This window comes from Streptomyces sp. NPDC001770 (assembly GCF_053596135.1).
Genome location: NZ_JBSFFN010000017.1, coordinates 1 through 115343, shown reverse-complemented (window position 1 = coordinate 115343; position 115343 = coordinate 1). Strand labels below are relative to the sequence as shown.

Sequence of the window (115343 nt, the reverse complement as noted above, 5' to 3'; positions counted from 1 at the left end):
GGGGGAAACGCGCGCGGACCATGGGACCGCTGACGGCGAGGGCCGCGGGGCCGTTGCGGCGGGCGTCCAGTTCCCGTGCTCCGGCCAGCCCCGGCCGCCCCTCCACCAGCGCCTCGATCCCGGGCAGCAGGACGTGGGCGTGTACGTCGACCGTGGGGGCGGCCTGCTGAACCTGCGGCGCTGTCACGGCAGTTCCCGGAGCATGGTCATGGTGCGGGCCATCAGACCGGGCACGTCGGCGTCGCGTACACCGTCGAGCTGCCACTGCCCGATGCGGACGGATGCCTCGACGACCGGGCGGACGCGGACGATCCGCCGCTCGTAGTACGCCTGGAACAACGCGTCGTCCCAGTCGTCGGCCCCGGTCAGCATCTGGGCGAGCACCCACGCGTCCTCCAGCGAGAGGGCGGCGCCCTGGGCGAGGGTGGGCGGGCAGCAGTGCGCGGCGTCGCCGGCCAGGACGACCCGGCCGCGGTGCCAGGAGCCCTCGACCAGCATGCGGTCGAACCAGGTGTAGTTGACCTTCGCCGGATCGGTGACGTGCTCGGTGATCTCCGGCCAGAACCCGCCGTAGTGCCGGGTCAGGCGGCGCATCTCGTCCGCGTACGACTCGGGCGGAATCCCGGCGCGGTCGCGGTTGGCCTCCACCACGTACGCGTACAGCGTCGTGTCGCTGGTGGGGCAGTAGCCGGCGATGTAGGCCGGCCCGCCGTAGGCGAGGTCGGTACGGGTGACGCCGGCCGGGCGCGGGGCGGCGACGCGCCAGATGGCCATACCGGTGGGCTCCGGCCGGGCGGGGATGCCGATGGCGGCGCGGGTGGCGGAACCGAGGCCGTCGGCGGCGATCACCAGGTCGTAGCGGTGCTCGGAGCCGTCGGAGAGCCGTACGGAGACGCTCTGCGCGTCCTGGCTCAGGATTTCGGCGGTGGTGCCGAGACGGACGGTCGCACCACTGGCGCGCACCGCGTCGATGAGGATCCGCTGGAGCCGGGGGCGCTGCATGCCGACGGTCGCGGGCAGGTCGTCGCCGCCGGTGCGCAGGTCGTCCTGGGTGTGCAGGACCGTGCCGTCGGGTGCGGTGATGCCGACCGAGCCGAAGCCGAAACCGGACGCTTCCACCTGCTTCCAGACGCCCAGTTCGCGCAGGACGCGCAGGGCGTTGCCCTGGAGGGTGATGCCGGAGCCGGCGGTCGCGTTCCAGTCGGCCTTGGCCTCGACCAGGTCCACGGCGTACCCGGCGCGGCGCAGCAGGATCGTCACGGCGTTGCCGGCCGCGCCGCCGCCGATCACGAGGACCGTGCGGGATGGGGGCATGGGGAACTCCTTCGTTCCTCGGTGCTACTTGACGGCTATCGGGTTGACCGGCGAGCCGACCGCGCCGGTGATGGGCAGGGGTGCGGCGGTGAGCCAGAAGGCGTAGAGGCCGTCGGCGGCGCAGTCCTCGGCGAGAGCGTCGAGGTCCCACATCTCGCCGATGAGCAGGCCGATGTTCGGGATGGCGACCTGGTGCAGTGGCTGGAAGGCCTGCTCGAACTCGTTCGGACGGACCTCGAAGCCCCAGGTGTCGGTGGCGATCGCGGCGATCTCGGTGCGGTGCAGCCAGCCGGCCGTGCTGAACGACAGGCCGGGTGCGGGCCCTCCGGCGTACTCGCCCCAGCCGTCGCGGCGTACCCGGCTCAGCTGCCCGGTGCGTACCAGCACGATGTCTCCGCGTTCCACGGTCACGCCGTGCGCCCGGGCCGTCGCCGCCAGGTGCTCCTCGGTGATCGCGAATCCGTCGGGCAGCTCACCGTCCTCACCGACGACCCGGCCGACGTCGAGGAGCACCCCGCGCCCGGCGACGTGCGGGGCCATGTGCTCGATGCCGGTGACCAGGTCGCCGTCGGAGGTGACGACCTCTTCTGCCGGGCGTCCGTTCCACGCCTTGCCGTGGTCGAAGATGTGCCCCAGGCCGTCCCACTGCGTGGAGCACTGCAGAGGCATCGCGATCACGTCGTCGGCGCCGCCGATGCCGTGCGGCAGGCCCTGATTGCCGAGGGCCGCGTCGGTGCCGGTGTCCAGCATGGTGTGGACCGGGTTGGTGCGCCGACGCCAGCCCTTCTGCGGGCCGTCGATGTCGAAGCGCTGGGAGAGGGAGAAGCTGACGCCCCGCCGGACCAGCGCGGCGCCCTCGCGGCGCTTCGCTTCGTCGAGGAAGTTGAGGGTGCCCAGTACGTCGTCCTCGCCCCAGCGGTTCCAGTTGGAGCACGCTTTCGCGGCCCGTGCGACCGAGCCCTCGGGGTCGGTGCGGTCGGGGGTCACCGGGCTTCCTCCGCCACACAACGGGTGCGCTGGGCGCCGAGTCCGGTGATGGAGCCGTCCATGACGTCGCCGTCGCGCAGCAGCCGGCCCCAGTGCATGCCGTTGCCGGCGGGGGAGCCGGTGAGGACCAGGTCGCCCGGCAGGAGGCGGGCCGACTGGGATGCGTAGGACACCATGCGCGCGACGTCGAAGATCATGTCCTTGGTCGACTCGTCCTGCATGTTCTCGCCGTTGAGCTTCAGGACGAGGCGCAGGTCGTCGGTGTCGGCGACCGAGGTGGCGGGGACGATCCAGGGGCCGAGCGGGGTGAAGCCGGGGGCGTTCTTGCCGCGCAGCCAGTCCGTGCCGATCTGCGGCATGTCCCGGCGGAAGACGGTCGCCCGGTCGGTCAGGTCGTTGGCGATGGTGTACCCGGCAACGTGGTCCAGGGCCTCCTCGACGGACACCCGGTAGGCGGGGCGGCCGATCACCGCGGTCAGCTCCAGCTCCCAGTCGGGTTTCTCGGCCCAGGCCGGCAGTACGACGTCGTCGTACGGTCCGGTGATCGCGCTCGGCAGACCGATGAAGACGTACGGCAGATCCTCGGCTGCCCGCCGGTCCATGATCTCCGCAGCCTCGGCGCGCCGTTCCTCCTCCGGCCGCTCGTCGCCCGGCGCCCGGTGGGCGACGTGCAGATCGATGACGTGTTGGCGGTAGTTGGCCCCGGACTGGAAGACCTGGCGCGGCTCGACCGGTGCGTGTACCCGGAATTCCGCCAGGGCCCGGCGGTGCGGACCGTCGTCGGAGGCCAGCGCGGTGAGCCGCGGCTCCACCGCGTCCCAGTCCTCCAGGACGGCCCGAACGGTCAACTCGGCGTTGCCCAGGGCGGACCGCAGGTCGGTCACCTGCGCGTCGGGTGTGACGAGAGCGGGGAAGGGCGCCCCCTCGGGGGCGGAGAGTGTGGCCAGGGCGAAGGGCCCGGCGAAGGGGGCGGACGAGGCTTCAGGTTTCACGAACATGTCCTCCTGATTGCGGTGGCACTAATCTGGACCCGCCACCAGTGATCACGGAAATAGATTCTGTGGATGGTCGGCATCCGTCTGACAAATTGCCGCAGGTCGTCGCCGGACAGCTAGGAAAACCGCCATGAATTTGAGTCGCCTCGACCTCAATCTCGTCGTCGCCCTGCGCGCCCTGCTGGAGGAGCGCAACGTCACCCGGGCCGGGGAGCGCGTCGGCCTCAGTCAGCCCGCCATGAGCGCCGCGCTCTCACGCCTGCGCCGGCACTTCGACGACGACCTGCTCGCCCGCGTAGGCGGCCACTACGAACTCACCGCCCTCGGCCAGGTCCTTCTCGACCGGGCATCCACCGCCTACGACCTGCTGGAACGCCTCTTCGCGAGTCAGGCGCACTTCGATCCGGCCAAGGAGAACCGCGAGTTCAAGCTGGTGGCGTCCGACTACGCGGTGGCCGTCTTCGGCGCAGAGCTCGCCCGGGTCGTGCACCAGGAGGCCCCCGGCATCCGGCTGCGCTTCGCCCAGACGCCGACCACCGTGGTGGACGCCACCGAGACCCTGCTCAGCACCACTGACGGCCTGCTCATGCCACACGGTGTGATCAGCGACTTCCCGGCCACCGACCTCTACCAGGACCGCTGGGTGTTCCTCGTCGCCGAGGACCACCCGAGCGTCGACGACCGGCTGACCCGGGAGGATCTGGCCCGGCTGCCCTGGGTCACCTACCAGCGCACCTACGACGCCCCGGCCGTCCGCCAGCTGGGCATGCTGGGTATCGAACCCCGCGTCGAGGTGTCCGTCGACAGCTTCCAGACCATCCCGCTGCTGGTCGGCGGAACCCGGCGCATCGCCCTGATCCAGGCCCGCCTCGCCCGGCTCCTCGCGCCGCTGGCCGCCGTACGCGTGGTCGAGCCGCCCTACGAGGCCGTCCCCCTCAGGGAGGCGATGTGGTGGCACCCCGTGCACACCCACGACGCGGCCCACATCTGGCTGCGGGAGACGGCCGCCCGGGTCGGCAGCCGGATGGCCGGGGGGGCGGGGGAGTGAGCCGGGTGCGGACCAAGTCCGGCCCACAGAGCCCGGGACCATCCGCCGGCTGGATGGAAAGCATCCGGTACATGAATCGTGCCACCGGTGGGCAGCGGGGCGTCCCCGAGGCATCATCGGTCCAGGTCGTGCGCAACCGCGCACCCGCGCCCCCGTAGCCGGATGTGGTCCGGCTGCGTTTCCGGTTGCGACCCGGGGGGTCAGCGAGCCGGTGCCGCCATGGTCGACCGGCGCACGACGAGTTCCGGCTGAAGGACGATGTGCGCGTGTTCATGAGCAGGACCGTCGGCCGTGTCCTCGATGAGGAGGCGGCCGGCCCGCCGGCCCATCGCGACGGCCGGCCGGCGTACCGAAGTGAGGGGTACGACGGCGGAGGCGGCGAACTCGATGTCGTCGTAGCCCACCACGGCGATGTCCTCGGGGACCTTCAGCCCGGCCTCGTAGAGCGCTTGCAGAACGCCGAGAGCCAGCAGGTCGTTGGCGCAGAAAACGGCCGTCGGTCGCTGGGGAAGGCCGAGGATGCGGTGTCCGGCGTCCTTTCCGGCGTCCACGGTGAGTGCGGGGCAGGGGAGTTCGACCAGGGCGGTGGCGGGCAGGCCGGCCGGGCCGAGGGCGTGCAGCGCGCCTCGACGCCGGTCCCGTACCTGCGGAAGGGTCTCGGGACCGCCGACGTAGACGAGGGACCGGTGGCCCCGGGCGATCAGATGGCGGGCCGCGGCGTGGCCTCCGGCGACGTCATCGATGCCGACCGAGCAGGCCTCGGTCCAGGGTGCGCTCCGGTCGGCGACGACGAAGGGGACCGCGTTGCGGCGGAAGGCCGCGACCGTGCGTTCGGTGCCCTCGCCCGCGGTGATCACCGCACCGCGGACCTGGTGCGAGGTGATCAGCGACAAGTAGCGTGCCGCTTCCGCAGGATCGTGGGCGCCGGTGCAGACCATGACGCCCAGGTCCGCTTCCCGGGCGGCCTGCTCCACGCCGGCGGCGAGCGCGGTGAAGAAGGGGTTGACGATGTCGAGGACCATCAGGGCGATCACCCGGGAAGCCCATCCCCGCAGTTGCCGCGCGCCCTCGGCACGGACGTAGCCCAGTGTGCCGATCACCTCCAGGACGCGTGTACGGGTGGCCTCGGCCACCATCTCGGGCCGGTTGAGGACGTTGGAGACGGTGCCGAGCGAGACACCGGCCTCCCTGGCCACGTCCTTGATGCCGACCCGCGGGCGTGCTCTGCTGTCCCGCACCGCGCCCCGTACCTCGGGGCCCGGTGGGCCAAGAGCCGAGGGTGTGGCGGGTGTGGCGGCGGTCGGCCGGCGCACGGTCTACCGGCTCCGTGGCGGAGCGGTGGTGGTGCGCACCACGAGCCGGGGGGTCATGGTGGTCCGCATGGCCCGGTCCCTCCGGCCTTCCACCCGTTCGACGAGCATGCGGGCGGCGGTGGAGCCCATGGTGTGACCGGCCTGGTCGACGCTGGTGAGCCGGACGGGGGCGAGTGCGGCGAGTGCGGTGTTGTTGTAACCGACGAGCGAGAGGTCTTCGGGGATGCGCAGGCCCAGTTCGTGGGCTGCGCGGAAGATGCCCAGGGCGGCGACGTCGGCACCCGCCATGACGGCGGTCGGCCGGTGGGCCGCGGTCAGCAGGGTCATTCCCGCCTTGTATCCGCCCTCGTCGGAGTAGGCGGTGTGGTGGACGCGGGCGTGTCCGGTCAGGCCGTGCCGTTCCATGGCCTTCAGGTAGCCGTCCCGCAGCACGACTTCGGGTGTGCGCTTCCACTGGTTGGCCTTCGTGCCAGGGGCGGACACCAGGGCGATGTCGCGATGGCCGAGGGCGGCGAGATGGTCGACGACCAGGCCGGCGCCGGTGTCGTCGGCGTCCACGACGGAGTCGTAGGTGTCGTCCGTGTCGTGGTGGCCGATGACCGCGGTCGGCGTCGTCGCAGCCGTGGCCAGGACCTCGGCCCGTGCGGTCCCGGGGGCGATGAGGACCAGCCCGTCCATCTGACGGTCGACCATGGAGCGGATGGTCTTCGCCTGGTCCTCCGGGTCGAATCCGGCCGCGCCGATCAGCACGGTGTATTCGGTCTGACGCAGTTCGTCCCGGATGCCGTCGAGGATGTCCGCGAAGAAGGCGTTGCGCACGTTGTCGAGCAGCACGCCGATCGTGTAGGTCCGTCCGCGCATGCCGCGGGCCGCCGCGTGCGGCCGGTAGCCGAGCTCGGTGATGGCCGCCGTGACCTTCTCCCGCATGCTCTCGCTCACGCCGTAGGCGTTGCGCAGCACTTTGGAGACGGCAGCGGTGGAGACGCCGGCGTGCCGGGCCACATCGGTGATCGTCACGCGTCTGTTCTGCCTGGCTGCGCCGGCCCGATCCATCGATCCACCTCTGCTCTGTGATGCGTGTCGTGCAACGGTCTACACGGTAGCCCTGGGGAGCTGTCAAGTCGCTCTGTATCTCCACGCTGTTACCGGGATGTGTCTTGACGGTTCCTGATGTGGAGTGCAAGGTTTTGCCCACTCGACGTAGAGAACGTTTTACAAACTTCTCCGTGCTGCCGGGCCCTGCCCCGCCCTGGCGCTCTCGCACCACCGCGTCCTGCTCCGTCCTCCTCCATGACCCTGGGAGTTCCCCGTGTCCCTGCGCATGCCCCGTGGCCGTCGTACGCGACTGAGTCTGTTCACCGCCGGCACCGCTTCGCTGGTACTGCTCGCCACCGCCTGCGGCGGCAGCGGCGGTGGCTCCTCCGCCGCACCCGCCGACTTCGACTACCTCAGCGTCACGGAGAACACCACCGTGAAGACCGCTCTCACCACGCTGTCGAAGGGCGCGTGCAAGCCGGCGAACGACGCACTGCCGCTCAAGGTGGAAACCGTCCCGCAGGCGAGCCTCGACCAGAAGCTCCAGCTCCTGGCCGGCCAGAACGCACTGCCCGTGCAGTTCGCCGCCGGTAACGCCCCCGCCCTCACCCAGCAGCTCGCGAAGTCCGGCAAGGTCGCCGACCTGGAACCGAAACTCAAGGAGCTGGGCGTCCTGGACCAGCTGGAGCCCGCCGCCGTCTCGACGATCAAGGCCCTGTACGGCGGGAAGCTGGAGGTACTGCCGTACGAGTACAACATCGAGGGGATCTTCTACAACAAGAAGATCTTCGCCGACAACGGCCTGGCCGTGCCCGGCACGTGGGACGAACTGGTGTCCGCGGCTGCGAAGCTGAAGTCGAAGGACGTCCAGCCCTTCTCCGCCTCCGGCCAGCAGGGATGGCCGCTGACCCGCCTGATCAGCGACTACCTCTTCCGCAGCCTCGGCCCCGACGCCCTGCGGAAGGTCGCGGACGGTCAGGCCAAGCTGACCGACCCGGAGTACGTGAAGGCCGCCGACGAAGTCGCCGCGCTCGGCAAGAAGGGATACTTCGGCAAGGGTGTCGGCTCCATCGACTACGACACCGCGATGAACCAGTTCCTCAGCGGCAAGGCGGCCATGTTCTACATGGGCAGCTGGGCGCTGGCGAACATCTCCGACGCCGCGCAGAACAAGGTCGGCGCCGAGAACGTCGGCTTCATGCCCTTTCCGGCCGTCGCCGGAGGCAAGGGCTCGGTCGACCAGTACCCGTCCAACGTCGGCCTCGGCATCGCTCTGGGAGCGAAGTCCTTCGACAAGAAGACCGGCGCCTGGGTCTCCTGCATCACCGAGAACTACGGCGCCACGGCGCTGAAGGACCACGGGACCATCACCGGCTTCAAGGTGAACACCGAGGTGCAGGACGCCAACGCGGTCACCACCCAGGTCCGCGACACCGTCAGCTCCTCGCGGCAGAACGTGCTGTGGTTCGAGGCCCTGTTCAGCACCAAGGCCACCACCATCAGCCAGACCAACGCCGCGAGCCTGGTCTCGGGGAGCATGAGCCCCCAGCAGTTCATGCAGACCGTCCAGGACGCACTCGCCGCCCGGTGATCCTCCCCGGGGCGGCCCGCCCGCCCTCTCGCACGGTGGTGTGCGAGCCGCCCCGGGCCCCGACGGCCCAGCCGCCCCGCACCGCCGCAGGTCCCGCCAACGGAAACGAGACGGACACCATCCATGCACCGCGTACTCGGTGACCGCAGGGCGATCGCGCTCCTGCTCGGTCCCGCCCTCCTCGTCTACTCGCTGATCATGCTCGTCCCCATGGTGTGGTCGCTCGGCTACTCCTTCACCAAGGGCAACACCATCGACGGCTTCACCGGCAACGGTGTCGCCAACTTCCCGCGCCTCTTCGACGATCCGGCGGTCCGGGAGGCGCTCTGGTTCACGCTGAAATACGCCGTGACCGTCACGGCCGGTCAGGTCGTCGCCGGCTACCTCCTGGCCCTGCTCTACGTGTTCTTCCTCAGGAGGGCCTCGGCGCTCGTCCGCACCCTGGTCTTCTTCCCCGTCGTCCTGCCCACCGTCGCCGTCGGCCTGCTGTTCCAGAAGTTCTTCCAGGTCGCCCCCCAGACCGGCCCGGTCAACTCGCTGCTCAACGCGGTCGGCATCGACTCGATCGACTTCTTCGGCAGCTCGGGCAGCGCCTTCTGGGTCCTGGTCGCCATGGACATCTGGCGGTCCATGGGCTTCTACGCCGTGCTGCTCTTCGCCGGCCTGGTCGACATCCCCGACGAGGTCCTGGAATCGGCCCGCCTCGACGGGGCGACCGGACTCAGACTCGTACGCCACATCGTGCTGCCGCTGTCCCTGCCCGTCCTGATGTCCTCGCTGATCTTCAGCATCAACGGAACGCTCAAAGCCTTCGACTCGATCGTCGCCCTGACCAACGGTGGTCCGGGCAACGGCACCACCCCGCTGACCCTGTACATGTTCCAGACGTCGTTCACCTACAGCGACTACGGCTACGGCAGCACCATCGCCCTGCTGCTGACCGTCGTGAGCCTGCTGGTGAGCCTGGTCGTCCACCGCGTCTCGCGGCGTGACCTCACGGAGGGCTGAGACCCATGGCCACCATCGACACGCCCCCGAAGACGACCCCCGCGAGAACGTCCGCCCGCACCCCCGACCGGGCTCGACGGCCCCGGGCCGGCCGTCGGGGGAGCCGCCTGTGGGTCAAGACCGTCGTCGCACTTCTGCTGGTCGTCGAGGTCTACCCGCTGATATGGATGTTCCTCACCTCGCTGAAGTCCAACGACGACTACCTGAACAACTCCACCTGGAGCCTGCCCACTTCCTGGGAGTGGGGCAACTACGGCGAGGCGTGGAACACCGGCCACATCGGCCTGTACGTCCAGAACAGCCTGCTCGCCGTCGTCCCTGCCCTCGCCCTGATGCTGCTGCTGGGCACCGCCGCCGGCTTCGCCCTCCAGATCATGGTCTGGAAGGGCCGCAGCCTCACCCTGCTCGTCTTCCTCGCGGGCATGATGATCCCGCCGCAGATGATCCTGCTGCCCCTGTTCACCGTGTACTTCCAGACCGGCCTGTCCGGCACGCTGTGGCCGCTGATCCTCACCTACACCGGCACCGGCCTTCCGCTGACCGTCTTCATGATGGCCACCTACTACCGTACGGTCCCGCGCGAGCTGTTCGAGGCGGCCACCGTCGACGGTGCCGGCATCCTGCGCGCCTTCTGGACCATCAGCGTCCCCCTGGTCCGCAACGCCCTGCTCACCGTCGGCCTGGTGCAGTTCTTCTTCATCTGGAACGACCTGCTCATCGCCCTCACCTTCACCAACGACCAGGACCTGCGCACCATCCAGGTCGGGCTGCTCAACTTCACCGGCGACTTCGGCGCCACCCAGTACGGTCCCCTCTTCGCCGCCATCTGCATCAACGTCTTCGGCACCCTCCTGATCTACCTCTTCCTCAACCAGAAGGTCATGAAGGGCCTCACCGGCGGAGCCGTCAAGGGCTGACCCCCGCCCGCCACCACGCTCGCTCCCGCACGTGCAAGAAAGGTCCTCCCTTTGCTCCCCCCTCAGCCCTCCCCGGTGTCCTTCGAGCATCTGCCGGACGGACTCGGCATCGGAGTCGCCGCCCCCCGGCTCACCTGGACGCTGCCGCCGGGATCCGGCCGACAGCAGGCATACGAACTGGAAGTCGACCGCTCCGGCGCCGTCCGTCGCACCGGGCGTGTCGACGTCGACACCCACGTACTCGCGCCCTGGCCGGGTGAGCCGCTGGCCTCCCGGGAACGCGCGCTCGTCCGGGTCCGCGTCTGGACTCCGGACGCCCCGGAGCCATCGGGATGGAGCGATCCGCAGACCGTCGAAGCAGGCCTGCTGGCGCCCACCGACTGGCAGGCGGTGCCCGTGGGCGCGGGATGGGACGAGGAGCCGGAGGCCGAGCGCCGCCCGGCGCGGGTCCGCAAGGACTTCCGGCTCGACCGCCCCGTGGCCCACGCCCGCCTGTACGTCACCGCCCACGGCCTGTACGAGGCGGAGATCAACGGTCGCCGCGTCGGGGACGAGACACTGGCCCCGGGATGGACGGTCTACCCCCACCGGCTGCGCTACCGCACCCACGACGTCACCGACCACCTCACCGAGGGCGCCAACACCATCGGGGCCTGGCTCGGCGACGGCTGGTACCGCGGCAAGTACGGCTTCGACGGCGGCACCCGCAACATCTACGGCACCGACCAAGCGCTCATCGCCCAACTCGAAGTGGTGCACGACGACGGCTCCGTCACCGTCATCGCCACGGACGGAACCTGGCACGCCGCTCCCGGCCCGATCCTGACCAGCGGCCTCTACGAGGGCGAGATCTTCGACGCCCGGCTCCACGACGCGCACTGGTGCACACCTTCGCCCCTGCGTACTGCCTCCGACACGTGGAGCCCCGTTCGGACGGGCCGCCGTGACCCCGCGACGCTGGTCGCCCCGATGGGACCACCGGTCCGCTGCACCCAGGAGATCACCCCGGTCGCCCTCACCCCCACCGAGGGCGGGCACCTCCTCGACTTCGGCCAGAACCTCGTGGGCCGCCTCCGCGTCACCGTCGACGGGCCGGCCGGCACCACCATCGTCCTGCGGCACGCCGAAGTACTGGAGAACGGCGCACTGGCAACCCGGCCGCTGCGCGAGGCGTACGCCACCGACACCCTGATCCTCTCCGGCGACGGACCGCTCACCTGGGAGCCGCGCTTCACCCTCCACGGCTTTCGCTATGCCGAAGTGAACGGCTGGCCGGGCGAGTTGAACGCGGACATGGTCAACGCGCGTGTCCACCACACGGACATGCGCCGCACCGGCTGGTTCGAGTGCAGCGACCCCCTGGTCAACCGACTGCACGAGAACGTTCTGTGGAGCATGCGCGGCAACTTCGTCGACATCCCCACCGACTGCCCTCAGCGCGACGAACGCCTCGGCTGGACCGGCGACATACAGGTCTTCGCGCCCACCGCGAGCTTCCTCTACGACTGCGCCGGCATGCTCGACTCCTGGCTCACCGACGTCGGCCTGGAACAACTCCCCGACGGCACCGTCCCCTGGTACGTGCCCGTCATACCCGGCGCTCCCATGTGGACGCCGATCCACCCCGGGGCGGCCTGGGGAGACGCCGCCGTACTCACCCCCTGGACCCTCCACCAGCGCTTCGGCGACACCGGTCTCCTCCGGCGCCACTATCCCATGGCCAAGAAATGGGTCGACCTGGTGGAGCGACTGGCCGGCCCGACGCGCCTGTGGGACACCGGCTTCCAGCTGGGCGACTGGCTGGACCCCGCCGCACCGCCGGACGACCCGGCGGCCGGCGTCACCGACCGCTACCTCGTCGCGACGGCCTACTACGCCCACTCCACCCGTCATCTCGGACGTGCCGCGGCCGAGCTGGGGAAGACCGCGGATTCGGACCAATACACCGCCCTTGCCGCCGAGGTGACGGAAGCCTTCCGTCACCGGTACGTCCTGCCGACCGGCCGCATGACGAGCGACAGCCCCACCGCCTACGCCCTGGGAATCGTCTTCGACCTGCTCACCCCCGAACAGCGCCGGGATGCGGGGGACCGGCTCGCCGAACTCGTCCTCGCGGACGGCGCCCGTATAGCCACCGGCTTCGTCGGTACCCCACTGATCTGTGACGCACTCACGGACACCGGCCACCTGGACGTCGCCTACCAGCTGCTGCTCCAGACCGAGTGCCCCTCATGGCTGTACACCGTGACCCAGGGCGCGACCACGATCTGGGAACGCTGGGACAGCCTGCGCACCGACGGCAGCCTCAACCCGGGCGGCATGACCTCCTTCAACCACTACGCTCTCGGCGCCGTCGCGGACTGGCTGCACCGGGTCGTCGGCGGCATCACCGCCACGGGCCCCGGCTACCGGGAAATCGCCTTCCGGCCGCGGCCCGGAGGAGGCATCACCTGGGCCCGCACCCGCCACGAGACCCCGTACGGAACCGCGGCCCTCTCCTGGGAACTGACCGGCACCGGCCTGACAGCCCGCTGCACCGTTCCCGAAGGAACGCGCGCCGTTGCCGAGTTGCCCGGAAAGCCGCCCGTTACCCTCGCCCCGGGTGAGCACATCCTGGAAGCCGCCGTAATCGCCGGAGCGGCCGCCTGAACGAAACGTATTTCACAACCCTGGACTGCCCGGCGCGACCACCTCCTGCGCCGGGCAGTCCAGGCGTTTTCGGGCCCTGTTCATGAGTCCTGCATCAATATCGTGGATGCCTGTGATCCAGCAGGACAATGAAGGGAGATCCCAAGGTGGATTCCATTGAAATTTTCAAGCCGTTTCAATCCGGAGAGACTTCGTATCCGCTGGTCAGCGACTTATCCGAAGAAGTCTCGTCGGAAGGTTGACCCGAAAGTGAACAGGCAATAGCTTTCCGTCTGTTGGGCAAGACGCTTCACGAGTAGGCCCGAGATGTGCGAAGTCGACTGCGGTGGGACGCGGCAGGGATGTCTCGAAAGAAGCGGAAAAGAAGACGCGTGTGCATGCGTGCGACGCGTGAATCCCATGCTGTTCCCGCCAGCCGGGCGCCACGCAAGATCCTGACATCTTGCGTGGCCCCCATTTTCCCCGTGACGGAATTTAGAGCAGCCGTCCATAGGTATCCGGAGAGCCGCTGTGAACAGAAGACAATTTCTCTCTGCCGCCACCCTCACCGCGTTGGCCGCTGCCATGGTCCCGGTCATGGGCGGCCAGGCCGCAGGCGTGACGGACTCCACCGCGCAAGAAAGGGCCGACGCCCTGCTGGCCAGGATGACGGCGGCGGACAAGGAGGCCCTCGTACGCTGCGACTTCGCGGCCCTCGCCCACCTGGGCATCCCCGCCCTGACCATGGTCGACGCGTCCGCCGGCCTCCGAGGGGAAAAGGGGGTGACGGCCTTTCCCGTTCCGGTCGCTCAGGCGGCGACCTTCGACGAGGACCTCGTCGGTCGCATCGGAGAAGCGATCGGTACCGAGGGCAGGGGCAAGGGCTACAACAACGTACTGGGCCCGACCGTCGATGTGACGCGCACCTGGCATTCCGGACGCCAGTCCGAGGGCATGGGAGAAGATCCCCTCCTCGCCGGCCGGCTGGGCGCGGCTGCCACGGTCGGCTTGCAGAGCCGGCGGGTGGTCGCCACCGTGAAGCACTTCGCCGCCTACACGCAGGAGACCAACCGGTTCTTCACCGACACCAGGGTGTCCGACCGCGCCCTGCACGAGATCTACGAGGCGCCCTTCCGCCACGTGGTCGCCGCCGCGCCGACCACGTCGGTGATGATGGCCTACCCGAAGGTCAACGGCGTCTTCGCGACGCAGAACCCGGCCCTGTTCAACGATCTCAAGGCGGGTCTCGGCCTCCAGGGATACACGGTGCCGGACTTCTGGGCCGGTGACGACCAGGTCGCCGCCGCCCGGGCGGGCATGGACCTCGCCGGACTCGGCGCCGGCGCGGTGACGGTTTCCGAGGGCGGCCTTGCGGGAGGGGCGATCCCGGCCGCGCGACTCGACGACGCCGCCCGCCGCATCCTCGTCACGATGTTCGCCAACGGCCTCTTCGACAACCCCGTGCCCGCCCCTGCCGCGGACGTCAGTACACAGGCCCACTGGGATCTTGCCCACGAGGCCGCGGTCTCCTCCGCGGTCCTGCTCGCCAACCGCTCCTCGGCCCTTCCGCTGACCGCCTCGGTGAGGTCGCTGGCCGTCATCGGCCCCGCCGGCACCGACGCCCTGACCGGAGTCGGCGGATCCAGCTACGTCGATCCCGGAACCTGGACGACCCCCCTCCAGGCCATCCGCAGCCGCGCCGGAAGCACCGTCACGGTCACCCACGCACAGGGCACCAGCGGCGACCTTCCCCTGGCCGCGGTCCCCACGACCGTGTTGCGCGACAACGCGGGCAAGGCCGGCCTGACCGCGGCCTACTTCGCGGGCGCCGACCCCAGCGGGACTCCGGTGCTGACGAGGACCGACGCGGGGGTCGACTTCACCACCACCCCCGCTCCGAATCTGCCCGCCGTCTGGTCGGTGAAGTGGACAGGCACCCTGCTGCCGGCCACCACCGGCCTCCACCGCTTCTCCCTGCTGCCCGCCGGTACGGCCACCCTGAAGATCAATGGGACCACGGTGGTGTCCGGCACCCGCCAGATGCGACGCTTCTTCCTCGGACCGTTCGACTACCCGCTCCAGGGGACCGCCCAGCTCACCGCGGGCCGCGCGGTGAGCATCGAACTGACCTATTCCAACGCCACCGCCGAAACCGGCACCTGCGGCCTGACCCTGGGCTGGCAGCCCGACTCGTTCATCCCCGCAGCCGTCACGACAGCACGAGCGGCCGACGCCGCCGTCGTCTTCGTCAACCGGATCGCCGGCGAGGCCATGGACCACGCACAACTCGACCTGCCGGGCGACCAGAACCAGCTCATCAGCGCCGTGGCAGCCGCGAACCCGCGCACGATCGTCGTCCTCAACACCGACGGCCCCGTGGCCACCCCCTGGCTGAACGAGGTGGAAGCCGTCCTGCAGCTCTGGTACGGGGGCCGAGGCATGGGCACCGCCCTCGCCGCCGTCCTCTTCGGCGACAGCGACCCCTCCGGCCGCCTTCCCGTCACCTTCCCCGCGGACGCGACCCAGGGGCCCGGCACCACCGGCGCGACCTACCCGGGCACGAACGGCACGGTCACCTACGACGAGGGCATCTCCGTCGGGTACCGCTACTACGACGCCGCAGGCCAGCAACCGCGCTTCGCCTTCGGCCACGGCCTCTCCTACACATCCTTCGCCCACGGATCCCTGGAAGTCGCCCACGACCACGCGAACAGACACGTCACCCTCTCCGTGACGGTCACCAACACAGGGCCGCGCAAAGGCACGGAAGTCGTCCAGATCTACGCCACGCTGCCGGGGGCGGCGGCAGCGGAGCCCCGCCGCCTGGTCGCCTTCCGCAAGGTCACGCTCGACGCGGCGGGTTCCCGACGGCTGACCTTCACCATCCCGCAGGAGGACCTGTCCATCTGGCAGTCGAGCGGCTGGACCCTTGGCCCGGGCCTGTACACCTTTGCCACGGCAAGCTCGTCCCGCCACCTGACAGCACAGCGAAGCGTCACCCTCAGCTGATCCTGCTCGACTGCGACGCGGACCGGCCCCCGCGCGGAAGGCGCCCCGGCTTTCCCTCGTGGCCTGTCACCGAAAAGGACTCCGCACCACCTTCACGAGAGAGTGGGGCGCGGGACGTGCATCGCCCCGCGCCCCGTCCGCCGTGTCCTTACCGGGCCGACGCCCCCGGCACCTCTCCCCCTTCTCCCTTGCCTGCTTCTTCTCCGGTCCGACCACGGCACGGAGCGTTCCCATGTCCTGTGGGCGCGGTGGTCGCGGCCTTCGGCCGACTCGATCCGGATACCACGGTGTCCGTGAGCTACGCCGGAACGGATCGGATACCAAGGTGTCCGTGAGCTACGCCGGAAGGGACCAGATCCAAGGAGACCTCCCCGCTCAACTCCCCTCGGACCGCGGTGATCAGCCGCAGCGAGGGCGTCGGGTGACGTGCCCCGGGCGATGTACTCCTTGAACGGGTCAGCCGGTGACGTGGATGGACCGTGACGGGCACAGGTCGGCAGCCCGGTGGACATCGTCCAGCAGCTCCGCGGCCGGCTCACCCTGGAGGACGACGACGAGACCGTCGTCGTCCTGGTCGAAGACCTCGGGGCTGAGCATCGCGCACTGGCCGGAGCCCACACACCGGTCGTGGTCCGTGGTGACACGCATGACAGGGATTCCGATCGGGTCGGCCGTCACCAGGTGACGGGCAGTTCGTAGACGCCGTAGACCATGGCGTCGTCCTTGAAGCGCAGTTCCTCCGAGGGCACGGCCAGTCGGAGGCCCGGAAGGCGGCGTAGCAGGGTGCCGTACACGATCTCCAGCTCCGCGCGGGCGAGGTTCGCGCCCATGCACTGGTGGATCCCGTACCCGAAGGCGAGGTGGCTCCGCGCCTCCTTGCGGTGGAAGTCGAGGGTGCCGGGGTCTGCGAAGACCGCTTCGTCGTGGTCGGCCGCGTTGTTCAGCGCGAGGACGCCCTCACCGGCGCGGATGGTGACACCGCCCACCTCGATGTCCTCGACCGCAACGCGGGCGGTGCCCGAGTCCGAGATGGAGAAGACCCGGAGCAGCTCCTCGATGGCGTTCGGCAGTAGCGTGTGGTCCGACCGGAGCTCGGCCATCTGGTCCGGGTGCTCCAGCAGGGCGAGCACACCCAGCGCGATCATGTTCGCCGTCGTCTCATGGCCGCCCACCAGCATCATCCGGGCCATTGTCACCACGTCGAGGTGGTCGGCGGCCTGCTCGGTGCGGTTCTTCTCCAGGAACCGGCTGATCAGGTCGTCACCCGGCTCGGCCTCCTTGAGGGTGACCAGCTTGTCGAGGTACATGTCCAGGGCCTGCACCGCGGCCCCGTACTCCTCCGGGCTGAGGTCGTGGTTCATGAGGGCCCCCGACCACTCCTCGAACTGGGCGTGGTCCTCGTAGGGGACCCCGAGCAGCTCGCAGATGGTCAGGGACGGCACCGGCAGGGCCAGGGCCTGGACCAGGTCGACCGGGCCGCCCGCGGCGAGCATGGCGTCGATGCGCTCGTCGACGATCTCCTGGATCCGCGGGCGCATCTCCTTCGTCCGACGGGCCGTGAACTCCGGTATCAGCATGCGGCGCTGCGCGGTGTGGTCCGGCGGGTCCATGGACAGCATCATCAGCCGGACGTGGGCCAGCATCTCCTCGGAGATGTGGAACTGGTGCGGGTAGCCGGGACGCTTGAGGTTGGAACTCACCCGCGGGTCACCGAGCACCTGCTTGACGTGCTCGTGCCGGGTCACCAGCCAGGTCGGCTTGCCGTTCACCTTGAGCGAGGCGCGCGACACGGGCTCGTCCGCGCGCAGCCCGGCGTATTCGCGCGGCTCGCTGAACGGGCAGGTGCGCCGCATGGGGAACTGGGGATACGGCGACGCCGTCCCGCCGTCCGGGTCTGCGGAATGGGTCATGGCTGCCTCTCGAACGGAACGGTGGGGGAGGGAATGCTCAGCGGGGTGTCCGGCGTCACCACGTGACGGGCAGCTCGTACAGGCCCCAGACGATGGCGTCGTCCTTGAAGCGCAGTTCGTCGGCCGGTGTGGCCAGGCGCAGTGTCGGCACCCGGCGCAGCAGAGTGGAGTAGACGACGTCGAGTTCCATCCGGGCCAGGTTCTGGCCGACGCACTGATGGACGCCGTACCCGAAGGCCACGTGGCTGCGGGCCTCGCGGCGCACGTCCAGCCGGTCCGCGTCGGGGAACACCTGCTCGTCGTGGTTGGCGGCGTTGTTCAGCGGCAGGATGCCGTCACCGGCGCGGATGGTGACACCCCCGAGCTCGATGTCCTCCATGGCCACGCGCGCCGTGCCGGCGTCCGAGATGGAGAACAGACGCAGCAGTTCCTCCACCGCGCGCGGCATCAGTTCGGGCTCCTCGCGCACGGCGGCGAGCTGGTCCGGGTGCTCCAGCAGCGCCAGCACACCCAGCGCGATCATGTTCGCCGTGGTCTCGTGGCCGGTGACCAGCATCAGCTTGGACATGCTGACGATGTCCGAGTGTTCCACCGCCGGAGTCTCCCGGTTGAACTCGATCAGCCGGCTGATCATGTCGTCGCCGGGCTCGCTCTCCTTCGCGAGGACCAGCCCGTCCACGTAGCGGTCCAGCTCGTAGTGGGCCATGCCCCGGTCCTCGTCGCTGACCTCGTGGTTCATGATGGCCCACGCCCACTGTTCGAACCGGGTGTGGTCCTTGTAGGGGACGCCGAGCAGTTCGCAGATCACCAGGGACGGCACCGGCAGCGCCAGGGCCGTGACGAGGTCCACCGGGCTGTCGCAGCCCTTGGCGAGCATCTCGTCGATCTGATCGTCCACGAGCTGCTGCACCCGGGCGCGCAGCTCGCGCATCCGGCGAACGCTGAACTCCGGTGCCAGCATCCGGCGTTGCACGGTGTGGTCCGGCGGGTCCATGGACAGGAAGGTGAGGGGGACCGACTGCAGCGTCTCCTCCGGCACCGGCACCTGGAGCGGATAGCCCGGCAGCTTCAGATTGGCGCTCACCCGCGCGTCGCCGAGCAGCTTCTTGTACAGGTCGTGGCGGGTGACCAGCCAGGTTGGCTTGCCGTTGACCTTCAACTGCGCCCGCGAGACCGGTTCGTTCTCACGCAGCCCGGTGTAGGCGGCAGGCGGACTGAAGGGACAGGCCCTACGCATCGGGAACTCCGGGAGGGCGCCCTCGGCGGCCGCTTCGGCAGGTGCAGTCATGGTGTCCTCTTCGCACGGGAGGGAGCGGGCCGCGCCGTTCACCCCCGGGGAGGGGCTCCGGACCCGGCGCCGGCACGGTTTCCGCCGGCCGTTTCCCGCACGCTAAGGAGCGGCGCCCGGGGCGGCCCACCCCTAGGTGCCCCTAGTGGCGCGGCCCTGTGAAGCGTGCGGTCGTGGCCCCCGTCACTCCCCGTACCACTAGGGGCGGTTAGGGGTCCGTCGAACGTCTGGCCGACGGTTAGCGTCGGCTGCGGACCACGGCGGAAGCACGGTTCGCCCAGCACCACACGCTCCGCGGTCCCGGGCCGGTCTCCTGACCGGACGTCCGCCGCACTCCGCAGCCCATCAGAGGTGATCAGCGTGTCCCCGAATCCCAGCGCGCAGGGTCTCGCACCCGGTGTCAAGGGCACCGTCCCCTTCGGGGAGTACCGGACCTGGTACCGCGTGACCGGGGAGCTCGGGGCGGGACGCCCCGCGGTCGTCGTCGTCCACGGCGGCCCGGGCAGCACGCACGACTACCTGCTGCCGCTGGCACGCCTCGCCGAGGGAGGCTGGCCGGTCGTCCACTACGACCAGCTGGGCAACGGCGGCTCCACCCACCTACCGGACAGCGCACCGGACTTCTGGACGGTCGGCCTCTTCCTCGACGAACTCGACAATCTCGTGCGGGAACTGGGCATCGCCGACGACTACGTCCTGTTCGGCCAGTCCTGGGGCGGCCCGCTGAGCGCCCGGCACGCGATGGGCCGTCCCCCCGGCCTCCGCGGTCTGGTCGTCGCCAACGCGCCCGCCTCGTACCCCATCTGGCTCCAGGAGATGGCCCGGCTGCGGGCCGCGCTGCCGCCGGACGTGCAGGAGGCCCTGGTGCGGCACGAGAGGGCCGGCACCTACGAGTCCGAGGAATACCTGGCCGCGATGCGGGTCTTCTACGACCGCCACGTGTGCCGCCTCACCCCGTGGCCCCGCGACTTCCTCTCCTCCTTCATGGAGATCTACAACGACCCGACGGTCTACTACGCGATGAACGGCCCCACCGAGTTCCACGTGATCGGCTCCCTGAAGGACTGGTCGATCGTCGACGAACTCCACACCATCAGGACGCCCACGCTCCTCCTGAGCGGACGCCACGACGAGGCCACCCCGGCCGTCGTCCAGCCCTACATGGACCTAGTCCCCGGGGCCCGCTGGGAGATCTTCGAGGAGTCCAGCCACCTGCCGCACCTGGAGGAACCGGACCGGTTCTTCGAGGTGCTGACCGACTTCCTCGCCGGCCTGTGACACGCCGCGCAACGACGCCGGTCCGGGCGTCGCAGACCACTGTGAGAGGGGGCGGGGACACCGCCATGGCGTACGACACCGCTCTCGTCTTCCCCGGCATGGGGCCCGTCCCCTTCGCCGAGGTGGGCCGCTTCATGGTGGCCAACCCGGTGGCCCGGGACCTGGTCGCCGTTGCCGACGACGTCCTCGGCTACTCGCTGGTGGACGCCTTCCGCCGCTCCGAGGGCGACTACTCGGAGGCCGCCCAGGTCGCCTTCTTCGTGAACTGCCTGGCCAGCGCGTACTGGGCGACCGAGCACCTGGACGTCGTCCCCGACATCGTGGCCGGTCCCAGTTTCGGGGAGAAGGCCGCCCTCGCCTACACAGGCGCCCTGGAACTGCCCGACGCGGTCCGGCTCACCGCCGGGATCGCGCGGTGCCTCGAGTCGTACTTCGCCGAACACCACAAGGACATCGTCACCCTGTCCTTCGTCCGCGCCCCGAGCGAGGAACTGGAACCGATCCTCGCCGAACTCGACGAGGCCGGCGAGTGGCACGAGATCTCCTGCCACGTCGACGACGGCTTCTGGATGGTCTCCCTTGCCGAGCACCGCGTGGAGTGGATGCGGAAGCGGCTGCGCGGCATCGGCAGCCTTCCCCTGTACACCATGCGTCCCCCCATGCACGCCTCCGCGTTCGCGCCGCTGCGTGCCAAGGCGGAACGCGAGGTCATCTCGCGCTACACCTTCGCCGATCCCTCCCTTCCAGTCGTCGCCGACCAGGACGGCAGGCTGCTGCACACCGGTGCGGAAGTCCGCACCATGCTGCTCGACAGCTTCGACCACCCCATGAACTGGCCGAGCGTCACCACGGCCCTGCGGGACGCCGGTGTCCGGCGGATGTGCGTCGCCGGGCCCGACAGTCTCTTCGGCCGGCTCCCCCGCACCACCCGCACCTTCGAGGTCGTCGCCGCGCACCCCCGCCTGGCCATGACCCCCCGGCGCCGTGCACGCGCCGCCTGAACCGTCCGATCCGCCCTATCCGCAGGAGGCACCCCCATGTGGGACGACCAGTTCGAAGACATACTCCGCACCTTCCTGCCGTTCCTGCCCCCGCAGGAGCCGCTGACCACCGACGACGAGCTGAAGGACCTCGGCCTGGACTCGCTGGGCATGGTCCAGCTGCTCGGCACGCTGGAGGACGCCTACCAGGTGCGCTTCCGTGACAGCGCGCTGACCATGGGCACCTTCCGCAGCGCGGGCACGCTGTGGGAGACCGTCGAGGGCATGCTCCAGCGCACCACGAGCTGACGGGACGGACCCCTTGGACGCCACCATGGACGGAGCCCTGTCCGGACGGTTCCTGCGCGGGCTGGCCCTGGCGCCCGACCGGCCCGCGCTGCGGGCCGACGGCACCATCCTCACCTACCGCGAGCTGCACGAGCGGGCCCTCCTGCTCGCCGGCTCCCTGCTGGCAGGTCTTCCCGGCCGGCCACCCGCTGTGGGCGTGCTCGCCGGCAAGGGAGCGTCTGCGTACCCCAGCCTGCTGGCCGGCCTCTACAGCGGCATCACCGTCGTCCCTCTGCAGCCGGCGTTCCCCGCCGCCCGCACCCGGCAGATGATCGAGGCCGCCGGAGTGGGCGCCCTGATCGCCGACGACGACGCGCTGCCCGCGCTCACCGCGCTGTACGAGGACGGCCTCGGCCTGCCCACCCTGTTCGCCCCGGGCGGGCAGCCGATGCCGGCGCTCGCCGTCGACCCCGGCAGCGGGCTGGAGGCACCGGTGCCCGCCCGGCCCGACGACATCGCCTACGTGCTGTTCACCTCCGGCTCCACCGGACGGCCCAAGGGAGTGCCGGTCACCCACGCCAACACCGCGCACTACTTCTCGCTGCTCGACGAGCGGTACGACTTCGGCCCCGAGGACGTCTTCTCGCAGACCTTCGACCTCAACTTCGACTGCGCGATGTTCGACCTGTTCTGCGCCTGGGGGGCCGGAGCCACCGTCGTACCGGTCCCGGCGCGGGAGTACGCGCGCCTGCCCGGGTTCGTGGCCGAGCAGAGGGTGAGCGTGTGGTTCTCAACGCCCAGCGCGATTTCCCTGGTTCGGCGCACCGGCGGCCTCACCCCCGGTGCGCTGTCCTCGCTGCGCCGGAGCTTCTTCGCGGGGGAGGCGCTCAGCTGCCGGGACGCCGAGGACTGGGCGGCCGCGGCGTCCGGAACCGTGCTGGAGAACATCTACGGACCGACCGAGCTGACCATCACGGTCACCGCCCACCGGTGGCGGCCGGGCCGGCGCCACCTGCACGCGATGGTGCCGATCGGGGACGTGCACCCGGGGCACGCGGTGCTGCTGCTGGACGCCGACGGCTCGCCGAGCACCACCGGCGAGGGCGAACTGTGCATAGCGGGGCCCCAGCTGACCCCCGGCTACCTCGACCCGGCCGACGACACAGGGCGCTTCCTGGAACGGGACGGCCTGCGCTACTACCGCACCGGCGACCGGGTCCGCAGCACCGACAGCGACGGTCTGCTCTTCCTGGGCCGCCTGGACGCCCAGGTCCAGGTGCACGGCATCCGGACCGAACTGGCCGAGGTCGACGCCGCGGTACGCACCTGCCCGGGCGTCGAGGAGGCGGTGACCGTCGCCGTCCCCGTGGACGGCACCGTCGAACTCGCCGTCTTCCACACCGGCGAACCGGTGAAGCCCGCCCGGCTCGCCCGTCACCTGCGGGAACTGCTGCCGGCCGCGGTCGTCCCCCGGGCCTACCACCATCTGGATGCGCTTCCGCTCAGCCCCAACCGCAAGACCGACCGCAGGAAGCTCACCTCCCGCGCCGCGGCCCTGCGACAGCAGCCCGCCGGGGCCGGGACCCGGACCCAAGGACGGCAGGAGTCGCAGTGAACGGTCGACCGACAGCGCAGGCCCGCACCGATGCCCGGATACACGACCTGCTCGACGAGGCCACCGCCGGGCACCCCGACGCGGCGGCCGTCTCCGATGCCACCGGGCGATGGACCTACCGGGAGCTCACCGCCTGGAGTCACGCCGTCGACGCGTGGCTCCAGGCCCGGGGCATCGGCCACGGCGACCGCGTCCTGGTGCAACTGGCCAGCACCCGCGAGCTCGTCGCCCTGCTGTACGGCACCGCCCGCCGCGGCGCCGTCCTCGTGCCCGTCAACACGGGGATGAAGGACTACCACCTCCGGGCCGTCGTCGAGAACTCCGAGCCGTCCCTGGTGGTCGTCGGCGGCGCCGCCGTGTCGCGTGTCACCGCGCTCGCCGCGCGGGTCCCCGTCCTCGGCCTGGACGAGGTCTGGCAGGCGGTCACCGACCTGCGCGACAAGGAGGCCCGCGGCGACGGTGCCCCCGTCCACGCCGACGACCTCGCCGTCCTCGTCTACACGTCCGGCTCCACGGCGGCCCCCAAGGCCGTCGTCTGCCCGCACGGCCGGATGGTCTTCGCCACCGAGGCCATCAACCTCGAACTCGGCTACCGCCCTGACGACGTGGTCTTCTGTCGCTTCCCCATCTCCTGGGACTACGGCCTCTACAAGGTGCTGCTCACCGCGGCCGGCCGCAGCGAGATCGTCCTCGCCGACGGCGAGTCCGACCTGGTACTGCTGCGCCGCATCCGGGAGACCGGAGCCACGGTGGTCCCCATCGTGCCGTCCCTGGCCACCATGATCTGCGCGCTGGCCGAACGTGAACCGCGGCAGGACTCCACCGTCCGCATGTTCACCAACACCGGTGCCGCGCTGCCGAAGCCCACCGCCGACGGGCTCCGCACGGCCTTCCCCGGATCCGAGGTGGTCATCCAGTTCGGCCAGACCGAGTGCAAGCGCGTCTCCGTCCTCCCGCCCGACCAGCAGCACCTCCGGCCCGAGTCCGTCGGCCGGCCGCTGCCCGGCACCCGGGCCTTCGCCGTCGACGAGGACGGCCACGCGCTGCCGCCCTGGCAGACCGGGGAGATCGTCGTCGAAGGCCCCCATGTCATGCCCGGTTACTGGCGCGCGCCCGAGCAGACCGCACACGCCTTCCGGCCCGCGCCCGACGGCGGACTACGTCTGCACACCGGCGACTTCGGACACGTCGACGAGGACGGGTACCTGTACTACGAGGGCCGCCGGGACGACATGTTCAAGCACAAGGGCGTCCGCATGAGCACCACCGAGATCGAGGCCGCGGCCACGGACGTACCCGGTGTCCGGGCCGCCGCGGTCCTGCCGCCCGCGCCCGGCCGCGATCTCGCGGTCTTCGCCGAGGGCAGCATCGACCCCCACGTGCTGCTGCGGGAACTGTCCCTCCGGCTGGAGCCCGCCAAGGTGCCCGGCGTCAGCCGTGTCGTCGACGAACTGCCGCTGACCGCACACGGCAAGCACGACCGCAAGCAGCTCCTCAGCCTTCTGAAAGGAACCACGCCGTGACCGGCACCACCGACCTCGCCCGGCGCTTCGGCACCCCCTCCTACGTCTACGATCTGGACCGGGTCGCGGCGGCGCGGGACGAGCTGTTCGCCGCTCTGCCCGACGAGGTGGCCGTGTACTACGCGGCCAAGGCCAACCCGCACCCCGAGATCCTGCGCGAGATGCGGGCCGGCGGGCCCCGGGCCTGCCGTGCGGAGATCAGCTCCGTCGGGGAACTCGACGCCGTCCTGCGGGCCGGCTACGAGGGGACCGAGATTCTGTACACCGGCCCCGGCAAGACCACCGAGGAGCTGGCCGAGGCGATGACCCGGGGCGTGCGGACGTTCTCCGTGGAGTCACCCGGCGACCTGAGGCACGTCGGCGACACGGCCGTGCGGCTCGGCATCACAGCCGACTGCCTGATCCGGGTCAACAACCCGACCGGCGCCGCCGCGACCAGCATTCGCATGACGGGGGTGCCCTCACAGTTCGGGTTCGACGGTGAGACCCTGGCCGGCCTCGCCGCGGAACTGCGCGACGTACCCGGCACCGCCCTGGTCGGCCTGCACTTCTTCCCGTTGAGCAACGCCAAGGACGAGGCGAGCCTCATCGCCGAGTTCCGGCACACCATCGCCACCGCCGCCGCACTCCAGCGGGAGCTCGGCGTCGACTTCCGCATCGTCGACCTCGGCGGAGGTTTCGCCGCACCGTACGCGGTCCAGGGGCGGCGGCCGGTCTACGGCGAACTGCGCGAAACCCTGGCCACGTCGCTCGACGAGCACTTCCCCGGCTGGCGCGACGGCGCCCCGCGCATCGCCTGCGAGTCGGGGCGGTATCTGGTCGCCGACAGCGGCACCCTGCTCACGAGCGTCGTCAACGTCAAGGACAGCCGGGGCACCCGCTACGTCGTCCTCGACGCAGGCATCAACACCTTCGGCGGCATGTCCGGCCTCGGCCGCATCCTGCCGGTCTCCATCGAGCCGCACGAGTCCGTCGGCACGGACGGAATACCGGTCCAGCTCGCCGGACCGCTGTGCACGCCCGGCGATCTGCTCGGACGCCAGGTCCCGCTGTCCGATCCGGCCCCCGGCGACCTGCTGACCGTCCCCAACGCCGGTTCCTACGGGCCGACCGCCAGCCTCCTGATGTTCCTCGGCAGGCCCGCCCCCACGGAGATCGTCGTCCGCGGCGACGACCTCGTCTCGGTCTCCCGCATCCAGCACACCCGAACCTACGAACACGGACAGGCCCTGTGATGAGCGATCCCCTCACCCCCGCCCCCGGCGACCAGCCCGTCCTCGTGGCGGGCGGCATGTCCGACTCGCACACCTGGAATCTGGTCTACCTCCAGCTCCTCGTGGAGGAGCACGGCCACCGCGTGGTCAACCTCGGCCCCTGCGTCCCCGAAGACCTGCTGATCGGCGAGGCCCTCGCGCACGACCCCGCACTGATCGTGATCAGCAGCGTCAACGGACACGGCTACCAGGACGGCATGCGCACCGTCACCCGACTGCGTGAGCACCCCGGCCTCAGCGGCGTGTCCGTCGTCATCGGCGGCAAGCTCGGCATCGCCGGGCCCTGCGGCGACGAGGAGACGGCCGCCCTGCGCGCGGCGGGCTTCGACGAGGTGTTCGAGGAGTCGGCCGACGGCATCGCGGCCTTCCGCCGGATGCTCGACGCCCTGCCCCAGCGGGCCCTGGTGTGACCGGTGCCGGATTCGGCGCGTTCGTGCGCCGGGCTCACGACGCCGGCCGGCTGGTCGTGCAGCCCCGGATGGGAATGAGCAGCCCGCAGCGCATGCGCGCCGGGCTGCTCGCCACCCGGGACGCCGACGCGACGACGGTCGGCACTCTCACGCTGGACAGCTACACGCGGGTCGGCGACCTGGAGTCGGCGCAACTCGCGGTTCTCGAAGGGGCCGACCTCAACGGCTATCCGCTGGTGAGCCATGCGACGACCACCACGCGCGGGGTTCTGGACGGCATCCACGGGCCGGATTTCCCGGTGCAGGTGCGGCACGGCTCGGCGGCGCCCCAGTACATTTTCCGGGCACTGACGGCGGTGGGGCTCGACGCCTCGGAGGGCGGGCCCGTCTCCTACTGCCTCCCGTACGGCAGAGTCCCGTTGCGCGAGTCCGTCGCCCACTGGACGGAATCCTGCGAACACTTCGCCACGCTCCGCCGGACCGGCGCCGAACCGCACCTGGAGACGTTCGGGGGATGCGTGCTCGGCCAGCTCTGCCCGCCCGGCCTGCTTGTCGCGGTGAGCGTGCTCGAGGCGTTGTTCTTCCGTCGGCACGGAATCCGGAGCATTTCAGTGAGTTACGCCCAGCAGACGAATCGACGTCAGGACTCCGAAGCGGTCGCGGCGTTACGCAGCCTGTGCAGTCGGTTCCTTTCGGACACCGAATGGCACGTAGTCGTCTACGCCTATATGGGATTGTTCCCGGAAACCGTGCACGGTGCCCGCCGACTGCTCGCCCAGGCCGCCGAACTGGCCGTTGCGAGTGGCTCCGAGCGTCTCATCGTGAAAACCGTCGCGGAATCCCGGCGTATTCCGTCGGTGGCGGAGAACGTGGCCGCGCTGGAATACGCGGCCGCGGTCGCCACGCGCACCGTCCGGGACCCTCTGGAGGGCACCGGGACGGAGACGTACGCCGAGGCGTACGCACTGGTCGACGCGGTGCTGAACCTGGACGACGACCTCGGCACCGCGCTGCTGAAGGCATTCTCGGAGGGCCGGCTGGACGTGCCTTACTGCTTGCATCCCGACAATGCCGGACTGAGCCGGAGCTACATAGCCGAGGACGGCCGGCTGCGCTGGTCCGACGTGGGAAAGATGCCGCTGTCCGGTGCCGTCGACGCGCGCCCGGCCCACACCGTCACCTCCGCGGAACTGCTCGCCTCCCTCGCCTACGTCCGGCGTTCGTTCGACGATCACAACGCCCTTCAGTAGACCGGAGATCAGCCAGGACCGGCCCGGCCCCCGAGGGCTGTCCCGCAATTCCTGGCGGGCGCCCGACGACGGATACGGCACCTCGCCGCGTCGTCGAAACACCCGAATACATCCAGTATTCGGGCGTCTCTCCGCCCTGCGATGCACCGCATCCGACGCCGTTCGCTGATCCACCAGGAATTGCGGGACAGCCCTTAGGGGTGGCTAAGGGTGTGGGGCCTTCAAGAGCGGTCATTACCGTGTGGAAAAAGGTGGGAACGATGTCGGTCGAAGGTGGAGATGCGTGGATGAACGGGCCCGGATCCGAATCAGCCCTGGCACGACTGCTCGCCGAGGCCGCACCGACGCAGCACCGCAGACTCGTGACGGATCTGGTGCGCGCCGCCGTGACCGAGGCGGTCGAGGCGGCCAGGCCGGGCACGTCCCAGACCCTGGACCCCTCCGTACCGCTGGCGGAACAGGGGCTCGACTCGCTCGCGGCGGTGGACCTGCACCGGAGGCTGACCGAGCGGACCGGCCTCGACCTGCCGGTCGGCCTCGCCTACGACTGCCCCACCGTGCGCGATCTCGCCGACCGGCTGCTGCCCGGTGACGGTGCCGCCGACGAGGCCGCGCCGGTGCCGGCCGGTGACGGCCCCACCGACGAACCCGTGGCGATCGTCGGCATCGGCTGCCGCTTTCCCGGGGGCATCGAGACCCCGGCCGACCTCTGGCGCCTGCTGACCGACGGCGGCGAAGTGCTTTCGGACTTCCCCCGGGACCGGGGCTGGGACCTGGAGCGGCTGTTCGACGAGGACCCGGACGCCCCCGGCAGTTCCTACGCCCGTGCCGGCGGATTCCTCGCCACGGCAACCGAGTTCGACGCCGAGTTCTTCGGCATCAGCCCGCGCGAGTCGATGGCCATGGACCCGCAGCAGCGGCTGGTCCTGGAGACCTCCTGGCTGGCACTGGAGGACGCCGGCATCGACCCCACCACATTGCGCCGAACGGCGGCCGGCATGTTCTTCGGGGCCGAGGTGCAGGAGTACGGTCCGCGCCTGCACGACGCGCCGGACGGACTGGACGCCCATCTGCTGGCCGGCAACGCCTCCAGCGTCATCTCCGGGCGCGTCGCCTACGTGCTGGGCACCGAGGGACCGGCCGTCACCGTCGACACCGCCTGCTCCGCCTCCCTGGTCGCCGTCCACCTGGCCTGCCGCTCGCTGCTGCAGGGCGAGTCGTCACTGGCGCTGGCCGGCGGGGTCGCGGTGATGGGCGGGCCAGGTGTCTTCACCGCGTTCAGCAGGCAGCGGGGCCTGTCCGCGGACGGCCGCTGCAAGGCCTTCGCCGCCGCCGCGGACGGCACGGGCTTTGCCGAGGGCGTCGGCGTCCTCGTCCTGGAACGGCTCTCCGACGCCCGCCGCAACGGCCACCGGGTGCTCGCCGTCGTACGGTCCTCCGCCGTCAACCAGGACGGCGCCTCCAACGGGCTCACCGCCCCCAGCGGCACCGCCCAGCAGCGGCTGATCCGCCGGGCCCTGGCCGTCGCCGGACTCGAACCCGCCGACGTCGACGTGGTGGAGGCACACGGTACGGGCACCCGCCTCGGCGACCCCATCGAGGCGACCGCGCTCCTGGGCACCTACGGGCAGGGCCGCCCGGCCGGAGCCCCGCTGCTGCTCGGCTCGGTCAAGTCGAACCTGGGCCACACCCAGGCCGCCGCGGGCGTGGCCGGCGTGATCAAGACCGTCCTCGCCATGCGGCACGGTCAGGTACCTGCGACCCTGCACGTCGACGCCCCCACTCCGCACGCCGCCTGGGCGTCCGGCAGCGTGGAACTGGTCACCGAGTCGAGGCCCTGGCCCCGTACCGGCCGCCCCCGCAGGGCGGGTGTCTCCTCCTTCGGGGTCAGCGGCACCAACGCCCACGTCATCCTGGAACAGCCGGACTCCGAGGACCACGCCGAGGACCCGGCCGGTGTCCGGGCTGCGGACCCGCAGGCGGCACACCCCACCCCCGGGAGCGATGCCGGTAAAGCCCCCGGCGGTGTCCCGGTCCCGCTCGTCTTCCCGCTGTCCGCCCGCGGCGGGGCCGCCCTGCGGGCCCGCGCCGCCGACCTGCTGCCACTGGCCGTCGCCGCGGAACCGGCCGACCTCGCCCATGCCCTGGCCACCACCCGCGCCGCCTTGCCCGACCGGGCCGTCCTCGTCGCGGCCGACCGCGCCGAACTGAGGGCGGCACTCACCGCCGTGGCCTTGGGCAGCACCCCGGCGACCGGACCGACGGGCGGCGAACTCGGCTTCCTGTTCACCGGGCAGGGCAGTCAGCGCCCCGGCATGGGCCGCGAACTCGCCGCCGCGTACCCCGCGTTCGCCGACGCTCTCGACGACGTCTGCGCCCACTTCGACCTCCAGCTGCCCAAGCCGCTCAAGAGCGTCCTGTTCGCCGGGCCGGACACACCCGACGCGGAGCTGCTGCACCGTACCGAGTACGCGCAGCCGGCCCTGTTCGCCGTCGAAGTCGCCCTCCACCGGTTGCTGGAAAGCTGGGGGATGCGTCCCGACCACCTGGCCGGGCACTCCGTCGGCGAGATCGCCGCCGCGCACGTGGCCGGGGTCCTCACTCTGCAGGACGCCACCATCCTGGTGGCGGCCAGAGGCCGGCTCATGCAGGCGCTGCCCGAAGGCGGTGCCATGGTCGCCGTCCGCGCCGGCGAGAGCGACGTCGCGCCGCTGCTCACCGAGCATACGGCCATCGCGGCCGTGAACGGCCCCGCCGCCGTCGTGATCTCCGGCGACCTGGACGACGTCGAGCGCATCGCCGGTGAACTCGCCACCCGCGGGCACGAAACCAAGCGACTGCGCGTCAGCCACGCCTTCCACTCGCCGCTGATGGAGCCGGTGCTGGACGAGTTCCGCCGGGTGGCGCGGGTACTGGACTACGCCGAACCCACCGTGCCGGTCGTGTCGACCGTGACCGGGGCCCCCGTCGGCCACGAACTGCGCGATCCCGAGTACTGGGTGGAACACGTCCGCGCCCCGGTCCGCTTCCACGACGCCGTGCGGTGGCTCTCCGACGCCGGAGTCCGGACCTTCCTGGAGATCGGCCCGGACGCGGTGCTGACCGCCATGGGGCCGGACTGCACGGACGCCCCCGGCACAGCCTTCCTGCCGGTGCTCCGGCGCGATCGGCCCGAGGCCCGCGAGGCCGTCACCGCGCTCGCCGAGGCCCACGCCCGCGGCGTTCCCGTCGACTGGGCCCGGCACCACGCCGGCCGGGGCGCCCGCCGCGTCGAGCTGCCCGGCTACCCCTTCCAGCGGCGCCGCTTCTGGCTGGAGCCGGGCACCCGCGCCGACGCGGCCCGCCTGGGGCAGGTCGCGGCCGGACACCCTCTGCTGGCGGCCGTGGTCGCGGTCGGCGCGGAGGGCGTCGTCCTGACCGGACGCCTCTCGACCCGCACCCACACCTGGCTCGCGGACCACGTGATCGCCGGTCGCGTACTGATGCCCGGTACCGCGTTCGTCGAACTCGCCCTGCGGGCAGGCGACCACGTAGGCGCCACCGAGCTGGAGGAACTCACCCTCGGCGCCCCCCTGGTGCTCGCGGCGGACGAGCCCGTCGCCGTCCAGGTGGCCGTCGGGGAACCCGACGACTCCGGACGACGCACCGTCACCGTCCACGCGCGCGCCGGCGAGGACGCGCCCTGGACCCGGCACGCGGCCGGCGTGCTCGCCGGCGCCGGAACCGCGGAGCCGGCCGCCGTCACCGAGCAGGGTGCCTGGCCGCCGCCGGACGCCGTACCCCTGGACACCACGGACGTCTACGCGGGCCTCGCCGACCAGGGCTACGCCTACGGCCCGGTCTTCCAGGGCCTGCGTGCCGCCTGGCGGCACGGCCAGGACATCATCGCCGAGGTCGCCCTGCCCGGGGACGCCACTACCGACGCCGAGCGCTTCGGACTCCACCCCGCGCTGATGGACGCCGCGCTGCACGCCGCCGACCTCGACGCCCCGCCGCGCGGCGAGGTGCTGCTGCCGTTCGCCTGGACCGGTGTACGCCTGCACGCCACCGGCGCCTCGGCCCTGCGCGTACGGATCACCCGTGGCGACGGCGACACCATAGGCCTGCACCTGTTCGACGCCACCGGTGCCCCCGTGGCCGACGTAGAGGCCATGACCTCCCTGCCGGTAGCCGACGAGGACGTCCTGTACGCCGTGCAGTGGTCGCCGCACGCCCGGCCGGCTGCCACCGCGGACCTGCGCACCGCCGTCCTCGACGGCGCCCGCCCCGACGACGGTCCGGCCGGCGACGCGCTCGCCCGTACCGTGGACGCGCTGCTCGATGCCCCCGCTCCGGACGCTGTGGTGTACCGCCCGGCCGGTCCCGCTGGAGCCGACGCCGCCGAGGCCCGCGCCCACGTGCTTCGCACCCTGCGCCTGCTGCGGACCTGGCAGTCGGACGAACGGGCGGCGGGAACCCGCCTCGTCCTCGTCACCCCGCCCGGCAGCCCCGCCCACGCCGCGGTACGCGGTCTGGTCCGCTCCGCACAGGCCGAGAACCCGGGCCGCTACGTCCTCGTCGAGCACGACGCCCTGCCCTCCGAGACCGAGCTGCGCCAGGCGCTCACCACCGGAGAGCCCGAACTCTCGCTCGCCGGAGGCTGGTTCGCCGTGCCCCGGCTGGCCGCCGCCCCGGCGGACCCGCCCCGGCAGGCCGCAGGCTGGGGCACCGTCCTGATCACCGGCGGCACCGGCGGCCTCGGCGCTCTGCTCGCCCGTCACCTGGTGCGTGCCCACGGCGTCACCCGACTGGTTCTGGCGGGCCGGCGGGGACACGCCCCCGAGCTGCACGCCGAACTGACCGCGCTGGGCGCAGAGGTGACCGTGCTCGCCTGCGACGTCGGCGACCGGGAGGCGCTGCGCGACCTGCTGGCCCGGCACCCGGTCGACTCCGTCGTCCACGCCGCGGGCACCGTGCGGGACGGCATCGTCGAGAACCTCACCGACGACATGGTCGACGAGGTCTTCCGCGCCAAGGCCGCCGGAGCCTGGCACCTCCACGAACTCACCCTCGACCGGGACCTGTCGCACTTCGTGCTGTTCTCCTCGCTCGCCGCCGTCCTCGACGGACCGGGCCAGGGCAACTACGCCGCCGCCAACGCGTACCTGGACGCCCTCGCCACCTACCGGGCGGCGCACGGACTGCCCGCCACCGCCCTCGCCTGGAGCCTGTGGGCCACCGGCACCGGCATGGGCGCCGCGCTGGACGCCGCGGACCTGGAGCGCGTGGCCGCGTACGGGGTCCCCGGGCTGTCCGCGGGACACGCCCTGCGGCTCTTCGACACCGCGATCCGTTCCGGCAGACCCCACCTCGTCCCTGTGGAGATCGACGCCGCCGCCGTACGCCGCCGGCCAGACGGCCCGCCACCTCTGCTGAGCGGCCTCGTCCGCCCCGTCACCCGGCGGGCCGCCGCCCGTACGGCACCCCACCAGGATCGGGGGGTGGCGGACCTGCCCGCCGCCGACCGGGAGCGCGCGGTGCTGGACCTGGTCCGCACCGAGGTGGCCGCGGTCCTGCGGCACGACTCCGCGTCGGCCATCGACCCCGGGCGGGCCTTCACCGAGCTGGGATTCGACTCCTTGGCCGCCGTCGAACTCCGCAACAGGCTCAACACCGTCACCGGACTGCGGCTGCCGGCCACCCTCGTCTTCGACCACCCCACCTCGCGTGCCCTCGCCGACCACGTCCGGGACACCCTCTTCGGCACCTCGCGGCCTGCCGGCGAAGCCGCCCCCGGACCGCGCCCCGCCGACAGCGACGACCCCGTCGTCATCGTCGGCATGGGCTGCCGCTACCCCGGCGGCGTCCGCTCCCCGGAGGATCTGTGGCGCGTCGTCGCCGACGGCGTCGACACGGTCGGTGACTTCCCCGCCGACCGCGGCTGGGACACGGACACCCTGTACGACCCCGAGCCCGGCACTCCCGGCCGCACGTACACCCAGGAGGGCGCCTTCCTCTACGACGCGGCCGACTTCGACCCGGGCTTCTTCGGTATCGGCCCGCGCGAGGCCACCGCCATGGACCCGCAGCAGCGCCTGCTCCTGGAGGTCTCCTGGGAGGCACTGGAGCGCTCCGCGATCGACCCGGCGGCCCTGCGCGGCTCACGCACCGGTGTGTTCGCGGGGGTCATGTACCACGACTACGGCACCTGGCTGAGCGACGTCCCCGACGACCTCGCCGCCTACCTCGGCAACGGAAGCCTCGGCAGCGTCGTCTCCGGCCGGGTCGCCTACGCCCTCGGACTGGAAGGCCCTGCCGTCACCGTCGACACCGCCTGCTCCTCCTCACTGGTCACCCTGCACCTGGCCGCGCAGGCACTGCGGCAGGGCGAGTGCGACCTCGCCCTGGTCGGCGGCGTCACCGTCATGTCGACCCCGGACACCTTCGTCGACTTCGCCCGCCAGCGTGGCCTGGCCTCCGACGGCCGCTGCAAGTCGTTCGCCGCGGCTGCGGACGGCACCGGATGGGGCGAGGGCGTCGGCATGCTCGTCGTCGAACGCCTCTCCGACGCCCGCCGCAACGGCCACCGGGTGCTGGCCACGGTGCGCGGATCCGCCGTCAACTCCGACGGCGCCTCCAACGGCCTGACCGCCCCTAACGGCCCCTCCCAGCAGCGTGTCATCCGCGCCGCGCTGAGCGCCGCCGGGCTCACCACCACCGACGTCGACGCCGTCGAGGCGCACGGAACCGGCACCACGCTCGGCGACCCGATCGAGGCGCAGGCGCTGCTGGCCACCTACGGGCAGGGGCGGCCGGACGACGAGCCGCTGTGGCTGGGGTCCGTCAAGTCCAACATGGGGCACACCCAGGCCGCCGCCGGAGTCGCCGGCATCATCAAGATGGTCATGGCGATGCGCCACGGCACCCTGCCGCGCACCCTCCACGTCGACGCGCCCTCGCACCAGGTGGACTGGACGGCGGGCGCGGTGCGGCTGCTCACCGACGAGCGGCCGTGGCCCGCCCTGGACCGGCCGCGCCGCGCCGGAGTCTCCTCCTTCGGGATCAGCGGCACCAACGCCCACGTGATCCTCGAGGAGTTCACCGCCGACGGGCCGGAGAACACCGAGCCCGACCCGGCCACCGTGCCGCCCGTGCTCGCCCTCGCCGTCTCCGCGCGCTCGCCCGAGGCACTGCGCGGCCAGGCCGCCCGGCTGCGGGGCCTCACCGGCACCGCACCCGCGGACATCGGCCTGGCCCTCGCCACCACCCGCACCACCCATCCGCACCGCGCCGTCGTCCTCGCCACCGACGAGCCGCGCACCGCGGCAGCACTGGACGCCCTTGCCCGGGGCCACGAGGCGCCCGGGCTGCTCGTCACCGGTGCCGCCACCGACGGAACCCTCGCCCACCTGTTCTCCGGGCAGGGCGCCCAGCGGCCCGGCATGGGCCGCGACTGGTACGACAGCTACCCGGTCTACGCCGAACACTTCGACCGCATTGCCGAACTCTTCGCCAAGCACCTGGAACGGCCGCTCGCCGAGGTCGTGTTCGGCGACCACCCCGGAGTCCTGGAGCAGACCGCCTACACCCAGGCCGCCCTGTTCACCACCCAGGTCGCCCTCCACCGCCTGCTGGAGTCGTTCGGGGTGCGGCCCGCGTGGCTGGCCGGACACTCCGTCGGCGAGTTCGCCGCCGCGCACGTCGCGGGGGTCTGGTCACTGCAGGACGCCGTGACCGCCGTCGCGGCCCGCGGCCGGCTGATGCAGGCGCTGCCCGGGGGCGGCGCGATGATCGCCGTACAGGCCACGGAGAAGGAGGTGGCGCCGCTGCTGGACGAACGGTGCGGCATCGCCGCGGTCAACGGCCCGCGCGCCGTGGTCGTCTCGGGGGAGGAGGACGCCGTCACCGCCGTCGCCGCGCACTTCGCCACCACCCGGCGGCTGCGCGTCTCGCACGCCTTCCACTCCCCTCGCATGGAGCCCATGCTGGAGGAGTTCCGCCAGGTCATGGCGGCCCTGCCGGCCTCGGAACCGGTCCTGCCGATCGTGTCCACGCTCACCGGTGTCCAGGCCACGGCCGCCGACCTGGGCTCCGCCGACTACTGGGTGCGGCACGTACGGCAGACCGTCCGCTTCGCCGACGCCGTCAGGACGCTGGCCGCGCAGGGCGTCGACACCTTCCTCGAACTGGGCGCCGCACCCGTCCTGACGGCCATGGGCCCGGACTGCCTCCCCGACGCCGCGGGGGCCGCGTTCGTACCCGTGGCCCGCAAGGACACAGCCCAGGTCCCCGGCCTTCTCACCGCGCTGGCCACCGTGCACACCCGGGGCACGGACGTCGACTGGTCGGTCCTGTACGACGGCTACACGGGCCGCCGCACCGAACTGCCCACCTACGCCTTCGAGCACCGTCCCTACTGGCTGCCGACAACCACGGCCAGGGGCGACGCCACCGGGCACGGGCTCGCCACCTCCGACCACCCGTTCGTCAGCGCCCGCCTGGACCTGCCCGGCGACGGCGGAACCCTGCTCACCGGACGGATCTCCACCGCCACCCACCCTGTCCTCAACCAGCACGCCGTGCTCGGATCGGTGCTGGTGCCGGGCGCCGCCCTGGTCGACCTCGCCCTGCACGCCGGCCGGCTGACCGGCCGCCCCGTCCTGGAGGAACTCACCCTCCAGGCTCCGCTGGCGCTCCCGGGGGACGGCGCCGTACACCTCCAGGTCGCCGCGCGGCCCGACGGCGCCGTGGAGATCCACTCCCGGCCCGGGAACGCACCCGGGGACGAGGACTGGACGCGCCACGCGACCGGCACCCTCACCACCACCGGCGCCCTCACCGGCACGGAAACGGCAGCGGACGGTGTCTGGCCGCCACCGGGCGCCGTCCCGCTCGACATCACCGGCCTCTACGCCCGCCTGCATGGCGAGGGCTACGACTACGGGCCCGTCTTCCGCGGCGTACGGACCGCCTGGCGGCTCGGCGACACCGTCCTGGCCGAGCTGGAACTCCCCGCCGACGCGCGGCAGGACGCAGCCCGGCACACCCTGCACCCCGCGCTGCTGGACTCCGCCCTGCACACCACGTCCCTCGCCTCGGAGGACCCCGGCGAGGGCACCCCCGCCGGCACGATCGCCCTCCCCTTCGCCTGGACGGGCGTCACCGCGCACGGCCGGGGGGCACTCACCGCACGCGTCCGGGTCACCCCGCGCGAGGAAGGCACCCGGATCGAACTGACGGACACCGAGGGCAGGCCGCTGGCCACCGTCGAGTCCTACGTCTCCCGCCCCGTCACGGCCGACCGGCTCACCGGGCGTGCGCGTTCCCTCTACGTCACCGAGGGCGAACCGCTGCCGGCCGCCGCCGGGCGCCCCGAGCGCCGCACCTGGGCCGTGCTCGGCCCCGACGACGCCGGTCTCGGCGCCCCCGCCCACCCCCGACTGGCCTCGATCGGCGGTCCGGCACCCGACGTCGTCGTCCTGCCGGTGCGCGCCCCGCACCACGACGCGGAGCAGCTGCCGGGGGCGGTGCGTGCCACGCTGGACGCGACCCTCGTGACCGTCCAGGAGTGGCTGGGCGACGAGCGGTGGGCCGGTTCGGTGCTGCTGGTCCTCACCGCCGGCACCCTCTGCGACGCCGCCGTGCACGGACTCGTGCGGGCTGCCCAGGCCGAGGACCCGGGCAGGATCGTCCTCGTCGGCCGGTCCGGGCCCGACAGCCCCGTACCCGACCGCGCCGCGCTGGCCGCGGTCCTCGACTTTGGTGAGCCGGAGGTGTCGTGGCGGGACGGCCGGGCCCACGCACCGCGTCTGACACGCGCCGCCGAACCGGACGCGCCGCGCGCCGGCCGCCCCTGGGGCACCGTCCTCGTCACCGGCGGCACCGGAGGGCTCGGCGCCCTGGTGGCCCGCCACCTCGTCACCCGGCACGGCGTCACCCGCCTCGTCCTTGCCGGCCGCCGGGGGCCCGACGCCCAGGGCGCCGCCGAACTGGCCCAGGACCTGTCCGCCCTGGGCGCCCGCACCGATCTCGTCGCCTGCGACGTCGCCGACCGGGCCGCACTCGCCGCCCTGCTCGCCGCCCACCCCGTCGACAGCATCGTGCACACCGCCGGCGTTCTCGACGACGGGCTGGTCCCCTCCCTCACCCCCGAGCGTCTTGACACCGTGCTCCGGCCCAAGGCGGACGCCGCCTGGCACCTGCACCAGCTCACCCTCGACCGGGACCTGTCCCACTTCGTGCTGTTCTCCTCGGCCGCCGGCACCATCGATGCCACGGGCCAGGGCAACTACGCCGCCGCCAACGTCTTCCTCGACGCCCTGGCGGCCCACCGCGCGGACCGGAACCTCCCGGCGACCTCGCTCGCCTGGGGCCTCTGGGCCGGCAGCGGCATGGGAGCCGGCCTCGACCGGGACGACGTACAGCGCATCGAACGGTCCGGTATCGGCGCGCTCGACCCGGCCGAAGGGCTGGAACTGTTCGACGTGGCCCTGGAGTCCGGGCTTCCCGCCCTGGTGCCGGTCCGGCTGGACACCACCGCGCTGCGCCGCCGCGGTGACGACGTACCCGCCGTGCTGCGCACCTTGGCCGGTGTCACCGCCCGCGCGGAGCGGGACGACCGGACCCGCACACTCGGCGAGCGCCTGACCGGGCTGCCGGAGGCCGACCACGGGCACACGGTGCTCGAAGCGGTCCGCACCGAGGTCGCCGCGGTACTCGGCCACGACGGACCCGCGGCCGTCGACCCCCGACGCGCCTTCACCGAGCTGGGCTTCGACTCACTCGCCGCCGTCGAACTGCGCAACCGGCTCAACGCCGTCAGCGGACTGCGTCTGCCCTCCACCCTCATATTCGACTACGCCACCCCGACGGCTCTGGCGGACCACCTGCTCGACCGGTTCGCCCCGGACGCCGCCCCGGAGTCCGACCTGCGGGCGGACGACGAGGTGCGGAGCCTCATCGCCCGCATCCCGGTCGCGAGGATCCGTGAGGCGGGACTGCTCGACGGACTGCTGAGACTGTCCGGACCCGCACCGGCCGAGGCCGCCGCCGAGCGGCCCATGGACATCAAGTCCATGGGCGTGGCGGACCTGGTGCGTGCCGCCCTGAGCCGCAGTACCCCCGGATGACCCGCCCCGGTGCCGGACGCCGCGCCGCGTCCGGCACCGGCGATCCGCTTCCGGCGCACCACCACCGCACGCCCACCTTCATCGCATCATCAGCGCCGCCGAGTCAGCAGGGAGCGACACCGACCGTGGACACATCTGTCGAGCAGATCGTCGAGGCGCTGCGCGAGGCCATGCTCGAGAACGAGCGGCTGCGCAGGGACAACGACCGGATCTCCGAAGCCGCGCACGAGCCCGTCGCCATCGTCGCCATGAGCTGTCGCTACCCCGGCGGCGTCAGCACGCCCGAACAGTTGTGGCACCTGGTCGACGCCGGAGTGGACGCCGTGGGCGGCTTCCCCGCGGACCGGGGCTGGGACCTCGACGCCATCTACGACCCCGACCCCGACGCGCCGGGCCGCACCCATGTGCGCGAGGGCGGATTCCTCCACGACGCGCCGCGCTTCGACCCGGGGTTCTTCGGCATCAGCCCACGCGAGGCCGTCGCCATGGACCCACAGCAGCGGCTGCTGCTGGAGGCCGCCTGGGAGGCGTTCGAACGCGCAGGCATCGACCCGCACACCCTGCGCGGCAGCCGCACCGGCATCTACGCGGGTGTGATGTACCACGACTACGGCAGCTGGCTCACGGAAGTCCCCGAAGGCGTCGAGGGTTACCTCGGCAACGGCAACCTCGGCAGTGTCGCCTCCGGGCGGGTGTCCTACACCCTCGGACTGGAGGGGCCGGCCGTCACGATCGACACCGCCTGCTCCTCCTCCCTGGTCGCCCTCCACCTGGCGGTGCAGGCGCTGCGCACCGGCGAATGCGGCCTCGCCCTGGCCGGCGGGGTGACCGTCATGTCGACCCCCGACACCTTCATCGACTTCTCCCGCCAGCGCGGGCTGGCCCTGGACGGCCGCTGCAAGTCGTTCGCGGAGGGCGCGGACGGCACCGGCTGGGGCGAGGGCGTCGGGCTGCTGCTCCTGGAGCGGCTGAGCGACGCCCGTCGCAACGGCCACAAGGTTCTCGCCGTCGTGCGGGGGACCGCCGTCAACCAGGACGGCGCGTCCAACGGCCTGACCGCCCCCAACGGCCCCTCCCAGCAACGCGTCATCCGCGCCGCCCTCGCCGATGCCCGGCTCGAACCCCGCCAGGTGCACGCCGTGGAGGCACACGGCACCGGCACCCCGCTCGGTGACCCGATCGAGGCCCAGGCGCTCCTGGCCACCTACGGCCAGAACCGCGAGGAGCCGCTGTGGCTGGGTTCGGTGAAGTCCAACATCGGGCACACCCAAGCCGCCGCCGGAGTCGCCGGAGTCATCAAGATGGTCATGGCCATGCGCCACGGCCGGCTGCCCCGGACCCTGCACGCCGGACGGCCCACCGGCCAGGTCGACTGGGAGGCCGGCGCCGTCGAACTGCTCGCCGAACCACGCGAGTGGCCCGCCACCGGTGAACTCCGCCGCGCCGCCGTGTCCTCCTTCGGGATCAGCGGCACCAACGCCCACGTCATCGTCGAGGCGGCCCCCGACCCCGAGCCGCGCGAGAAGGAGCCGGTCTGGGACCGCCCGCTGCCCCTGGTGCTGTCCGCACGTGACGAGCAGGGACTCGCCGCGCAGGCCCGCCGTCTTCTGGACCACCTGGCGACCGGCACCGACCCGGTGCCCGACATCGCCCACACCCTGGCCACCACCCGCGCCGCCCTGGACCGGCGGGCCGTCGTCGTCGGCGCGGACCTGGCCGCCGTGACCGTCGGCCTCACCGCCCTGGCCGAGAGCGATCCGGCGTCCGGCGTGGTGCGCGGCGCACCCGCGGGGGAGTCCCGCATCGCGTTCGTCTTCCCCGGGCAGGGCTCCCAGTGGGCGGGCATGGCCGCCGAACTGCTGGACGCGTCCCCGGTGTTCGCCGCCACCATGGCCGACTGCGCCGAGGCCCTCGCGCCCTTCACCGACTGGGATCTCCTCGGGACCGTGCGGGAAGGCCGCCCGCTGGAACGGGTGGACGTCGTGCAGCCCGCCCTGTGGGCGATCATGGTGTCGCTGGCCGAGGTATGGCGTGCGCACGGCGTACGCCCCGCCGCCGTCATCGGCCACTCCCAGGGGGAGATAGCGGCTGCCTGCGTGGCCGGCGCGCTCAGTCTCTCCGACGGAGCCCGCGTCGTCGCCCTGCGCAGCCAGGCGATCGCCGAGGCGCTCTCCGGCCAGGGCGGCATGATGTCGGTGGCCCTGCCCGAGTCCCGGGCACGCGAACTCGTCGCCGCCCACGACGGGCGGGTGGCCGTGGCCGCGGTCAACGGCGCCTCCTCCGTGGTGCTCTCGGGGGACGTCGACGCCCTCGACTCCCTGCGCGAGACGATCGTCGCCGACGGCGGACGCGCCAAACGGCTGCCGGTGGATTACGCCTCGCACTGCGCCCACGTCGAGTCGATCCGTGAACGGCTCCTCACCGACCTCGCGGACGTGCGGCCGCGTCCCGCCGCCGTGCCCTTCTACTCCACCGTCACCAACGGCGTGCTGGACACCACCACGCTGGACGCAGGGTACTGGTACACCAACCTGCGCCAGGGCGTCCTGTTCGAGCCGACCACCCGGACCCTGCTGGCCGCGGGCTACGGCGTGTTCGTCGAGTGCAGCCCGCATCCGGTCCTGCTCAACAGCATCGAGGAGACCTCCGAAGCCGCCGGCACGGACGTCACCGGCCTCGGCTCACTGCGCCGCGACGACGGAGGCGCGGAGCGCCTGCTCACCTCGCTGGGTGAGGCGTTCGCGGCCGGCGTCCAGGTCGACTGGGCCCCGGTATTCGCCGGGATGCCCGTGCGGACCGCTGATCTGCCCACTTACCCCTTCCAGCGTGAGCGCTACTGGCTGGGCCGGTCCGCGGCCGCCGGCGACGTCACCGCCGCGGGCCTCCGGAGCGCCGGCCACCCGCTGCTGGGCGCGGCCGTCCCGGTCGCCGGCGGCGGCACGCTGTTCACCGGCCGGATCTCGCTGTCCACCACGCCCTGGCTGGCCGATCACGCGGTCTCCGGCACCATCCTGATGCCCGGCACCGCTCTGGTCGAGCTGGCACTGAGCGCCGGCCACGACCTCGGCTGCGGACACATCACCGAACTCACCCTGCAGGCCCCCCTGCTGCTGCCCGAGCGGGGCGCCGTCCAGCTCCAGCTCCACGTGGCCGCCGCCGACGGCCAGGGGCACCGCGCGGTCACCGTCCACTCCCGCCCCGAGAGCGCGGACGAGGCCGCCTGGACCCAGAACGCCTCGGGCATCCTCGCCCCGCAGTCCGCGCTGCCCTCCTTCGACCTCGCGGCCTGGCCGCCCCCCGGCGCCGCACGGGTCCCGGTGGGCGACGCCTACACCGAACTGGCGGCCCTCGGTTACGACTACGGGCCGGCCTTCCAGGGCCTGCGTGCTGCCTGGCGGCGCGGCGACGAGACGTACGCCGAGGTCGAACTGCCCACCGAGGCGGGCGGCTTCGGTCTGCACCCGGCCCTCTTCGACGCCGCCCTGCACGCCGTCGGTCTCGGCGCGTACGGCCAGGAGACGACCCGGCTCCCCTTCGCCTGGACCGGCGTGTCGCTGTATGCGGCCGGGGCCACCGCCCTGCGGGTCCGCCTCCGCGGCGGCGACACGCTCTCCCTGGAACTGGCCGACCCCACCGGTGCCCCGGTCGCCGCCGTCGAGGCCCTTGTCTCCCGCCCGGTCGACGGCGGAGCGCTGGCCTCCCCGGTCCGCACCGACGACCTGTACCGGCTGGACTGGCCCGTGGTGCCCGTACCGGATGCCGCGACCCCCGCCCACGCCGTCCTGGCGGAGGGCGGCACGGCCGCGCTCGCACCGCTGCCCGGCTGGGTGGTACTGCCGGTGGCCGGCGCCGGCGACCCGGTGGCATCGGTGCGCGAGGCGACCGGACGGGTCCTGACCGCCCTGAAGGACTGGCTGGCGGACGAACGGACCGCCCAGGCCCGCCTGCTGGTACTCACCGGAGGCGCGCTCACCACCGGCGAGGGGGGCGCCGTCGACCTGGCGGGTGCTGCCGTCTGGGGCCTCGTCCGGGCCGCCCAGGGCGAACACCCCGACCGCATCGTCCTCGTGGACACCGCCCCCGGGACGGCGGACGACGACCGGATCGCCGCAGCCGTGCACGCCGCCGCCGCGAGCGGCGAGCCGCAACTGGCCCTGCGGGGTGACACCGTCCGGGTGCCCCGGCTGGCCCGCGCCGTCGTACGCGGGAGCGCCGCCACGCTCGATCCCGACGGCACCGTACTCGTCACCGGCGGAACCGGCGTGCTCGGCGCCGTGGTCGCCCGGCACCTCGCCACCGCCCACGGCGTGCGCCATCTGGTCCTGGCCGGGCGCAGCGGCACCTCGGCCGACGACTTCGCCGACCTCACGGAGTCCGGCGTCGAGGTCGTCGTCGCCCGCTGCGACGCCGCCGAGCGTGACGACCTGGCCGCACTCCTCGCCGACGTGCCCGTAGCGCATCCCCTGACCGCCGTGGTGCACCTCGCCGGCGTTCTTGACGACGGGCTGGTCACCGACCAGACCCCCGAACGCCTGGACGCCGTGCTGCGGCCCAAGGCGGACGCGGCCTGGCACCTGCACGAGCTCACCCGGGACATGGACCTCGCCGCGTTCGTGCTGTTCTCCTCGGCGGCAGGAACCGTCGACGGAGCCGGACAGTCCGGATACGCCGCCGCCAACGCGTTCCTCGACGCCCTCGCCGCACACCGCGGCTCCCTGGGGCTGCCGGCGCTCTCGCTGGCCTGGGGCTTCTGGGAACAGCGCACCGGCATGACCGCCCACCTCACCGACGCCGACGTCGCACGCATGACGCGTGCGGGAGTCCGGCCCCTGCCCACCGAGGAGGGACTGCGGCTGCTCGACGCCGGGCTCGCCGCCGCCGATCGGCTGCTGCTGCCCATCGGCCTGGACCTGCGTGCCCTGCGCGGCGGCGCCGACGGCGTACCGGCCCTGCTGCGCGGCCTCGTGTCCGCTCCCGCCCGCCGGGTCGCCGCCGCCAGGACCGCCGGGCTCTCGCTCGCCGACCGTCTCGCCTCCCTGGGGCGCGCCGAACAGGACGCGGAGCTGGCGGAGCTGATCCGTACACAGGTGGCCGCGGTCCTCGGCCACGGTTCCGACATGGTGCTCGACCCACGCCGTTCCTTCCGTGAGGCCGGATTCGACTCGCTGACCGCCGTCGAACTGCGCAACCGTCTGGGCGGCGCCGTCGGCCTGCGGCTGCCCGCCACCCTTGTCTTCGACCATCCCGACGCCGATGCTCTGGTGAGGTACCTGAGGACGGAACTCCTCGGCGCCGACGCCGGGGACCCCCCGGGGGCCTCTGTGCCGGAGACGGCACACGCGGCGGACGAGCCCGTGGCGATCGTCGGCATGGCCTGCCGCTACCCCGGCGGTGTCACCACGCCCGAGGAGTTCTGGAGGCTGCTGGCCGACGGCGCGGAGGGCATCGGCGACTTCCCGGACGACCGGGGGTGGGACCTGGACACCCTGTACGACCCGGAGCCCGGCAAGCCCGGCCACTGCAGCACCCGCTCGGGCGGATTCCTCTACGACGCGGCCGACTTCGACCACGACTTCTTCGGCATCGGCCCCCGTGAGGCCCTCGCCATGGACCCGCAGCAGCGGCTGCTGCTGGAGACGTCCTGGGAGGCCCTGGAACGCGCCGGCATCGATCCGCACAGCGTGCGCGGCACCCGCACCGGGGTCTTCGCGGGCGTCATGTACCACGACTACGGCAGCCGGCTGCGCGACGTCCCCGAAGCCGTCCGCGACTATCTCGGCAACGGAAGCCTCGCCAGTGTCGTCTCGGGCCGGGTCGCCTATGCCCTCGGTCTGGAGGGCCCGGCCCTCACCGTCGACACCGCGTGCTCCTCGTCCCTGGTCGCGCTGCACCTGGCCGCGCAGGCCCTGCGGCGGGGCGAGTGCACCCTGGCGATGGCCGGCGGCGTCTCCGTGATGTCGACCGTCGACACGTTCGTCGACTTCAGCAGGCAGCGCAATCTCGCCGCGGACGGCCGGGTCAAGTCCTTCGCCGACGCGGCGGACGGCACGGCCCTGTCCGAGGGCGCTGGTGTGCTGGTGTTGGAGCGGTTGTCGGATGCGCGGCGGTTGGGGCATCGGGTGCTGGCGGTGGTGCGGGGGAGTGCGGTGAATCAGGATGGTGCGTCGAATGGTCTGACGGCGCCGAATGGTCCGTCGCAGCAGCGGGTGTTGCGTGAGGCGTTGGTGTCGGCGGGTGTGTCGGCGGGTGATGTGGATGTGGTGGAGGCGCATGGTACGGGGACGGTTCTGGGTGATCCGATCGAGGCGCAGGCTTTGTTGGCGGTGTATGGGGTTGAGCGTGAGGTGCCGTTGTGGTTGGGGTCGGTGAAGTCGAACATCGGGCATGCGCAGGCGGCTGCGGGTGTGGCGGGTGTGATGAAGATGGTGTTGGCGTTGGGGGAGGGTGTGTTGCCGCGGACGCTGCATGTGGGTGAGCCGTCGCGGAAGGTGGAGTGGGGTGCGGGGCGGGTGCGGTTGCTGGGGGAGGAGCGTCCGTGGGCGCGGGGTGGGCGGGTGCGTCGTGCGGGGGTGTCGTCGTTCGGGATCAGTGGGACGAACGCGCACGTGATCCTGGAGGAGGCACCCGACGACCACACCTCCCCCCGCCCGGACACGGAGATCCAGGCGCCCCTCTTGCCCGTCGTCCTCTCGGGGGCCACCCCCGGTGCGCTGGCCGCCCAGGCCGGCCGGCTGCGCGCCGTCGCTGACGAGCGGCTCACCGACCTCGTCCACTCGCTGGCCACGGGCCGCGCCGGCCTCACCCACCGGGGCGCGGTCGTCGCCCGTGACCGGGACGAACTTCTTGCCGGTCTGACCGCACTGGCCGACGGCGCCACCACCGACCACGTCGTGCGCGGACGGCCCGTCGCCGGTCGCACCGCCTTCCTCTTCACCGGGCAGGGTGCCCAGCGCCCCGGTATGGGGCGCGGCCTGTACGACACCCACCCGGTCTTCCGGACGGCCCTCGACGAGGTGTGCGAGGCGCTGGACGCCCACCTGGACCGGCCGCTGCGCGAGGTCATGTGGGCCGAACCCGGTACCGACGCGGCCGAGTCGCTCGATCACACGCTCTATACCCAGTGCGCCCTGTTCGCGGTGGAGACGGCCCTGTACCGCACGCTGGAGTCCTACGGCATCCGCCCCGACCGCCTGGCCGGCCACTCCATCGGCGAACTGACCGCCGCTCACGTCGCCGGCGTATGGGACCTCGCGGACGCCGCCCGGCTGGTCGCCGCCCGTGGCCGCCTCATGCAGGCCCTGCCCGCCGGCGGCGCCATGCTCGCCGTGGACGCGACCGAGGCCGAGGTGGTGCCCCACCTCGGGCCCGAGGTCTCCCTGGCCGCCGTCAACGGCCCGCGCGCGGTCGTGGTCTCCGGCACGCGTGCGGCGGTGGACGAGGTCGCCGCCGCCTTCGCCCACCGCCGTACCAAGCGGCTGCGGGTCAGTCACGCCTTCCACTCGCCCCTCATGGACCCGATGCTGGCCGAGTTCGAGAAGGCCGCCCGTGAACTGCGCTACGCCGCGCCCGCGATTCCCGTCGTCACCGGTACGCACGCCACCGAGGACGACCTGCGCTCACCCGAGTACTGGGTGCGCCACGTCCGGGAGGCAGTCCGCTTCGGGGACGCGGTCCGCGCCCTGGAGGACGACGGCGTCCGCACCTTCCTCGAACTCGGCCCCGACGCCGTCCTGTCGGCCATGGGCCCGCACGCCCTCGCCGACCCGGGGCGATCGGCGTTCGTACCGGCCCTGCGCCGCGGGCGCACCGAGGAGGTGACGCTCGCCATGCTCGTCGCCCACGCCCACGTCCGCGGCCTGACCGTCGACTGGCAGCAGATGCAGGCGGGAACCGACGCCCGGCGTGTCGACCTGCCGACGTACGCCTTCCAGCGGCAGCGCCTGTGGCTGGACGACGGGCCCGGGGCGGCCACCGACGCCGGCGCGCTCGGCCAGTCGCCCGCCGGGCACCCGATGCTCGGCGCCGCCCTCACCCTGGCCGCCGCCGACACCGTGGCGCTGACCGGCCGCCTTTCTCTGGTCACCCACCCCTGGCTGGCCGACCACGAGGTCGCGGGGGTCGTCCTGGTGCCTGGCAGTGCGTTCGTGGAACTTGCCCTCCAGGCCGGTGACCGCGCCGGCTGCCCGCACCTGGAGGAGCTCACTCTGGAAAGGCCGCTGGTGCTTCCACCGCGGGGTTCGGTGCACCTCCAGGTGACCGCCGCGGCTCCCGACGCCGACGGGCGCAGGCAGCTGGCCGTGCACGCCCGGCCCGAGGGCACCGGCGACGGCTGGACCCGCCACGCCACCGGCGTCCTCATCCCGCGGACCGCGCCCGAACCGGCCCCCGTCGACGTATGGCCGCCGGAGGGCGCCGTCCCCGCCGAGGTGGGCGGAGTGTACGACCACCTCGCCGAGCAGGGGTACGGCTACGGCCCGCTGTTCCGCTGCCTGCGTGCCGCATGGCGGCTCGGCGACGAGGTCTGCGCCGAACTCGTCCTCCCCGACGCCGACGCGGCCGCCGGGTTCGGGCTGCACCCGGCGCTCCTCGACTCGGCGCTGCACGCCATCGACCTGCTCGACGGCCAGGACCCGACCGTCATGACCCTGCCCTTCGCCTGGGAGGGGGTCACCCTGCACGCCACCGGTGCCACGGCTCTGAGGCTGAGGCTCACCCCGCACGGCACGGACCACATGACCCTGGCGCTCTACGACACCTCGGGCGCACCGGTCGCCGAGGCGGCCTCGCTGCGCATCCGCCAGGTGACGGCCGAGCAGCTGAACCCCGCTCCACCGGCCTCCGGCGACCTGTTCGCGTTGCGCTGGACCCCGGCGGACGTGACCGCCGACGAGGCGGCGGCCGAGCCCCGCATTCTGACCGTGACCCTGGACGACGCCGCGGACGGCGACCTGCCCGCGCGTGCCCGCGGGACCGCGGTGCGCACCCTCGCCGCACTCCAGGAACACCTGGCCGAACCGGCGGGCGTCACCCCCCTGGTCGTCGTCACCCGGTCCGCGGTCGCCGTAGGCGCCGACGGAGCCCCGGACCCCGCCCAGGCCGTCATCTGGGGCATGGTCAGGTCCGCCGCCGTCGAGCACCCCGGCCGGTTCGTACTGGCCGACACCGACGGCGACGCTGCCTCGTCGGCGGTCCTGCCTGCCGCCGTCGCGAGCGGCGCGCCCGAACTCGCCCTGCGCGGGGGCACGGTGTACACACCGGAGCTGACCCGGGCCGACGAGACCCGGACCGCGCCGGCCATCCCGCTGAACCCCGAGGGCACCGTCCTCATCACCGGCGGCACCGGCAGTCTCGGCCGCCTGGTGGCGCGGCACCTGGCCGAGCACCACGGCGTCCGGCATCTGCTGCTGGTCGGCCGCGGCGGCCGGACGGCGGACGCGCGAGGGTACGAGGAGCCCATCGCCGCCGGTGCGCGGATCACCGTCGCCGCCTGCGACACCACCGACCGCGCCGCACTGGCCGAGTTGCTGGCCTCCGTTCCCGAAACCCATCCGCTGACCGCCGTCGTGCACGCCGCCGGCATCCTGGACGACGGTCTGCTCACCGATCTCACCGCGACGCGTACGGAGACGGTGATGCGGCCCAAGACCGATGCCGCCTGGCACCTGCACGAACTCACCCGCGACCTGGACCTGGCCGCCTTTGTCCTCTTCTCCTCCGCCACCGGCACGCTGGGAGCGGCGGGGCAGGCCAACTACGCGGCGGGCAACGCCTTCCTCGACGCCCTCGCCGCCATGCGGCGGGCGGAGGGGCTGCCCGCCCTGTCACTGGGCTGGGGCCTGTGGGACACCGGGGACGGCATGGCGGCCGGCCTCGGCGAGGCCGAGATGCGCAGGCTGGCCCGCGACGGCATCCTGCCGTTGCCCGCCGACCGGGCGCTGTCGCTGTTCGACCGGGCCCTGACCACCGACGCAGCGTCGCTGATGCCGATCCGCGTCCAGGTCACCGAGGACGCCCCGGCCCTGGTCCGCTCCCTGGAACCGGCGACGGTGCCGGCCCGCCGCGCCGTCCGGGCTTCACAGGCCGCCGCGGAGGAGGCGGAGCCGTTGGCGCGGCGGCTGGCCGGGCTCGGCGCCGCGGACGGCAGGCGGCTGCTGGTGGACACGGTGTGCGGGCACGTGGCCGATGTCCTCGGACACGGCTCCGGAGGGGCCGTCGACGCCGAACGCCCGCTGGGCGACCTCGGCGTGGACTCGCTCGCCGCGCTGGAGCTGCGCAATCGCCTGAGCGCCGAGACGGGCCTGCGGCTTTCCACCACCCTCACCTTCGACTACCCGACCTCCGAGGCACTCGCCCAGCACCTGTTCGAGGAACTGGGCGGGGCGGGGGCCGACGAGGAACTCGTCGACGCGGAGGGAGAGGTGATGCGCCTGGAGATGCTGCTGGACGCCCTGCTCGACTCCGACGGGCTCGACGACGAGCGCCGTGCCCGGGTGGCCGCGCGGCTCAGGTCCCTCACCGCCCGGTGGGACGGCTCGGCACAGTGGCCGGAACCCGGGAAGGCCGGCGACACCGGGAAGAAGGGGCTGGAAGAGGCCACGGCCGACGAGCTCTTCGGCATCCTCGACGGCGAACTCGGCAGTTTCGGCTGAGCCGACGGACGCACGGCCGGGTGAGTCCCGGGGCAGGGTGCCGCGCCCCGGGCCTCACCCGTGGCCCTTCCCGCACGACGCATCCGGCCGGATGCCGGTGCGGGGTGCCGAGTCCCGGCACCCGCTCCTGTCCTTGTGCCCGGCGGGCCCGGTCGGCAGAACGGCCCCCTCCGGACCCGGTGGGGACTCGCGGAGGGGGCCGTGTGCGGTGTGGAGCGGTGCCGGCGGTCAGCCCGCCGACGAGTGGCTGGTCACCCAGCGGTCGGACAGTTTCGGGATACGGTGCTCCAGTATCTTCGGCGGCAGTTCGGATCGGCTGGCCACGTGCAACTTGCGGTACACCCTGGTGAGATGCTGTTCCACCGTGCTGATCGTGACGTGCAGCCGGCCACTGATCTCGCGGTTGGTGTACCCCAGCGCGGCGAGGCCCGCCACCCGGCACTCCGCGTCGCTCAGGATGGCCGAGCCCTCGGCCTCGGACCCCTCGGACTGGCCGGGATCCTCCAGCAGATGCGCGTCGACCGGTGAGTCGACGCTGCACGCCTCCGCCTCGAGGGCCGCCTGGCGGGCGACCAGCCGAGCCCGGGCGTACTCGCCCAGTTCGTAGTGCGCCGCGGACAGATCGGCGTAGGCCTGGCAGAGGGTGTGCTGGTCGCCGCACCGCTTGAGCAGGTCGATCGCCTCCCGCAGCAGCAGGGCCCGGCGGTGCGGCTTGCTCGTGGCGGCCAGCATCCGTAACGCCATCGCCCGTGCGCGGGAACTGTGACCGCCGGGCAGTCGCAGCTGCTCCTCGGCGCACTCCCTGGCGGTACGGGTCTTGCCGATGCGGAGATTGGCCAGGGCCAGGTCGGACCGCCAAGGAATGCCCTTCTGCAGACTGGGGTTTCCCTGCCGCATCAGGGTGCTGCATGTCTCGAAGTCGTTGAGCGCGGAGAACGGCCGGTCGGTGGCGAGGTAGTGGTGTCCCCGGGCCCGCAGGTACTGGATGCCGAAGACGGTGCGGAACATCGGCTCGGGGACGTCCCGTTTGAGCACCTGTTCGGCCTCGTCGTAGGCACCCATGGCGGTGTGGGCGAAGATCGATGTCGACAGCGGGAGCCCGGCGAGGACTCCCCAGCTTCCGTCGTGCAGGCTGCTCAGCGCCCTGTCGGCGCCCTCGGCCGCGGTCATCATGTCGCCGCGCAGCAGCGCGATCTCCGCCCTTACGCTGCCGAGCAGTGCCTGCCACGTGGTCGCACGGCGCTCGACCGCGGACTCCAGCAGCGCCTCGCAGGCTTCTGCGGCGACCGCGGGCCGGTCGGCGTGGGCGATCGCGAGGAGCGCCATCGCCACCAGTTCCAGGTTGAGGTGGTCGAGTTTGCGGCCCTGCAGCGCCTGGGCCACGGCCGCGGCGGAGTCGTCCGTCGCGACACCGCCGACCAGGACCGCCACCTGCTCGGCAAGCCCGCCGTACAGGTCGACGGGAGCCTGCCGGCGCGGGTCGCCGCCGGCGCCCCGCGGGCCCCTCGCGGGCAGCGCGACGCCGTAGAACCACTGCCGTACGAACTCGAGCTCGAGGAGGATCTGCGCGTCACCGGGCGAGTGCGCGGACACCGGTGTGGCGACGGTCTCGGCGGCCAGTTCGGTGTCGCCCTGCCACAGCATGTGCCGCAGGACTGTGGCGGTGTCGCGCATGCTCAGCTCGCCGTCCAGCGCGGGCCGGCGCAGCGGCTCCAGGTGGGCACCGGCGGCTGCGGGGTTCACCCGCCACTCCGCCCGGGCCAGGGCGGCCGACAGGGCGTTGCGCTCCTGCGGGGCGGTGCAGTCGCGCAGGGTCAGATTCAGGTAACCGCAGCACAGTTCCACATCGTCCGCCGCCAGAGCCTGTTCCGCGGCTGCGCGCAGCACGCCGGGCCCCCACGGCTGCGGGACCCGGTCGGCGGCGCGCAGATGCCGGGCCACGTCGCCCACCGGCGCGCCGCTGCGGTACAGCAGGTCGGCGATGTGTTCGTGCAGTGCGGCACGCGCGGTGGCGTCCATGTCCTCCAGCACCGCGGTCGCAGCGGCCGGAAGCCGGAAGACGTGACCGTCGAGCAGCCCCACCGAGTCGAGGGCCTCGACGGCCTCCTCGACACCGGCGGGCGTGGTGTCGGTCAGCTCCCCCAGGACGTGGGCGGAAACCGGTGCGCCGAGGGCGGCGAGCGCTTGGATCACCCGTAGGTGGCGCGGTTCGCCGCGGTGCACGAGCGACAGCACCGCCTGGCGGTAGGCGGTGCTGGCGGTGGGCCGGTCCATGTCGCGGCCGAGGCGGGTGCTGTCGTCCAGCAGGGCGTGCACCAGCAGCGGGTTGCCGGCCGTGGCCCGGTGGAAGGTGCGGCCCACCCCGGCGGACCGGGCGACTGCCGACTGGGCGGTGATCAGTTCGCCGACGCCCCGCTCCGACAGGGGGCCGAGCCGGGCCCGGCGGTGCGGCCGGCGCATCAGTCCGGCGTGTGAGAGGGAGTCACCGGTGCCCGGGTGGCCGGATGTCGTGCACACCACGAGGACAGGGCGGAAGCGGCTTCTGTCGAGCAGGTGGACGATGGCGCCCAGCGAGGCCTCGTCCATGAGATGGGAGTCGTCGACGGCCACCACCAGAGGGCGTTCACCGTTCGCGAGCCGCAGCAGCGCTTCCGTCGTCGTGTTGTCCGATTGGCCGAATGCCAGGCCGGCCCCGCGCTGGGAATTCTGGGGGAGAGGCTGGGTATGTCTGCCCGCCGGGCGAGCGGGGTCCGATGCGACCGGCAGTACCTCACCGTTGCGCAGTAATTGCCGCAACAGGCTCATCGGCCGGTCACGCTCGGCCGGGTGTGCCGTGCCCTGGAGTATGTGTGCGCCCGAGCGGCCCGCAGCCGCCAGGAATTCATGCAGAATCTGGGTCTTCCCGGAGCCGGGACCACCCGTGATTATCACGAAGCGCCCGGATCTTCGAGTGGTTTCGGTAAACGCTTCGTTAAGTATGCGTAATTCTTTGGAGCGGTCGTGGAGGCGCAAGGTGTTCCCCCTGTGTCCAGTTAACGCCGGTGGATTCGCGCCCGTTCGGGGTGGGGTGCTGTTGTGCGGGATCGGTCCAAGTCCCCCGTTTGACGTGCATTTTTCTGTTCGAGGGCTGTGGGCGCAGCGCTGAGGAGTCAACCCTCGATGTCTCGGTCCAACCCCCTGTGGCTGCTGTGGGTGCGAGCGCAGCAAGAATGAAAGTCGGTCATTTGTGGCGCGATTTGATCGGCTCGGCACGTTTCTCCGGAAGGAGGAAAAATGGCTAAATCGATCAAACAAGCAGCGAGATTATAGGCCCTTGTCAACGTTGTCAACCAGGTCTTTCCGGAAGTGACTTCCCACTCGCGATGCCGGTCCGGGACGACTTTTCACGGTCGGCCGATTTACCGCGAAGCAATGAAAAGAAGCGGGCCGCCGCACGGACGGCTCGGGCACGTACCCGCACTGCGGCTGCCCGTTCGGGCGCATCGTATGGCCGCCCGTGGCCCCCCTGGGGGCCGTAGGGGTATCAGGCGCACCCGGCCCCTACCTAGCCTCCGTGAACGGAGGGGGAAGCGGACCGGGAGCCCGTCCGCAGGACCGAGGCCCACTTTCGATCCCGATCGGATGGCGCGCTGGTGAACAACGAAGAGCAGTTGCTTGACTACCTCAGGCGGACGACTGCGGATTTGCGGGAGGCACGGCGCCGGCTGCGCGAGAACGAACAACGCGCGCACGGCCCGGTGGCCATTGTCGGCATCGGCTGCCGCTACCCGGGCGGTGTCACCTCACCCGAGGACCTGTGGAACCTGGTGGCGACGGGGTCCGACGCCGTCTCGGAGTTCCCCGTCGACCGCGGCTGGGACGTGGACGCCCTGTGGGACCCCGACCCGGACCGGGCCGGCACGACCTACGCGCGCACCGGTGGCTTCCTGCACGACGCCGCCGACTTCGACTACGACTTCTTCGGCATCAGCCCCCGCGAGGCCCTTGCCATGGATCCACAGCAACGCCTGCTGCTGGAGACCTCATTCGAGGCGTTCGAGCGGGCCGGCATCGTCCCGGCCTCCCTGCGCGGGAGCCGCACCGGAGTGTTCGCCGGTGTGATGTACAACGACTACGCCACGCGGCTCGACGCCGTCCCCGACGACCTCGTCGGCTACCTCGCCAACGGCAGTGCCGCGAGCATCGCCTCCGGGCGCATCGCCTACACGTTCGGCCTGGAGGGCCCGGTCGTCACGGTCGACACCGCGTGCTCCTCCTCCCTGGTCGCCCTGCACTGGGCGGTGCGCGCCCTGCAGGCCGGCGAGTGCTCCCTCGCGCTGGCGGGCGGGGTCACCGTGATGTCCACCCCGGAGACGTTCGTCGACTTCAGCAGGCAGCGGGGGCTCGCCCCCGACGGCCGCTGCAAGGCCTTCTCGACGGCCGCCGACGGTACCGGCTGGGGCGAGGGCGCCGGCATGCTGCTCGTGGAACGCCTGGCCGACGCGCGGCGCAACGGCCACCCCGTGCTCGCCGTGGTGCGCGGCAGCGCCGTCAACTCCGACGGCGCCAGCAGCCGGCTGACCGCACCCAACGGCCCCTCCCAGCAGCGGGTCATCCGTCAGGCGCTGGCCGGCGCGGGTCTCACCGCCGCCGACGTCGACGTGGTGGAGGCGCACGGCACAGGAACCTCGCTCGGCGACCCGATCGAAGCACAGGCGCTGCTGGCGACGTACGGCCGCGGACGCCCCGCCGGCCGGCCGCTGCTGCTGGGCTCCGTCAAATCCAACCTCGGCCACACCCAGGCCGCCGCGGGCGTCGCCGGGGTCGTCAAGATGGTCATGGCCATGCGCCACGGCGAGGTGCCGCCCACCCTCCACGTCGACGCCCCCACGGACCAGGTCGACTGGGACGCGGGAGCCGTCGAACTCGCCCTGGAGCGAAGCCCCTGGCCCGACACCGGCCGCCCGCGCCGCGCGGCCGTCTCCTCCTTCGGCATCAGCGGCACCAACGCCCACGTGGTGCTGGAGCAGGCCCCCTCCGAAGAGGAAGCGGCCGCCGCCGACGCAGAGGCGACACCGGCCGCCGCATCCGCGGAACCCCGTGCCGCCACACCCGTGCCCTGGATCGTCACCGGCCGCAGCCCCGAAGCCCTCGCCGGTCAGATCGCCCGCCTGCGTGAGCACCTCACCGGTGGCGAGGACGCCGCTCCGGCGGACGTCGCGCTCTCACTGGCCACCACCCGCACCCACTTCGAGTACCGCGCCGTCGCCGTCGGCAGCGAGTCCGGCGCGTTGCTGGACGCCTTGGCCGCCGCGCCCCCGCTCACCCCGGTCGGCGGCAGAACGGCCTACCTGTTCACCGGGCAGGGTTCCCAGCGCCCCGGCATGGGCCGCGAACTGCGCCGCGCCTACCCGGTCTACGCCGAGACGTTCGACGCGGTGTGCGCCCTCGCCGACCCCCGTCTGGAGCGTCCGCTGGCCGAGGTGATCGACGGCGACCCCGCTCTGCTGACCCGCACCGACTACGCGCAGATCGCGATCTTCGCCACCGAGGTGGCCGTGTACCGGTTGCTGGAGTCGTGGGGGGCGGTGCCGGACTTTCTGGCAGGCCATTCCGTCGGCGAACTTGCCGCCGCCCATGTCGCCGGAGTGCTCTCCCTGCCGGACGCGGTCTCCCTCGTCCTCGCGCGTGGCGGCCTGATGGCGGCGCTCCCGGCCGGCGGTGCCATGGCCGCGTTGCGGACGACCGAGGAGGAGGTCGTCCCGTACCTCGACGAGCGGGTCGGCCTCGCCGCCGTCAACGGCCCCCGTTCCGTGGTGGTCTCGGGAACCGAGGAGGCCGTCGACGCACTCGCCGCCCGATTCGGAGGCGGCAAGCGGCTCAAGGTCTCCCACGCCTTCCACTCGCCGCTGATGGACCCGATGCTGGAGGCCTTCGCCGAGGCCGCCTCCCGGTGCGCCTACCAGGAGCCCCGGATCCCGGTGGTCTCCGCCCTCACCGGCGCCCTCGCCGCCCCCGGCGAGCTCACCACCCCCGGCCACTGGGTGGACCATGTCCGCCGCCCCGTCCGGTTCGCTCCCGCCCTCGCCGCCCTGCACGAGCTGGGCGTACGGACGTTCCTGGAGGTCGGCCCGGACGCGGCGCTCACCGCCCTGGCCACCGAGTGCCTCCCCCCGGACAGCGCCTGTCTGCCCGTCATGCGCCGTGACGGCGACGCACCGCACGACGTCGTCACCGCGGTCGCCCGGCTCCACGCCGCCGGGGGAACCGTCGACTGGGAGGCGTTCCACGCACCGCACCACGCACGGCGAACCGACCTGCCCACCTACGCCTTCCGGCGAACCCGCCTGTGGCTGGAGGCCGCACCGGGGGGCACCGGCGACGCCGACGGCCTCGGACAGCAGACCACCGGCCACCCGCTGCTGCCGGCCGCGACCGAACTACCCGACACCCAGGGCGTGGTCCTCACCGGACGGCTGTCGCTCTCCTCCCACCCCTGGCTCGGTGACCACACCGTCCACGGCACCGTCCTGCTGCCCGGCACCGCCTTCGTCGAGATGGCCCTGCGGGCCGCGGCACAGACCGGCTGCGGCACCGTCGGGGAACTCACCCTGCACGCCCCCCTCGCGCTGCCCGAAGAGGGATCCGTGGCCGTGCAGGTCGCCGTCGACGCGGAACGGGACGGACGCCGCGAACTGAGCGTCTGGTCGCGCCGCACCGGCACCCCCGGAACCCCGTGGACCCGCAACGCCGACGGCGTACTCACCACCGCGCCCTCCGACGCCGAACCACCCGCCGGCCCCGCGGTCTGGCCGCCCGCCGGTGCCGAACCCGTCGACCTGGAAGGGCTCTACGACCGGCTCGCCCGCACCGGATACGGCTACGGCGAGGTCTTCCAGGGCCTGCACGCCCTGTGGCGCCGGGGCGAGGAACTGTACGCCGAAGCCGCCCTGCCGGGTGGAGCACGCACCACCGCCGGCGCCTTCGGCCTCCACCCCGCCCTGCTGGACGCCGCCCTGCACGCCAACCTGCTGGACCTGCCCGGCGGACAGGCCGTGCTGCCGTTCGCCTGGAGCGGCGTCACGCTGCACCGGGCCGGCCCCGACCGCGTGCGCCTGCGCCTGTCCCCGGAGGGCAACGACGCCGTACGCCTCGACCTGGCCGACGGCGACGGCGTACCCGTCGCCACCGTCCGCGGCCTCGTGGCCCGCCCCGTGTCGGCCGAGCAGCTCTCCGCCGACACGGACGACTTCCTGTACCAGGCCGACCTCGTCCTGGCCGCCGGTACGGCGCTACCGGCGCCGTCCGACCTGGCCGTGTGCGGTGCCGACACCGGCCTGGACGCACCCAGGTACCGCGACCTGGCCGCGCTGGCGGACGCGGGCGACGTGCCCGGAACGGTCGTCCTGGCCGTACCCGCCGACCCCGACACCGGCGCCGGCCTGCCCGAGCGGGCACGTGACCTGGTGGGCACAACCCTGAACACCCTGCGGCTCTGGCTCGACGACGAACGCTTCACCGGCCGCCGGCTCGCCGTACTGCTGCGGGGCGACCACCTCGCGCACAGCCCGCTGTTCGGCCTCGTGCGCGCCGCGGCGGCCGAGAACCCGGGCCGCTTCCTGCTGATCGGCACCGACGGCAGCGCCGCCCCCGACACGGCCCTCGCCACGGCGCTGGCCTCCGACGAGCCCGAGACCGTAATCCGCGACGGCGAGGTACGTGTGCCGCGCCTGGCACGTGCCAAGCCCGGCGGCCCCCACGTCTGGGAACCTGACGGCACGGTCCTCGTCACCGGCGGCACCGGTGGCCTGGGCGCCCTGATCGCCCGCCACCTGGTCACCGAGCACGGCGTACGACGTCTGCTGCTGGCCGGCAGGCGCGGCGCGGACGCCCCCGGCGCGGCCGACCTGCGGGCCGAACTCACCGCGCTCGGCGCCGAGGTCGTCCTCGCCCGCTGCGACGTCGCCGACCGCGCCGACCTCGCCGCACTGCTCGGCCGGCACCCGGTCCGCGCCGTGGTGCACGCCGCAGGCGTCGTCGACAACGGCGTCCTGGCCACCCTCGACACGGAACGGGTCGAGCGGGTCCTGCGGCCGAAGGTGGACGCCGCCTGGCACCTGCACGACCTGACGCGGGAGTCGGACCTGTCCGCGTTCGTCCTGCTGTCCTCCGCCGCGGGTCTGCTCGTCGGCGGCGGCCAGGCCAACTACGCGGCCGCCAACACCTTCCTCGACGGCCTCGCCGCCCACCGCCGCTCCCGCGGTCTGCCCGCCGTCTCCCTGGCCTACGGCCTGTGGGCCTCGGGCGGCGGGATGAGCGCCGGTATCGAAGCGACCGACCTGGAACGGCTGCGCCGTCTCGGCCTGCCGCCCCTTGCCCCCGCCCAGGGACTGCGCGCGTTCGACGCCGCCCTGGGCGCCGAGGAAGCCCTCGTGGTCCCCGTCCGGGTGGACGGCGCCGCCGTACGGGCCCGCCCCGACGGCATCCCCGCGCTCCTGCGCGGACTCGTCCGCCCCGCGGCGCGCCGGACGGGCGCCGCGACCGCCGAGAGCACGTCGTCCGCGTCCTGGCGCGAGCGGCTCGCCGGCCTGCCCGACAGCGAACGCGACCGCGCCCTGCTCGATCTGGTCCGCACCCACGTCGCCGGCGTGCTCGGGCACCCCTCACCGCAGTCGGTGGACCCCGGACGCGCCTTCCAGGAGATGGGCTTCGACTCGCTCGCCGCCGTCGAACTGCGCAACCTCCTCGCGGGCGCCACCGGCCTCACCCTCCCGGCGACGCTGGTCTTCGACCAGCCCTCGCCCCGCACGCTCGCCGCCCACCTCAGGACGGAACTGGTACCAGGACCTGCCGACCTCGCCCGGACCGCCCTGGCCGACGTGGACCGGCTCGAAGCGGTGCTGCTCGGCCTGCCCGACGAGGACGGCAGCCACACCCGCGTCACCGCACGCCTCGAAGCCCTCCTGCGCGGTTGGCAGGACGCCCGCGGCGACGCCGCGCCCGCACCGGCACAGGACTTCGGCGAGGCCAGCGACGCGGAACTCTTCGCGACGATCGACAACGAACTGGGAGCCCTGTGATGGAAGACCCGGCAACGGCCGACAAGCTCCGCGACTACCTGAAGCGGGCCACGACCGAGCTGGAGCGCAGCCGGCGCCGCGTGAGGGAACTGGAGGAGCAGGACCACGAGCCCATCGCCATCATCGGTATGGGCTGCCGCTACCCCGGAGGTATACGCACCCCCGAGGACCTGTGGCGCACAGTCGACGAGGGCATCGACGTCGTCTCCGAATTCCCCACCGACCGCGGCTGGGACGTCGACGCCCTCTACGACCCCGAGCCCGGGGCCCCCGGCAAGACCTACGTGCGCCACGGCGGATTTCTCCACGACGCCGCCGAGTGCGACCCCGCCTTCTTCGGCATCAGCCCCAAGGACGCGCCCGGCACGGACCCCCAGCAGCGCATGCTGCTGGAGGTCACCTGGGAGGCCTTCGAGCGGGCCGGCATCGACCCCGTGGCCGTGAAGGGCTCCCGGACCGGTGTCTTCGTCGGGCTGATGCACCACGACTACCTCGGCGGCACCATCTCCGGCAGCATCGTTTCCGGCCGGATCGCGTACACCCTCGGACTCGAGGGCCCGGCGGTCACCATGGACACCGCCTGCTCCTCCTCCCTGGTCGCCCTCCACTCGGCGATCCAGTCACTGCGCAAGGGGGAGTGCTCCCTCGCGCTGGCGGGCGGCGCCGCCGTCATGGCCAGCCCCGAGATGTTCGTCGAGTTCAGCGAGCGCCGCGCCCTGTCGCCCGACGGCCGCTGCCACTCCTTCTCCGACGACGCCGCCGGTGCCGCCTGGGCCGAGGGCGCGGGCATGCTTCTCGTCGAGCGGCTGTCGGACGCCTCCCGCAACGGCCACAAGGTGCTCGCCGTCGTCCGCGGCAGCGCCGTCAACCAGGACGGTGCCTCCAACGGGCTGACCGCGCCCAGCGGACCGGCCCAGGTCCGCGTCATCCGGCAGGCGCTCGCGGACGCCCAACTGGCGCCGCACCACATCGACGTGGTGGAGGCCCACGGCACCGGGACCACGCTGGGCGACCCCATCGAGGCCCAGGCCGTCATCACCGCCTACGGGCAGGACCGCCCCGAGGGCCTGCCCCTCCGGCTGGGCTCCATCAAGTCCAACATGGGCCACGCCCAGGCCGCCGCCGGAGTCGGCGCCGTCATCAAGATGGTCATGGCGATGCGCCACGGCACCCTTCCCAGGACCCTGCACGTCGGCACGCCCACCACCGCCGTCGACTGGAGCGCGGGCGACGTCGAGCTGCTCACCGAGCCCCGCCCCTGGGGCGGCGACGGACGGCCGCGCCGCGCCGGCGTCTCGTCCTTCGGTATCTCCGGCACCAACGCGCACACCGTTCTGGAGGAGGCCCCGCCCACCGGGACCGAGGGGAGTACCACCCACCGCGCCGAGCTGCCCGTCGTGCCGTGGCTGCTCTCCGGCAAGGGCGCCGACGCCGTACAGCGCCAGGCGGAACGGCTGCTGGCGGTCGCCGGCGACCTCGACCCGTACGACGTCGGCCACTCGCTGGCCACCACCCGCTCCCTGTTCACCCACCGCGCCGCCGTCACGGGACGCGACCGGGACGAACTGATGGCCGCCCTGCGTGAGGTCGCCGACGGGACCCGCACACCCGTCGTGGCCCCCGAACCCGGCCGCCTCGCCGTCCTGTTCTCCGGGCAGGGCTCCCAGCGTCCCGGCATGGGCCGCACCCTGCACGCCGCCTTCCCGGTGTTCGCCGAGGCCTTCGACGACATCTGCGCCGCATTCGACGAGCATCTCGACCGGCCGCTGCGCGACGTCATGTTCGACGAGGACACCGACGGCGCCGACGCGCCGCTGCACCGCACCGTGTACACCCAGGCGGCGCTGTTCACCTTCGAGACCGCCCTCTACCGCCTGCTGGAACACTGGGGTGTCCACCCCGACCTGCTCGCCGGGCACTCCATCGGCGAGATCGTCGCCGCGCACGTCGCCGGAGTGCTGGACCTGAAGGACGCGGTCACCCTGGTCGCCGCCCGGGGCCGCCTCATGCAGGACCTGCCGGCCGGCGGCGCGATGGTGTCCCTGCGCGCGACCGAGGCCGACGTCGTCGCGCTCCTCACCGAGGGCGTCGACATCGCCGCCGTCAACGGCGCACGCTCCGTCGTGGTCTCCGGCGACGAGGAGGCTGTTCTCGCCGTCGCGGCCCAGGCCGAGAAGAGCACCCGGCTGAAGGTGTCGCACGCCTTCCACTCGCACCGCATGGATCCCATGCTCGAACCTTTCCGCGAGGTACTGGCCGGCCTCACCTTCCATGAGCCCGCGCTCCCCGTCGTCTCCAACGTCACCGGACGGATCGTCGGTGACCTGGCCGACGCCGACTACTGGGTACGGCACGTCCGAGAGGCCGTCCGCTTCCACGACGGGGCCACCACGCTCGCCACCGAGGGTGCCACCCGCTTCCTGGAGATCGGCCCCGACTCGGTGCTCAGCACCATGGCTCAGGACCTGGTGCCCGACGCCATCGGCACCCAGCGGCGCGACCGCGCGGAGGACGCCGCCCTCGTCGAGGCCCTCTGCCGCCTCCACCTCACCGGTACCGGCCCCGACTGGCGGACGGTCTTCACCGGCGGGCGCACCGTCGATCTGCCCACCTACCCGTTCCGCCGGGACCGGCACTGGGAGGACGCCCCCATCCTGCAGGCCGAGCGCCGGGCCGGCTCCGGCGGTGACGCCGGCGACCCGTTCTGGGACCTGGTGCGCGACCAGGACGTGAGTGCCGTCGCCGCCACCCTCGGTCTCGACGACGAGAGCTCCGTCGCCGCCGTCGTGCCCGCACTCGCCACCTGGCACGGCCGTCGGCAGGCGCACGCCGCGGCGGACGGGCTCCGCTACCGTGTCACCTGGGAACCGTTGGCGCCTCCCGCCACCCCGGCCCTCGGCGGGGACTGGCTGGCGGTCGTCCCCGCGTCCACCGCTGAGGACCCGTGGACCCGCGCCGTGACGGAAGGCCTGCTGGACAGCGGGCTGCACCTCGACATCCTTACCGTGCCGGACACCGCCGGCCGCGCCGCACTGGCCGACGTCCTCACCGGCCGGACCTCGACCGACGGCATCCTGTACCTGGCCGCCCCGGCGACGCCGCCGTACGCCCTCGCCGCCCTCATCCAGGCACTCGGTGACACCGGTGCCGACGCCCCGCTGTGGTGCGCCACCCGGGACGCCGTCGCACACGGGTCCGGCGCCACCGTCACTGGCTTCGCCCAAGCCGCGCTGTGGGGCCTGGGCCGGGCCGCCGCCCTGGAGCACCCCGACCGGTGGGGCGGCCTCGTCGACCTGCCCGCCGAGGCCGGTCCGCGGATCGTGGCCCGCCTGGCCGCGCTGCTCGGCGACGCCGGCGGTGAGGACCAGGTCGTGATCCGCGAATCCGGCGTCCACGGACGCCGGCTGGAGCACGCCCCGGCCCGGGCGGGCGCACCCTGGAAGCCGTCCGGCACCGTGCTGGTCACCGGCGCCACCGGCGCGGTCGGCGCGGTCGTCGCCCGCCGGCTCGCGGCCGAGGGCGCCGACCACCTGCTGCTGACCTCCCGCCGGGGCGCCGACGCACCCGGCGCCGCCGACCTGGTCCGTGAACTCACCGCCACCGGTACCGGCGTCACCCTGACCGCCTGTGACGTGGCCGACCGGTCCGCGCTGGCCGGCCTGCTGGACGGCGTACCGGCGCAGCACCCCCTGACGGCCGTCGTGCATCTGGCCGGGGCGCTCGACGACGGCGTCCTGGACGCCCTGGACGCCGACCGGTTCGCCCGCGTCCTCGGCCCCAAGGCGGACGCCGCCCTCCACCTGCACGAACTGACCGCCGGGCTCGACCTGTCGGCGTTCGTGCTGTTCTCCTCCCTGACAGCCACCGTTGGCGGCGCCGGCCAGGCCAACTACGCCGCCGCCAACGCCTACTTGGACGCCCTGGCCGAGCACCGTCACGCGGCGGGGCTGCCCGCCACCTCCGTGTCCTGGGGCCCCTGGGGCGGCGACGGCATGGCGGCGCACGGCACGGTGCGCGCCTCTGTCAAGGCGATGGGCATGTCCCTGCTCGACCCGGACACGGCTCTCACGGCGCTGCGCCGCGCACTGGACGGCGGCGATACCACCGTCACCGTCGCGGACGTCGACTGGTCGGTCTTCGCCCCCGCGTTCACCTCGACCCGCCCCAGCCCGCTGCTGTCCGCCCTGGCCGAGGCGCGGCGCACCACGAGCGGTCCGAACGCCGCCGACGGCTTCGCCGAGAAGCTCGCGGGACTCACCGGAGGGGAACGCGAGCGCGCCCTGAACGACCTGGTCTGCGGCCAGGCGGCCGTCGTCCTCGGATACGGCGACGCCGGCGCCGTCGAGCCGACCGCCGCGTTCCGCGACCTCGGTTTCGACTCACTCACCTCGGTCGACCTGCGCAACCGGCTCAGTGGCGCCGCCGGAGTGCCGCTGCCGGCCACGCTCATCTTCGACTACGCCACACCCGCCGCCCTCGCCAAGTACCTGGGCGCCGAACTCTCCGGCGCGGACACCTCCGTGGACGCCGTGGTCGCCGAGCTCGAACGGGTCGCCGCCCGGCTCGGCGGCCTCACCGCCGAGGATCTGGAGCAGAGCAGGATCACTACCCGGCTGCAGACCCTGCTCAACGACCTGGACAAGACCCTCGGCCAGGATGCGGCAGCCGTCACCGGCCGGCTGGAAGAGGCTACCGCCGACGACGTCTTCGCGTTCATCGACAAGGAACTCGGCTCGGCGTGACCCGGCACCACCGCGACACCCCGGCCCACCCGCAGCCCACCTCTTCGCACAGGAGTGGCGAGACCCGATGACCAACGACGAAAAGCTGCTCTCCTACCTCAAGCGGGTCTCCGCCGATCTGCACCAGACCCGTCAGCGGCTGCGTGAGGCGGAGACCCAGGACCGGGAACCCATCGCCATCGTCGGAATGAGCTGCCGCTTCCCCGGGGGGGTCAACACCCCCGAGGAGTTCTGGCAGCTGGTCGTCGAGGGCACCGACGCCATCGGGGACTTCCCCGGGGACCGCGGCTGGGACATCGACGCGCTGTACGACCCGGACCCGGACGCGACGGGGAAGACGTACTCCACACGCGGCGGATTCCTGCGCGACGCCGCGGGGTTCGAGCCGGACTTCTTCGGCATCAGTCCGCGGGAAGCCCTGACGATGGACCCCCAGCAGCGCCTGCTGCTGGAGGTGTCGTGGGAGGCGCTGGAACGCGCACGGATCGCTCCCGACTCGGTGCACGGCGCCCGGGTCGGGGTGTTCGCCGGGACCAACGGCCAGGACTACCGGGACCTGCTGGCGCGGATGCCGCGGGACTCCGAGGCGGCGCTCGGCACCGGTGCCCTGGCTGCCGTGATCTCCGGCCGGATCTCCTACACCCTCGGGCTGGAGGGGCCGGCCGTCACCGTCGACACCGCCTGCTCGTCGGCGCTCGTGGCGGTGCACCTTGCCGTACAGGCCCTCCGGGGCAAGGAGTGCACCCTCGCTCTGGCGGGCGGTGCCACGGTCATGTCCACCCCCAACTCGTTCGTCGCCTTCAGCCGCCAGCGGGGCCTCGCCCCGGACGGCCGCTGCAAGTCCTTCGCGGACTCGGCCGACGGAACCGGCTGGGGCGAGGGCGCCGGCATGCTGCTGCTGGAACGGCTGAGCGACGCCCGCCGCAACGGCCACGAGGTCCTCGCCGTCGTCCGGGGCTCGGCCGTCAACCAGGACGGTGCCTCCAACGGCCTGACCGCCCCCAACGGCCCCTCCCAGCAGCGGGTCGTGCGCGCCGCGCTGGCCGGCGCGCAGCTCACCCCGGCCGACGTCGACCTGGTGGAGGCGCACGGTACCGGGACCACGCTCGGCGACCCCATCGAGGCACAGGCCCTGCTCGCCACCTACGGGCAGGACCGCCCCGAGGACTCACCGCTGTGGCTGGGCTCGGTGAAGTCCAACATCGGCCACACCCAGGCCGCCGCAGGCGTCGCCGGAATCATCAAGGTCGTCATGGCGATGCGGCACGGTGTGCTGCCGCGGAGCCTGCACGCCGAGGAGCCGTCCGACAAGGTCGACTGGAGCCAGGGCAACGTCCGCCTGCTCACCGCCAACCGCCCCTGGAGCGACCCTGGGCGCCCGCGACGGGCCGCGGTCTCCTCCTTCGGTGCCAGCGGGACCAACGCCCACACCATTCTGGAAGAGGCACCCTCCGACGAACCCGCCGAGGACCCCGCGCCGCGCACCGCGCCGCCGCTGGTGCCGTGGGTGCTCTCCGGCCGCAGCGAGCGAGCCCTGCGCGAGCAGGCCGCCCTGCTGGCCTCGGCCGTCACCGAGGCCCACCCCGTGGACGTGGCGCACTCGCTGGCCGTCACCCGCACGGCCCACCCGTACCGGGCCGTGGTCCTCGGTACCGACCGCGATACGCTGCTCGACGCCGTGACCCGCCTCGCGGAGGGCGGCCGTGCCACCGCGCTCGGCCGCGTCCGCAGGGGCCAGACCGCCTTCCTCTTCACCGGCCAGGGCTCTCAGCGGCCCGGCATGGGGCGTGACCTGCACGCCCACTTCCCGGTCTTCTCCCGCGTGTTCGACGAGATCTGCGAGCTGTCCGGCGACGGTGAGCTGCGCGAGCTGGTCCTCGGTGACGACCCAGCGCCGCTGAACCGCACGGCCCGCACCCAGACCGCGCTGTTCGCCTTCGAGGTGGCGCTGTACCGGCTGGTCGAGTCGTGGGGCCTCGCCCCCGACTACCTCGCAGGCCACTCGATCGGTGAGATCGCCGCCGCCCACGTCGCGGGGGTACTGGACCTCGCGGACGCCGTGACGCTGGTGGTCGCGCGCGGCCGGCTCATGCAGGCACTCCCCGAGGGCGGCGCCATGATCGCCCTGCGCGCCACCGAGGAAGCCGTACGCCCCCTGCTCACCGGCGGGGTCGGCGTGGCCGCCGTCAACGGGCCGGACTCCGTCGTCGTCTCGGGGGACGCGGCCGAGGCCGAGGCGGTCGCCGCGCACTTCGGGAAGAGCCGCCGGCTGAAGGTGTCGCACGCCTTCCACTCCCCGCTGATGGAACCCATGCTGGCCGAGTTCCGGTCCGTGGTGTCCTCCCTGACCTTCCACCGGGCAACCGTCCCCGTGGTCTCCAACGTCACCGGCCGGCTCGCGACCCAGGACATCGGCACCCCCGACTACTGGGTACGGCACGTGCGCGAGGCCGTCCGCTTCCACGACGGGATACGCACCCTCGCCGCGGAGGGCGTCACCCGGTTCCTGGAGATCGGCCCCGACGCGGTACTGACCGCCATGGCCCGCGAGTGCCTGGCCGTCGACGACGAGGCCGGGGGTGACACCGTTCTGGCCGCCGCCACCCGTCGCGGCCGGGACGAGACCGAGACCCTGTTCACCGCCCTCGCCCAGCTGCACACCGGCGGCGCCGGTCCGCGCTGGGAGGAGCTGTTCACCGGGGCCCGTACCGTCGACCTGCCCACCACGGCATTCCAGCGCGAGCGGTTCTGGCCCGAGACGGCCGCCCCGGCCGGCGACGTCGGTTCCGCGGGACTGGACTCCGCCGACCACCCGCTGCTCGGCGCGGCCACCGTGCTCGCCGACTCCAACGGGGCAGTCCTGACCGGCCGGCTGTCGGTGCGGACCCACCCCTGGCTCGCCGACCACGTCGTCGGCGGGTCCGTCGTGGTCCCCGGCACCGCGATGGTGGAACTCGCGATCCGCGCCGGCGACCAGGTCGGCTGCGGCCGGCTGGAGGAACTGGCCCTGGAGGTACCCCTGGTGCTGCCGGCCGCCGACGGCGTCCGGGTCCAGGTCGCCGTGAGCACCCCGGACCCGGACGGAGCACGCACGGTCCAGATCTACGCGCGCGCCGAGAACACCCCCGTCGACGAGCCGTGGACCCTGCACGCCTCCGGTCTGGTCGCCGACGGCACCGCGCCCCCCGGGGCCCGGCTGGACGTATGGCCGCCGCAGGACGCCGAGGAGCTCGACCTCACCGGCCTGTACGAGCGGCACGCGGCCGCGGGACTGGACTACGGGCCCGCCTTCCGCGCCCTGACCGCCGCCTGGCGTGAGGACGACACGGTCTACGCCGAGGTGCGCCTTCCGGAGCGTCCGGCGGCGGACGCCCCCCGCTTCGGCCTCCACCCCGCGGCCTTCGACGCCGCCCTGCACTCCCTGGCCCTGCTCGGCGACGGCTCCGGCGACGACACCGCCCGGCTGCCCTTCATGTTCGCCGGTGTCACCCTGCACGCCGTCGGCGCCTCGGTCCTGCGGGCCCGGATGACAACCGCCGGCGACCACACCTTCGCCGTCGACCTGGCCGACGCCACCGGAGCCCCCGTCGCCACCGTCGACTCCCTGGCCTCCCGTCCACTGAAGCGGCTGAGCGCCAAACAGGACACCGCGGGCGAGGCTCTGTTCGTCCTCGACTGGCAGCCGCTGGCGCTCGACCCCGACGCCCCCGCCGCCGGCCACCGCCTGCTGGAGGTCCCGTCCGGCGCGGACGCCGGCACGGTACGCGCCGCGCTGCACATGGCGCTCGCAGCCCTCCAGGACGACGACGACCGGCCGCTGGCCCTCGTCACACGGGGCGCCGTCTCCACCGCCGGTGAGGACGTGCCCGACCTGGCCGGCGCGGCGGTGTGGGGCCTGGCGCGCTCCGCGCAGTCGGAGAACCCCGGCCGGTGCGTCCTGCTCGATCTCGAGTCCGGCGCCGACCCCGGCACTCTGCTGCCCGGGGTCCTCGCCACCGGCGAACCGCAGGTCGCCGTCCGCTCGGGCACCGCCCGCGCGGCCCGGCTGGTACCCGCAGAGCCGTTCGAAGCAGCCGCGGCCCCGGCCCTCGACCCCGAGGGCACCGTACTGCTGACCGGTGCCACCGGCGGACTCGGGCCCGTACTCGCCCGGCATCTGGTCACCGCCCACGGTGCGCGCCATCTCGCCCTGGTCAGCCGCGGCGGCCGGGCCGACGGTCTCGCGGCCGAACTCGCCGCCCTCGGCGCGAGCGCCTCCGTGCACGCCTGCGACGTCGCCGACCGCGAGGCCCTCTCCGCGCTGCTCGAAGGGCTCGGACAGGACCGTCCGCTCACCGCCGTCGTCCACGCCGCGGGTGTCCTGGACGACGGCGTGGTGGCCTCGCTGACGCCGGAACGTCTCGACGCCGTGCTCGCCCCCAAGGCCCTCGCCGCCCTCCATCTGCACGAACTGACCCGTGATCACGACCTGTCGGCCTTCGTGCTGTTCTCCTCCGTGGCCGGCACTGTCGGCGCCCCCGGCCAGGGCAACTACGCCGCCGCCAACGCCTGCCTCGACGCGCTCGCCGCCCACCGCGGCGCGAACGGTATGCCCGCCCTCGCCCTGGCCTGGGGGCCTTGGGCCCCGACCGGCGGCATGACCGGCGCCCTGGATGAGGCCAACCTGGCCCGCATGTCACGCGGCGGCATGGTCCCGCTGTCCGCCGAGGAGGGCACCGCCCTGTTCGACCGGGCGCTGGGCACCGGCCGCCCCGCGGTGGCCCCCGTACGCCTCGACCTGTCCGCGCTCCGCGCCCAGGGCGGCGAACTCGCCCCCGTCCTCCGTGCCCTGGCCGGGCGCCCGGTCCGCCGGGAGGCCGCCACCGGGGAAACCGGCTCCGGATTCGCCGGACACATGGCCTCCCTCGGGGGGACGGAGCGGGCCGAAGCCCTGCTGGCCACCGTCCGCTCCCACGTGGCCGCCGTCCTCGGACACGCCGGACCGGACACCGTGGAGACCGACCGGGCCTTCAAGGACCTCGGCTTCGACTCCCTCGCCGCGATCGAACTGCGCAACTCCCTGTCCGCCGCGACGGGACAGCGGCTGCCCGCCACCCTCGTCTTCGACCACCCCTCGCCGGAGGCGCTCGCCACGCACCTGGGCACCCTGGTCGACGGGGCCGCCGGCTTCCCGCGCCGCACCCGGCGCGGGGGACGGGGCCGCGTCGACGAGCCGCTGGCGATCATCGGCATGGCCTGCCGCTACCCGGGCGACGTCCGCACGCCGCAGGACCTGTGGGAGCTGGTCGCCGACGGCACGGACGCCATCGCCCCGTTCCCCGCCAACCGCGGCTGGGACATCGACCGTGTCGTCGACCCCACCCGGCAGCGCCCCGACACCTCGTACGTCGGCGAGGGCGGCTTCCTCCACGACGCGGGCGCGTTCGACGCCGCGTTCTTCGGCATCAGTCCCAAGGAGGCGCTCGTCACCGACCCCCAGCAGCGGCTGCTGCTGGAGGCATCCTGGGAGGCGCTGGAGCACGCCGGCATCAACCCGCACTCTCTCAAGGGCAGCCCGACCGGTGTGTTCGCGGGTGTGCAGTACCACGACTACTTCGGGAGCTTCGGCTCCGGCAGCATCATCTCCGGCAGGGTCGCCTACACCCTCGGCCTGGAGGGACCCTCGCTGTCCGTCGACACCGCCTGCTCCTCCTCGCTGGTGGCGCTGCACCTGGCCGGGCAGTCGCTGCGGCAGGGCGAGTCCTCCCTCGCTCTGGTCGGCGGCGTCGCCGTCATGGCGACCCCGGAGACCTTCATCGAGTTCAGCCGGCAGGGCGCCCTCGCTCCCGACGCCCGTACCCGCGCGTTCGCCGACGCGGCCGCCGGAACCGTGTGGGGCGAAGGCGTCGGCGTCCTGGTGGTGGAACGCCTCTCGGACGCCCGCCGCAACGGCCACCCGGTCCTCGCCGTCGTCCGCGGCACCGCGGTCAACCAGGACGGTGCCTCCAACGGTCTGACCGCGCCCAACGGCCCCTCCCAGGAACGCGTCATCCTCCAGGCACTGGAGAACGCCCGCCTCACCACCGCCGACGTCGACGTGGTCGAGGCGCACGGCACCGGTACGACCCTCGGCGACCCGATCGAGGCACAGGCGCTGCTGGCCACCTACGGTCAGGACAGGCCCGAGGACCGGCCGCTCTGGCTGGGCTCGGTCAAGTCCAACATCGGGCACACCCAGGCCGCGGCCGGCGTCGCCGGCGTGATCAAGATGGTCATGGCGATGCGCAACGGCAGCCTGCCCAGGACCCTGCACGTGGACGAGCCGTCGGGCAAGGTCGACTGGGAGGCGGGGCAGGTGCGCCTGCTCACCGAGGAGCGGACCTGGCCCGAGGCCGGCCGGCCACGCCGGGCCGGGGTGTCCTCCTTCGGGATCAGCGGTACCAACGCCCACGTCATCCTCGAACAGGCCCCGGCGGCGCAGGAGCCCACCGCGGCGTCCCGTCCCGGCGCCCCGGGACAGGCCGTCCCGTGGCTGCTCACGGCGAAGTCGCCCGCCGCGCTCGCCGGACAGGCCGCCGCGCTGCTCGGCCACCTCGACACGCACCCCGGGCTCGACCCCCGAGACGTCGGCTGGTCGCTGGCGACCGGCCGCGCCCACTTCACGCACCGTGCCGCGGTCACCGGCACCGACCCCGCCGGACTGCGCGCCGCGCTCGCCGCACTGGCCGACGGCGGCACCGCGCGCAACCTCGCCGTGGGCACCGCCGCCGGACGGGCCCGCCCCGTCTTCGTCTTCCCCGGCCAGGGCTCGCAGTGGTCCGGCATGGCTACGGAACTCCTCGACGAATCACCGGTGTTCGCGGCCCGCATGGCCGAGTGCGCCGCCGCCCTGGAGCCCTGGACCGACTGGGACTTCGCCACCGAACTGCGCGGCGGTCTCGACCGGGTCGACATCGTCCAGCCCCTGCTGTGGGCGGTGATGGTGTCCCTGGCGCAGACCTGGAGCGGCTACGGCGTCACCCCGGCCGCCGTCATCGGCCACTCCCAGGGCGAGATCGCCGCCGCCTGCGCCGTCGGCGCGCTCTCCCTGGCGGACGGCGCGCGCGTGGTGGCACTGCGCTCCCGGGCCATCGCCGAGCTGCTGTCCGGCTCCGGCGGCATGATGTCCGTGGGCGAGGGCGCCGAAGCGGTCCGCGGCAGGCTCACGGCCTGGAACGGACGGCTCTCGGTCGCCGCGGTCAACGGCACCGCCTCCACCGTCGTCGCCGGGGACTCCGACGCCCTCGACGAACTCCTCGTACGGCTGCGCGCCGAGAAGGTCCGCGCCAAACGGCTGCCCGTCGACTACGCCTCCCACAGCGTCCACGTCGAGTCCCTGCGCGAACGCCTCGCCCAGGACCTCGCCGGCATCGAGCCGCGCAGCACCGACGTGCCCTTCTACTCCACCGTCACCGGTGCCCCGATCGACACCGCCGAACTCGGCGCCGAATACTGGTACACCAACCTCCGCAGCACGGTGCTCTTCGAACAGGCCGTACGCGGCGCCGTCGCCGGAGGCCACACCCTGTTCGTGGAGTGCAGCCCTCATCCGGTGCTGACCGTCGGAATCCAGGAGACGGACGACGCGGTCGCGGCCGTCGGCTCGCTGCGACGCGACGAGGGCGGCCGCGACCGGCTGCTCGCCGGCCTGGGCGAGGCCTTCACCCACGGCGCGGTCATCGACTGGACCAAGGTCGCGGAGGGCCGCCGCACCCGCCTCGTCCCCCTGCCCGCGTACGCCTTCCAGCGTGAGTGGTACTGGCTCGACAGCACCGCCACCGGAGCCGACGTCACGTCCGCCGGCCTCGCGGCCACCGACCACTCCCTGCTCGGTGCCGCCATCGCACGGGCCGGCAGCGAGGAGACCGTCCTCACCGGCCGGCTCTCGGCGGGCACACACCCCTGGCTGAACGACCACCGTGTCGGGGACCGGCTGGTGTTCCCCGGCACCGGACACCTCGAACTCGCCCTGCGCGCGGGCGACCAGGTCGGCTCCGGCGACCTGGTCGAACTCACACTCCACGCCCCGCTGGTCCTGCCCCATCACGGAGCCGTCCAGCTCCAGGCCGTTGTCGGCCCCTCCGACGGGCAGACCCGCCCGCTGAGCCTCTGGTCCCGTCCCGAGAGCACCGACGAGGAACTCCCCTGGACGCGGCACGCCGACGGCCTGCTCGCTCCGACCGGCACCCTCCCGGCCGTCGTCGAACCACTCACCTCCTGGCCGCCGCGTGACGCCGAACCGGTTCCCCTCGACGGGCTGTACGACGAACTCGCCGCCCTCGGACTCGGCTACGGCCCGCTGTTCCAGGGGCTGCGCGCCGCCTGGCGCACTGAGGACACCGTGTACGCCGAGGTGGCCACCGAGGCACCCGTCGACGGCTTCGGACTGCACCCGGCCCTCTCCGACGCCGTCCTGCACACCGTCGGCCTCACCGACGCCGCCGGCGACCAGGCCCTGCTGCCGTTCGTCTGGTCCGGGGTACGGCTGCACGCCACCGGAGCCACCGCGCTGCGCGTGAAGGTCCGCGCCACCGGTGAGGGCACCGTCGCCCTGACACTGGCCGACCCGGCCGGATCCCCCGTCGCCACGGTCGACTCCCTCACCCTGCGCCCGCTGCGCACCGACGTGGTGGACGCGGCCGCCCGGTCCGCACGGTCCGGCGCGCTCCACCGCGTCGACTGGGTCCCCGCACCCGCCCCGGCGGGGGCCGAGGGCACACCGTGGGGCGGAGAGGTGCTGCGCGCCGGGGCGGGCACCGGCGCCCTGGAGACGCGCGCGACCGTCACCACCGTCCTGGACGGGCTGCGAGACCGTCTCGCCGACGAACAGGACGGCGACGGCACCCTCGTCGTCGTCACCGGGACCGACCCGGCCGGCGCTGCGGTCGGCGGACTGGTCCGCTCGGCCCAGTCCGAGAACCCCGGCCGCATCGTGCTGGTCGAGAGCGGCACGGACCCCGGCCCGGACCGTCTCGCCGAGGCCCTGGCGAGCGGCGAACCGCACCTCGCACTGCGCGACGGCACCTGGTACGTGCCGCGCCTGGCCCGTGTCCCGGGCACCGACGAAACCTCGGCCCCGGACGCCGGAACCTCCGGAGGCGGCCCCGGCCTCGGCTCCGGCACCGTCCTGCTGACCGGCGCGACCGGTGCCCTCGGCGGGATCATCGCCCGCCATCTGGCCGGCCGCCTCGGCGCACGCCACCTGCTGCTGCTCAGCCGGAGCGGTGCCGACGACGGCCTGATCAGCGAGTTGACCGAGCTGGGAGCCGAGGTCACCGGCGTCGCCTGCGATGCCGCAGACCGCGACGCCCTCGCCGCGGTGCTGGCCGGTCTGCCCGCCGACCGTCCACTGACCGCCGTGATCCACGCGGCCGGGGTCCTGGCCGACGGCGTGCTCGCCTCCCTCACCCCCGAACACGTCGACGCGGTCTTCCGGCCCAAGGTCGACGCCGCCTGGAACCTGCACGAACTCACCGCGGACCTCGGCCTGTCGGCGTTCGTGCTCTTCTCCTCCTCCGCCGCCACCCTCGGCTCCCCGGGCCAGGGCAACTACGCCGCCGCCAACGCCTACCTGGACGCCCTCGCCGCCCACCGCCGCACGCTCGGCCTGCCCGCGCACTCCCTGGCCTGGGGCCTGTGGGCCCAGGCGAGCGGCATGACCGGCACGCTCGACGAGACCGACCGGGCGCGCATCGCCCGCGGCGGAGTCGCCCCGCTGCCGACCGAGGAAGGGCTCGCCCTGTTCGACGCCGCCCTGCGCGGCACCGACCCCGTCGTCCTCCCGGTGCGGCTGGACACCGCGGCGCTGCGCGGCCAGGCGGACTCCCTGGCCCCGCTCTTCCGCGGCCTGGTGCCCGTACGCCGTGCGACCGCCGGCCACGCGGCCACCGGCGGAGCCGACTCGCTGCGCGACCGGCTCGCCGGGCTGCTGGAGCCGGAGCGGGAGCCGTTCCTCACCGAACTCGTGCAGAGCCGGGTCGCCACCATCCTCGGTTACCGCTCCGCCCAGGACGTCAGCCGGACGCTGCCCTTCCGGGAGCTGGGCTTCGACTCGCTCGCGGCGGTCGAACTGCGCAACGGACTCGCGGCGACGACCGGACTGCGGCTGCCCGCCACCCTGGTCTTCGACCACCCCACCCCGGCCGGACTCGCCCGGTACCTGCTGGGTGAACTGACCGGGGCCCTCGACCGGGCCGCGCCCGCCACCGCCGTACGCGCCTCCGCCGACGAGCCCATCGCCATCGTCGGCATGGGATGCCGCTTCCCCGGCGACGTCTCCTCCCCCGAGGAGTTGTGGCGCCTCGTTGCCGAAGGCCGCGACGCCGTGGGGGAGTTCCCCGCGGACCGCGGCTGGGACGTCGAGACCCTCCACGACCCCACCCTGGACAGGCCCGGCACCAGCTACACCCGGCACGGCGCCTTCCTGTACGACGCGGCCGACTTCGACCCGGCCTTCTTCGGCATGGACGAGGAAGAGGCCCTCGTCACCGATCCCCAGCAGCGGCTGCTGCTGGAGACCTCCTGGGAGGCCCTGGAGCGGGCCTCGATCGACCCGGCCACCCTGCGCGGCTCGGACACCGGCGTCTTCGCGGGCGTCATGTACCACGACTACTTCGGCAGCTTCGGCTCCGGCAGCGTCGTCTCCGGCCGCGTCGCCTACACCCTGGGCCTCGAGGGGCCGACCCTCTCCGTCGACACCGCCTGCTCCTCCTCACTGGTGGCCCTGCACCTGGCCGCCCAGGCGCTCCGCCAGGGCGACTGCTCCCTCGCCCTGGCCGGGGGAGTCACCGTCATGGCCACCCCCGGCACCTTCGTGGAGTTCAGCCGGCACCGCGGCCTCTCCACCGACGGCCGCTGCCGCCCCTTCGCCGACGCCGCCGACGGAACCGGCTTCGGCGAGGGAGCCGGCGTGCTGCTGCTGGAGCGGCTCAGCGACGCTCGCCGCAACGGCCGGACGATCCTCGCCGTGCTCCGCGGCACCGCCGTCAACCAGGACGGCGCCTCCAACGGCATCACCGCCCCCAACGGCCCAGCGCAGCAGCGCGTCATCCGCCGCGCCCTGGAGGCGGCGGGCGTGGGGGCGGCCGACGTCGACGTGGTCGAGGCACACGGCACCGGCACCACCCTCGGCGACCCCATCGAGGCCCAGGCGCTGATCGCCACCTACGGTGCGGAGCACACCGAGGAACGCCCGCTCTGGCTCGGCTCGGTCAAGTCGAACCTGGGCCACACGCAGGCTGCCGCCGGTGTCGCCGGTGTCATCAAGATGGTCCAGGCGATCCACCACGAGACCCTTCCGGCCAGCCTCGGCATCGACACCCCGTCCCGTCACGTGGAGTGGGAGGGCGGCAACGTCCGCCCGCTGACCGAGTCCCGGCCGTGGCCGGACCCAGGCCGTCCGCGCCGGGCGGGCATCTCCTCCTTCGGCATCTCCGGCACCAACGCCCATGTGATCGTGGAGGCGCCGCCGGCCCCACCGGCGGCCGACGCCGCGCCGTCCGCGGTCCCCGCGGTGGACGCCGTGCCATGGCTGCTGTCCGGCAGCACGCCCCAGGCACTGCGGGCCCAGGCCGGCCGTCTGCTGGACCACCTGGCCGACCGGCCGGACACCGACCCGCGCCGGACCGCCGGCGCACTCGCCCACGCCCGTACCGCACTCGGCCACCGCGCCGCCGTCGTCGGACACACCCCCCAGGAACTGACCGCCGGACTGCGGGCGCTGGCCGAGGGACGCACACCCCCCACCGGCGCGGCCGGCCCGGCGACCGACGGCAAGCTCGCTCTGCTCTTCTCCGGTCAGGGCTCCCAACTGCCCGGCATGGGAACCCGGCTCGGCGCCGCGTTCCCCGCCTTCGCCACCGCCCACGACGAGGTCCGCGCCCATCTGGACCCGCTGCTGGACCGGCCGCTCGGCGACGTCCTCGATTCCGCGGGACTGCTGGAGCGCACCGAATACACCCAGCCCGCCCTGTTCGCCTTCGAGGTGGCCCTGTTCCGGCTGCTGGAGTCGTTCGGCATCAGGCCGGACCTGCTCGCCGGGCACTCCGTCGGCGAGATCGCCGCCGCCCACGTGGCGGGCGTCCTCGGCCTGCGGGACGCGTGCCGGCTCGTCGCCGCCCGGGGAAGGCTGATGCAGGCGCTCCCCGACGGCGGCGCCATGATCGCCGTACGCGCGGCGGAGGACGAGGTCACGCCGCTGCTCGGCGCGGGGGTCGGCCTCGCCGCCGTCAACGGACCCACGTCCGTGGTGATCTCCGGCCCCGCCGGCCCGGCCCGCGCGCTCGCCGCCCGTTTCGGGCGGAGCAAGGAACTGGCCGTCAGCCACGCCTTCCACTCAGCCCTGATGGAACCGATGCTCGGGAAGTTCCGCGAGGTCGCCGAGTCGCTGTCGTACGGGTCGCTGCGCGTCCCGCTGGTGTCCACCCTCACCGGCGCCCCCGCAGCCGCCGACGAACTGTCCACCCCCGACTACTGGGTACGGCACGCCCGTGAGGCTGTCCGTTTCGCCGATGCCGTGTCCGCCCTGCACGACGCGGGGGCCCGCCACTTCGCCGAGGTCGGCCCCGGCAGCGCGCTCACCGCGGCCGCCGGTGACTGCCTGCCCGAGGACACGGCCGCCGTCGTCGCCCTCCACCGCAAGGACCGCGAGGAGACCGAGGCCCTGGTCACCGGGCTCGCCACGCTGCACGTGCACGGCGTCACCGTCGACTGGACGGACCTGCTGCCCCACCGCGACGGCTCGGACCTGCCCACCTACGCGTTCCAGCGGGACCGGTACTGGATGACCGGCGACACGGGGCAGCCCGGGGCAGCAGGCGGCCACCCGCTGCTGGGTGCCGCCGTCGAGCGCGCCGACGCCGACGCGGCCCTGCACACCGGCCGGCTCTCGCTCTCCGCCCAGCCGTGGCTGGCCGACCACCGCGTCGGCGGCGTAGCGCTGCTGCCGGGCACGGCCTTCGTCGAGATGGCCCTCGCCGCGGGGGCCCGGCTGGACTGCCCCGTGGTGGAGGAACTGACCGTCTCCGAACCGCTGGTGCTGCCCGAGCGGGGCAGCATCCGCCTCCAGGCCACCGCCGGGGAGCCGGACGCCACCGGCGCCCGGGACTTCACCGTGTACGCGGCGGCCGACGACGACCCGTGGACCGCCCACGCCACCGGTGTGCTGCGCCCAGCGGATTTGACACCCGCACACGACCTGACGTCCTGGCCGCCGGCCGGCGCCGAAGCAGTGGACCTGGACGGCGTCTACGACCGGCTCGGCGCACTGGGAGCCGAGTACGGACCTCGCTTCCGGGGACTGCGCGCCGCCTGGCGCCTCGGTGACGAGGTGTACGCCGAGGTCGCCGTCGAGGCCGAGGGCGCCCCCTTCGGACTGCATCCGGCGTTGCTCGACTCCGCACTGCACGCGATCGGACTGCGCGCCGGGGCACCTGCACGCATGGCGTTGCCGTTCGCCTGGAGCGGCGTCGAACTGCACGCCGAGGGCGCGATTGCCCTGCGCGTGCGGATCGCACCGCTGGACTCCGGCGCCGTACGCATCGACGCCGCCGACTCCGGCGGCCGGCCCGTGGCCCGGGTCGCGTCGCTGGCGCTGCGGGAGGTCGACCCCGCCAGGATCGCGGCGGTAGCCGGCGGCGGACACGAGGACCTCTTCGCCCTCGACTGGGTGCCCGTCACGGTTCCCACCGCCGCACGGGCCGGCCGGTGGGCCGTGCTCGGCTCCGGCCACGAGGAGCTGGCCACCGCGCTCGGCGGGGAGATCGCCGCGGTCACGGTCGTCACCGGACTGCCCGAGGCCGCCGCACTGGCCCCCGACACCCTGGTCGTCCCGCACCCCGGCGGACGGAACCCCGACGAGATCCGTTCCGGTGTCCGGCGGTTGCTCGCCGTGGTCCAGGACTGGCTGGCCGACGAGCGGTTCGCCGCCACCGGTCTGGTCGTCACCACCCGTGGGGCCACCGGACCCGGTCCCGCGGCGATCACCGACCCCGGTGCCGCCGCCGCGTGGGGCCTCATCCGCTCGGCCCAGTCGGAACACCCCGACCGGATCGTCCTGGCCGACCTCGACGACACCGACGCCTCCCGCCGCCTGCTGCCCTCAGCCGTCGCCTCGGGCGAATCCCAACTGGTGCTCCGGGACGGCACGGTGAGCGCACCGCGCCTCGTCCGCGCGCCACGCCGGGACGGGCACGTACCGGCCGACTGGGCGGGCACCGTACTGATCACCGGCGGTACCGGCGCTCTCGGCCGTGAGGTGGCCCGCCACCTGGTCACCGAGCACGGCGCCACCAGCCTCGTCCTGCTCAGCCGAGGCGGCGACAAGGCGCCCGGCGCCGGGGCGCTGCGGGAGGAACTGACCACCCTCGGTGCGCGGGTCACCCTCGTCGCCTGCGACGCCTCCGACCGCGCCGCCCTCGCCCGCGTGCTCGACGACCACCCCGTCACCGCGGTGGTGCACACCGCCGGTGTCCTCGCCGACGCCGTCCTCACCTCCCTCACGCCGGAGCAGCTGGACACGGTGCTGCGGCCCAAGCTGGACGCCGCCTGGCATCTGCACGAACTCACCAAGGACCGCCCACTGACCGCGTTCGTGCTGTTCTCGTCCGCGGCCGGCCTGTTCGGCAGTCCGGGCCAGGCCGCCTACGCCGCGGGCAACGCCTTCCTCGACGCCCTCGCCGCGCACCGGGGCTCCCTGGGGCTGCGAGCCGTCTCGCTCGCCTGGGGGGCCTGGGCGGGCAGCGGAGGCATGGCCGACCGCCTGGGCGACGCCGACGCGCGCCGCATGGCTTCCGGGGGCGTGCTCGCCCTCGACACGGCGGCGGGCCTGGGCCTGTTCGACACCGCGGTGGGACGCGAGGAGCCGGTCCTGCTGCCCGCCCGCCTCGATCTCAGCACCCCGCAGGACCCCGGCCGCGTCGCCCCGCTGTTGCGTGGCCTGGTGCGCGCGCCCCGCCGGGGCAGTACCACCGCGTCCGCGGCCTCGGTGGCGCTCCGCCGCGACCTGGCCGCCCGCACGCCCGAGGAGCGGAACGCGCGCCTGCTCGAACTGGTGCGGGACGAGGCCCGGCAGGTGCTCGGGACCGAGGAGTTCGAGGCCGAGTTGGCCTTCAAGGACCTCGGCTTCGACTCACTGACCGCAGTCGAGTTCCGCAACCGGCTCAACGAGGCGACCGGGCTGCGCCTGTCCGCCACGCTCGTCTTCGACCACCCGAGCCCGGCCGCTCTCACCGACCACCTCGCCGCCGAACTGGCGCCGTCCGCCGCGGACGGCCCGCGCGAGGAGGACACCGTCCGCGCCGCACTGGCTGCCCTCCCGGTGGCCAGGCTCCGCGAAGCCGGACTACTCGACAGCCTCCTGGAACTCGCCGGACTGAGGCCCGCGCGGGAGCGCTCCGCGGACGGCGAACCCGGCCGCCCCGCGATCGACGCCATGGACGCCGAGAGTCTGATCACCCTGGCGCTCGACGACCTCGTCGGCGACGACGACGCCCTCTGAGAAGGAAGAGAACCATGGCCGAGTCCGAGAAGCCCGACACCAGGATGATCGAGGCCCTGCGCGCCTCGCTCAAGGAGATCGACCGGCTGCGGGAGCGCAACCGGGCGCAGACCGCCGCCGCCCGGGAACCGATCGCGATCGTGGGTATGGCGTGCCGCTATCCGGGCGGAGTCCGCTCGCCCGAGGACCTGTGGCGCCTCGTCGCCGAAGGCCGCGACGGCATCGGAGCGTTCCCCGACGACCGCGGCTGGGACCCGGACCTGCACGACCCGGTACCGGGCACCCCGGGCCGCTCCTCCACCGGCGAGGGCGGATTCCTCTACGACGCGGGGGACTTCGACGCCGCGTTCTTCGGCATCTCCCCGCACGAGGCCCTGGTGATGGACCCGCAGCAGCGGCTCCTGCTGGAAGGGGCATGGGAGGCGCTGGAGCACGCGGGCATCGATCCGTCGTCGCTGCGCGGCAGCCCCACCGGCGTGTACGCGGGCGTCATGTACCACGACTACTTCGGCAGCTTCGGCTCCGGCAGCGTCGTCTCGGGCCGGGTCGCCTACACCCTCGGTCTGGAGGGCCCGGCCCTCACCGTCGACACCGCGTGCTCCTCGTCCCTGGTCACGCTCCACCTGGCCGCGCAGGCGCTGCGCCAGGGCGAGTGCACCCTCGCCCTGGCCGGCGGAGTGACGGTCATGGCCTCACCGGGCACCTACGTCGAGTTCAGCCGCCAGGGTGCCCTCTCCCCGGACGGCCGGTGCCGGTCCTTCTCCGACGACGCGAACGGCACCGGGTTCTCCGAAGGCCTCGGTGTGCTGGTGTTGGAGCGGTTGTCGGATGCGCGGCGGTTGGGGCATCGGGTGTTGGCGGTGGTGCGGGGGAGTGCGGTGAATCAGGATGGTGCGTCGAATGGTCTGACGGCGCCGAATGGTCCGTCGCAGCAGCGGGTGTTGCGTGAGGCGTTGGTGTCGGCGGGTGTGTCGGCGGGTGATGTGGATGTGGTGGAGGCGCATGGTACGGGGACGGTTCTGGGTGATCCGATCGAGGCGCAGGCTTTGTTGGCGGTGTATGGGGTTGAGCGTGAGGTGCCGTTGTGGTTGGGGTCGGTGAAGTCGAACATCGGGCATGCGCAGGCGGCTGCGGGTGTGGCGGGTGTGATGAAGATGGTGTTGGCGTTGGGGGAGGGTGTGTTGCCGCGGACGCTGCATGTGGGTGAGCCGTCGCGGAAGGTGGAGTGGGGTGCGGGGCGGGTGCGGTTGCTGGGGGAGGAGCGTCCGTGGGCGCGGGGTGGGCGGGTGCGTCGTGCGGGGGTGTCGTCGTTCGGGATCAGTGGGACGAACGCGCACGTGATCCTGGAGGAGGCACCCGACGACCACACCTCCCCCCGCCCGGAGCCCGAACCTCCCGCACCGGCCGTCATGCTGCCCCTGTCCGCCCGTTCCGCGCCGGCCCTCCCTGCACAGGCCGAGCGGCTGCGCGACTTCCTCGACGCCCGCCCAGGCCTGCCGGTGTCCGCCGTCGCCAGGGCCCTGGGCACCCGGCGCGCGGCCTTCGGCCACCGGGCCGTCGTCGTCGGTGGCGACCGGGAGCAGATCCGGGCGGGGCTGGACGCTCTCGCCACCGGAGGCCCCTCGGCCACCGCCGTCACCGGCCGGGCCCGAACCGGCGGCCGTACCGCGTTCCTGTTCACCGGCCAGGGCGCCCAACGGCCCGGCATGGGACTCGAACTACGCTCCCACTACCCGGTGTTCGCCGATACGTTCGACGCGATCGACGCCCACCTCGGCCTGGACCTGGCGGGCGTACTGAACGCCGAGGACACCCAGGCGGTACACCGCACGCGGTACGCGCAGACCGCCCTGTTCGCCTACGAGGTGGCCCTCTTCAGGCTGCTGGAGTCCTGGGGGGTGCGGCCCGACGTGCTGTCGGGGCACTCCGTCGGCGAGATCGCCGCCGCCCATGTGGCCGGAGTGCTGGACCTGGCCGACGCCTGCACCCTGGTCGCCGCACGCGGCCGGCTCATGCAGGCCCTGCCCGAAGGCGGCGCGATGGTCGCCGTGCGGGCCGGCGAGGACGAGGTCCTCCCGCTGCTGGACGAACGGGTGGGCCTGGCGGCGGTCAACGGACCGTCGGCAGTCGTCCTGTCCGGGGAGCGGGAGGCGGTCCTCTTCGCCGCCGCGGGATTCGAGAAGACCAAGCGGCTCAGTGTCTCGCACGCCTTCCACTCCCCGTTGATGGACCCCATGCTCGACGACTTCCACGCGGTCGTCGCGCAGCTCACCTTCCACGAGCCCCGCGTCGACGTGGTCTCGGCGCTCACCGGACTGCCTGCCACCGGGGAACAGCTGCGCGACCCGGGGTACTGGGTACGGCACGTGCGCGGCACCGTTCGTTTCTCCGACGCCGTCGCCACCCTCGCCGGGTCGGGTGTCACCCGCTATGTCGAGGTCGGTCCCGACGCCGTCCTGACCGGGCTCGTCCGGGAGTGTGTCGGCGGTGACAACGCGACTTTCGTGGCCCTGGGCCGACGCCACGGCACCGAACCGGCGGCCCTGTTGTCCGGGATCGCCCGGCTGCACGTCGACGGCCTGCCTCTGGACTGGGCGGCGCTCTTCCCCGGTACGGCCCGCGCAGAGCTGCCCACGTACGCGTTCCGGCACGAACGCTACTGGCTGGACGCCGAGGTTCCTCTCACCATGGACCGGCCCACCGTGCAGCGGGCCGCCGCTCCGGCCGCTCCCGTCGCCCCCGCCGCGGTGCCGGAGGCGCAGGGGCTGCGGGAGCGGCTGGCGGCGGCCACGGAGGCCGGGCAGGAGACCCTGCTCGCCGACCTGGTACGGGCGCAGACCGCCGCGATACTCGGACACGCGGGACCGCAGGGCGTCGAACCCGACGACGCCTTCCTGGAGATCGGCATGGACTCGGTCTCTGCCGCCGAGCTGAGCGGAGCCCTTGCCGACGCCCTCGGCGTCGCCGTCGCGGCCGGGGCCGCCTTCGACCACCGCACGCCCGCCGCGCTCGCCGCCCACCTGCGCGGACACCTCGCCGGGGACGGCGCCGAGCCGGCGGACGACGACATCGAATCGGTCAGCGGACTGGTGCGGCGCGCGGCGGCCGACGGCAACTGGGAACGCGCCATGACGCTGCTGCACAGCGCGGCGGACATCCTGCCGGGCTTCTCCTCGGCGGCGGAGTTCGGCGACGTGCGCGACCCCGTCCGTCTGGCGAGGGGAGACGAGGGGCCCCGCCTGCTCTGCCTGCCCTCTCCGATGGCGCTGGGCGGCGCCCACCAGTACGCCCGCTTCGCCAGGCACTTCCACGGCCGACGCGACGTGCTGGTCCCGGACGTGCCCGGCTTCGTGCCCGGGGAGCCGCTGCCGCGCTCCGCCGGCGCGGTCGTGGAGGTCGTCGTCGAAGGCATCCGGCGTGCCTGCGCCGACGGACGGCCCTATGTGCTCCTCGGCTACTCCTCCGGTGGACAGTTCGCCCACGCGGCGGCCGAGGCGATGGAGAAGGCCGGCCGGCCGGCTTCCGGCGTGGTTCTGCTGGACACCTACCTGCTCGCCGACGACGGCACCGAACAACTCCGGCGTGAGATGTTCAACGGCATGCTGGACCGCGAATCGTCCGTGGGCGGCTTTGGCACCGGGCGCCTCGCGGCGATGAGCCGTTACAGCGACCTGATCGGGGACTGCCTGCCGGGCCCGCTGAACGCTCCGGTGCTGTTCGTCCGGCCGGAGGAGCCCTTCGCACCCGGTCTCGACGGCTGGCAGGCGGTGTGGGAGAGCGCGCACGAGCTCGCCGAGGTACCCGGTACGCACTTCACGGTCATGGAGGACCAGGCCGAATCGACCGCCGGAGCGGTGGAGAAGTGGCTGTCCGGCATCGCTGCGGCCTGACGCCCTGAGCGGCGGAAGGGGACCCGCGGCCGTGTGTCCGGCACCGGCCGCCGGACCCGCGGCGGCCGGAGGGCCGCCGCTTCACGGCTTCGTCACTGACTCGCCTCACGGAAATGCGACATCCATGCCTGGATATCACATCGAATACTGTCCGGATGTACACCCAGTCGTACGGCGACCTCTTCCGCGGCGAGTTCCGTCTGCCAACCACTGCGCTGCAGCGCGAGCCACATCGTCGTACCACGAGGACCGCACCTGTGGTGTTTCCCGGTGAGCGGCACGAACAGGTCCAGGTCCCCGTCGGGCCGCACACTGGCGATGAGCCCGTGGTCACGCCCCATGCCGCACCGGCCTCGCGTATGCGGCGCCGTCGTGCCTCTCGGCCGTGAGGAGGCCGGCTGTCCTGGCCACATGGATTCCAATCTCTCGGCGTTTTTTCGGATACTGCGACGGTACCCGCTCATACACGTTGTGGCACTGGCAGTAGCTGCATTTTTTACGGTGGGGTAAACGATTCGGACAGGCGAATGCCGGTTGCACTTTCCTGAGAGTATTTCTGCCCCCTTGACAAGGGGCCGGTATTTCTTTCGAAGAAATGATGTTCCGGCGCCGGCCCGGGGAGAGGAACGCGCACCGGTTCGAAGGGCCCGGCGCCTCCTGCGGAAACCCGTCGCAGGCGCCACCAGGGTCACCCGAATCGCAAAGCCCGTCGCCCCTCTCCACGGCACCTCGACGTGAGCTCGAAAAGTTCTCCACGGGCATGGAACTGCTGCACGATTCCAGGTACATGCCTACGGAGGTAGAGAAACCTCTACCTCGAATCGGCGGTATAAGGCCAATGCGCGACGGCCTCGCCGCTCCTAATCTGATCCACAGAAACCGCTTGGGAAGCGCGTCATTCCATTGGGGAGCACGATGCACACATCACACGACCTCCGTCGGACGGAGGCGGTACGACTGGACACCGTGTCGAAGATCTATGGACGAGCGGACAGCCAGGTGGCCGCCCTCCGGGAACTCTCCATGAGCTTCGCCGACGCCACCTTCACCGCGGTGATGGGACCGTCCGGTTCCGGCAAGAGCACCTTCCTGCACTGCGCCGCGGGCCTGATCAGGCCCACCTCCGGAGCCGTGACCGTCGGTGGCACCGACCTCGCCGGCTTGGACGACACCCAACTGACCGTGCTCCGCCGCGACCGGATCGGCTTCATCTTCCAGTCGTTCAACCTGCTGCCCGCGCTGACGGTGATGCAGAACATCGCTCTGCCGCTGCAACTCGCGGGAAAGCGCCCCGACAAGAACCTGATCCACACCGTCGTCCAGCGCGTGGGCCTGGCCGACCGCCTCGGCCACCTGCCGTCCGAGCTGTCCGGCGGCCAGCAGCAGCGCGTCGCCATCGCTCGCGCCCTGGTCACCCAGCCCGCCGTGGTCTTCGCCGACGAGCCGACCGGAGCACTGGACACCCGTACCGCCGCGGCCGTGCTCTCCCTGCTGCGCGAGTCCGTCGACACGGCCCGCCAGACCCTGGTCATGGTCACCCACGACCCGGTGGCAGCCTCGTATGCCGACCGGGTCGTCTTCCTCGCCGACGGCGCCCTCGCCGGCGAACTGCACCGGCCGACGGCCGACGCGGTCGCGGCGCGGATGACACGGCTCGGCGCCTGGGAGGACGAAAACCGCCAGCAGGCCGCCCCGATGACATCCGGAGGGCTGTACTGATGTGGCGGCTCGCTCTGCGTACCCTGAAGTTCCGGCGGACCAGTTTCGTCGCGACCTTCCTCGCCATGTTCCTCGGCGCCGCGATCGTCATCGGCTGCGGCGGCCTGATGGAGACCGGCGTCCGGATGGCCGCCGACCCGCTGCGCCTGAACGCCGCCCCGGTCGTGGTCACCGGCGAACAGTCCTATGACGGTGCCGCCCTGACGGAACGGCACCGTATCGACCCGGCTCTCGCCGGTGAGGTGGCGGCTGCGGACGGCGTCCGCGACGCCGTCGGCGACGTGTCCTTCCCCGCTACCGTCCTCAAGGACGGCAAGGCGCTGACGGGCAAGGGCACCTCGTACGGCCACGGCTGGGCCGGTGCCCGGCTCACCCCCTATACCCTCGCCGCCGGCGCCTCCCCCGTCGCCGGCGGCGAGGTCGTACTCGACTCCGGGCTCGCCGAGCGCGCCGGTGCGGGCCCGGGCTCCGTCGTCGAGATCGTCGTGGGCGGCGAAACCCGGCGGTTCACGGTCAGCGGTGTCGCCGGCCAACGCGGCGACGGCAACCCCGACGCCGCGCTGTTCTTCAGCGACGAGAAGGCCCGCACCCTGGCCGGCGGCCGGATCGACTCGATCGGCGTGCTGCCGGAGAAGGGCGCGGACACCGCAGCGGTCGCCGACGCGGTGCGGTCCGTGGTCGGCGACCGGGCCGAGGTGCTCACGGGTGAGCGGCGCGGCCTGGCGGAACTGCCCGGCACCCTCACGAGCCAGCGCACCGTCGTGATCCTCGCGGCCATCTTCGGCTCGTCCGTGGTGCTGATCGTGATGTTCGGCGTCGCCTCCACACTCGGCCTGTCTCTCCAGCAGCGCACCCGCGAGATGGCCCTGCTGCGGGCCGTGGGCTCCACCCCGCAGCAACTGCGCCGGATGATCCTCATCGAGACCGCGGTGCTTTCGGTCGGCTCGGTACTGCTCGCCCTGTACCCGGGATATCTGCTGGGGCGGCTCCTCTTCGGCGTGCTCACCTCCAGCGGCGTTGTCTCCTCGGCGATCGTGTACCACGCCGGCTGGGTGCCGATGGCCGTCGGCACCGTTGTCACCGTGCTCGCCGCGGCCGGTGCCACCCGCTTCGCGGGCCGTCGCGCCGCCCGCACCGAACCGGTCGCCGCCCTGGCAGAGTCCGTCGCGGGCACCCGCTGGTTCAGCGTGCCGCGCCTGCTGGTCGCGCTGTTCTTCCTCGCCAACGGCATCGGCCTCGCCGTCGCCACCGCCACGGTGATGGAGGACGGCCCGACCCTGGCCAGCACCGCCGGACCTGCCTCCGTGCTGTTCTGCATCGGGCTGGCGCTGCTCGCCCCCGGAATCACCAAGGTGATGGTCGCCCTGCTGTACCTGCCGGTGCGCGCCTTCTCCGGCATCCCCGGCATGCTCGCCCTTCGCAACGCCACCACGGCCAACGTCCGTATGGCGGGCGCCGTCGCACCCATCGTCCTGCTCATCGGCATCGCCACCGGCACCCTCTACATGCAGGCCACCGAGGACCACGTCTCCCGGAGCTCCTACGACCAGAACATCCTGGCCGACTACGTCTTCGACTCCGCCACGGGCGGATTCGCGCCCACCGTCGTCGACCAGGTCCGTGCCACCCCCGGCGTGGCGGCCGCCTCGGAGTTCGTCACCAGCCGCGGCTTCGTCGACGCACCGGACGGGCGCGCCGACACCGAATTGCGGGGCGTGTCCGCCGACGGCGTGCGGCAGAGTCTCGATCTGCGGCCCGTCGCCGGATCCCTGTCCGGCCTGCGCGGCGACACCGTCGCCCTCTCCGACAAGAAGGCCGAAGAATACGGCGTGGGCGTCGGGGACCGGCTTCCCCTGCGCCTCGGCGACGGCACCGCCGTACGTCCCACGGTCGTCGCCCTCTACGCCGACAACCCCAAGCAGCAGTACGTGATCCTGCCCGCGGCGACCCTGGCCCCGCACACGAGCGACGGGCTTCCGCACCAGATCCTGGTCCGCTCCGAACAGGGCGGCTCCGCCGAACTCCGTGAAGCCCTGGCCGGGCTGGCGGCGAGCGTGCCCGGCACCGAACTGGACGACGGGGACTCGCTGGCCGGCCGGAACAACCAGATCCAGCAGATCCTGGTCGCCGCCAACTATACGATCGTCGCCATGATCGTCGGATACGCCGCCATCACCGTCGTCAACACGCTCGTGGCGGTGACCCGCAAGCGCCGTGCCGAGTTCGGCCTCCAGCAGCTGACGGGCGCGACGCGCCGCCAGGTGCTCGGGATGCTGACCGTCGAGGGCGTCCTCATCGGAATCATCGCCACCGTCCTCGGCACGATCGCCGCCGCGACCACCATCGTGCCGTACAGCATGGTCAAGTCCGACTCCTATCTCCCCTCCGGATCCCCCGGGATCTACCTCGCCATCGTCGGAGGGTCCCTGGTGCTGGTCTTCGGCGCCACGCTCCTTCCCTCGTGGCGCGGCATGCGCACGCCCGCAGTCGAGACGGTGAAGGCCGCGTGAGCCGTCTGCGAACCGGACCGTCCCCGGGACCCCCGTCCGGGGACGGTTCTTCCCCCGCCCGCCCCCGCGAGTGGGAGGATGGGCGCATGCGACTGAGCCGGGCCGCCCAGGACACACTGGTCGGCGCACTGATCGCCGCCGGAGCCCTGGCCTCGGTCGTGCTCTTCGTCACGACTGCGTACTTCGTCATCCTGTGCCTCATCGGGATCGGTTTCCTCGCGTTGCCCCACCTGACCACCGCGGTGCGCTGGGTCTGCGACCTGAACCGGCGGGCCGCCGCCCGCTCCGGAGTCCTGGTGGAACGGCCCTACCGGCCCGAACCCGAGGAGATCGAACGGGACATCGTCGGCTGGGTGCGCCGCTGCAAATGGATCCTGGCCGACCCGGCGAGCTGGCGGGACCTGCTGTGGCTGCTCCTCAACAGCGTTGTCGGCCTGCTGCTCGGCAGCGCCCCGGCCGCGCTGCTGTACTACGCGGGGGAGGGGTTCGTGCTGGCCTGCGGCCTGTGGCGGCCCGTCGCCTCCGACGGAGTGGGCCGCTGGTACGCGTTCATCACCGTCGACAGCTGGCCCGCCGCCCTCGCCGCGGCCCTGGCGGCCCTCGCCGTGTTCGCCGGCTGGCTGCGCCTCAGCCCCTGGATCCTGAAGGGCCACGCCTACTTCGTCCTGTTCCTGCTGGGCCCGACCCAGGGCGCCCGCCTCGCCTCCCGGGTCCGGCACCTGGCGGAGACGCGCTCCGGCGCTCTGGACATCCAGGCCGCCGAGGTGCGCCGCATCGAACGCGATCTGCACGACGGCGCCCAGGCCAGGCTGGTCAGTCTCGGCCTCACCCTCGGCGCCGTCGACCGGCAGCTGGACCGGAACACCGACGAGGCACGCCGCCTGCTGAACGACGCGCGCAGTTCCTCCGTGCAGGCCCTGCGTGAGCTGCGCGGCCTGGTCCGGGGCATCCACCCCCCGGTGCTCGCCGAGCGCGGACTCGCCGACGCCGTCAGGGCGTTGGGCCTGGCCAGCCCACTGCCCGTCACGGTCGTCGCGGCCCTACCCGGAAAGCTGCCCGATCCGGTGGAGTCCGCCATCTACTTCTCCGTGTCGGAACTGCTCACCAACGCCCTCAAACACGCCGACGCCGGACGGGTCGAGGTGACTCTGCTTTACGCGGACGGCTTCCTGCACGGGCAGGTCACCGACGACGGCCGAGGGGGAGCCGAGATGTCAGCCGGGAGCGGCCTGGAGGGGATCCGGCGCCGGCTGGCATCCTTTGACGGCGTCCTGGAGATCGACAGTCCCCCGGGCGGGCCGACCGTCATGAAAATGGAGTTGCCATGCGTGTTGTCCTCGCCGAAGACCTCTTCCTCCTGAGGCAGGGAATCATCCAGCTGCTCGAGGCCTACGACTGCGAGGTGGTCGCCGCCGTCGACAACGGGACGGACCTCGGGCGGGCCATCGCCGAACACCGTCCCGACGTGGCCGTGGTGGACGTCCGCCTACCGCCGACGTTCACCACCGAGGGCCTGCAGGCCGCCCTTCTGGCCCGCCGCGAGCAGCCTGGTCTGCCGATCCTCGTCCTCTCCCAGCACGTCGAGCAGATGTACGCACGCGAACTGCTGGCCGACGGCACCGGTGGCATCGGCTACTTGCTCAAGGACAGCGTCCTGGACGACCGGCAGTTCATCGACGCCGTCCGCCGGGTCGCGGCCGGCGGCATGGCCATGGACCCCTCCGTCGTCGCCCAGTTGATGACGTCCCACTCCCGTGACGAGCCGCTGTCCGCGCTCACCGCGCGGGAGCGCACCGTGCTGGAGCTCATGGCGGAAGGGTGCTCCAACACGGCCATCGCCCAACGGCTGACCGTCACCGAGGGCGCGGCGGCCAAGCACATCTCGAACATCTTCTCCAAGCTGATGCTTCCCCCGTCGAGTGACAACAACCGCCGCGTCCTGGCGGTGCTGGCCTACCTCAACGCGTGAGTGCCGACTGCCGCCCCCGGGCCTGGAGGTGGTAGGGGTGCGGGCCTCCGGGCCCGAGAGGTGGGACTCCTCGGGCATACCAGGTGCGGCCGTCGGCGCCGCCGCCACGAAGAGGTTTGCAGGCGCAGACGTATCCAGCCTGCAGCCCTCTCCCGGCCGGCGCCCTCCAACGGGGTTCTCCCACCGCTCAACCGCCCCGCGTCCGTCCGGTCCACCGCGCCCTGGCCCGGGCGACGTCGGGGTACCTCCCCGCCCGGGCCTCGCGCGGCTCCGCTGCCGACGTGTCCTCGAACTCGTTCCTCACCTCGGTTGTGATGCCGCGGTATTCATGGTCGGGGCGGAGCCGGCGGCGTTCGCGGAGGTGTGCGCGGTAGTGGCAGACGATGTCCTCGTCGAACACGGCGACGCGGCCGCGGGTGGTCTGGGTGCTGAGGTGGCGATCACGGGCGGCTCGGCATCCGGTGTGCACCTGGCTCAACGGCGGATGAAGCCGAGGCCGGTGGCTGCGGCGACGGCGGCGGTGCGGGAGTCGACGCCGAGTTTGGCGTAGATGCGGGCCAGGTGGGATTTGACGGTGCCTTCGGTCAGGTGGAGGCGCGCGCCGATGGCCTGGTTGGACAGCCCGTCGGCGACCAGGGAGAGGACTTCGGTCTCGCGCCGGGTCAAGGCGGTGCCAGGGGTGCGCAGGCGTTTCATCAGCCGGTCCGCGACGCTGGGCGCGAGTGTCGTGCGGCCGGCGGCCGCGGTACGTACGGCGGCGGCCAGGTCCTCCGGTGGGGCGTCCTTGAGGAGGTAGCCGGTGGCGCCGGCTTCGATGGCGGGCAGCGTGTCGGCGTCGGAGTCGTAAGTGGTGACGATCAGCACGCGGGGGGCTCCAGGCCGGGCGGTGATCTGTGCAGTGGCCTCGGCGCCGCCCATGCCCCTGCCGAACTGAAGGTCCATCAGGACGACGTCGATGTCGCCTTCGGCGGCGCGCGTGACGGCGTGCTCGGCGGTGGCGGCTTCGGCCACGACGACGAGTCCGGGCTCGGTTTCCAGCACGGCGCGCAGTCCGGCCCGTACGACAGGATGGTCGTCGGCCAGGAGCAGGCGGATGGGCGCGTCGTCGGTCATGGGCGGGCCTCGGGCTCGGTGCCGGCCGGCGGCGTGAGGGGCAGCTGGACGGCCAGGGCGCTGCCGCCGCCGGGGACGGAATCGATGGTGAGGGCGCCGCCGAGGGCCTGGGCGCGGGCGCGCATGCCGGCCAGCCCGAAGCCGCCGGTCTCGGGGTCGGGGGCGGGCAGGCGCACGGGGTCGAAGCCCCGGCCGTCGTCGACGATGTCGAGGGCGACGTGTTCGCCGAGGTAGCTGAGGGTGACGTCGGCGGCGGTGGCTTCGGCGTGCTGGACGGTGTTGGCCAGGGCGGACTGGGCGATGCGCAGCAGCGCGACCTCGTGCGCGGTGGTGAGCGGGGCGGGGGTGCCGGAGAGGTGGAAGCGTGTGGTGATCCGGTGCCGGGCGGAAGTGGTGGTGCACAGGCGTTCCAGGGCACCGGCCACGGAGGTGCCTTCCAGGGTGGGTGGGGTGAGGGCGGCGACGAAGCGGCGGGCCTCGGCGAGGTTGTCGACGGCGGCCTGCCGTGCCTGGTCGACGTAGCGGGCCGCGTTCTGCGGTGCCCGGGGCAGGGCGCGTTCGGCGGCACGCAGCAGCAGCTGGATGCTGGAGAGGCCCTGGGCGAGGGTGTCGTGGATCTCGCGGGCCAGGCGGTCGCGTTCGGCGAGCACGCCTGCGGTGTGCTGGGCGGCGGCCAGGTCGGCGCGGGCAGCGGTGAGTTCCTCGATCAGCCGGCGGCGGTGTTCGCTCTCCCGGTACAGGGCCTGATATCCCCACACCACGGCGACGGCGACGGCAGCCCCGAGGCCGGGGCCGATGGCCATGGCGGGGCTGAAGGAGCGCTGGTGGGCGGCGAAGCCCGCGATGGCCGCGGCGGCGGTGGCGGCCACGGCCACCAGCCCGGCGCGGCGGGACAGCAGGTGCAGCTGGAGGAAGTACAACGGGAAGGCCACCCACACGGCATCGGGGGTGAAAGCCAGCAGTACCAGCCAGCAGACCCCCACGGCGGTCAGCCAGAGCGCGGCCGCCCGCCGCGACCGGCGTACGCCGGGCAGCACGGGGCCGGCCGCATACGTCAGGCCGCACGCTGCTGCCGTGGCGACGATCCATCCAGCGTGAGGCGGCTCGCCGGTCACGGTCCGTCCGGCGGCCAGGGCGAGCAGGCCGATGACCAGCAGGTGCAGGCACCAGGCCAGGGCCCGGGTGGTCGGGGTCGGGGAAGGGGCGGCAGAGTTCACAGTGCTTTCCAGGTTACGAAAGCCGGCGCCGGAAGGGCCTCCATCAAAAGTTAGAACCCGCGTGCCGTCCTTCGGACCGCCGAATGCCGTCCTGCGCCAGACGCGCACGCGGGGGGCCGGCGGCGACGGTGGAGCCATACCGCTTCCACCACCGGAAAGGACAGGCCAAAGCCGTGTTTGTCGCCTGGAGAGACCTGAAGTTCGCCAAGGGGCGCTTCGCCCTGATGGGGACCGTCATCGTACTGATCACCCTCCTGGTCGGGCTGCTGTCCGGGCTGACGGCCGGACTGGGCCGGCAGAACGTCTCCGCGATCACGTCCCTGCCCGTCGACAGGATCGCCTTCCAGGCTCCCAGTGGCGGACAGGGCCTGTCGTACTCCAGCTCCACCGTCACCGAACAGCAGTGGAAGAAGTGGTCTACGGCGCCCGGTGTCGAAAGCGCCGAGCCGCTGGGGATCACCATGACCAAGGCCACCTCGGGAGACAGGAGCACCGGGGTCTCGGCCTTCGGCGTCAAGCCCGGCTCCCGCCTCGCCCCGGACAGCACCAGGATCACCGGCAGCGCGGCAGTGCTGTCCACTGCGGCCGCCGACGACCTCGGCGTCAACGCCGGGGACGCCCTGACCCTGGCAGGCCGGCGGCTGGAGGTGGCCGCCGTCGCGGGCGAGGCCCACTACAGTCACAGCCCGGTGATCTGGATCAGTCTGGACACCTGGCAGCAGATCGTGCCTCCCGCCGGCACCGACGGCGGCCCGACCGCGACCGTCATCGCCCTGAGCACCACCTCTGAGGCCGACACGACTGCCACTGACCATCAGGCCGGCACCAGGACGGTCTCCACCGAAGACTCGCTGTCCGCGATCGGCTCCTACATCTCCGAGAACGGCTCCCTGCAGCTGATGCGCGGCTTCCTCTTCGCGATCTCCGCTCTCGTCATCGGAGCCTTCTTCACCGTCTGGACCATCCAACGCAGCGGCGACGTCGCCGTCCTCAAGGCCCTGGGCGCCTCCACCGCCGGCCTGCTCAAGGACGCCCTCGGCCAGGCCGTCGTCCTGCTCGTCAGCGGCACACTGATCGGCACCGGCATCGCCGCAGCGCTGGGCGCAATCGTGGCCGGCTCCGCCGTGCCGTTCCTCCTCACCCCCGCCACCGTCCTGATCCCAGCCGTCGTGATCATCCTCCTCGGTGTGCTCGGCGCCGCCCTGTCCATCCGCCGCATCACCTCCGTCGACCCACTGACCGCCCTGGGGAGCGCCCGATGAGCCTGACCCTGACCGACATCACCCTCACCTACCCCGACGGAGACGTCCGCCTGACCGCTCTCGACCAGGTCAGCCTGGAGGTCCCCCGGGGCAGCCTGACCGCCGTGGTGGGCCCCTCCGGCTCCGGCAAGTCCAGCCTCCTCGCGGTCGCCGCCACCCTGATCACCCCCGACACCGGCACCGTCACCGTCGACGGCCGGAGCACCGCCGGTCTCAGCCGCGGCGAACTCACCGAACTGCGCCGGCACAAGATCGGCATCGTCTTCCAGCAGCCCAACCTGCTGCCCTCCCTCACCGCCGCCGAACAACTCCAGGTCATGGCCCAGATCGACGGTCGCAGACCCCGCAGCGCACATGACCGCGCGATGGAGCTCCTCGACGCCGTCGGTCTCGCCGACCAGGCCGGCCGCCGCCCCCACCAGCTCTCCGGCGGCCAGCGCCAGCGCGTCAACATCGCCCGCGCCCTGATGAACGACCCCACCGTCCTTCTGTTCGACGAACCCACCAGCGCCCTCGACCACGAACGCGGCAGTGCCGTCCTCGACCTCATCACCCGCCTCACCCACCAACAGGCCACCGCGACGATCCTGGTCACCCACGACCGCACCCACCTCACAGCCATCGACCGGATCGCCGAAGTCCACGACGGACGCTTGCGCCTATCGGCCATGAACCGGTAAGCGATCGACTCGCACGAGCCACAGGGCCGAACGAGCTCCGCATACGACGACCATTGCGCGGGGAAGGCCAGCACGGAGAGTTCCGTGGCGGTGGGCGGTCAGCGGCCGTGGCCGGATGAGGTGCGACCGGGCGGCAGCACGGTGTGCGCGGTCGAATCTGCCGGGTTCTTCCTGGCCCACCTGCACGCCGCCCGAAAACGGGAAGCGACGTGACTGGGTCGTTCACCAGTGCCGACCGACGCAGGCGCCCGGTTGACCGGCCGCATCCCCGAGGCGGCCATGAGCGCGCTCAGCCGGACGATTCCCAAGCCCATCAGCCCCTCGGTGGGCGGCTGCTCGCATGGAGAGTGGGACCGGCTGAGCGCGGCGGCTCGCGCGGACACCGCACGCGTCGCGCGGCGGATCCGGGCATCGGAGGACCTGCTCCGAAAGGCGCGTGTCCGCCTCACACGGTTGTGGCGGTGGGCTCGGCGGCGGGGACCTCCGCCGTGCCGGGGGCCTTGCGTGTGACGGGGGAGCGCAGGGCGAGGGTGGCGGCCACCGGCGAGAACAGGGCGACGGCTGCGCAGAGCAGCCAGGTCCCGGTCACGCCCAGCGGCGTGGACAGCGCACTGAAGAAGGCGAGGGAGAGGGGCGCGGCCCCGATGCTGGAGAGGGAGAAGGTGGACATCGCGGCACCCAGCCGGCCTTCGGGGACCGCCTGTTGGTAGGCGGTGACCAGAGCCGGACCGTTCAGTCCGGAGAAGAGGCCCGCGGCGCACGCCGTGACGGCCAGCAGGGCCGGCGAGGAGACCAGCGCCATGGAGCCCAGGCCGATGGCGAGCCCGGTGCCGGTGACCATGAGCTTGACCGGGACCGGGATGCGGTGGGCGAGTACGGCGCCCACCGCCGCCGAAGCCAGGGCGCCGGCGCTGAAGGCAGTCAGGGCCGCCGCGACGGTGCCGATGCCCCATCCCTCGCCGGAGACACGCAGCGGCAGGGCGACTTCGGCCGGCCACAGGAAGGAGAAGTCCATGCAGAAGCAGGCGATGAACATCCAGCGCAGTCTGGGGTGAGAGCCCAGCAGCAGAAGGCCGTCGCCGGAACGGCGCAGCAGTGAGGGGCCGGCGTCGGAGCGGCGCTCGGGGCGGGTCATGCCGCGAGTGACGTGAAAGGCGCAGAACAGCCACACGGCGCATCCGCCGGCCGAGAGGAGCATGACGTGGGACAGGCTGCCCGCCACCACCAGCCAGGCCCCGAGCGGCGATCCGGCGATCGGAGCCAGCCGCATCACCATGGAGAACAGGGAGTTGGCTCGGCCCAGGTGCTCCCGAGGAGCCAGTCCGGTCAGCAGGACGCCGGAGGCGGGGCCGGTCAGGCCGAGCAGGGAGCCCTCCACCACAGCGACGGCGATCAGCGGCCAGAGGCTGTCGGCGCTCGCGGCGACCAGGGCGCCGATCGCGAGAACGACGAGTCGGGTGGCGGTGGCCCGCAGCAGTACGGCGCGCGGGCCGAGGCTGTCGGCGAGAGCGCCGCCGAACAGGAGCATCAGGGCGCGCGGCAGCGTGGAAGCGAGGATCACGACGGTGACGGCGCTGCGCCCACCGATCTGGACCGCGGTCCAGCTCATGGCGATGATCAGGGCGAAGCTCCCGCACTGGACGGCGGCCTGGCCGGTGACGAAGCTGCCGATGCGCCGCCAGTCCGGTGCGGGAGCCGCGTCGGACGACGGAGCGGAGGAGTTGGTTGTCATGGGGTCGGCTTTCTGAGGAGGGCGCGTAGTACGGCGGCCGGAGTGGAGGCGGGGGACGGTTCGGGCGGAGCGGAGGGTGGCGCGGACGGGGCGGACGGTTCAGGCCGGGCGTCGGGGGCGCGAACCGCGACGCGGGTGCCGTCGCCGCGGAGCGTGGCCGTGACGGCCAGAGCGGCCGCGCGGCTGACGGCGTGGTGCAGGAGCCGGCGGCCACGCGCACCGCGTGCGGCGCGGACGCCACCCGGGGTGCGCAGCTCCAGATGGCCGCCGAGGTAACCCCGGCCTTCCTCCGCGAGGGCACGCTCGGCGGCGCGGCGAGCCGCGTCGAACAACGTGTCCCGGCCCCTTCCTTCGCGGCCGTCTCCGTCCCCGCCCCCTGCGCCGTCGTCGGCGGAGGCCACGGTGACGCCGGGCGACTCCCGTACCTGGAAGCGTGCCTGGACGGCGCGGTCGTGCGGGCGGTGGGCCCGGCCGTTCACGTCGTCGCTCCGGCGGGCGCCTGCCCGGTGGCGAGGGGCACCCGTACGTCGAAGGAACCGTCGGGCCACCACAGGTCCTCGTGGTCCAGCGCGGTGGCGGTGTACTTGCCGAGGGCGCTGATCAGCAGACGCAGTTCGAGCGCGATGCTCTCGACCAGGCGCTCCAGGCCGTGGCCAGGGTCCTCGTCGACGGCGATCAGGGCGGCGCGGCCCAGGCCGACGGCCCGGGCGCCGAGGGCGAGGGCACGCAGGGAGCGTCCGCCCTCCCACATGCCCCCGCTGGCGAGCAGGCAGCCGTCGGGGCGGCCGATCCGGCGCAGGCACTCGGAGAGCGGCAGCCCGACCTGTTCGAGGAAGACCCGAGGGGCCCAGCCGGTGCCGCCCTCCGCACCGTCCACCGTGACGGCGTCGGCTCCGGCTGCCCAGGCGACCCGGGCGGCATCCCCGATGTCGCGTCCCGGGTGGAACTTCACCCAGGTGCGGGCCCTGGGAAAGTTGTTCCGCATGAAGCGCAGTTGCTGGCGCAGGATCTCGTCGGTGAAGGTACCGGGCGTGGCGCACCGCAGACGGCGGTCGGTGTCCTCGCCGAACGGCCCTGTGACGGTGAACCGGCCCGCCAGTTGCTCCGCCTCCGAGCGCGAGACGACGGTCATGCCGCCGAGACCGGGCTTGGCGCCCTGGCCGGTCTTCAACTCGAAGGCAAGGCGCCCGGATTCGAGCAGCGGGCGGGTGGCGGGGTCACTGTAGAGGAGGTTCCACACCTCGGAGTCGGCGTCCTCGGTGGACTGCTGCACGACGATCCCGCCGACACCCTCGGGCGCGGCGCCCAGGTAGGCCTCGATGCGGTCGAGCAGTGCGGAGCGCGTGGCGTCCCCGCCGCGCCGGTAGCCGTGGACGGGCACCATGTTCTCCCCGATGACCATCGGAATGCCGAGCCGGCCCGCCTGGCGCGAGGCGTGGAGAGCGAGGTCGCCGCTGCCCGCACGGGTGGATCCGAACGCGGACAGGTACAGCGGCAGCGAGGCGTCGAAGCCGCCGGTCCGGGTGGTCAGGTCGACGTCGCCGTACTCCGGCTCGCGGGCGAGATCGATGAGCTTCTCGAGCCGTTCGGGCATGAAGACGGGCGGGGCGACGCGGGCCCGGTCGAGTGCGTCGCCGGCGGCGGCTCCGGCAGCGGGACCGAAGAGCTCGGCGCCGTAGGAGTCGGCGTCCGGGAAGACCTCCGCGGTGCCGCGCCGGGCGCGGGCGCGGATCCGGCCTTCCGGGAAGCCGGGTGCGGTGAGGGCGCTCACGGGGCCACCACCCCGGGGAGCTTCGGGTAGGCGCTGACCTGCCACAGGGAGTCGAGGCCGGTGAGGAAGCGGACCAGTCGCTGCAGGCCCATGCCGAATCCGGCGCTGGCCGGGATGCCCTCGCGCGCCTCCCTGAGATACCAGGCGTACTTGGCGGGATTCTCCCCGCTCTCACGCATACGGGTGACGATGGTCGCGTAGTCCGACTCGCGCTCGCTCCCGGAGACCAGCTCGCCGTAGCCGTGCGGGGCTATGAGGTCGAAGTTGCGCAGCACTCCGGGTCGGCCGGGGTCCTCACGGTCGTAGAAGCCGCGGGAACCCTTGGGGTAGTCGTTGATGAAGAAGGGGCGGTCGCTCTCGAGGGAGAGAAGCCGTTCGCCGGTCCAGTCGATCTCGCTGTCCGGGCTCTGCGGGTGACCGGCGCCCCGCAGGTTGGCGACGGCTTCCTGATGGGTGCACACGTCGTACTTGCCGCTGCGGATGTCGGCGAAGTCGGCTTCCTGGCGCCCGAGTCCGGTGAGGATGTCGGGGACGGTCGTCCACACGTGCTCGACGACGTGGGTGAGCAGTCCGGCGGCGACCTCCTGGGCGTCCTCACGACCGGCGCCGGCGATCTCGACGTCGATCTGGTGGAACTCCACCAGATGCCGTCCGGTGGTGGCCGTCTCCTCGGGCTCCACGCGCACGTTGGGGGCGATGTAGAAGAGCTTCGGGAAGCCGCGCAGGGACGTCTGCTTGTAGAGGATGGCGCTGGTCATCAGCTTGTACGGGTGGCCGTAGTAGTCGACGTCCAGGGCCTTCGCGCCCCGGCCGCCCGGGTCGGTGACGGGGCCGACGAGCGGGGGCAGCAGCTCGGTGAAGCCCAGCCGTCGCAGGTGGTCGCGGGTCGCCTGCAGGGCTTCCTGCTGCACGAGCATGGCGGCGCGCAGCTGCGGGGAGCGCAGGTGTTCGCCGAGCGGGGGCGGCAGGGCGGGGCCGTTGGGCTGCGGGGCGTGGTCCATGGCGGGGCTCCTCTGTTCGTGGGACAAGGCGGGAGAGCGGTGACGGGAAGGCGGCCGTGGCGAAAGCCGTTGTGGAGAAGGGTGTCGCGGGCCGGACCGGGGAGTGGCCGGGCCGTCAGGTCGGGCGCGGCGCCAGGCTGCCGGGAGCCCGGACGGCCACCGGGTCGCGGGGCGCCCGGTCGTAACGCACGGCCATGTGGTGGAGGGCGGTGAGCAGGCCGTCGGCGGTGAGCGGAGTGAGGTCGTCGGGGGCGTCGGGGCGGATCGGCATGGCACCGGTGTCCGACCAGCGGAGGCGGCCGTCGGCGCCGATGACGCTGCGGGAGCGACCGGCGTTGTCGGGGTGGAGGCAGAACGGCACGTCGAGCAGGCCGCGTTCGAAGGCGATCGGCAGAGCGCGGGCAAGGTCGGAGTGGAGGCCGAGGACGGCCTCCACGAGGGCGCGGGCCTCTTCGTAGACCTCGCTCCGCGGGGCGAGGGCGACCGGGGCGGGCGGGCCGGCGAGCGCCGCGGCCGCCGCGGCGGTCTCCAGGGCACGGATATTCTCGTCGACCGTGGGGATGCGGCGGGACTCGGCGGTCGTCTTGACGAGGAGCCGCTGCGCCCCGGACCGCAGGGCGAGGCGGGCGGACGCCTCGAGGAGACGGGTGGCCCCGCGCTCCGTGCGCGGGTAGACACCCATGTACGTGTAGAGGACGACATGGTGGTCCACACCGGACGGAAGGAGCTCGCCGGCCAGCCTTCGCAGCGCGTGTACGGCCTCCTCGTCCTGACCCGGGTCGGTCTGTTGCGCGTAGCTCAACGAGACGCTGCGCAGGCCGTGCTGGGCGAAGAACAGGCACTCCAGCACGCTCATGGCGACGAGCAGCCCGGGCGGGCAGAGCTGGCCCAGCAGACAGCCGCCGAAGCTCTCCAGATGCGGCACGGAGCCGGAGCGGGCGCTCGTGGCGAGGAGCTCGCACCCCTCGGCCCACGCCGCGACGGACTCCCGCAGCGGGGTGCGGCCGTAGGGCAGGCAGTACGAGACGGGGCCGCCTTCGGTCGCGTCGAGACCCGCCGCGACCAGGGCCCGGACGATGCTCTGCGGGCGGGCCGAGCCGTGCCGGACCTGGACGGGGAACCCGTCGTCGTGGAGACCGTCGAGCAGGGTGCGGGTGACGGCGAGCGGGTGGGTGACGAGGGGATAGCCGTTGAGCCGGGTGCCTTCGGCGAGGGCGGCGCGGGCTCCGGCGAGGTCGCCGACGCGGGTGTAGCTGTCGATGGTGAGCGTGCCGACGGTCGTGGCGGTGGCTGCCCTGGTCCGCGCCAGACCGGCGCGCATGGCCTCGGGGTCGCCGAATCCCATGCGGGGCTGGACGACCAGGCGGCCGGCGGCGGCGGAGTCCGCGACGAACGCGCCGAAGGGACGCGGGCCGTCGTTCATGCCGCGGCCGCCCGGTCGCGGGCCGCGAGGAAGACGCACAGCGCCTCCAGGTCGTCGGCGCCGTCACCGAGGACGGCGTCGCAGCCCGCTTCGCGCAGCCGGGCCGCCTCGGACCCGCGGCTGTGGCCGGCGACGCCGAGCTTGCCGCCGACGGCCACCGGCACTGCGGCCAGGGCCGGTTCGGCGCGCAGCACGCGCACGGCTGCGAGGGCGTCCCGGTAACCGTGGCCGTTGACGCTGCTGAGCACGACCGCGTCGGGGGTGTGCCGACGGCAGGCGGCCGTGAGCAGGCCGGGACTCACGCAGGGGCCCAGCGTGACGACGTCGTGCCCCCGCTCCTCCAGGAACAGCCAGAGATATACGAGGTTCCAGGTGTGGGAGTCCGAAGCGGTTCCGCTCAGGAGTATCTTCATGCCTTCGACGATATTTCTCCCGATGCTTCCCGGGAGGAAGTCGAGCGGCAGAATCGGGCGGCAGTTTCATGCCCGGCGGTCCGTCCGGAAGTTCCCCCGGTCGCCTCCCGGGAGGGGGCGTTCCACGGATGTTCTCCGTCCCGCTGCCCCACCTTGTTCCGTGAGGCGCACGAAAGGGCCGCGCCCCGCAGGATCTGCGGGGCGCGGCACGGGGTCGGGACGGGCTGTCAGGCGTACTGGGCGACCAGGCTCCGGGGGCGGATGTCGGTCCAGTTGGCGGTGATGTACTCCAGCGCCCCGGAGCGTTCTCCGGGCCCCCACACACTGGTCCAGCCGGCCGGGACGTCGGCGAACGCGGGCCACAGGGCGTGCTGGCCCTCGTCGTTCACCACGACGTGGAAGGCACCCTCGGAGTCGTCGAAAGGGTTCACGTTGTCGCTCATGAATAACTCCTCGTTTCGTTTTCCCGCAGGTTCTTATCCTGCAGTTCGGAGAGTTTCTCCGCGATGATTCTTCCGATGTGCGCGAGCGGTTTTTCCTCGGCCATCCGCAGATGGTCGAATTCCACGGTGTGGTTCTCGACCGGCCCCTCCAGGAACGCGTTCCAGGTGGCGGCCAGCGCGCCTTCCGGTTCACCGGGTCTGCGGGCCGTGAAGAAGACCGCACCGGTGTCGGCGACGCCGGGTGTGTGCCGGGCCATGAGGGCCGCGTGGGTCCGGGATGCGCGCAGCACGGCCCGCACCTCCTCGGTGCTGAAGCCGCCGAGGACGGGGTCCTCGCGGCGCAAGCGCTCCACCACCGCGGGCGTGTCGTCCTCGTGGAGCGTCCCGGAGGCCGCCGCCCGTTCCTCGGGCGGCAGGACCGACACGCTGCCGGGGCCGGTCTGGTGCACGTCCATCAGCGCCAGGAGTTCGACCCGCTGGCCGGCCGCGCGCAGCCGCACGGCCATGGTGTGGGCGACGATGCCACCGAAGGACCAGCCGAGCAGCCGGTAGGGCCCCCAGGGCTGGACCTGCCGGATGCGCTCCAGGTAGTCGTCGGCCATCTCCTCGACGGTGCGCGGGCGGTAACCGGGTTCGCTGAGCGCGCGGGCCTGGAGCGCGTACAGCGGCTGGTCCTCGCCCAGATGACGGGCGAGACCGGCGTAGGACCAGCCGACCCCGGTGCCGGGGTGTACGCAGAACAGCGGGCGCAGGGAGCCGCGGTCGTCGAGCGGGAGCAGGACGTCCATGGCGCCGGCCGCGCCGTCGTGGTCGTGCGGGTCGAGCAGCCCGGCCGGGGTCGGCGACCGGAACAGGTCGCGGACCGTCCGGTCGACGCCCAGTACGGAGCGCACCCGGCTCACCAGGCGTACGCCGAGCAGCGAATGACCGCCCAGGGCGAAGAAGTTGTCGTCCAGGCCGACCCCCGGCACCCCCAGGATCTCGGCGAACAGCCCGCACAGCACCTCCTCCCGGGCGTTGCGCGGCGCGCGGTGGGACACGGCCGGGCGGTCCGGCGCGGGCAGCGCCCGGCGGTCCGGCTTGCCGTTGAAGGTCAGCGGGAGGGCGTCCAGGACGACCACCGCTGAAGGCACCAGGTGTCCGGGCAGCGAGGCGCGGGCCAGGGTGAGGAGTTCCGCCTCCGTGACCGTGCTCCCGGCGCGCGGTACCGCGTACCCGACGAGGCTCCGGTCGCCGGGCCGGTCCTCCCGGACGACGACGAGGGCCTGGCCGACCGAGGGGTGGGCGGCGAGCGCGTGTTCCACCTCCCCGGGCTCGATCCGCACGCCGCGCAGCTTGACCTGGCCGTCCGCGCGGCCCAGGAACCGCAGCTCGCCGTCCGGCGTCCACACGACGCGGTCGCCCGTCCGGTACATCCGGCTGCCGTCGGCTTCGAACGGGTCGGGGAGGAACCGCTCGGCGGTCAGATCGGGACGCCCGAGGTAGCCGCGCGCCAGGTGTGAGCCGGCGATGTACAACTCGCCCGGCACCCCCGGCGGCACGGGCCGTAGCGCCTCGTCGAGCACGTGGCTGCGGGTGTTGTCCATCGGGCGGCCCAGATGCAGCCCGCTGTCGCCGAGGGCGCTCCGGCCGCCCGTGAGCCACTGGTTGTGCGAGGCGAAGGTCGTCTCGGTCGGGCCGTACGAGTGGACCAGTACGGTGTCCGGGCAGTGCGTCAGGACCCGCTGGACGGCCGTCGGCGACGCGACGTCGCCGCCCGTCCACACCTCGCGCAGCAGCCGGAGCGTGTCCAGCGCCTCGTCGGCCATCACATGGAACAGCCCCACCGTGAAGTAGGCGGCGGTGACGCCGTGTTCACGGACGGTACGGCCGGTCTCGGCGAGGTCGGTGCCGTCGCCCCGCATGACCACCAGACTGCCGCCGTTCAGGAGCGGCACCCAGATCTCGAAGACGGAGGCGTCGAACCCGGTCGCGGAGTGGACCAGCATCCGGCCGGCGGCGCCGGCCGCGGTGTCCCGGTCCGCGGCGAGCTCGGTCACATTGCGGTGGGTGACACCCACGCCCTTGGGGCGGCCGGTCGATCCGGACGTGAACATCACGTACATCAGGTCGTCCCCGCCGACCGCCACGTCCCGCCGCTCCGCCGGCCCGGCCTCCGGGGCGGGCCCGTCGATGAGGAGCACCGAAGGGGCGGAACTCCCGGGCGACGCCACCATTCCCGCATGTTCGGCGACCGTGGTGACGAGACGGACCCCGGCGTCCTCGGTCATCATGCGGACGCGGACCCCGGGCAGCCCCGGGTCCAGCGGAAGGTAGGCGGCGCCGCACTTGAGGACGGCGAGCGCCGTCACCACCAGCGGCACGCCACGCTCCAGCAGCACCCCGACGACGTCGCCCCCGCGCACCCCGGCCGCTGTCATCCGGGCGGACAAGCCCTCAGCACGGGAGTCGAGTTCGCCGTAGGAGAGGTTCTCCCCGTCGCTGATCAGGGCGGGTGCCGCGGGTGTGAGCGCGGCCCGGCGGGCGATCGCCTCGTGGACGGTGGCCCGGTCCCGTGTGACGGTGGCCGTGTCGTTGTACTCCGCCACCAGCCGGAACCGTTCGGCGGCGGTGAGCAGGTCCGCGTCGCCGATACGCACCCCGGGGTCGTCGGCGGCGACACGCAGCAACCGCTCGACGTGTGCCGCGAGCAGGGCGGCCGTCGCGGAGTCGAACAGGTCGGTGGCGTACTCCAGACCGCCCACGAGTCCGGCCCGCCGGCCCTCCTCGTCGCGTCGCTCCGACAGGGCCAGGGTCAGGTCGAACTTGGTGGACAGCGTCTCCAGCAGGGCGGGTTCGGCCCGCGGTACCGGGCCGTCACCGACGCGTGCGGTGTAGTCGTGGTGGAGCTGTACGACGATCTGGGCCAGCGGGTGGTGGGCGGTGCTGCGGACCGGATTCAGATGCTCCACGATCCGGTCGAAGGGGATGCCCTGGTGGGCGTAGGCGGCCAGGTCGGCGTCGCGGACCCGTTCCAGCAGTTCGACGAAGGCAGGGTCGCCGGAAGTGTCGGTACGCAGAACGAGGGTGTTGACGAAGAAGCCGACCAGATCGCTCAGGGCCTCGTCGTCCCGGCCCGCCGTCATGGTGGCGAGCGGCAGATCGGTGCCCGCGCCGTGGCGGGTGAGTACGGCGGCCAGGGCTGCCTGCAGGACCATGAGCAGGGTGGCGCCGCTGCGCCGGGCCATCTCCTCCAGCGCCTGGTGGGTGGCCGCGTCGACGGAGAGCGGGGCGTGGCCGCCCCGGTGGGTGGCCTCCGCCGGACGCGGGCGGGCGGCCGGCAGCTGGAGCACCGGCGGAGCGCCGGCGAGAGCCCGCTCCCAGAACGCGAGGTGCTCCCGGGCGGCCGGGCCGTCCAGCAGTTCCCGCTGCCAGAGGGTGTAGTCGGCGTACTGGACCGGAAGCGGCTCCCAGTCGGGTGCGTGACCCCCGGCCCGGGCCGCACAGGCGGTGGACAGGTCGGCCAGGAGGGGGCCGGTGGACCAGCCGTCGGCGGCGATGTGGTGGACGACCAGGACCAGGAGCCGGTCGCCGCCGTCGTCCGGGGCGAGCAGAGCGGCCCGCAGCGGGATCTCCTCCGCGAGGTCGAAGACGTGCCCCGCGGCGGCGGCGACCGCGGCCTGGAACTGCTCGGCCGGGACGGTGCGGACGTCGAGTACGGGCCGTGCGGCGTCGAGGACCTCCTGGTGCGGTTCGCCCCCGACCGACGGGTAGCGGGTACGCAGCACCTCGTGGCGCTCCGTCAGGTCGGCCAGGGCCAGGGCCAGGACCTCGGCGTCGAGGGGTTCGGCGGGACGCAGCACCAGCGGGATGTTGTAGGAGGCGCTGGGGCCTTCGAGCGTGTCGATGAACCAGAGCCGGCGCTGCGCGTACGAGAGCGGCAGCCGCTTCGGCCGGGCGGTGCGGGCGGTCAGCGCGGGCGGCGTCCCGGGCTCGGCGCCCCCGGAGCCGCGGGCGTCCGCGATACGACGGGCGAGGGCGGCCGGGGTCGGAGCCAGCAGCAGGTCGCGCACATGGATGTCGGCACCCAGACGGGCGCGTATCCGGTTGGCGAGGCGCACCCCGCTCATGGAGTGACCGCCGATCGTGAAGAACCCCTCGTGCGGGCCCACCCGGTCCAGGCCCAGGATCTCGGCGAACATCTCCCTCAGCGCGTCGACGTGTTCCGCGTCCGCCCCGTCGCCGGTCCGCGCGGCAGCCTGGGCGGCGACTGCTTCCCGGGCCGCGCGGGCCGCGGTGCGCGCACGGCGGTCGTCGAGGGACCGGCGGTCCCCGGCGCCGAGCAGCGCGGTGTCCGCGACGGGCGCCGCGGGCCGGTCGGCGCCCGTGCGCAGGGCCTGCTCCAGGGCGTTCAGGAGAAGGCGGGCGGTCCCCTCGTCGAAGATGTCCCGCGCGTACTCCATCCCCAGTTCGAGACCTGCCGGAGTGCCGTCCGCCCCCCGGTGCTCCACGCACGCGGCGGTGAGGTCGAACTTGGTGGTCGTGGGGCCGTCCGCCCTGAAGGTGCCGGTCAGGCCTCCGAAGGCGAAGGGGGGTGCGTCGTCCGGGGCAGCGGTGCGCAGGGTGAGCATCGTCTGGAAGAGCGGGTGCACACCGGGTGTGCGCGGCGGGTTCAGGTGCTCGACCAGGAGGTCGAAGGGGATGTCCTGGTGGGCGTAGGCGGCGAGGTCGGTGTCACGGACCCGTTCCAGCAGTTCGGTGAAGGACGGGTCGCCGGAGGTGTCGGTCGGCAGGACGAGGGTGTTGACGAAGAAGCCGACCAGCGCGCCGAGCGCTTCGTCGTCGCGGCCCGCGACCGGGGTTCCGACGGCTGCCCGGTCGCCGCAGCCGGCCGCGCGCAGGGCCAGGGCGAGGGCCGCCTGGAGGACCATGAGCATGCTCGCGCCCCGCGAGTCGGCGAGCCGGACGAGGCGCGCGTGCGCGTCCGGTCCGAGGTGCGTGGTGACCAGGCCGCCGCGGTGGTCCGGCACATGGGGGCGGGGGCGGTCCAGCGGCAGGTCGGTCACGGCCGGCAGACCGGCGAGCGCGGTCCGCCAGTGGGCGAGCCCGCGCGACACGGCCGACTCAGGATCGTCGGCGGTGCCGAGGACCTCGTTCTGCCAGAGGGTGTAGTCGGCGTACTGGACGGGAAGCGGATCCTGTTCGGGGGTGCGGCCCAGAACGCGGGCCGCGTAGGCGGCGGCCAGGTCGTTCATCAGAGGGGCCAGGGACCAGCCGTCCCCCGCGACGTGGTGGAGCAGGACGGCCAGCACGGCCGCCGGTCCCGGTCCGGTCCGGCCCTCGGGTACGAACAGCGCCACGCGCACCGGTAGTTCGCGGGAGAGGTCGAAGGTCTCGGACGTGAACTCGGACACTCGCGCGTGGAGTTCGTCGTACGGGCACTCGACGGTTCGGGTGCGGACCGTCGAGGCGGCGAGGACGTGCTGGTAGGGCTCGCTCCCGGGCGACAGGAAGACGGTACGCAGCACCTCGTGGCGTTCGGCGAGGTCGGTGACCGCGGCGGCGAGCGCCGCACGGTCCGGCGCACCGTCGAGTTCCAGCACGATCGGCATGTTGTACGCGCAGGAGGGGCCTTCGAGCTGGTCGAGCAGCCACAGCCGTCGCTGGGCATGGGAGAGCAGCACCCGGTCCTCGGCGGGCAGCGGGTCCTCGTGCACGACGGACAGGCGCGGGTCCGTGGTCCTCAGCACCTTGCGGTCGATCTTCCCGGAGCTGGTACGGGGCAGGGCGGCGACGACGGAGACGGCGGCCGGAACGGCCGCGGCGGGCATGCGCTCCCGCACCAGACCGCGCAGTTCCTCAGGCCCCACGCCGCCCTCGGTGACGACGAACGCGACGAGCCGCTTGACGCCGTCGGAGTCCTGCTGGGCGACGGTGGCGGCCTCGCGGACCTTGGGATGGCCCGACAGGACCGAATCCACGGCGGCGGGGTCGATGCGCTGCCCGCCGATCTTCACCTCGTCGTCGAGGCGGCCGTGGTAGAGGATCTGACGGTCCTCGCCGATGGTGACCAGGTCACCGGTGCGGTAGGCGCGCTCGCCGCCGAGTTCCGTGAAGCGGCGGGCGTTCAGCCCGGGGTTGCCCAGGTAACCCCGGGACAGACCCCCGCCGAGCAGCCAGAGTTCACCGGAGACGACGGCCGCGCGCACGCCCGGCAGGGGGCGCCCGATGGGGACGGGGCCGTCACCGTGGCGGGTGAGGTCGGCGACCGTGGCGACCACCGTGGTCTCGGTGGGCCCGTACGCGTTGAGCAGCCGGACCCGTTCACCGGTGAGCTCGCGCCACTGGGCGACCCGCTCGGGCAGTGCCGCCTCCCCGTAGATGATCACGGTCTCCAGGCACGCGGGGAGGGTGACCGAGCCGGTGGTGAGGACGTGGACGAGCTCGTGCCAGTAGGCGGCCGGCAGGTCGAGCAGAGTGATGCCGTGGTGGGCGCAGCCGGCGAGCAGATCGCGTACGTCGAGCATCTCGTCCGTACGCAGGACCAGGGTGCCGCCCGCCCCGAGGGTGGTGAACAGTTCCTGGACACTGGCGTCGAAGTGGAGAGGGGAGAACTGCAGGACGCGGGAGGCGGGACCGACGCCGTACGCGGGGGTGGCGCCCGCTATGAAGTGCGCGAGCGAGTCGTGGGCGACGACGACACCGTTGGGGGTGCCCGTGGACCCGGACGTGTAGATCACGTAGGCGGCCCCGGCCGGAGCGCCGGGACCCGGGAGGACGAGCTCGCCGCTGCGGGCCACCTCGGCGGGCACGGGCGCCAGGCTTCCGCAGCAGGCCTCGAGGATGGCCTCGTTGCGTGCGTCGGGGGCCTGGACGTCGAGAGGGAGATAGGCGGCACCGGTGCTGAGGACGGCCAGGAGGCCGACGACGGCATCGATCCCGCGCGGCCGGTGCAGGGCGACCAGGCGGCCGGGGGCGGCGCCCTCGTCGACCAGGACCCGGGCACGTTGCCGTACGGCGTCGGCGAGCCGGCCGTAGGTCAGGGCGGTGCCGCCGTGCACCAGGGCCACCGCGTCGGGCCGGGTGCGCGCATGACGCGCGATGAGATCGAGCACCGGACGGGCGTCCGAGGGAGAGGGACCGCCGTCCAGCAGGTCTTCCGTTCCGATGGGAGGCATCCTGGGCTTTCCTTCTGTCGATGCGAGGGACCGGGGCGAACGGTTCCTCTCGCCTCCGTGCCCCCACGCTAGGGGCCCGGGACGCTCTCCCGAGGCAGTCGGCCCGGCAGCTCGGAGCGGCAGAAAGCGGGGGCGCGGAGCTGCCGCTCCGAGCCCCCGCTCGCCACCGCGGGTCGTTCATCCCCGGCGGGCGCCCGCCCGGGTGCGGCGGCGCAGGGCCGGGGCGGCCCTGCGCCGGTCCGCCGGGGCGGGCCCCGCGTCCTCAGGCTCGATCGCGTCGGCGACGGCACCGGCGAGACGCCGGGACAGACCGGCCGCGGTCGGGTTGCGGAACACGTCCCGCAGGGTGAGGTCCTGCCCGAATTCGGTGCGGATGCGGTTCAGCAGACGCACCGCCAGCAGCGAGTGGCCGCCGGACTTGAAGAAGTTGTCTCCGGCTTCGATGTCACGGCCCCCCAGCACTTCGCGGAAGATGCCGAGCAGCCGTGCGTCGGTCCCGCCGCCCGGCGCGGGCGCGGCCTCCTCCACGACGGCCGGGTCCTCACCGGGCGCCGGCAGCCAGGCCGTCCTGATCACCCGGGCCGGCGCCAGGTACTCGGGCAGCCGCTCCGCCGCCCAGCCGAGCAGCGTGCTCTCGGCCGGTGGTGTCCCCGGGGCGCAGGTGACGAAGACGAGGAGCCGGCCGTCGCGGACGAGGGCCCGCGCACCGGTCACCGCCGGGTGCCGGACGAGGACGCTCTCCACGTGGCCCGGCTCGACCGGGTAGCCGTGGACGGTGTGGACGGCGACCGGCCGGAGGGCACCGTCCGCGCTCCGGTAGGCGCGCCGCCCGGTGGCGAGCAGCCCGCCACCGGGAGCAGGCTCGTGCACTTCTCCCGGGACGCGGACGGCGGTGCGGCGCCCCTGCGCGTCGAGGACCACAGCCGGACCGTCCCCGGGCGCGGGCTCCCCGTAGCGCAGGCCGGAGAGCGGAGCCCCGGCGTCGTCGGCGAACGCTTCGAGAGTCTCGGCGAGACGCCTGGTCAGCAGGCGGGCGGTGTCCGCGTCGTACAGCGCGGTGGCGTACTCCAGGACACCTCGCAGACCGGCCCGTGTCCCGTCCGGGCCGGCGGTCTCGGTGAGCGCGAAGGTCAGGTCGGACTTGGCTCCGGTGCCCGGGACGACCACCGGCTCGCCGTCCAGGGCCGACGGGGCGGCGGAGGCGTCGTCCGACCCCGCCGCGTTCACCTGGAGCATCACCTGCACGAGCGGTGCGTGCGCCGTCGACCGGTGCGGACTCAGGTGTTCGACCAGCCGGTCGAACGGCAGGTCCTGGTGGCTGTAGGCGGCCAGGTCCGCGTCGCGGACCCGGCGCACCAGCTCGGCGAGGGCCGGGTCGCCCGAGGAGTCGGTGCGCAGCACCAGCGTATTGACGAAGAACCCGACGAGCGGATCCAGCGCCTCGTCGGTCCGGCCGGCCACGGTGGTGCCGATCGCCAGGTCGTCGCCCGCGCCGTGCCGGGTGAGGAGGGCGGCGAGAGCGGCCTGCACCACCATGAACAGGGTGGCCCCCTGGTGCCGGGCCAGTCGCAGCAGCGCCCGGTGGATGTCGGCGCTCACCTCGAACTGGGCGAGCGCGCCCTTGCCGTCCGGTTCGGGCAGGCGGGGCCGGTCGGTGGGCAGGGCGAGCAGCGGCGGTATCCCGTCGAGCGCTGTGCGCCAGTACGCCAGCTGTTCGGCGGCGACGCCGTGTTCGCCGTCGAGCAGCTCGTGCTGCCAGAGGGTGTAGTCGGCGTACTGGACGGGCAGCGGCAGCCATCCGGGGGCCCGGCCCTCGGCGCGGGCCGCGTAGGCGGCGGCGAGATCCGCGAGGAGGCAGCCGGTGGACCACCCGTCACCGGCGATGTGGTGCACCAGCAGCACCATCACCTGGTCCCCGGCGGCGTCCTCCAGGAGCCAGGCCCGGAAGGGGATCTCCTCCGCGAGGTCGAAGACATGACCGGCCGCGGCGTCCACGGCGGCGCGCAGTTCGTCCGGCCCGTCCGCCCGCACCACTTCGAGGACGGGTTCGGCGTGCTCCAGCACCTCCTGGTACGGCTCACCTCCGGCCGACCTGTGCACCGTGCGCAGTACCTCGTGCCGTCGTACCACGTCGGCGAGGGCGGCGGCGAAGGCGCCCCGGCCGACCGGGCGGTGCAGCCGGGTCACCACCGGGATGTTGTAGGTGGCGCTCGGCCCCTCCATCTGGCCGACGAACCAGAGCCGCTGCTGGGCGGCGGACAGCGGCAGCCGTTCGGGCCGCAGCGCGGCGGGCACCGGCCGCAGCTGCGGCCTCAGGGGCCCGTCGCCCTGCTCGGCGAGACGCCGCAGCAGCCCGGCCGGGGTGGGCGCCAGGAAGATGTCACGGATGGCGGCCTGGACACCCAGCGCCTTGCGGATGCGGTTGGTGAGCTTCCCGGCGAGCAGCGAGTGCCCGCCCAGCTTGAAGAAGCTGTCGCCGGGGCCCACCTCGTCCCGCCCCAGCACCTCGGCGAACAGGCCGCGAAGGATCTCCTCGCGGGGGTCTGCCGCGGAACGGGTGCGCGCCTTCCCGCCGTCACGCGGTTCGCCGGGGGTGGCGGCGTTCCGCCGTTCGGCCCGGGTGAGGGCCTCGTGACGGCGGTCGAGGGCCTCGCGCTCCGTGTCGGAGAGCAGACCGGTCCGGCTGACGGGTGTGCCGGCCGGCTGCTCGGCGTACGCGTCCAGCGCCCGTCGGAACAGGGTGAGGAGCAGGCGAGCCGTCTCCTCGTCGTAGCGGTCGGTCGCGTACTGGAGGCCGAGCAGCACTCCGTCGGGTTCGCCGTCCGGGCGGTACGTCTCGGCACAGTTGAAACTCAGGTCGAACTTGGCGGTGGCCAGGTCCGCGGCGTCGAGGGTGCCGGATACGGCACCGAGACGGCAGGTGGTGTCCTGTGCGGTCTGCGTGGTGAGCATCACCTGGAAGAAGGGGTGCAGGCCTAGGGACCGCTCCGGGGCGAGGTTCTCGACCAGCAGGTCGAACGGCAGGTCCTCGTGGGCCATGGCGGCCAGGTCCCGCTCGCGGACCTGGTCGAGAAGCGTGCCGAGGTCTGGGTCGGCGGACAGGTCGGCACGCAGAGCGAGCGAGTTGACGAAGAAGCCGACGAGGTCGTGCAGATCCTCCTCGGGCCGGCCGGCGACGGGCGTCCCCACCACCACGTCCGGCTGCGCCCCGGCCGCCCGCAGGGCGACGCAGAGAGCGGCCCGGGCGGTCATGAAGAACGTCGCACGCCGGGTGCGGGCGATGCCGGCGAGCGCCTTGTGGGCGCCGGCACCGAGGCGGTCGGTGACCACCGCACCCCGATGGCTGGGCTCGGTGGGACGGGGACGGTCGGCGGGCAGCCGGGTCGCGGCCGGTACTCCGTCCAGCTCCGCCCGCCAGTGGGCGAGCTGCTCATGGGCCGTGCTGTCGGGATCGCCGGGGTCTCCGAGCATGTCCCGCTGCCACAGCGCGTAGTCCGCGTACTGGACGGGCAGTGGTTCCCATCCGGGGGCGCGGCCCTCGGCGCGGGCCCGGTAGGCCCGGTCGAGGTCGGTGAGCAGGCAGTTGACGGACCAGCCGTCGGTGGCGATGTGGTGCACCAGCAGGACCAGGACGGCGGTCCCGTCGTGCACGGCGAACAACCGGGCCCGTAGCGGCAGGTCGCGGGTGACGTCGAAGGGGAGGCGCACGAAGGCGGTGACCCGCGCGTCCACATCGTCGCCGGGGGCGCACTCCTCGGTCTCCAGCCGCACGTCGGGATCGCCGACGATGTGCTGGTACGGCTCCCCGTCGTCGGTCAGGTAGACCGTGCGGAGCACCTCGTGGCGTTCCACCACGTCACGCACCGCCGCCTCCAGCGCCGGCCGGTCGGGGACCGCCTCCAGCCGCAGCACGACGGGCGCGTTGTAGGCGGCCGACGCGCCTTCGAGACGGTTCAGGAACCACAGCCGGTGCTGGGCGTACGAGAGGGGGATCACGGTTGCTGCTCCTCGGGGAGGGCGGGGGCGGGTGGACGTACGGGCCGGTGGCGGGAGGGAGTCGGAACTCAGCCATCCTGCGAGGCCAGCAACTCCTCGATGTGGGCGGCGAGGTCGCGCAGCTTCGGGTGGGCGTAGACCGCCTTCACCGGCAGGGCCAGGGAGAGCTCGGCCCGGACGCGGGAGACCAGCTTGATGGCGAGCAGTGAATGGCCGCCCAGCTTGAAGAAGTTGTCGTCGGGGCCGATCGACGCCGCGCCCAGGACGTGCGCCCAGACCCGGGCGATCAGCTCCTCGGCCCGCCCCTCGATGCCCTCGGCCCGCAGCACGGCCCCGGTGGTTCCGGTCGCCTCGATCCGGGCCGGCAGTGCGGAGCGGTCGAGCTTGCCGCTGGGGGTCGTCGCGAACCGGTCGACGGCGACGAAGGCGGACGGCGTCATGTAGGCCGGCAGCACGGCCGCCGCGGCGGCACGCAGCGCGGTGGCGTCCCCGCCCCGGTGATAGGCGATCAGGCACGGGTTCCCCCCGGCGTCCTCTCCCAGGATCACAGCTGCCTCGGCGGCGCCACCGGCCCGGCTCAGGACCGCTTCGATCTCCTGCACCTCGATGCGGTGGCCGCGCAGCTTCACCTGGCCGTCGAGCCGTCCCAGGTGCACGAGGCGGCCGTCCGGCAGCAGCCTGCAGCGGTCCCCGGTGCGGTACATGCGGTCGCCCGGGGCGCCGAACGGGTCCGCGACGAAACGCTGGGCGGTGAGGCCGGGGCTGCGTCGGTAGCCGCGGGCGACCCTAGGGCCCGCCAGATACAGCTCGCCCGCCCCGCCCTCGCCGACCGGCAGCAGACGCTCGTCCAGCAACCGCATCCGCAGTCCCGGGAGCACGGCCCCGATGTGCGGCTCGCCCGGCTCGTCGATCCAGCCTGCGGTCGCGTCGACGGTGCACTCGGTGGGGCCGTACACGTTCACGGCGTTCAGCAGACCGGAGCGGTGCGCGGCGACCAGACGGTCCCACAGCACCGGACCGATCGCCTCGCCCCCGACGAGCAGGGTCAGCGGGCGGGGACCGCCGTCCGGCGTGAGCAGGTCGAGGAGCGGGTCCGCGTGCGACGGGGTGATGTCGAGATCGGTGAGGCACTGGGCATCGACGAAGGCGGCCAGCAGGGCGGGGTCGCGACGGGTCTCCTCGTCGATCATCACCAGCGTGTCGCCGCGCGACAGCCGCACCCACTGCTGGACCGAGGCGTCGAACGACGGTGAGGCGTTCCAGCCCACCCGCCGGCCCTCTCCGGCCGCGGCGCCCGCCTCCTCCAGCTCGCGCAGCAGCAGGGATGCCGCACCGCGCCCTATCTCCACACCCTTGGGCCTGCCCGTGGAGCCGGAGGTGTAGATGACGTAGGCGAGCGCGCCCGGGCCGACCGCCACCGACGCCCAGGCGGTGGCCGCCCCGCCCGCGGACGCCGACAGCTCCTCCGGCGTGACCGTGCGGAGACCGGGGAACTCCGGGCCGCTTGGGTCGGCGACCACCAGGTCGGCGCCCGAGTCCTCGACGAGCATGTGCCGCCGCTCCTCGGGGAGCGCCGGATCGACCGGCAGATAGGCGGCCCCCGCCGTGAGGGTGCCGATGATCGCGGTGACCAGATCGGCGCCGCGCGGCAGGCACAGGGCGACGACGCTCTCCGGCCCGGCGCCCAGCCGGGCCAGCCCCGCCGCGAAGGCCGAAGCCCGCTCGCGCAACTGGTCGAAGCTCAGTTCCCGGCCGCCGGCGACGACGGCGGTGCGGTCACCGGGTACGACGGCGAGCCGGGCCATCAGGTCGGCCGCGCCGGTCCCGGCCGAGACGCACCCCTCGCAGGGGCAGCCCGCCGGGTGGGCCGCGGTGGGGGCGGTGGTGCGCTCGGGGAGTACGGCGGTCACGGCGAGGGCGCTGGTGCGCTCGGGGAGTACGGCGGTCATGGCGGGGCTCACTTTCCGTACAGGGTGGTCGAGGGGGCGGAGGCCGGGGAGCAGTCGGACAGCGGCACCGGCTCGCCCATGGCGACGAGGATCTTCCGGTCACCGGTGAACGCCTCCCGGCCGTGGGCGCAGAGGATGTTGTCGACGAGCATCAGGTCGCCCGCCTGCCAGGTCTCCCGGACGGTCACCGACCGGTACACCTCGTTGACGGCGTCCACCTCGGCGTCGGAGAGGGCGGTGCCGTCACCGAGGTAGGTGTTGAACGGCAGCCCGTCCGCACCGAAGGTGTCGATCAGCACCTCGCGGACGTCCTCGTCGAGAGTCCGCGCGTTCCAGAACGCGAAGTGGTTGAACCAGACCCGCTCACCGGTCACCGGGTGCGAGATGACGGCCGAACGCCGCTGACGCGTACGCAGGGTCTCCTCGTCCAGCCACTCGCAGCCGATGGCGTGCGCGTCGCAGTACTCCTCGGCGTCCTCGGGCCGGTCGGCGGAGAACGCCTTGCGCCACGGCATGCCCGCCAGGTCGGAGTAGTTGCGCACCAGCAGCCAGCCGGCCTCCGCGAACCGCGCGGTCAGCTCCGGCGGCAGCTCGGCCAGGGCCCTGCGCATGTCGCCGATGGTGGTGGCCCCACCCGTCTCGGGGGCGGTGACACAGCCGAAGAGCAGTACGCCGGGGAAGTCCAGGGTGTAGCTGTTCTCGTTGTGGAGCCGGATGGGCTGGACGGCCGGCAGGTCGGTCGAGGAGAACACGCCCTCCCCGAAGTCGGTGCGCGGGGTCGCCTTCTCCTTGTAGCCGGCCCGCTCCGCGATCAGCGCGTCCCGCGCCCGGGCGAACGTCGTCGCGTCGGACACCGGCAGACCGCGCAGCATGACCGCACCGGAGCGGTGCAGTTCCGCCTGGATCGCGGGCCGCTGGGAGGTCAGCCACGCGGTGGCCTCCGCCATGGTGGCGAACTCCGGTGTGTGGACGATCGCCGGCTTGCCGGGTTCCCGGACGACGGCGATACCGGTGGCGGCGGGCGGCTGGGCGAGAGCGGTCATGGTGGGTTTCCTCTTCCCTGAGCGAGTATTCGGTGGGTTTCCGCGGAGCCGGCCGGCGCGGTTACGCGGCGGCGGCGGCGGAGTCGCGATGGGCGTTCAGGACCGGAACCAGGCGGTCGAAGAAGCCACGGAGGTCCTGCTGGAAGTAGAAGTGGTCACCGGGCAGCACGTGCGGGACGACCTCGTGGCCGGCCACCCGCGACCACCCGGCGAGCATGCCTTCCGGGACGATCGGGTCGGCGTCCCCGCCGAACACGGTGACCCGGCAGTCCAGCCGGGTGTCCGGTGCGGTGCACCGGTAGGCGTCGTCGATCGCGAAGTCGGCCCGGATGGACGGCAGAACGATCTCGCGCAGCTCCGGGTCGTCGAGGATGCCGTCGTCCGTGCCGCCGCGCGCCTTGATGGCGGCGACCAGCTCGTCGTCGTCCAGCCGCTCCGGATGCACCGGGCACTGGTTGGGCAGCACCGGCGCCCGGCAGGCGGAGGCGATCAGCCCGCGCGGTGCGCGCCCGGCGGCCCGCAGGGCACGGGTCACCTCGAAGGCCACCAGGGAGCCCATGCTGTGCCCGAACACCACCAGTTCGCCGGTGTCGGCCGGCAGCGACTCCACCACGGGCTGCGCCAGGTCGTCCACGGACACCGGCAGGTCCTCGCAGTAGCGGGCGCCGCGCCCCGGGTACTGGCCGATCAGCAGGCGCACATCGGCCGGCAGGTGCTCGCGCCAGCCGCCGTAGGCGTGGGCGTTGCCCCCGGCGTGCGGCAGCACCAGCAGCGACAGGCTGTGCGGGGTGTCACCGGGGAGGTCCCAGACGACGTCTTCGGGTGCGGGGGAGGGGGTCATGAGGGGATCCGTTCTGTCTCGGTGCGACGGCGGAGGGTGGGCCGGGCCTTCTTGGCCGGCGCGGTCTGCTGCGCGCTGATGTGCGCGGCCAGCCGGGCGGGCGTGGGGTGCTGGAAGACGTCGCGGACGGTGAGCCGGACGTCGAGGGCCACGGCGATGTGGTTGGTGAGGCGGGCGGCGAGGAGGGAGTGGCCGCCGTGGTGGAAGAAGTCGTCGTCGATGCTCAGCGCGGCGTCGACACCCAGTGCGCGGGTGAAGAGGGCGACGAGGGTCTCTTCGAGCGGGGTGCGCGGGGCGCGACCGCCCGACTGGACTGCGGTGGGTTCGGGGAGGGCGCGTTTGTCGATTTTGCCGTTGGGGGTGAGGGGGAGTTTGTCGAGGGTGGCGAGGTGGGTGGGGATGAGGTGTTCGGGGAGTCGGGTGGTGAGGTGGCGGCGGATGTCGTCGAGGTCGGGGGTGGGGGTGTTGGTGACGATGTATG

Annotated in this window: 52 protein-coding genes (1 of these 52 running past the window's edge); 26 read left to right on the top strand and 26 right to left on the bottom strand. The window is 73.0% G+C overall.

From position 1 onward, the window contains the following. The 4 genes in view from ACWCSV_RS17440 to ACWCSV_RS17425 are tightly spaced (at most 24 nt apart) and all read right to left on the bottom strand, a layout consistent with a single transcriptional unit that may run on beyond the window. Positions 1-187, bottom strand: partial view of an amidohydrolase family protein gene (locus ACWCSV_RS17440; protein WP_451143047.1) — the start only. 833 nt of this gene lie to the left of the window's left edge; the window shows 187 of its 1020 coding nt (coding positions 1-187); its start codon is at positions 185-187; its stop codon lies off the left edge, out of view. Beyond that, positions 184-1314 (bottom strand): FAD-dependent oxidoreductase, encoded by a 1131-nt coding sequence (locus tag ACWCSV_RS17435; RefSeq protein WP_451143045.1) that lies wholly within the window; start codon positions 1312-1314, stop codon positions 184-186. The genes ACWCSV_RS17440 and ACWCSV_RS17435 overlap by 4 nt, the downstream gene beginning before the upstream one ends. Before the next feature lie 24 nt (positions 1315-1338). After that, the gene (locus tag ACWCSV_RS17430; protein WP_451143043.1) at positions 1339-2301 is read right to left on the bottom strand and encodes a cyclase family protein; all 963 of its coding nucleotides are present in this window, start codon (positions 2299-2301) and stop codon (positions 1339-1341) included. Then, positions 2298-3299, bottom strand: a complete 1002-nt coding sequence (locus tag ACWCSV_RS17425; RefSeq protein ID WP_451143041.1) for a fumarylacetoacetate hydrolase family protein — start codon at positions 3297-3299, stop codon at positions 2298-2300. Before ACWCSV_RS17425 ends, ACWCSV_RS17430 begins: the two co-directional genes overlap by 4 nt. A 127-nt stretch (positions 3300-3426) precedes the next feature. Between ACWCSV_RS17425 and ACWCSV_RS17420 the strand changes: the two genes are divergently transcribed. Next, entirely contained in the window at positions 3427-4344 is a 918-nt protein-coding gene (locus ACWCSV_RS17420) for a LysR family transcriptional regulator (RefSeq protein ID WP_451143039.1), read from the top strand. 200 nt (positions 4345-4544) lie between these two features. Here the strand turns inward: ACWCSV_RS17420 and ACWCSV_RS17415 are convergent, their stop codons facing one another. After that, positions 4545-5582 (bottom strand): LacI family DNA-binding transcriptional regulator, encoded by a 1038-nt coding sequence (locus ACWCSV_RS17415; RefSeq protein ID WP_451143037.1) that lies wholly within the window; start codon positions 5580-5582, stop codon positions 4545-4547. 78 nt (positions 5583-5660) lie between these two features. Beyond that, entirely contained in the window at positions 5661-6674 is a 1014-nt protein-coding gene (locus ACWCSV_RS17410; protein ID WP_451143035.1) for a LacI family DNA-binding transcriptional regulator, read from the bottom strand. A gap of 292 nt (positions 6675-6966) precedes the next feature. Here ACWCSV_RS17410 and ACWCSV_RS17405 point away from each other — a divergent pair, with 292 nt between their 5' ends. The 5 genes from ACWCSV_RS17405 to ACWCSV_RS17385 all read left to right on the top strand — a co-directional run bounded on the left by ACWCSV_RS17405 (position 6967) and on the right by ACWCSV_RS17385 (position 15845). Continuing rightward, the gene (locus ACWCSV_RS17405; protein ID WP_451143033.1) at positions 6967-8283 is read left to right on the top strand and encodes an ABC transporter substrate-binding protein; all 1317 of its coding nucleotides are present in this window, start codon (positions 6967-6969) and stop codon (positions 8281-8283) included. Between the two features lie 123 nt (positions 8284-8406). After that, positions 8407-9291 carry a carbohydrate ABC transporter permease gene (locus ACWCSV_RS17400; protein ID WP_451143031.1) on the top strand — a complete coding sequence of 295 codons (885 nt, stop codon included), beginning with the start codon at positions 8407-8409 and terminating at the stop codon, positions 9289-9291. Between the two features lie 5 nt (positions 9292-9296). Next, positions 9297-10208: a carbohydrate ABC transporter permease gene (locus ACWCSV_RS17395; RefSeq protein WP_451143029.1), complete on the top strand. Its 912-nt coding sequence runs from the start codon at positions 9297-9299 to the stop codon at positions 10206-10208. Between the two features lie 75 nt (positions 10209-10283). Further along, positions 10284-12857, top strand: a complete 2574-nt coding sequence (locus tag ACWCSV_RS17390) for a family 78 glycoside hydrolase catalytic domain (RefSeq protein WP_451143027.1) — start codon at positions 10284-10286, stop codon at positions 12855-12857. 552 nt (positions 12858-13409) lie between these two features. Further along, positions 13410-15845 (top strand): glycoside hydrolase family 3 protein, encoded by a 2436-nt coding sequence (locus ACWCSV_RS17385; RefSeq protein ID WP_451143025.1) that lies wholly within the window; start codon positions 13410-13412, stop codon positions 15843-15845. A 456-nt stretch (positions 15846-16301) separates the two neighbouring features. Here the strand turns inward: ACWCSV_RS17385 and ACWCSV_RS17380 are convergent, their stop codons facing one another. From ACWCSV_RS17380 to ACWCSV_RS17370, 3 genes are read right to left on the bottom strand one after another with little or no spacing between them, the layout of a single operon-like run. After that, entirely contained in the window at positions 16302-16493 is a 192-nt protein-coding gene (locus ACWCSV_RS17380; RefSeq protein ID WP_451143023.1) for a ferredoxin, read from the bottom strand. A 26-nt stretch (positions 16494-16519) separates the two neighbouring features. Then, positions 16520-17755: a cytochrome P450 gene (locus ACWCSV_RS17375; protein WP_451143021.1), complete on the bottom strand. Its 1236-nt coding sequence runs from the start codon at positions 17753-17755 to the stop codon at positions 16520-16522. A gap of 55 nt (positions 17756-17810) precedes the next feature. Next, the gene (locus ACWCSV_RS17370) at positions 17811-19043 is read right to left on the bottom strand and encodes a cytochrome P450 (protein WP_451143019.1); all 1233 of its coding nucleotides are present in this window, start codon (positions 19041-19043) and stop codon (positions 17811-17813) included. Positions 19044-19403: 360 nt separating this feature from the next. Between ACWCSV_RS17370 and ACWCSV_RS17365 the strand changes: the two genes are divergently transcribed. The 10 genes from ACWCSV_RS17365 (at position 19404) to ACWCSV_RS17320 (ending at position 49418) form a co-directional block, all read left to right on the top strand. Beyond that, positions 19404-20321 (top strand): proline iminopeptidase-family hydrolase, encoded by a 918-nt coding sequence (locus ACWCSV_RS17365; RefSeq protein WP_451143017.1) that lies wholly within the window; start codon positions 19404-19406, stop codon positions 20319-20321. Positions 20322-20386: 65 nt separating this feature from the next. Further along, on the top strand, positions 20387-21322 hold the full coding sequence (locus ACWCSV_RS17360) for an ACP S-malonyltransferase (RefSeq protein WP_451143015.1): 936 nt from the start codon (positions 20387-20389) through the stop codon (positions 21320-21322). 36 nt (positions 21323-21358) lie between these two features. Continuing rightward, positions 21359-21610 (top strand): phosphopantetheine-binding protein, encoded by a 252-nt coding sequence (locus ACWCSV_RS17355; RefSeq protein ID WP_451143013.1) that lies wholly within the window; start codon positions 21359-21361, stop codon positions 21608-21610. Between the two features lie 25 nt (positions 21611-21635). After that, positions 21636-23204 (top strand): AMP-binding protein, encoded by a 1569-nt coding sequence (locus tag ACWCSV_RS17350; protein ID WP_451143119.1) that lies wholly within the window; start codon positions 21636-21638, stop codon positions 23202-23204. Next, positions 23201-24727: an AMP-binding protein gene (locus ACWCSV_RS17345; RefSeq protein WP_451143011.1), complete on the top strand. Its 1527-nt coding sequence runs from the start codon at positions 23201-23203 to the stop codon at positions 24725-24727. The genes ACWCSV_RS17350 and ACWCSV_RS17345 overlap by 4 nt, the downstream gene beginning before the upstream one ends. Continuing rightward, positions 24724-25962, top strand: coding sequence for a type III PLP-dependent enzyme (locus ACWCSV_RS17340; protein ID WP_451143009.1), 1239 nt, complete (start codon positions 24724-24726; stop codon positions 25960-25962). Before ACWCSV_RS17345 ends, ACWCSV_RS17340 begins: the two co-directional genes overlap by 4 nt. Continuing rightward, complete coding sequence (locus ACWCSV_RS17335) at positions 25962-26411, top strand: cobalamin B12-binding domain-containing protein (RefSeq protein WP_451143007.1); 450 nt, start codon at positions 25962-25964, stop codon at positions 26409-26411. Before ACWCSV_RS17340 ends, ACWCSV_RS17335 begins: the two co-directional genes overlap by 1 nt. Next, complete coding sequence (locus tag ACWCSV_RS17330; protein ID WP_451143005.1) at positions 26408-27661, top strand: methylaspartate mutase; 1254 nt, start codon at positions 26408-26410, stop codon at positions 27659-27661. Before ACWCSV_RS17335 ends, ACWCSV_RS17330 begins: the two co-directional genes overlap by 4 nt. A 287-nt stretch (positions 27662-27948) precedes the next feature. Continuing rightward, the gene (locus ACWCSV_RS17325) at positions 27949-38769 is read left to right on the top strand and encodes an SDR family NAD(P)-dependent oxidoreductase (protein WP_451143003.1); all 10821 of its coding nucleotides are present in this window, start codon (positions 27949-27951) and stop codon (positions 38767-38769) included. A 125-nt stretch (positions 38770-38894) separates the two neighbouring features. Beyond that, on the top strand, positions 38895-49418 hold the full coding sequence (locus tag ACWCSV_RS17320; protein WP_451143001.1) for an SDR family NAD(P)-dependent oxidoreductase: 10524 nt from the start codon (positions 38895-38897) through the stop codon (positions 49416-49418). Between the two features lie 228 nt (positions 49419-49646). Here ACWCSV_RS17320 and ACWCSV_RS17315 read toward each other — a convergent pair whose 3' ends face one another. Further along, positions 49647-52430, bottom strand: a complete 2784-nt coding sequence (locus ACWCSV_RS17315; RefSeq protein WP_451142999.1) for an AAA family ATPase — start codon at positions 52428-52430, stop codon at positions 49647-49649. A 620-nt stretch (positions 52431-53050) separates the two neighbouring features. Here ACWCSV_RS17315 and ACWCSV_RS17310 point away from each other — a divergent pair. From ACWCSV_RS17310 to ACWCSV_RS17275, 8 genes are all read left to right on the top strand, one after another. Then, entirely contained in the window at positions 53051-58477 is a 5427-nt protein-coding gene (locus ACWCSV_RS17310; protein ID WP_451142997.1) for an SDR family NAD(P)-dependent oxidoreductase, read from the top strand. Beyond that, positions 58477-63219: a type I polyketide synthase gene (locus ACWCSV_RS17305; RefSeq protein WP_451142995.1), complete on the top strand. Its 4743-nt coding sequence runs from the start codon at positions 58477-58479 to the stop codon at positions 63217-63219. The genes ACWCSV_RS17310 and ACWCSV_RS17305 overlap by 1 nt, the downstream gene beginning before the upstream one ends. Before the next feature lie 67 nt (positions 63220-63286). Further along, positions 63287-78733 (top strand): SDR family NAD(P)-dependent oxidoreductase, encoded by a 15447-nt coding sequence (locus ACWCSV_RS17300; protein WP_451142993.1) that lies wholly within the window; start codon positions 63287-63289, stop codon positions 78731-78733. A gap of 14 nt (positions 78734-78747) precedes the next feature. Beyond that, on the top strand, positions 78748-82623 hold the full coding sequence (locus tag ACWCSV_RS17295) for a type I polyketide synthase (protein WP_451142991.1): 3876 nt from the start codon (positions 78748-78750) through the stop codon (positions 82621-82623). A gap of 915 nt (positions 82624-83538) precedes the next feature. Next, on the top strand, positions 83539-84342 hold the full coding sequence (locus tag ACWCSV_RS17290; protein ID WP_451142989.1) for an ABC transporter ATP-binding protein: 804 nt from the start codon (positions 83539-83541) through the stop codon (positions 84340-84342). Then, positions 84342-86852 (top strand): FtsX-like permease family protein, encoded by a 2511-nt coding sequence (locus ACWCSV_RS17285; RefSeq protein ID WP_451142987.1) that lies wholly within the window; start codon positions 84342-84344, stop codon positions 86850-86852. The genes ACWCSV_RS17290 and ACWCSV_RS17285 overlap by 1 nt, the downstream gene beginning before the upstream one ends. 86 nt (positions 86853-86938) lie before the next feature. Next, on the top strand, positions 86939-88213 hold the full coding sequence (locus tag ACWCSV_RS17280) for a sensor domain-containing protein (protein WP_451142985.1): 1275 nt from the start codon (positions 86939-86941) through the stop codon (positions 88211-88213). After that, positions 88177-88821 (top strand): response regulator transcription factor, encoded by a 645-nt coding sequence (locus tag ACWCSV_RS17275; RefSeq protein WP_451142983.1) that lies wholly within the window; start codon positions 88177-88179, stop codon positions 88819-88821. The genes ACWCSV_RS17280 and ACWCSV_RS17275 overlap by 37 nt, the downstream gene beginning before the upstream one ends. A 187-nt stretch (positions 88822-89008) precedes the next feature. Here ACWCSV_RS17275 and ACWCSV_RS17270 read toward each other — a convergent pair whose 3' ends face one another. From ACWCSV_RS17270 to ACWCSV_RS17260, 3 genes are read right to left on the bottom strand one after another with little or no spacing between them, the layout of a single operon-like run. Continuing rightward, positions 89009-89299, bottom strand: a complete 291-nt coding sequence (locus tag ACWCSV_RS17270) for a hypothetical protein (protein ID WP_451142981.1) — start codon at positions 89297-89299, stop codon at positions 89009-89011. Beyond that, a complete protein-coding gene (locus tag ACWCSV_RS17265; protein ID WP_451142979.1) occupies positions 89296-89934 on the bottom strand; it encodes a response regulator in 639 nt (212 codons plus the stop codon). Before ACWCSV_RS17265 ends, ACWCSV_RS17270 begins: the two co-directional genes overlap by 4 nt. After that, complete coding sequence (locus tag ACWCSV_RS17260; RefSeq protein WP_451142977.1) at positions 89931-91151, bottom strand: sensor histidine kinase; 1221 nt, start codon at positions 91149-91151, stop codon at positions 89931-89933. The genes ACWCSV_RS17265 and ACWCSV_RS17260 overlap by 4 nt, the downstream gene beginning before the upstream one ends. Before the next feature lie 173 nt (positions 91152-91324). Between ACWCSV_RS17260 and ACWCSV_RS17255 the strand changes: the two genes are divergently transcribed. Together ACWCSV_RS17255 and ACWCSV_RS17250 are read left to right on the top strand one after the other, a co-directional pair. Beyond that, entirely contained in the window at positions 91325-92413 is a 1089-nt protein-coding gene (locus tag ACWCSV_RS17255; RefSeq protein ID WP_451142975.1) for an ABC transporter permease, read from the top strand. Next, entirely contained in the window at positions 92410-93093 is a 684-nt protein-coding gene (locus tag ACWCSV_RS17250) for an ABC transporter ATP-binding protein (protein WP_451142973.1), read from the top strand. The genes ACWCSV_RS17255 and ACWCSV_RS17250 overlap by 4 nt, the downstream gene beginning before the upstream one ends. A 445-nt stretch (positions 93094-93538) precedes the next feature. On the opposite strand, the gene ACWCSV_RS17245 is transcribed toward ACWCSV_RS17250, so the two are convergent. The 13 genes from ACWCSV_RS17245 to ACWCSV_RS17185 all read right to left on the bottom strand — a co-directional run. Then, entirely contained in the window at positions 93539-94825 is a 1287-nt protein-coding gene (locus ACWCSV_RS17245) for an MFS transporter (RefSeq protein WP_451142971.1), read from the bottom strand. Further along, a complete protein-coding gene (locus tag ACWCSV_RS17240; RefSeq protein ID WP_451142969.1) occupies positions 94822-95304 on the bottom strand; it encodes a hypothetical protein in 483 nt (160 codons plus the stop codon). Before ACWCSV_RS17240 ends, ACWCSV_RS17245 begins: the two co-directional genes overlap by 4 nt. After that, positions 95301-96596, bottom strand: coding sequence for a glutamate synthase-related protein (locus ACWCSV_RS17235; RefSeq protein WP_451142967.1), 1296 nt, complete (start codon positions 96594-96596; stop codon positions 95301-95303). Before ACWCSV_RS17235 ends, ACWCSV_RS17240 begins: the two co-directional genes overlap by 4 nt. After that, positions 96593-97597, bottom strand: a complete 1005-nt coding sequence (locus tag ACWCSV_RS17230) for an asparagine synthetase A (protein WP_451142965.1) — start codon at positions 97595-97597, stop codon at positions 96593-96595. The genes ACWCSV_RS17235 and ACWCSV_RS17230 overlap by 4 nt, the downstream gene beginning before the upstream one ends. Positions 97598-97712: 115 nt before the next feature. Next, a complete protein-coding gene (locus ACWCSV_RS17225; protein WP_451142963.1) occupies positions 97713-99020 on the bottom strand; it encodes a methylaspartate mutase in 1308 nt (435 codons plus the stop codon). Then, positions 99017-99433, bottom strand: coding sequence for a cobalamin B12-binding domain-containing protein (locus ACWCSV_RS17220; RefSeq protein WP_451142961.1), 417 nt, complete (start codon positions 99431-99433; stop codon positions 99017-99019). Before ACWCSV_RS17220 ends, ACWCSV_RS17225 begins: the two co-directional genes overlap by 4 nt. A 227-nt stretch (positions 99434-99660) precedes the next feature. Beyond that, a complete protein-coding gene (locus tag ACWCSV_RS17215; protein ID WP_451142959.1) occupies positions 99661-99876 on the bottom strand; it encodes an MbtH family protein in 216 nt (71 codons plus the stop codon). Then, positions 99873-107033 carry an amino acid adenylation domain-containing protein gene (locus ACWCSV_RS17210; protein WP_451142957.1) on the bottom strand — a complete coding sequence of 2387 codons (7161 nt, stop codon included), beginning with the start codon at positions 107031-107033 and terminating at the stop codon, positions 99873-99875. Before ACWCSV_RS17210 ends, ACWCSV_RS17215 begins: the two co-directional genes overlap by 4 nt. Before the next feature lie 177 nt (positions 107034-107210). After that, positions 107211-111029, bottom strand: coding sequence for a condensation domain-containing protein (locus tag ACWCSV_RS17205; protein ID WP_451142955.1), 3819 nt, complete (start codon positions 111027-111029; stop codon positions 107211-107213). A gap of 68 nt (positions 111030-111097) precedes the next feature. Further along, positions 111098-112978 (bottom strand): non-ribosomal peptide synthetase, encoded by a 1881-nt coding sequence (locus ACWCSV_RS17200; protein ID WP_451142953.1) that lies wholly within the window; start codon positions 112976-112978, stop codon positions 111098-111100. 8 nt (positions 112979-112986) lie between these two features. Next, positions 112987-114021 carry a TauD/TfdA family dioxygenase gene (locus tag ACWCSV_RS17195; RefSeq protein WP_451142951.1) on the bottom strand — a complete coding sequence of 345 codons (1035 nt, stop codon included), beginning with the start codon at positions 114019-114021 and terminating at the stop codon, positions 112987-112989. Between the two features lie 61 nt (positions 114022-114082). After that, entirely contained in the window at positions 114083-114862 is a 780-nt protein-coding gene (locus ACWCSV_RS17190; RefSeq protein ID WP_451142949.1) for a thioesterase II family protein, read from the bottom strand. Next, positions 114859-115343: phosphopantetheine-binding protein (locus tag ACWCSV_RS17185; RefSeq protein ID WP_451142947.1), on the bottom strand; the 485-nt coding region annotated here is incomplete at its 5' end. The genes ACWCSV_RS17185 and ACWCSV_RS17190, both read right to left, overlap by 4 nt.

Bases quoted from the DNA above. Each gene is read 5' to 3' on its own strand.
- ACWCSV_RS17425 (WP_451143041.1), bottom strand. From the start codon at position 3,299: ATGTTCGTGAAACCTGAAGCCTCGTCCGCCCCCTTCGCCGGGCCCTTC.
- ACWCSV_RS17195 (WP_451142951.1), bottom strand. From the start codon at position 114,021: ATGACCGCTCTCGCCCAGCCGCCCGCCGCCACCGGTATCGCCGTCGTC.
- ACWCSV_RS17360 (WP_451143015.1), top strand. From the start codon at position 20,387: ATGGCGTACGACACCGCTCTCGTCTTCCCCGGCATGGGGCCCGTCCCC.
- ACWCSV_RS17210 (WP_451142957.1), bottom strand. From the start codon at position 107,033: ATGCCTCCCATCGGAACGGAAGACCTGCTGGACGGCGGTCCCTCTCCC.
- ACWCSV_RS17250 (WP_451142973.1), top strand. From the start codon at position 92,410: ATGAGCCTGACCCTGACCGACATCACCCTCACCTACCCCGACGGAGAC.
- ACWCSV_RS17300 (WP_451142993.1), top strand. From the start codon at position 63,287: ATGACCAACGACGAAAAGCTGCTCTCCTACCTCAAGCGGGTCTCCGCC.
- ACWCSV_RS17285 (WP_451142987.1), top strand. From the start codon at position 84,342: ATGTGGCGGCTCGCTCTGCGTACCCTGAAGTTCCGGCGGACCAGTTTC.
- ACWCSV_RS17395 (WP_451143029.1), top strand. From the start codon at position 9,297: ATGGCCACCATCGACACGCCCCCGAAGACGACCCCCGCGAGAACGTCC.
- ACWCSV_RS17280 (WP_451142985.1), top strand. From the start codon at position 86,939: ATGCGACTGAGCCGGGCCGCCCAGGACACACTGGTCGGCGCACTGATC.
- ACWCSV_RS17225 (WP_451142963.1), bottom strand. From the start codon at position 99,020: ATGAACGACGGCCCGCGTCCCTTCGGCGCGTTCGTCGCGGACTCCGCC.
- ACWCSV_RS17305 (WP_451142995.1), top strand. From the start codon at position 58,477: ATGGAAGACCCGGCAACGGCCGACAAGCTCCGCGACTACCTGAAGCGG.
- ACWCSV_RS17220 (WP_451142961.1), bottom strand. From the start codon at position 99,433: ATGAAGATACTCCTGAGCGGAACCGCTTCGGACTCCCACACCTGGAAC.
- ACWCSV_RS17230 (WP_451142965.1), bottom strand. From the start codon at position 97,597: ATGGACCACGCCCCGCAGCCCAACGGCCCCGCCCTGCCGCCCCCGCTC.
- ACWCSV_RS17435 (WP_451143045.1), bottom strand. From the start codon at position 1,314: ATGCCCCCATCCCGCACGGTCCTCGTGATCGGCGGCGGCGCGGCCGGC.
- ACWCSV_RS17355 (WP_451143013.1), top strand. From the start codon at position 21,359: ATGTGGGACGACCAGTTCGAAGACATACTCCGCACCTTCCTGCCGTTC.
- ACWCSV_RS17325 (WP_451143003.1), top strand. From the start codon at position 27,949: ATGAACGGGCCCGGATCCGAATCAGCCCTGGCACGACTGCTCGCCGAG.
- ACWCSV_RS17295 (WP_451142991.1), top strand. From the start codon at position 78,748: ATGGCCGAGTCCGAGAAGCCCGACACCAGGATGATCGAGGCCCTGCGC.
- ACWCSV_RS17380 (WP_451143023.1), bottom strand. From the start codon at position 16,493: ATGCGTGTCACCACGGACCACGACCGGTGTGTGGGCTCCGGCCAGTGC.
- ACWCSV_RS17350 (WP_451143119.1), top strand. From the start codon at position 21,636: ATGGACGGAGCCCTGTCCGGACGGTTCCTGCGCGGGCTGGCCCTGGCG.
- ACWCSV_RS17375 (WP_451143021.1), bottom strand. From the start codon at position 17,755: ATGACCCATTCCGCAGACCCGGACGGCGGGACGGCGTCGCCGTATCCC.
- ACWCSV_RS17190 (WP_451142949.1), bottom strand. From the start codon at position 114,862: ATGACCCCCTCCCCCGCACCCGAAGACGTCGTCTGGGACCTCCCCGGT.
- ACWCSV_RS17215 (WP_451142959.1), bottom strand. From the start codon at position 99,876: ATGAGCGACAACGTGAACCCTTTCGACGACTCCGAGGGTGCCTTCCAC.
- ACWCSV_RS17265 (WP_451142979.1), bottom strand. From the start codon at position 89,934: ATGACCGACGACGCGCCCATCCGCCTGCTCCTGGCCGACGACCATCCT.
- ACWCSV_RS17290 (WP_451142989.1), top strand. From the start codon at position 83,539: ATGCACACATCACACGACCTCCGTCGGACGGAGGCGGTACGACTGGAC.
- ACWCSV_RS17335 (WP_451143007.1), top strand. From the start codon at position 25,962: ATGAGCGATCCCCTCACCCCCGCCCCCGGCGACCAGCCCGTCCTCGTG.
- ACWCSV_RS17275 (WP_451142983.1), top strand. From the start codon at position 88,177: ATGCGTGTTGTCCTCGCCGAAGACCTCTTCCTCCTGAGGCAGGGAATC.
- ACWCSV_RS17245 (WP_451142971.1), bottom strand. From the start codon at position 94,825: ATGACAACCAACTCCTCCGCTCCGTCGTCCGACGCGGCTCCCGCACCG.
- ACWCSV_RS17420 (WP_451143039.1), top strand. From the start codon at position 3,427: ATGAATTTGAGTCGCCTCGACCTCAATCTCGTCGTCGCCCTGCGCGCC.
- ACWCSV_RS17200 (WP_451142953.1), bottom strand. From the start codon at position 112,978: ATGACCGCCGTACTCCCCGAGCGCACCAGCGCCCTCGCCGTGACCGCC.
- ACWCSV_RS17370 (WP_451143019.1), bottom strand. From the start codon at position 19,043: ATGACTGCACCTGCCGAAGCGGCCGCCGAGGGCGCCCTCCCGGAGTTC.
- ACWCSV_RS17400 (WP_451143031.1), top strand. From the start codon at position 8,407: ATGCACCGCGTACTCGGTGACCGCAGGGCGATCGCGCTCCTGCTCGGT.